The organism is Bacillus inaquosorum KCTC 13429 (assembly GCF_000332645.1).
In the GTDB taxonomy this organism is placed as follows: Bacteria; Bacillota; Bacilli; order Bacillales; family Bacillaceae; genus Bacillus; species Bacillus inaquosorum.
This window is the reverse complement of record NZ_AMXN01000003.1, coordinates 57,672-173,014: the sequence shown is the minus strand read 5'-3', so window position 1 is coordinate 173,014 and position 115,343 is coordinate 57,672. Positions and strand designations below refer to the sequence as shown.

The following is a 115,343-nucleotide window of genomic DNA, read 5'->3' as shown; positions in this document are numbered from 1 at the left end:
AAAGGATGGCGCTGGCAGTAAAATCCCGCGCAGAGCGAGTATCAACAGCTATAGCTTTGGAGGCGTAAATGCGCACGTCATTTTAGAAGAATATATTCCTTCACCAACAGTACCGGCTAATATGAATGAGAATGAAGCATACATGATCGTCCTTTCTGCAAAGAGCCAGGACAGGCTAAAAGCCGTTGTTCAACAGCAGCTAGATTATGTGAACAAACAACAAGAACTGTCATTCCAACATTATGCTTATACACTTCAAACCGGGCGAGAGGAGATGGGTGAACGGCTGGCGCTGGTCGTCCGCAGTAAAAAAGAACTCGTAATCGGCTTGCAAGACTGGTTAACAGCTGCGGAAAAAGGCGAAAAGCCGAAAAGGTCTGTACCCGTCTTTAGCGGAAATGCAGAAGAGGGCTCATCAGATATCGAAACTTTGCTTGATGGTCCATTAAGAGAAATGGTAATAGAGACACTGTTGTCTGAAAACAACCTTGAAAAGATTGCATTTTGCTGGACAAAAGGGGTGCAAATCCCGTGGGAGCAGCTTTATCAAGGAAAAGGTGCACGAAGAATACCGTTGCCGACCTATCCATTTGAAAAGAGAAACTGCTGGAATAGCTTTCAAGCAGTAGAGAATACGCTCTCTGTATCACACGATGAGCATATCAACATCAGCGATCATCACATGTTAGCTGATGTATTAGGGATGGCTCCAGAAGAACTGCATCCACATAAGCCATTGCAGCATTACGGATTTGATTCGATTTCTTGCATACAGTTATTACAGCAATTGCAATCAGAAGTTGATCCTTTCATCACCTTGCCGGAGCTGCAAGCATGCCAAACCGTGCAGGATATGACGGATTTGATCGCAAAGAAACGGGAGGATTCATCCATACAAAACGAGCACACTCGTACATTTCCGGAATTGATACCGTTAAATGACGGCAAGCGGGGGCGCCCTGTATTTTGGTTTCATGGAGGAGTAGGAGGCGTTGAAATCTATCAGCAATTTGCACAAAAAAGTCAGCGACCTTTTTATGGCATTCAAGCAAGGGGATTTATGACTCAACATGCTCCTTTGCATGGAATTGAACAAATGGCTTCCTATTATATAGAGATCATTCGAGCCATACAGCCGGAAGGCCCTTACGATGTAGGCGGATATTCCTTAGGCGGAATGATTGCATATGAAGTCACACGCCAGCTCCAAAGCCAAGGCCTCACTGTCAAAAGCATGGTGATGATTGACTCTCCATACAGTTCTGAGACGAAAGAGCATGAGGCTTCTATGAAAACGTCAATGCTGCAAACAATCAATACAATGCTGGCATCGATTGCGAAGCCGGATAAGCTTACTGACGTTCTCATCAGCCGTGAAGAGGTAGAATCAAGCACAGAGGATGAAGAATTCCTGTCTGAGCTGATCGATTTGGCAAAGAAACGGGGATTAAACAAACCGGAGAAGCAAATACGTGCGCAGACTCAGCAAATGATGAAAACACAGCGTGCCTATGATTTTGAAGCGTACACTGTACAGCCTCTGCCTGATCCTGAGGCGGTAAAATGTTATTACTTCCGCAACAAAAGCAGGTCTTTCTTTGGTGATTTAGACATTTATTTCACTTTATCAAATGAAAAAGCACCGTTCGATCAAGCTGCCTACTGGGAGGAATGGGAGCGTCAAATTCCCCAGTTCAATCTGATAGATGTCGATTCAAGCAACCACTTCATGATATTAACGGAACCAAAAGCGTCCAGAGCCATGTTAGAATTTTGCGAAAAGCTCTATTCAAACAAGGGAGTAGTGAACGCGAATTTTCTTAAGGCTTTCCGGAAAAAACATGAAGCAAGAGAAGAAAAGGAAGATGAATTGGTGAAGCACTGAGAAACACAAAAGCCCCCTTTTGAAGGGGGCTTTTTGAATATGTTATTTTGAAAGTGAGACAGGGAGACTTTCTAACCCTCTTAAAAAGACATTTTTTCTCCATTGGATTTCATCAGGCGCTGCCGCGAGCTCAATATCCGGAAATCTCTTTAGTAGTGCGTTGAATGCAACGTGGCCTTCCAGCCTGGCAAGCGGCGCTCCTAAGCAGAAATGAATGCCAAAGCCAAAAGAAATATGTCTGTTCGGCGACCGTTTGATATTTAAAATTTCAGGGTTCTCAAAAAAGTTTGGATCGCGATTGGCAGATCCAATGCCTATAAAGATCATGTCTCCTTTTTTGATTAAATGCCCCTTGTATGTAAAGTCCTCGATGGCCCACCGATTTGCCATCATCACGACAGGCGAGGTGTAGCGCAGCAATTCTTCAACCGCAGTAGCAATCATTTCAGGATGCTGCTTCAGCTTCTCACATTCCTCTTTGTGCTGAAGCAATGCAAGGGTGCCTGATCCGAGTAAGTTAACGGTCGTTTCAAGACCCGCTACGACCAGCAAGAACAGCATCGAATAAAGCTCTTTTTCGCTTAACTTGCTGCCGTTTTCTTCAGCATGCACAAGTTTACTGATTAAATCGTCTTTTGGCTGTATCCTTCTGTCATGGATCAGCTTGGCGATATAGTCTTTGAATTCACGAAGGGCTTGATTTGTCAGCTCTCTATTACCTTCAGAGGTATCAACCATCGCATTGGTCCAGATTTGAAACTGTGCCCGATCCACTTTAGGAATTCCCATCAATTCAGATATAACAATAAAAGGCAAAGGGGATGCGAAGGATTTCATGATATCCGTTTTGTTTTCTTTTTCCATTTCATCTAAAAGCTGTTCAGAAATTTGTTCGATGCTGCCACGCAGATTTTCAATGGTGCGTGGAGTAAATGCTTGATGAACAAGTGATTTCAAGCGGGTATGGTCAGGTGTGTCTTTTGCCAGCATATGATCGGATACGAAATCGATATCCTCGCTGACGTTGAGCATTTTGATTTGTTCTTGGCTCATCACGTTTTTAACATCTCTTGTAATTCGATTATCTTTTAGAAAGGCCATACAATCATCGTAACGGGTGATTAACCAAGCCGGATATGTGCCGCCGAACCGTTTTAATTCAAATCGGTGAATGGGATCTTCTTCTCTAAATCGGCCCAAAACTGAAAAAGGATCGTGATGAAATTCTTTTCCGTGCGGATGAAACATCAATTTTTCCATGTGCATTCTCCTCGCCTAATAGGGTAAATAGATGATTTCATTCTGTTAAACAAGTTGTAGTAAAAAACGGAATTGTTTGAAACTTAATCCTGTCTCTAAAACTATATATCTATTTTAGGCGGCATTCAATAGGGTGAAGAACGAAAACAATGAAAAAGTGGTTCCATGTAAAGCAGCGCCTTTGAATGAAAGCTCAAAGGCGCTAAGCTGTATGATTTTTATGAAAGTGACTGTCAGCTGTGCTGAACATCAATTGTGTATACTGCACGATCTGTTACAACCTTCAATCCTTCGTTTTCTTGGTGAATATGAATATCACCTAATAAAGGAATCTCATAGGCATTTTGCGGAAGCGGTACGTCCCCATCCTCAGTATAAGTTGTTCCTTCGCCTTCTAAAACAAGTTCTTCTTTTGCAACATAGTCATCAGGATGATTCGTGCTTCTTATACCCACTTTTTGAAGGTGGAGAACAATCTGATCCAAATCTGAAACCTCTTCATCATGGTTCAATTCGCCTTTTCTAATATCAAGCGTCTGGCCGACTTTGGATTCCAGCCATTGAGATAGCTGTGTATTCGTGTATGCCATCAATATTCCTCCTTTTGATCTACACGATACTATTCCCAATTGCTGCATCTTTTACACGCATAAGAACCGCCTCACCCCTTATGTATGAAACAATTCGCTGTTCAGAGCCTTGATATAACGTACGGCAGAACGCTGGACGGCTTCGCCGGCATTTTCTCTGACAACTTTAGAAAAAGCGTTGTAAAGCCGGTTGAATTGAAGCGGTTTCATTTTGGCTGCTATTTCTTCAACTTTGGAGGCGGGAAGGGGAATGAGATTTGGATAGCTGTACATAAAGCTGACCCAGTTCCGATCCGCCGCAACCGTAATGATATCCCCGGTCAATAGACAGCCTTTCCCTTCATTGCCTTTGCTCCAATGGAGAACAGCACCGCCTTTAAAATGTCCGCCCAGGCGGTAGAGGTCCAGTCCCGGCTTCATCTTGAGAGTTTCACCTGACCAGAAATGAATGTGATTGCTCGGCCTTGCCACCCATTCTTTGTCATCCTCATGGATATAGATCGGGGCCTGAAACGCTTCAGCCCACTCAACCTGAGCAGAGTAATAATGCGGATGAGACAAAGCGATGGCTTGGATACCGCCTAATTCGTTAATTTGGTTAATTGTCTTTTGGTCAAGATATGAAATGCAATCCCACAGCACATTGAAGCCCTTATGCTGGATAAGAAATGCTGTCTGTCCGATCGCAAACTCTGGTTCAGTTTTGATGCTGTAGAGATGTTCTTCTTCCTTTTTGAGGATGTTTTGAAGGTTTCCTTTTTCACGCATGTCTTCAAGGGTTGTCCAAGATTGTCCATCAGGATGAATATACTGCCTTTCTTCATCGCAAATCAGACATGAGTTAGGCGGATTTACAGTATGCGCATGTTGTACACCGCATGTGTTGCAGATATAATATGGCATTTTACCCACTTCCTTCATCCATTTTCTATTATTTTATCCCATTATTATGAAAATTCAAAACATAAAACCGGCAACTCTGCTGAGAGAGATTTGCCGGCTTTATGATGCTGTCTATTGGCCGGGAACGGAATTTTCTGCGTTTACAGCGCCCGCTCCGTAAACATTCGGATCTTCATCTTTCCATTTGTCTGTCCCATTTTTTAACAGATCTTTCACTTCATCAGGTGTAAGGTCAGGATTTTGCTGAAGGATTAAAGCTGCAATTCCTGCACAGATGGGCGTTGCCATCGATGTTCCTGACATTGAAAAATACTGAGATCCTACACGGCTTGACTTTTGAAGCTTATCGATATAAGAATTCGGAGAGCGAAGGGAAATAATATTAACACCGGGCGCTAATATATCAGGCTTTTCTTTCCCGTATACTGTCGGCCCGCGGCTTGAGAAGGAAGCGACTGTATCATCATCGCTGCTTGCGGTATTGTTATCGTCAAGCGCACCTACTGTAATCACCTTTTCGCTCACGCCCGGACTTGCAATCGTTTGTGGATCAGGCCCTGAGTTTCCGGCAGCGACACAGACGACAATCCCCGCGTTCCACGCTTCTTCAACCGCTCTGACTAACGGGTCTTCCAGTTCATTATCATATCGAAGCGCATCGCCCCCGAGCGACATACTGATAATATCAATCGGTTCATTCGGGTTGTCCTCATTGTATTGAATACACCACTCTACACCTTCAATAATATCCGCTAACGTTCCTGAACCTTGCTTGTTTAACACCTTCACACCGATTAGGTTGGCTTCCGGTGCAGGTCCGCGGTATTGGCCGGACGAGGACGCGCCGCTGCTTGCAACATCACCTGCACAGTGTGTGCCGTGACCATTATCATCATAAGGCTCGGTTTTTTGATTGACCATGTCCGCGAATCCGACAATCCTGCCTTCTAAATCAGGGTGCGGGTAGATTCCTGTATCGACAACAGCGACGGTAACGCCTTTTCCTGTCAGGGTTTGCCCGTTTCTAACGACTTCCTTCGCGTGGCTTGCTTCAGTTGCCTTGTCTAGAAGCGCTTTGACTTCTCGGTTTAAATACACTTTGCGGATATCGCCGCATTCAGAAAGAAGAGAATGTAACGCTGAAGGGGTAACCTCCGCGCTGCAGCAATTGATTTTGTTGAAGCGGCTTTTTAGCTTGCTGCGTTTTTCTTTTTGCAGCACCTGTCCAGCCGTTTGGAAGCCGGTCTCGTGACAGCCTTCCTCAAATTCAATAATGACTGACATTTTTTTTCTGTTTTTCAATTTGGTTTCGAAAAATTGATGCAAGAAGCAAGGAGTCCATTTGAAGGGCTTGTAAAGCTGCAAGACGCTTTCCCGTAACGGCCAATCTAGCTTATGAGCATTTGCTCTCACCATTTGTACCATAGAGTACCCAAACATGTATTTTCCTCCTATTATAAGGTTCTCTGTATACTCTATGAACAGATGATAGGTTTGGTAAGTTTGTTTGTCCTTTATAAGAGGCAGACATGAGTTGGTTTTTATGAACCTTTCGAATCAGATACGAAAGATTCATAAGTCGTGGCAATCATTGGACATTGAAAAAGAACGTTTGTTCGTATTATAATATTGTCATATTAAACAGGCAGGAAGGGTGCAGCTGGATGAATTTCTTCTTACATCGGTCTTTGGAAAGCCAAATGCCAATCAGCATTATATATATGAAGAAAGACGGAACGATAAGCAAAAGAACGATTATTGTAAGACAGAAAAGCAAAACGCAAATCAAAGCTTTTTGTTTTTCGAAACAACAGATCAGAACGTTTTTGTTAGACTCTATTCTCTCCTGTGACTTTGTGAGAACAAATAAGCAAAATTTCTATTTTGCAGGACGATAACAGGCTGTCCGTTTCTGTATACCGGGCAGCCCGTAAATTGGAAAAACCCTCCTTAAACCTCTATACATTTAATTACCAAGTGAGGTTGTTCCTACCTTTTTTGCCTTTCCTCTCAATCTTTTTTCACTCATATTTGAAATGAACCGCTATTAACTGTGACAATCAATTGATTTTTTGAAACCGGGAACTTTTTCACTGATGATATAGTGTATACAATGGTAAGATAAAACCTATTGGCTAAACCTCATATAATGAACCGTGCCATTCTTATGAAAGGAGTTAAACATGAGAAGATTTATACTAAATGTCATATTAGTCTTAGCCATTGTCTTATTCCTAAGATATGTTCATTACTCATTAGAACCTGAACCATCTGATCAGCCAGATACATATTCAAATTTCAGCAGCTTGGCAGAGAATGAGAGCCCAGCCGATTATGATATTTCTTATAATGAAAAAAAGGGAAGCAAAGTCTTAATTATGTCTCCGCACGGCGGAAGAATTGAAGGCGGAGTAAGCGAGCTTGTGCGGTATTTCAATAATGAATACTCTACATACCTGTTTGAAGGGCTGAAGTCACACGATAACCAAACGCTGCACATTACAAGCACCAACTTTGATGAGCCATTGGCTGCAAAGAAAATCAAGGAGCACCAATATGTTGTGGCTTTTCACGGATATAAAGGGGAGAACAAGAATACACTTGTTGGAGGCACAGACCGAAAGCGGGCGAAAATGATCGTAAGAGCCCTTGAGAGAAGAGGATTTTCAGCTGAGCTAGCGTCGTCTAAAAGCGGTCTCGCTGGATTGAGTGCCGAAAACATTAACAACCAAGGGGAAACAGGGCTGAGTATCCAGTTGGAAATCAGCCGCGAACAGAGAGAAGCATTTTTCGATGATTTTTATTATAAAAATAGGAAATACACAAAGAACAGTGAATTTTATGCTTATGTTCGTGCGATCAAAAGTGTCCTTGAAAAAGAGTATTCGTAACAAGCAGATCTGAAGACAAAATAAGAGAAGATCAGTAGACTGAAATAGGATCATAAAAGGAGGCAAAACATACGATGGCAGATCATCATTTTTATTTAAAAGCGAACTGGCCGGGAAACCGCAATGACGTCGGTACGATCGAAAGCGGAAACCTCATCACATCTATTTCTATTCCTAAAGAAATGGATGGACCGGGAGAGGGAACCAACCCAGATGAAATGCTTCTCGGGGCGGCAGCGACCTGTTACATTATTACACTTGCTGCAATGATGGAAAGAAGCGGGCTGGAAAAAGAAGACTTGCAGATGGAGTCAGAAGGTATTGTCGACGTCACAAAAGGAGTCTTTACATACAAAAAGATCATTCACCGTCCCTCCGTCGTGCTCAAACATGATGCTTCACAAGAAGACATTGCATTGTCGCACAAGCTTTGTGAAAAGGCGGAGTCGTCATGCATGATTTCACGCGCAGTTCAAGGAAATGTCGAGCTGCAGCTTGAGGCCACTGTAAAACGGGCTGGTGAATAAAAAAACAGACGGTCACTCACAGACCGTCTGTTTTTTTTCTTTAGCAGGGGCTTTTGACTGATTTAACACGACGACGCCTACAATGACAAGCGTGAGCCCGAACACTCCCTTTAAACTGATGGTTTCTCCAAAAAGCAAAAATCCGACAATGGCTGTGAGCGCCGTTCCAACGCCCGACCATGTCGCATACGCGCTTGATAAGTCAATTGTTTTTAAAGAAAAGCTTAGAAAGGTAAAAGCAGAAAGAAACCCGGCAATGACTCCGATAATGGGCCAGGCTTGTGTAAATCCTTCTGAAAGCTTCAGCATCGTGCTCCCGAAAACCTCAGATACAATGGCAAGAGCCAAATAAAGAAATCCTTTCATGATCATCACTCCTTACTGCCAGTTAAGTAACACAACCCCTGAAATTAATAAAAGGATTCCAATTAGTCCTTTCACGTTCAGTTCTTCCTTGAACCATTTCACTCCGATCACTGCCGTCAGCACCGTGCCCACACCGCTCCATGTCGCATATGAGAGACTCAGGGGGATATGGTTTAAGGTGAGCGACAGCATGTAAAAGGCGAGGGAATAGCCAATCACGACCAAGGCGCTTGGCTTCCATTTTTTGAAGCCGTTAGACACTTTCAGCATGGCCGCTCCTATCGATTCCGAGCATATGGCAATCGTGAGGAATATGTATCCTATTAACATTGTAAATTCTCCTCACTTCAAATATGTTTTTAGGTCATAAAAATCTCAGCTAGAAAAATATTAGTGTATGCCTAAGTATGAGTCAAGAGATTCATTTTCACTGACATAAAAAAGACCCCTTTTTTAAGAGGTCTGTTGTGTTTAATAGTAATAAGGATATGGAGGAAACGGATAATAGGGATATCCGCCATAGAAATAAGGATTAAATAAAGCGCTTCCTACAAGCCCGCCTACAAGGCCGCCGAAAAAAGGTCCCCCGTAAAATCCGAATGGACGGCCAAATCCAAACCCGTAGCCAAATCCAGGTCTTCCAAACCCAAAAGGTCTTCCAAATATTCTTGTATCTTCAGCAGTGAAATTCTCTATCTCGTTCATTTTTTCTTTCCTCCTGTAATAAATTGTAGATGATGCAGTGTATTCAGCCTACCCAGATTTGATTGGGCGTTTGATGAAAAAGAAGGGATGTGATCACATTGGGCCTGTATCCGTCTGACTGGTCAAAAGCGCCGCCTCACGCACATGCTTATCATGTCAAAACAACCAAAGAGCAGGGACATTATCATCTCATTGAAGGATTTACTCAGCCGGCTAATGGATCGAATACCGATCAGCATACACACTACTTTACTGGGATTACGTCTTTTGAAAGCGGTCATTTCCACCGGTATTACGGAATCTCGGGCCCTGCAATTCCCTTAGCAGACGGCACTCATTATCACGAAATCGAAGAAACGACGTATCTGGCCTATAATGAACCGATTGAGATCCGGTACGGAGGCGTTGTGTATGATCCGAAAGATGACGGAAGAAAAACGCATCGGCATGCCCTGAAAGGAAGGACGAGAGAAATCGTCGGCAATGAGCCGCTCGGCTGGTAGCAGGATGTTTACCGGTGCAAAAAAAGGGCAAAATGGATAGGTGGTTGTACATGATGAATGCTATAATGGGGGGAGATTTATAAAAGAGAGTGATACATATTGAATAATACGAAGCAGCCCGTTGTCATTTTAGTCGGACCGACGGCAGTGGGGAAAACAAATTTAAGTATTCAGCTAGCTAAATCCTTGAACGCGGAAATTATCAGCGGAGATTCGATGCAGGTTTATAAAGGGATGGATATTGGAACAGCTAAAATCACCGAACAGGAGATGGAGGGAGTGCCCCATCATCTGATTGACATTTTAGATCCCCAAGATTCCTTCTCCACCGCCGATTATCAAGGCTTAGTGAGAAACAAAATCAGCGAGATTGCCAAAAGAGGAAAGCTTCCGATGATTGTCGGCGGTACAGGGCTTTATATACAATCTGTGCTGTACGATTATACATTTACGGAAGAGGCAAACGATCCTGCGTTTCGACAGAGCATGCAAATAGCTGCGGAGCGGGAAGGCGCTGACTTTCTTCATGCCAAACTTGCTGCGGCAGATCCTGAGGCAGCAGCTGTGATTCATCCGAATAATACAAGAAGAGTCATTCGTGCGCTGGAAATTTTACACACGTCTGGAAAAACGATGTCTCAGCATTTGAAGGAGCAAAAACGAGAACTCTTGTACAATGCAGTGTTAATCGGACTGACAATGGACAGAGACACGCTTTACGCTAGAATTAATCAGCGGGTCGATATGATGATGGAGGCAGGTCTTCTTCCGGAAGTGAAACGCCTCTACGACCGGAATGTGAGAGACTGTCAGTCGATACAGGCGATAGGCTATAAGGAGCTATATGCATATTTTGACGGTTTTGTGACACTTTCTGATGCTGTCGATCAGCTAAAGCAGAACTCAAGACGGTATGCGAAACGCCAGCTAACGTGGTTCCGCAACAAAATGCAGGTTACCTGGTTCGATATGACACCGCCCGTTGATATGGAGCTGAAAAAAAAGGAAATTTTCACACATATAGCAGGAAAACTCGAACTTTAATCGAAACTGTATGATATAGAGAATCAAGGAGGACGAAACATGAAACCGATTAATATTCAGGATCAGTTTTTGAATCAAATCCGGAAAGAAAATACGTATGTCACTGTTTTTTTGCTGAATGGCTTTCAGTTGCGTGGCCAAGTGAAAGGCTTTGATAACTTTACCGTATTGCTGGAATCGGAAGGGAAGCAGCAGCTTATATATAAACATGCGATCTCAACGTTTGCGCCGCAAAAAAACGTCCAGCTTGAACTCGAATAGATTACAAAAATACCATGTCAACGCATGGGGAGGCTGTCGGGGGAATCTCGGCAGCCATTTTTAAAATGAACCAAGTTGTTCTGTAAGCTGACCATGCCAAGGCACGGTCTTTTTTTATGAGATCAACATATGTAAGGCTATAACGAATATCATGTAAAAATCTGAATCTGGGAGTGACGCGATCTTGTTTGAAAGTGAAGCAGAACTGAGACGAATCAGGATTGTGCTTGTGTGGATAGCTGTATTTTTGCTGTTCGGGGCGTGCGGGAACCAAGAAACCATCATTAAAACAGACAGCGGCAATTCAGATGATGATACGCCTCAGCCAACCTCGTTCCCGCTTGAGCATAATCATTTTGGCGTTTTGGAGGACGGCTATATCAAAATTTATGAGTATAATGAGTCCCGCAATGAGGTAAAGCTGAAGAAAGAATACGCGGATGATGAGCTTGAATAAAATTCACAAGCATCCGATTTTACAAAGAGGATGCTACCCGCTAAACTAAATACAGACACAGATCAAACAGAGGGTGAAAAAATGAAGCATAAAGTGATCGTGAATCATTGGGAAGAAATTTGTGAAGATGATTCTTGCTATGAATACGGAACAAGCATCATTGTGAACGGAAAAGAATTAATCAGAGAAGCGTCAATCATCAGCGCTTTGAAGGCGGTTTTAGAAGAGATCGGTGCGGATGTTGAAATAGAAGAAACAGTAGAGAGCGAAAAATGCTGTGATAGCTTAAGAAAAAAAAATCTAGACTACTAAGCAGTTTTTTTTCATGTTATGATATACATCGGCTTAAAAACGACACCCCGAGTAGGACGAGAGATCACTCTCGTTCTGCTCTCTTTTTTGGGCCCTAATGAGTCTGCCCATTTGCCTGATTTGATCAAAATATGAATTTTTCATAAAAACAAATCTATATATTGTGTTTTTGCTAGAGGGTAGTATACTATATATAGTGTTAGTGATGAGAGATTCATATTTTTTGATAGGTCGTGATAAAACGTGGTACAAATCATATTTGATTCAAAAACAGGGAATGTTCAGCGGTTTGTGAACAAAATAGGCTTTCAGCAGATACGCAAGGTGGACGAAATTGACCACCTGGACACTCCGTTTGTTTTGGTCACCTACACGACAAACTTCGGTCAGGTACCGGCATCAACACAATCATTTCTCGAAAAATACGCCCATCTGTTATTAGGAGTCGCTGCGAGCGGCAATAAAGTATGGGGCGATAACTTTGCAAAAAGCGCCGATACCATTTCAAGACAATATCAGGTGCCGATCTTGCACAAATTTGAACTCAGCGGCACATCTAAAGACGTTGAATTGTTTACTCAGGAGGTAGAAAGAGTTGTCACAAAATCAAGTGCCAAAATGGATCCAGTTAAATAACGAAATTATGATCCAAAAAGATGGAAAATTCCAGTTTGATAAGGATAAAGAGGCTGTACATAGCTATTTTGTAGATTATATCAATCAAAACACAGTTTTCTTTCACGATTTAAAAGAGAAGCTGGATTATTTGATTGAAAACCAATACTACGAAGAGGAATTCTTAAGCCTTTATTCTTTTGAAGACATTAAAGCAGTGTTTAAGACAGCTTACGCTAAGAAGTTTCGTTTTCCTTCCTTCATGAGTGCGTTTAAATTCTATAATGACTATGCTTTGAAAACGAATGACAAGAAAAAAATCCTCGAGCGTTATGAGGACCGGATCTCAATTGTCGCGCTGTTCTTCGCAAACGGCGACACTGAGAAAGCAAAAGAATATGTGCGCCTGATGATCAATCAGGAATACCAGCCGAGCACACCGACATTTTTGAACGCCGGCAGAAAACGCCGCGGTGAACTGGTGAGCTGCTTCTTGCTCGAAGTCAATGATTCATTAAACGATATTTCAAGAGCGATCGATATTTCCATGCAGCTTTCTAAACTGGGCGGCGGGGTTTCTCTTAACCTGTCCAAGCTTCGCGCGAAAGGTGAAGCCATTAAAGATGTTGAAAATGCCACAAAAGGCGTTGTAGGCGTCATGAAGCTTCTTGATAACGCGTTCCGTTACGCTGACCAAATGGGACAAAGACAGGGATCTGGCGCGGCGTACTTAAACATTTTCCACCGCGATATCAATGATTTTCTCGATACGAAAAAGATTTCTGCCGATGAAGATGTGCGCGTCAAAACGCTTTCTATCGGTGTTGTCATTCCGGATAAGTTCGTTGAGCTTGCGCGTGAGGACAAAGCGGCTTACGTATTTTATCCGCACACGATTTATAAAGAGTACGGCCAGCACATGGATGAGATGGACATGAACGAAATGTACGACAAATTTGTCGACAACCCTCGGGTGAAAAAGGAAAAAATCAACCCGCGGAAATTGCTTGAAAAACTGGCGATGCTTCGTTCTGAATCAGGCTATCCATACATCATGTTCCAAGATAACGTGAATAAAGTGCATGCGAATAACCATATTTCCAAGGTGAAATTTTCTAACCTTTGCTCTGAAGTGCTGCAGGCATCTCAGGTTTCTTCATACACAGACTATGATGAAGAAGATGAAATCGGTTTGGATATTTCCTGCAACCTGGGTTCGCTTAACATTCTCAACGTCATGGAGCACAAATCAATCGAAAAGACAGTTAAGCTTGCAACAGACTCTTTAACACACGTGTCTGAAACGACTGATATCCGCAATGCGCCTGCTGTAAGACGGGCAAACAAAGCGATGAAATCAATCGGTCTCGGCGCTATGAACCTTCACGGCTACCTTGCGCAAAACGGCATTGCGTATGAAAGTCCGGAAGCGCGGGACTTTGCAAACACGTTCTTTATGATGGTGAACTTCTACTCCATCCAGCGTTCTGCGGAAATCGCAAAAGAGAAGGGTGAAACCTTTGATCAATATGAAGGATCAACCTATGCGACAGGTGAATACTTCGACAAATACGTTTCAACTGATTTCTCACCGAAATACGAAAAAATCGCCAACCTGTTTGAAGGCATGCATATCCCAACGAAAGAGGACTGGGAAAAGCTAAAAGCATTTGTGGCTGAACACGGCATGTATCACAGCTATAGATTATGCATTGCGCCGACAGGCTCTATCTCATACGTTCAATCAAGCACGGCGTCTGTTATGCCAATTATGGAACGAATTGAAGAAAGAACATACGGCAACTCAAAAACGTACTACCCAATGCCTGGGCTTGCATCTAATAACTGGTTCTTCTATAAAGAAGCCTACGATATGGACATGTTCAAGGTTGTAGATATGATCGCGACTATCCAGCAGCACATTGATCAGGGAATCAGCTTCACATTGTTCTTAAAAGACACAATGACGACTCGTGATTTAAACCGAATCGATCTGTATGCACATCACAGAGGAATTAAAACCATTTACTATGCAAGAACGAAAGATACTGGGCAAGACAGCTGCCTTTCTTGTGTTGTTTGATTAAAGGAGAGTTTATAGTGACGAAAATTTATGACGCAGCAAACTGGTCAAAGCATGAAGACGATTTTACCCAAATGTTCTATAACCAAAACGTGAAACAGTTCTGGCTTCCGGAAGAGATTGCTTTAAACGGCGATCTCCTCACTTGGAAGTACCTCGGAAAAAACGAGCAGGACACTTATATGAAGGTACTGGCCGGACTTACTCTTCTTGATACAGAGCAGGGGAATACGGGAATGCCAATCGTGGCTGAACACGTAGACGGTCATCAGCGGAAAGCGGTGCTGAACTTTATGGCAATGATGGAGAACGCTGTCCATGCGAAGTCGTACTCTAATATTTTCATGACCCTGGCACCGACTGAAACGATTAATGAAGTATTCGAATGGGTTAAACAAAATAAATATTTGCAGAAAAAAGCGCAAATCATCGTCGGACTTTACAAAGCCATTCAAAAAGATGATGAGATTTCACTGTTCAAAGCGATGGTTGCTTCCGTTTATCTGGAAAGCTTCCTCTTTTACAGCGGTTTCTATTATCCGTTATATTTCTACGGACAAGGAAAACTGATGCAAAGCGGTGAAATCATCAACCTGATCCTTCGTGATGAAGCGATTCACGGCGTCTATGTGGGTCTCCTTGCTCAGGAAATCTATAATAAGCAGACAGAAGAGAAAAAAGCAGAGCTTCGCGACTTTGCGATCGACCTTCTGAATGAGTTATATGAAAATGAGCTTGAGTATACAGAAGACTTGTACGATCAAGTCGGACTCTCACACGATGTAAAGAAATTCATCCGCTATAATGCCAATAAAGCGCTGATGAACCTTGGATTTGATCCATACTTTGAAGAGGAAGATATTAATCCGATCGTTTTAAACGGATTAAATACAAAAACAAAATCACATGACTTCTTCTCTATGAAGGGGAACGGTTATAAAAAAGCGACAGTTGAGCCGCTCAAAGACGATGACTTTTATTTTGGAGATGAAAAAGAGCAGATATAATATCTGCTCTTTTCGCTTGAAGGTTAAATAAGGAGGACGCAGTAACCATGGGAAAGATGGACGAAATGATTTTGGTCGCCCCGCGCGATGACGTGTTTAAGAAAGAGAGCTTAACCTTTCAGGGCGTGAACAGTGAAGATAGCAGAGTAGCAGAAATCATGGCTCAGATCGAAGCAGCCTATCGTGAAATGAGAAGGGGAGACGCAGAAGAAGATCCTCATTACAAGCAGCCGATTCCCTATGTCGTCATTAAGCGCGAAGATGAAGTTTTCCTTTACGAGCGGCTGGCTGGCGGAGGAGAATCACGTCTGCACAATAAGCTTTCTCTCGGCTTTGGAGGCCATATGAACGCCATCGAAGGAGCAGCCTCATTTGCTGAAGTCTTAAAGCTGAACACAGACCGTGAGCTTGACGAAGAACTGCAAATACATGAAGAGGATAAACAGGCGATTGTTACATTGGGACTCATCAATGATGATGAAAACAGTGTCGGCAAAGTGCATATCGGTATTCTTTCTGCGCTTCAGTTGAAGCCTGGCTCAAAAGTGGAAGTAAAGGAGAAAGAACAAATTGCGGGTAAATGGATGAAAGTCTCAGAATTAAGACAGGACGACATCTATAACCGTCTGGAAACATGGTCACAATTTGTTGTTGATATTCTTGAATAAAAAAACCCGGTTTCTCGTGATGAGGAGCCGGGTTTTTTATGAAACGCTCGTCCGCGTCTAGACTATGATTCTAGAATGACAATTGCGTCAAAGCCGGCATTCTCCGCTCTGGCAGCAAGAGCGTCTGCATTGTCTTTGGATGAAAATGCGCCAATCTGCACTTTGTATAATCCGTCCTTTAAAACGACAATCGCGTCAAAGCCTTTAGCTTCGGCACTGCTTGCGAGTGAGTCCGCATTCGCTTTTACTTTAAATGCGCCGATTTGAACCTTATATAACCCTGAGCTGGATGTTTTTTTTAGGTTAAAGGCTTGCTCCAGCCCGTTTGCATGGCCTCTCGCTAAGCTTTGAATAAAGCTGCTTGTTTTAAGCTTATTTGCATCAGCAACGGTATCAATGAATCCGTTCTCGGTCAATAGGGCAGGCATTGCCGACTCCCTTAGGACGTGGAAGTTTGCTGTTTTTTTGCCGCGGTCGGCAAAGTCGACAGCTTGTATCACTGCAGAGTGAACTGCAGATTGGTAAGTTGTTGTCGGAGCTCCTACACCCGGGTATATATAGCTTTCAAAACCTGTGCCGCCCCCGGAATTAATGTGAATGGACAAAAAGAAATCTGCTCCCCAGTTATTTGCGGCATTTGTCCGGTCACTTAAGCTGACATATTGGTCGCTTGTCCGGCTCAGCAGCAAAGAAACTCCTTCATACTCATTTGTCAATATCGTACGTAAAGCTAAAGCGATTTGCAGGGTTAACGTTTTTTCTTGAAGGCCATTTCCTGTTGCACCTGGATCAGACCCACCATGGCCAGGATCAATAAAAATCTTAACCATTCTTCATCACCTCATTACAGGATATGAAAAAACACGGCTTCTGCTTGTACGAGTATCATCTGTCTGAAAAATGAGGAAATAACCCTTACGCATGCGGAAATTATTTCTCGGGAAAGCGCACAATTCAACATGAAGCGACAGCAGATTCCATTCGAATAAAAAATATAGACATGTTATTTGTTTACGGGTATTATGGGTTCTGCTTTATTTTACACTGTTTCCGTCTCGTTTTAGTCTCTGCGTTCTAATTTTGGAGCAGGCATTTGGAACGTAAATTTACAAGTGGGGCACTTTCATATGCTGAGAAAGGGACGAGTCGTTAAAGCATCTCTTTATAAATAGAAGAAAGAGAATGTGTCAGTATCTTATGTGAATGAGGCCGGCAAATTAACTACGAATCATATGCTGACGTGTGAGTGCCTCGTATTCTTGGATTGGATCTGTTCAAAACCGAAAGCCGCACGCCAAACCGGGGTACGTTATGAAAAAAGAACACGGTATCGTCGGAGCTTCCGCTCGGGCTTCGTTAAGTGAAGTGTCGTAACAAGGTTATAGAAAGAATAAGGGATTTCATATCGATGCTTCCGGCTGATACTTGGGAAAATAATGATAAAGAGGTTGATACATCCAAAGGAATATCACCATATTCATAGAGCAGTGTTCTGACAAAATGATTAAAAACAAAATCTCTTGGTTTGTCCACCCCATGTCCGTGAATACAATAAGAAATAAAGTATTTCTCGGGAAAGCGCAAGATTCCTTATCGTTCCCGAAAAAAGCAATTGTTTCGACACATGATAGGCGTTTGTCACAAACGGCATCCGCTTGAATATCATATAGAGAGAACAGAGAGGTGAAAATGTTGGAGCGCGCTGTGACTTATAAAAACAACGGACAGATCAACATTATTCTGAACGGGCAAAAACAAGTGCTGACAAATGCTGAGGCTGAGGCGGAATATCAAGCCGCTTTGCAAAAAAACGAAGCGAAGCACGGCATTTTGAAGGAAATAGAAAAAGAGATGAGTGCACTGGTTGGGATGGAGGAAATGAAACGCAACATCAAGGAAATATACGCTTGGATTTTTGTGAACCAAAAACGTGCGGAGCAAGGCTTGAAGGTGGGGAAGCAAGCGCTGCATATGATGTTTAAAGGAAACCCGGGAACAGGAAAAACAACTGTTGCACGGCTGATCGGCAGGCTGTTCTTTGAAATGAATGTGCTGTCAAAAGGCCATCTGATAGAAGCAGAGCGGGCTGATCTGGTCGGGGAATATATCGGCCACACCGCCCAAAAGACGAGAGATTTAATCAAAAAGTCATTAGGCGGCATTTTGTTTATAGACGAAGCCTATTCGCTGGCAAGAGGCGGCGAAAAGGACTTTGGGAAAGAAGCGATCGACACACTCGTAAAGCATATGGAAGACAAACAGCATGAGTTTATTTTGATACTCGCCGGATATTCTCGGGAAATGGATCATTTTCTCTCATTAAATCCAGGTCTCCAATCAAGATTTCCCATCTCCATTGATTTTCCTGATTATTCTGTGACCCAGCTCATGGAGATTGCAAAACGCATGATCGCTGACAGGGAATACCAGCTCAGTCAAGAAGCGGAATGGAAATTAAAAGATTACTTAATGACAGTCAAAAGCACGACAAGTCCCATTAAATTTAGCAATGGCCGTTTTGTCAGAAATGTGATCGAAAAATCGATCAGAGCGCAAGCCATGAGGCTTTTAATGGGCGATCAATACTTAAAAAGCGACTTGATGACCATTAAAAGCCAAGATCTTTCCATTAAAGAAGAAGCGTCTGGCTCTGTATAGACCTCTCAGTTTTCGAGAGGTCTGTTTTTTGCTGTATATCTTGCTTTTCAAAGCAATCGATTTGTGGTATACACATGCAGGGTTTGGTATGATAATACTACTGCCCAATATGCAAAAGAAAGGAACATCCATTTGAACGAACAGGAAACAAGACAGGAAAAAGCTATTTTAGTCGGATGTCAGCTGCCGCATATCACGGATGAGCATTTTGAAAATTCTATGGAAGAGCTTGCATCTCTGACAAAAACAGCAGACGGAAAAGTATTGACCAGCGTCACACAAAAACGGAACAGGGCTGACGCCGCTACATATATAGGAAAAGGGAAGGTAGAAGAGCTGAAGGCACTGGTGGAAGAGCTTGAGGCTGATCTCCTTATCTTTAATGATGAGCTGTCTCCAAGTCAGCTGAAGTCGTTGGCAACAGCGATTGAAGTGAAGATGATTGACCGTACGCAATTGATATTAGATATTTTTGCAAAGCGGGCAAGAACGCGAGAAGGCAAACTTCAGATTGAACTGGCTCAGCTGCAATATGCACTTCCGCGTCTGACGGGGCAAGGGATCAATCTCTCCCGGCAAGGCGGAGGAATTGGGGCGAGAGGTCCCGGGGAAACGAAACTGGAAACCGACCGCCGCCATATCAGAAATCGCATTCATGAAATCAACACACAGCTTTCAACTGTCATTCGCCATAGAAGCCGATACCGTGAAAGAAGAAAGAAAAACGGTGTGCTTCAAATTGCGCTTGTCGGATATACAAACGCGGGCAAATCAACATGGTTCAACCGCCTGACAAGTGCTGAAAGCTATGAAGAAGACCTTCTGTTTGCCACACTGGACCCGATGACCAGAAAAATGGTCCTGCCAAGCGGCTACAGCGTGCTTCTGTCAGATACAGTAGGATTTATTCAGGATCTTCCGACGACACTGATTGCTGCATTTCGGTCAACGCTTGAGGAAGTAAAGGAAGCGGATTTGATCCTTCATTTGATTGATTCTTCAAATGAGGATTACGTGGGACACGAAAAAACGGTGCTTCGTTTGCTTGAAGAGCTTGAAGCAGATGACATCCCGATGCTGACAGCTTACAATAAACGTGATCAAAAGCTGCCTGATTTTATACCGTCCGCCGGAAGGGATCACATTATGGTCAGTGCGAAATTTGAGGAAGACGCTGAAACGTTTAAAGAAGCGATTCAGCGCTATTTGCGCCAAGAGCTGTTAACATCTTTTGAAGCGCATGTGCCGGCAAGTGAAGGTAAGCTCCTTTCGAGAATCAAATCGGAAACAATGGTTGACCGCTTCTATTTTAATGAAGAAAATGAACGGTACGACATATCAGGCTATGTGCAAGAAGAGCAAAGTATCATCGGTGAATTAAAGAAGTATATGTAGGAAGGAAATTCAAAGACATGTTTGACACATTAACACACGGAGAATTATTGAAAAAAACGGCAATGGAAGTGGAATCAGACATTGCCGGCGTTCATAAACAAATAGAAGAAATCAGCGAGCGCAATGAATGGAGGGTGCTTCAAAGCTATAGAAAACACAAAGTAAGCGACACTCATTTCACACCGTCTACAGGATACGGCTATGATGATATCGGAAGAGACACGCTTGAGAGCATTTATGCGGATGTGTTTGGCGGAGAAGCGGGGCTTGTAAGGCCGCAAATTATCTCAGGCACCCATGCCATCTCGATTGCTTTGTTCGGTGTGCTCAGACCGGGGGACGAGCTCCTTTATATAACGGGCAAGCCATATGATACGCTAGAAGAAATTGTGGGCGTCAGAGGCGGAGAAAACGCTGGATCATTAAAGGATTTTCAAATCGGCTACAATGCGGTTGATCTGACAGAAGACGGAAAAATAGACTATGATGCAGTCGCCGCAGCGATCAATCCGAAGACGAAAGTAATCGGCATTCAGCGCTCAAAAGGATATGCAAATCGTCCTTCTTTCTTAATTAGTGAAATAAAAGAAATGATCCGTTTTGTAAAAGAAATCAATGAAAACCTGATCGTCTTTGTGGACAACTGTTACGGAGAATTTGTGGAAGAGCTTGAGCCTTGCCATGTCGGAGCCGATCTGATGGCGGGATCTCTCATTAAAAATCCCGGCGGCGGTCTTGCGAAAACAGGAGGCTATCTCGTCGGAAAAGCGAAATGGATTGAAGCTTGCTCATACCGTATGACGTCACCTGGCATCGGCAGAGAAGCAGGAGCATCTCTTTACTCGCTCCAAGAAATGTATCAAGGCTTCTTTTTGGCGCCTCACGTTGTGTCTCAGAGTTTAAAAGGAGCGGTGTTTACAGCGAGATTCCTTGAAAAACTGGGCTTCACTTCAAACCCGAAATGGGATGCGAAAAGAACAGATTTGATACAATCCGTTGAGTTTTCTGACAGAGAAAAGATGATTGCCTTTTGCCAGGCGATTCAATTTGCATCGCCGATCAATGCCCACGTGACGCCTTATCCGGCCTACATGCCGGGATATGAAGATGATGTCATTATGGCAGCAGGCACATTTATTCAGGGAGCAAGCATCGAATTATCAGCAGATGGCCCTATCCGCCCGCCGTATGTAGCGTATGTTCAGGGAGGATTAACCTATTCGCATGTGAAGAATGCCATATGCAGTGCAGTGGATTCACTCATGGAAAAACAATTAATTTAAATTTTTTAAAAATTTCACTGAATTTCATGTTAAGAATCCTTACATCGTATTGACACAAAATATAACATCACCTATAATGAAACTAAGTTAAGAAAAGGAGGAAATTGAGATGAGTGATAATATTCGCCGCTCAATGCCTTTATTTCCAATAGGAATTGTCATGCAGTTAACTGAATTATCAGCAAGACAAATTCGATATTATGAGGAAAATGGACTAATATTTCCAGCTAGAAGCGAAGGAAATAGACGATTATTTTCATTTCATGATGTAGATAAACTGTTAGAAATCAAGCACCTGATAGAACAAGGTGTAAACATGGCAGGAATCAAACAGATTCTGGCGAAAGCAGAAGCCGAGCCGGAGCAAAAACAAAACGAGAAGACGAAAAAACCAATGAAACATGATCTGTCCGATGACGAGTTGAGACAACTCCTGAAAAACGAGCTCATGCAAGCTGGCCGTTTTCAAAGAGGGAATACATTCCGTCAAGGCGACATGTCCCGCTTCTTTCATTAATCTGTTAGCAACTGTTTTGCTATATACATTTACCTTTTAGAGGAGGAGTTTTACGAAATGGCAAAGTACACTAGAGAAGATATCGTAAAATTAGTAAAAGAAGAAAACGTCAAGTATATCCGTCTTCAATTTACTGACATTCTTGGAACGATCAAGAATGTTGAAATTCCTGTAAGCCAGCTTGGAAAAGCGCTTGATAATAAAGTCATGTTTGACGGTTCTTCTATTGAAGGATTCGTTCGCATCGAAGAGTCAGACATGTACCTGTATCCAGATCTAAATACATTTGTTATCTTCCCATGGACAGCTGAAAAAGGTAAAGTAGCACGTTTCATCTGTGATATCTACAATCCGGATGGCACACCTTTCGAAGGTGACCCGCGAAACAACTTAAAACGGATTTTGAAAGAAATGGAAGACCTAGGCTTCAGTGATTTCAACCTCGGGCCTGAGCCTGAATTCTTCTTATTCAAATTAGACGAAAAAGGCGAGCCGACGCTTGAACTAAACGACAAAGGCGGATATTTCGACTTGGCTCCAACTGACTTGGGAGAAAACTGCCGCCGCGATATCGTACTTGAGCTTGAAGAGATGGGCTTTGAAATCGAAGCGTCTCACCACGAAGTAGCGCCTGGCCAGCATGAAATTGACTTTAAATATGCTGGTGCAGTCCGCTCTTGTGACGACATCCAAACGTTTAAACTGGTTGTCAAAACAATTGCCCGCAAACACGGCCTGCATGCAACATTTATGCCAAAACCGTTGTTCGGTGTGAACGGTTCCGGTATGCACTGTAATCTATCACTCTTCAAAGATGGCGTTAACTCATTCTATGACGAAAACGCAGATCTTCAGTTAAGTGAAACAGCGAAACACTTCATTGCAGGTATCGTGAAGCACGCAACAAGCTTTACAGCAGTAACAAACCCGACAGTAAACTCTTACAAACGTCTTGTTCCTGGCTATGAAGCACCTTGCTACGTAGCATGGAGCGCGCAAAACAGAAGCCCGCTTATCCGTATCCCGGCTTCCCGCGGCATCAGCACACGTGTTGAAGTACGCAGCGTAGATCCAGCTGCTAACCCGTACCTTGCACTAAGCGTATTGCTTGCTGCAGGCTTAGACGGAATCAAAAATAAATTGGAAGCGCCAGCTCCAATCGACCGCAACATCTATGTGATGAGCAAAGAAGAGCGCATGGAAAACGGAATCGTTGACCTTCCAGCAACACTTGCGGAAGCGCTAGAAGAGTTCAAATCAAACGAAGTCATGGTCAAAGCGCTAGGCGAGCACCTATTCGAACACTTCATCGAAGCAAAAGAAATCGAATGGGATATGTTCCGCACACAAGTTCACCCTTGGGAACGCGAACAGTATATGTCTCAGTATTAATCTCTCAATCCCTTGGCACTATTGGTGTCAGGGGATTTTTTTATCTGTTTTCTATTTTAATAAATTGGTATAATCTTGTATCACCCACAAAACACCAGAAGTTTCACCTCTGAAAAGGCATCATCACCAACGAATACAACTTTAGAAAGTAGGTGCGGACATGAGTTAATCAAGAAGATTGCTTCTACAATGGCAAAATGATACTGAAAAGGAGTGAGATTCATGGGAGGATTTTATTTCTTTGGTGGTTTGATTTTAGCACTTCTACTAGGTGTTTGTTTATTATCTTTTGGTGCTTATACTCTTTGGAAACTCATAAAGATGCGCTAGGTTTGATGGAAGCTCCCTTTTGAATTAAATAGCTGTTTGCTGGATCTCACTTTTTGTAAGTTGGAAATTCATATGACTGAGTATCTGTACTGTTGGCTTTAGCTGACGATAGGGATGCTGATACGACTAACACAATACCAAGGTTGTTGCTTGTTCGAACCTACATCCAAAATTCCCAATAAAATAATGGTTTTATCCATAAAACAAAAGTTTGTAAATTAGGGAAAGAACATGCTTAATGCAGGTTCTTTTTTATTCAATCATTAAAACATTCGAACAATTGTCGATATTTAACATGTGTAAAGATGGAAAGGGTGCTCTATGATTATAAAAAGCTCTGAAAGGATTGTAGTTATCGATGATGAATGTAAACTCAAGTAATCTTATTTATGATCCGAAAATCTTAGCATTTTGCAGCTTGGCTACAGAAGGGTATGGAGGGAATAATCCAACTCCTTCATCCATTGGCTTTAGTGAATTCTGTGAGAAACTTGAGAAAAATGAGGTAGTTGAATCCGAGAATAAAAAAAGCTCACTTGACCTAAATAAGTCTTTAGATTATTGGAATGGTGGAGGTAGTCTTTCTGCAATGGATTCGCAGGTATTAGATATTATTAAAAAAGCTTACAACTTAGGCATGGTTAACAAAGATAACATGTTACTACGTAACGAAGCAATTAGTGCTTACAAGAACTCAATTTGAATATGAAAATAGCGCCCAACTATTAAGTTGGGTGCTTTTACTTATTGAAAGTTATTTTCTTGTAAATGCTTCTCATGTTCTCTGAAATTGCTTTTTAAATAACAATTGCTATGACCGCAGGTGAGTTGGTGCATAAAGAGGAAGGGTTGAATCCTTTCCTTTTTATATTATTGATAATAGCTAAAACAGTTTTTATGCCCTGTATCGTTGCATGTTGCCAGCTTCCCAAAGTTTAATAAAATGATATTCCCGCTTAAACACACCTCATCAAACAGTTGTATTTGTATAAGGAACTTTCCAAATAATCTGTTGATGAGAGTGTTTTTCCTCTCCTTGAAAAATCCTTTTTTCTTTTCTGTTATTAATTTAATAATTACTATACTATTTTTCCGCTTGACTTTTTTACTGTAGCCTTTTAAAGTATGGAATGTTGCTTAGACTATGTTTAACAACTTTGATACTGAAAATTAGAGGTGGCTACTTAGATGAAACAAAATGGAAATCCTTGGGCGCTATTGCCGCTATTTTTATTTGTAGGCCTTTTTGTCGGCTCCGGTGTATTGACTGGAGATTTCTATAAATTGCCAATATTGATTGCGGCAATTATAGCATCGGCTTTCGCGCTTTCATTTAACCAGAAGCAATCGCTCAATCAGAAAATAGAATGGTTTGCTTCCGGTGCGGGTCATCCTGATATTATTATTATGGTTATCATTTTTATATTAGCAGGTGCTTTTGCTTCTGCAGCTGAGGCGATGGGAGCGGTACACTCAACCGTCAACCTTGCTTTGAGCATTATTCCGCAGCAGTTTATACTGCCAGGGCTTTTTATCATTGCTTGTTTTATTTCTGTTTCGATGGGAACATCAATGGGGACGATTGCGGCAGTTGCTCCAATTAGCGCCGGTTTGAGCGGAGAACTTGGCTTGTCCCCTGCAATCGCTATTGCAGCTGTTGTCGGCGGAGCTATGTTTGGAGATAATCTTTCTTTTATTTCGGACACCACCATCGCGGCAGTACGGTCACAAAAAACACAAATGATGGATAAATTTAAAACGAATTTTTTGATCGTTTTGCCTGCAGCTATCATAACTGTCATTTTATTATTTTTTATACCGACAGGACACGTAGGACATATCGGAGCTGAATCTTACAGCTGGTTTAAAGTGCTTCCTTATGTTGCCGTGTTAGTCTTTGCATTAATTGGTTTTAATGTGGTGGCTGTCATTTTTGGCGGATTGATCTTAACAGGAATTATAGGAGTTGCAAGCGGCAGCTTGACGTTTGAGTCTTATTTTAAAGCAATTACGGATGGAATTGCCGGAATGTCTGATCTTATCATCCTTTCAATGTTAATTGGCGGAATGGTCGGCGTAATGAAACAAAACGGAGGGATTGACTTTTTACTGGGATTCATTTCTAAAAGAATCCATTCGAAGAAAGGTGCTGAAGCCGGTATTGCCGGATTGGTCAGCGTTACTAACCTAGCTACTGCCAATAATACGATTGCTATTATTGCAGCCGGGCCGATTGCCAAAAATATCTCTGATGAATTTAAAATTGACAATAGAAAGTCGGCAAGTATCTTAGATATCTTTTCCTGCGTGATACAAGGCTTAATTCCTTATGGCGCGCAGATGTTATCGGCCGGGAAGTTTGGAAATATTTCACCTGTCAGCATCTTGCATTACTCTTTCTATCCTGTTTTAATCGGGATCTGCGGCATCATAGCAATTGTATTCGGACTACCAAAATTCACAAGAAATACGAAATAAAGATAAAAAAGGTACCAAACGGTACCTTTTTCTTTTTTAAACCATAATTCGTAAAAACATATAGAAATGATGAAAAAGGAAGATAGAGAGTGTATGAAAACAAGCTTTCATAATTTATTATGTTGAGGGCCTAGTGGGTGCGACCGTATGAAAAACAACAAGGGTTTTGATACCCTTGTTGTTTTTTGTGTCTTCGAATTTTTAGAGGTTTCTTTATTTGGAGACATGTAGATTGTTTTAAGTAAGGATCACTCGAGATATGGAATAGCATTACCAATATTGCATCGAACAATCGTTTTGATTTGAATTGAATAAAGGAGTAAGCCAAATTGCTTAGAGATCAAGGGACAATCAAATGGACATTAATGATGCTCCCAGAACACTTAACACAGCTTAAACAAGACTTACTTGATGTATCAAAAATTGAAAAGCTATCCCTAGACGCTCAACAAATTGAAGAGATGGATATTCTTGTTTCTGAAGCACTTGAATTTAATAAAGATCTGGTATTTAACAACGGGTTCGTTGAAAATGTCGCCGACAGAGTACATTACATTAACTTTGAGCAACAAATGTTTCAGTTAAAGATCAGAACGACAATACAGTCTATATCAACATGAATGACATCATAGGAGTTAAATACAATGATTGATTACTCACAATTTCCACATAAGAATATCCTTTGTGCCGGTATGAAATCCTTTTATGCTTCTGTTTCGGCTGTATTGGGTCTTAACCCTTTGACATGTTATCTTGCCGTTGTAGGGAATACGGAGAGACAGGGAAGTGTAGTATTAGCTGCATCTCCTGCACTTAAAAAAGATTTTGGAATTAAAGCAGGCAAAAGTCTATTTGAGATACGTCGTAAATATCCAAATAAAAAAGCTTTTCATCAGTTCCGACTGATTACAAAAAGCTGTTTTATAGATTTGTTCCTGAGAAATGCATTAATTTTTAAAATGTTTAATGTATTTACGAGAATCATTTAAGTCTCTTATAAGCCGGTAAGGTTTACTGATAGCTCGAGCGGGAAGTCTTAATAGAAATTTATTCAAATCTTGTTTATACTCATGTGTCATTCTTGCTGGTTTTGTTGAGATTCTCTCGTAAACCTCTTTGTAAAATTCTTTCACGATATCTATCTTAATTCTGTGTATACGATGACATTCTTCGCATTCAACGCTTTTAATTTTATTATTGATATAAGAAATAACGTGGAGAGTCTCATCACGACACTGAATGCAAAATAAGTTAGCATCCATTTTAGATTCTTTCAAAAGTTATCATCTCCTTCTTAACTATCAACAAGATTTTATCATTTTTGGCCTAAGTTACCGTATAAATGCTTTGCTGTTTCCACTGAGAGCATCCTTAATTCTTATTTTCTGAGTAATATGAATATCTAAAGTATCTAACTCACTTATTGACACAAATTCTACTTTTTTTGATTCATTACTTGCTGCTACTATTCCACCTATCTTTTCACATAAAAAGCAAAGGGAGAACTGTTGGCGAACTTCTCCATCTTGGTAAGCTATAACATGATTGGGATCACTGTATACGCCAATTAGATGTTTTACTACTATATCTATACCAGTTTCCTCTTTAACCTCTCTTTTTATGGCATCTTCCACTGTTTCCCCCGGTTCCACATTGCCACCAGGTAAAGACCATTTTCCGTTATCAATACGTTCCTGAAGTAAGATTTCTTTTTCCTTATGAAGAACGACAGCTGAGACAGCAGGAACAATTTTTAGTGGTTTTGGAGCGTCATCATTGTAATAATAATCCATTCTATTCATTTTGTTACCTACAACCTTTCTTATTTTTCTTAATTTTTTATTGACAGCCCTTTCATGACATTCTACAATAAACCCATAACAATTAACAAATGTTATATGGTATAACAAATGTTACGAAAAAACCTCATTTGATATGATGTGTAACTAATGTTAGTTGTTGAATTAAGGTCTGCAGGCTGTTTAATTCCAAAATGAAAGCGTTTAATGATTTTAATTTTTTGAATTCCGACAAAGGGGATGTTTCATATGTCAATTTATCAACAACTTTTAGAAAGAGAACGTGCAAACGAACCGATTAAAGTAGGAGTCATCGGTGCTGGACAAATGGGATTTGGAATGATTGGTCAAATCTCTCATATTCCTGGTATGAGCGTAACTGGAATTAGTGATATAAATATTGAAGCAGCAGAAAGAGCTGCAAATTACTATAATTCACAGGCATCCAGAAAAGAATCCATTATGGTAACAAATGATTTTCGTGAAGTTATTCAATCTGCCAATATAGAAGTCATCGTTGATGCAACAGGAGTTCCAGAAGTAGGAGCCAACATTTCACTTGAAGCCTTAAGATCTAAAAAGCATCTTGTCTTATTGAATGTAGAAGTGGATATTACTATCGGTTCAGTGATGCATCAAATGTTTACTAATGCTGGCCTAGTTTACAGTGGTTCTGCAGGGGATGAGCCGGCAGCAACACTTGAATTATTTGAATTTGCCAAAATGATGGGAATGGAAGTTCTAGTCGCTGGCAAAGGGAAAAATAATAAATTAAATGTCACATCAAACCCTAGCACTGCACAAGAAGAAGCAAATAAGAAGAAAATGGCTTCTCATATGCTTGCTGCTTTCCAGGATGGTACTAAGACAATGGCTGAGATGAATTTATTGTCTAATGCTATCGGATTTGTACCGGATGTAGTTGGAATGCATGGAATTTCTGGAGATCTAGATTCAGTTATTAAAGATTTAGACCTTAAAGAAAATGGTGGGGTATTAAATCATTTTGGGGTAATTGATTATGTAGATGGGCTTGCACCTGGAGTATTTGTAATTGTAAAAGGGCAAAATGATGCTGTAGCGCATGAGCTGGATTACTTATTGAAAAAAGGTGAAAGAGACCATCACATTTTATATCGACCATATCATTTAGCTAGTTTAGAAACGCCTATTACTATTGCCAAAGCCGTTTTACAAAATGAAGGCTCTATTCAACCATTAGGGACTCCTATTTCTGATACGGTTACCGTTGCAAAACGTGATATTAAAGCCGGCGAGGCACTAGATGGAATTGGAGGTTACTCTGTACGAGGGGTTCTTGAAACCCATCAGGATATGAAACGAAATAATCATATTCCAATTGGTTTAATCAGTGGAAATGTTGTGGCGAAAAAAGATATTCGTCAAGGTCAATTCCTAACAACTGATGATGTAGAATTAGACCCTACAACAACAGTTTGGAAATTAAGATCGCTTCAAGATAGTTTATTCCCGACAGAGACGGCTGATAGTAAAATTGTAACTACTTTGTAAGTTCATAGGCGTGTAGCAAAACTCGTTTAAAGATAGAGTTTTGTCCGCGCCCTTTTTCTTCATCAAATAGAACTTAAAAAGGGGCATGACTTCCTATGAGATTTGTTTTAATTCTCTGCTTTTTGCTAGTAGTTCAATATGTATTTACCTTCATACAAGTTCGTTATTATAGAAAGAATATGAGTGAGATTGTAAGCACTTACAGAGAAAAGAAAGGGTATTATTTATTTTCTGGTACGGAAAGAAGAAAGTTTCGTCCTGGTGCCATTGCTATGATTGTCGTAGATAGTAACTATATCATTCAGGAATGTCATGTGGTCAATGGTTTTTCAGTCTTTTCTAAGTTTAAAGAAATAAATAAATATAAGGGACAACATATAGGAACTGTATTAGATGATTTACAAGAATGTAAAACAAATCAAAAAGGGAATTATAGACGATTACCAGCTATTAATACAGCCCTTTCAAAGGCTGCTGAAAATGCTTTATTGTCAATCTCTACAAAAAATATCTCTATATTTTAATGGAAAGGAGTGTTGATACCTATGGAATGGATTCAATGGTTCGGCGAACACTTTATAGGAATGTTTGATGCCGGTGGTAAACAGTTTATGGATTTAATGACTGGGATTGTACCTACTCTAGTTGTATTATTAACATTTACCTATGCAATGATTAAGTTCATAGGAGAGGAAAGAGTCAATAAGGTCATCCAGTTCGCAGCAAAGTATACATTATTAAGATATACATTAATGCCTATCCTATCAATCTTACTATTAACAAATCCAATGGCTTATACCTTTGGAAGGTTTTTACCAGAAAAACAAAAACCAGCGTTTTTCGATTCTCTAGTTACTTTCTTTCATCCTGTTACAGCTTTATTCCCTTACGCAAATGCAGGAGAGCTTTTCGTCTATTTAGGAATTGCCAATGGTATAAAAGAGGCTGGTTACCCGATGTCTGATCTTGCCGTTCGCTATTTTCTAATAGCAGTTGTCATCATGCTTTTACGCGGGGTTATTACTGAACTTATCACAAAATATCTAGCTAAAAGAATGGAAGCGAATTTTTAATTGGAGGAGAAATCGCCATGACTCGAGGGGGAACGATCATGAATAAGCAGCGTGCAATCTTTGTGGATAAAGGTTCTGGTGGTTGGGGAACAGGTCTAAGAATTGAACCCAAAGGAAAAAAGACGAAGGTTGTTTCTATTACAGGTGGAGGGATTCATCCAGTCGCAAGAAAGATAGCTCAGGTATCTGGAACAGAAGCTGTAGACGGCTTTAAAAATTCAGTTCCTGAAGATGAAATGATGTGTGTTGTTATTGATTGCGGAGGTACGGCAAGAATTGGACTTTACCCGATGAAACGTATTCCTACAGTTGATGTTCTTCCTTCTTCACCTTCAGGTCCATTGGCAAAATATATTAAAGAAGATATCTTTGTTTCTGGTGTTACAGAGAAAGAAATCGGGTTGGCTAACGAGCAACTAGAAATCCCATCAGAATCAGAAGAGACATCAAAAACTAGCAAACTTGATACAAGTGACAAGGAAAATTTGAATAAGAATGATGTAAAAATGAAAAAAGAAGAACGAGAAGATAGAGATAACTTCCTGATGAGATTTTCGAAAGGAATTGGAAAAGTAACAGGCACCTTTTATCAAGCTGGTCGAGATTCAATTGACATGCTTATAAAAAATATAATTCCATTTATGGCCTTTGTGAGCATGCTCATTGGGATTATTAACTACACAGGTATTGGCGATGCTATGGCTCACTTCTTGTCACCTCTGGCTGGTTCTTTGTGGGGATTAATCATTCTGGCATTTGTTTGTACCTTACCATTCCTATCGCCAGTGTTAGGGCCAGGTTCCGTTATAGCCCAAATTATAGGAGTCTTAATTGGAACCGAAATAGCTAAAGGAAACATTCCGCCTCAATTTGCCTTGCCGGCTTTATTTGCTATTAATGCCCAAGTGGGTGCTGACTTTATACCAGTTGGTTTATCACTTGGCGAGGCGAAAGCTGAAACAGTACAATATGGTGTACCAGCAGTTTTATATAGTCGTCTTATCACTGGGGTTCTTGCTGTTATAATTGCTTATGTCGCAAGCATTGGAATGTTTTAATAAATTTAAAATAATTATAAAATGGAGGTATGAGTATGTATAAGTCAATTGTAAAGGAAATTGGAGAATTAGCTTTATCATTTGAGGAAGAAAAAATAATGATTTTATTTGGGCCTCAAACACCAGAGGGGTTAAGAGACGTGGCTGTCATTCATGAGGTTAAAGAAGATCAATCAGAAAACCCAATTCAAGAAGGGCATACTCTAAAAGTTGATGATCAAGAATTTAGTATTACTGCTGTAGGATCCGCAGCCAACAACAATTTAAAGGAACTTGGTCATATTTCTATCTACTTCAACGAGCCTAACGGAGAAATTCTTCCTGGTGCTGTGTTTGCTAGCCCGTACGAGCTTCCGCGAGTTAAAAATGGCAGTGTCATTGAATTTAAATCATAGAAAGACCCCTGGAGATCAGATCACATATAAAGAAAAAAGGAGTTTCGAATTTGAACTTACCTGAAGATAATAGATTGTTTGTTAAAATAGCTCATATGTACTATGAGGAAGGACGTAACCAATCGCAGATTGCGGAAGAAATCGGTGTAAGCCGCTCTCTTATTTCTAAATATCTTTCAAAAGCAAGGGATTTGGGAATCGTTGAAATTATTATTCATGATGAAATGATTCATCCTTATAGAAAACTCGAAGGAAAAGTTGAACGTTTATACGGATTGCGTGAAGTCGTATGCATCCCCAATCTGGGAGGCGAATCCTCGAAAAGCAGATTGGGATCTGCAGCTTGTAAATATTTGTTGCGAGTAATGAGAGATGGGCAAACGATAGGGGTCTCCGCAGGAACCACGTTGTATGAAGTAGCGAAGGCTATGACCTCTAGCCAGCCCTATCCTTCTGCTACATTTGTTCCTCTAGTTGGAGGAATGGGAAACGAACGAGTAGATATACATGCTAATCATATTGTAGCTAAGCTCGCAGAGAGTCTACAATCTCAATACAAGCTTCTTCATGCTCCCGTAATGGTAGATTCTAAAGAAGCAAAAGAAATATTTATGAGGCAAACTTCTATACAAGACATTTTTAATCTATCTACCAAATCCCATATAGCGATTGTTGGAATCGGGGGAACTCCTGAACATTCAACTATGGTGAAGTCTTATCTAGGTCAGGAGCATCAGGAGTATTTTGATCATACGGATGTCGTCGGAGACATTTGTTATAATTTCATCGATGCAAATGGCCGATCATCTCTCAGTTCATGGAATGAAAGAGTGATTGCATTGGAATTAGATCAATTAAGGGAGATTCCACTTGTCATTGGAGTGGCTTGCGGATTAGAAAAGGTGAAGGCAATAAAAGCAGCATTGGAAGGTAAGTTAGTCCATGTATTAGTGACAGATGAACAAACAGCACAGGCTTTATTGGATTAATTAAAAATAAAGGGATGAGATATTTCATAAAATCATCCCTTTTCTTTTGAAATTTAGAAGAAGGAATTGAATTAATTATTATGCAATTATGGCCAAACAAAAGCTCGGGAATAGGTTACAGTAAAGATGAACTTGGTGGTGGATTTTATCGATCAAGAACATGATCTTCTCACAAATATCACAATGGACATTTATATCTACCTGATGCTCTTTAATAAGTTTTACTCCGGTAAGACTGTGCGAAGTATCTCAGTTACGTTATCAAATATTGAGGATGATGTTAATCAGCAGTTGAGTTTATTTGAAGTGGATAATGAGAAGAGAAGGAAACTCGGGTTTGTAATGGATGGAATTAGAAACAAATATGGCTCAAAAGCGATTCTTAGAGCATTTTCTTATACAACAGCTGGAACTGCGCTTCATAGAGCAGGGATAACTAGTGGGCATAAATCATAAAAATAACCCCCTTCAAAATTTGGAGGGGGAATAATACATATTAAGAAGTATGTCCTCTACTTGCAACTTCATACGAATGACCATCAGTAAAACCAATACTGGCTGTATGTCCTCTGCGTGCTTCTTGGACATCTTTTTGAGTGTTAGTTAAATAAATGCTTACAAATCCAATTAAAACAATGGCTAAAATAAAGACAGATGCATGCTTAAGTTTCATAAAGACAATCCCCTCTCTGAATTTGTTTACGGGCATAAAGCACTTTCTCATAATAAGCAACAGCCACTTTATGGTCTTCTTTTTCATTGTAATATTTCGCTGCATCTGATGCTAAATCCTCCACGTCTGAAAACATTGACTTTAATTCTAAATAATTTAGAATCGAATTTAATTTTCCTTTGTCGTTATCTACATATAGGGCATGAATGAATTCAAACATTTTGGCCATGATCTCATCGTTTAAATCTTCGGACAAAGACAGACCATGTGCACACCAAGAAATTCCCTCGGAATGATTTCTCATTTTAAATGTGGTTTTTGTCAACATAAGTAATATGTCTAATAAACGATTTGAGTGCTCATACCCATTATCCTGGTATACTCTAATACCCTCCTTAAAGTACTCAGCCGCCTTTTCATAAGCTTCCTCAGCAAATGAACATAAGCCAAGATTGTACAGAGATGATCCGATTAATCGTGACATATCGATTTTTCTTGCTTTATCTAGAGCATCTTTAAAATGAGGGATCGCTTTTTCAGGGAAGTCCATATCCAAATAGTTTAGACCGATGACAAATGAACATTGAATAACTCTTACAGTGTAGTTTTCATGTGCTTTATAACTATCGATTGCTTGAACAATGTGATGCATCGACATATGAGTTTGCTTCATATGATAATAAATTTCTGCAACTTTGTAGTGGAATTCTGCACGTTCAATCTCATCTGCGACAAGTGATAACTTTCTCTCGGCTTGCTTATAGAAGCTTATGGCATTAAGATATTCGTATTGTTCAAATTCATACATTCCCCGAAAAAAGTTAAAATAATATTCAAGAATTCCTTTTAAATCAGTTTGGCTACTTTCAATCTTTTCTAATAAGTCTGAAATTTTAGGGCGTTCTTCGTTCAATGTTTTTGGTTCAAGGTAATCCAGCATCAGCTGATGGCGAAAACACATGAGAGAATAGTACAGCAATAAATCTTGATCTTCTTTCATATGCCTAATTTCTTCCTCGACCTCAGCTTTCAATATTTCCGAATCTGGGACACTAAATAACCTTATGCATTTATATCACTCATTTATTTTCACTCCGACTTTAGAAGAAGAGATCATTTGCTCCAACACAAGCCCTCCTATATGAAATATCTAAATATGTAATATTTTATCATGTTTAAATGAATAAGGAAGATTGATGTTATCTTAAAAAACGAAAAAAATAGGGTGAAGAAAGACAGTAAACATAAGGGTTTTTGAAACTTTAATAAGTGAATAGGAGGTAAATGATCGTAAAACATAAGCGAGAGTAGGGGAAAGGGGTCGTTTTAAGCAAGTATTGACGAAAAAGGAGAAATTTGAAGAGGAAAAAACGTTGATAATATAGGCTTTTACGATGGCGATTACGATGTGAAATTGCGGGATTTTGAAGTGAATAATGGAAATGAAAATTTGAGCAGAGTGTGGGAATGGAAGTGCTATGGGTACATTCATTCTTGTTTTTGAGTATTTGATGTTAATGGACCTCCTGTATATTGGTAGCGAAATCCCTATATAATAGCTCTTATACCTGCATTTCAGTTACATATAATGGTTATGCTCGAATGCTTTATGGATGCATATATAAAAGTGAAAATCAAGAATATTTTTTAAAAAAGCAGAATAATTTCTGGCTTGAAATGGGACAGATAACTCTGTTTTTGATCGTTATCGTAACAGGAAAAATTAATACGAACACTTATTTTATCCTTAATAAAAAAATGTTCTGAGTGAAGTACTACATATATTCAACCTTGTCTTTAATAATGAAGATGGAGCATCCATCGTTTTTTACTTGGCCATATTTTGATCCCTCAAAGATCTCAACAGATTAACCCTTATATGCAATATAAGGTATGGCCAAGTAATTGTTATTACTCAGCGTAACAGAAGAGAAGGAATTAGGAAAGTTGATATTCATTTGATTTCATACATAAGAGACCACAAGGCAAAGAGTTAAAACTCTTTACCATAAGGTGTTTTCCTTAACCGATTCGCAATAAGCTTCATTAAATTTACTGCAATAGACACCAATACAATGATCAAAGCGATCTCAAGTAAGATGATAAGTAAAATTTTTAAGTTGAGCCTATTAAAGTAATCACCGGTAAAGGAAAGGAGTTGATAAATACCTGGCATTATAAAGATTGCTCCTAAGACAATTAGAGATTTTTTAGAGAAATCCTTAGCATGTTCAAAATTATAAATTATTAAGAATATAAATAGACAAGCTATAGCAATCTCATGAGTCAACAAACCACTTGCTGAAAATCCTTGCACAATTAAGGAAACAATTAATCCAATTATTCCGATTATTTTATTCAAGATAACACCTGCTTTGTATGATCCTAGGTGTCAAATTACCAATTAAGGGGAATTTCTTAAGACGATGTACTTTAAATTTAACTTAAAAAACGTGATTTTAATTAGATTCCAAGAAGTGGAGATAATGAACACAGATGTAGTTGAAGTCAGCAAGAAGGGACATCTAATATAAAGCAAGTTAAACGGAATTGCATCTTTGCGAAAGTGTGTCAAGGAGTTAGAAAAGGAAAATAACGAATTAAGAGAACAATTAAAACTTATGTTATTAATAAATCTAGGAGAAGTAAGTCGTGATCAGAAAAAACCTGATGAGATAGACACTCATCAGGTTTTATTTAGAGTACAACCATTCTATACGGTTCTCTTTGTTTGCAGCTGCAATTTTAAAGACATCCTTTTACTGATGAGTCTTTTTTGAATCAAGAATAAACATAGACGCATCGTGTCCCATGAATATCTTACTTCCTGTATAAAAAGTTTTAAATTGAATATCTCTATACCCTATTTTAGTCATTATGTCGGTTAGCTCTTCTGGTTTAAATCCGTTATGAACGAGATCTGAAACTATTTTTTCATTTTTATTAAAATCTACGATTAGTAAATGCCCTCCTTCATTAAGAACATCAAATAATCTTGATAAAACTAATCCTACATCATGAATATGGAGTAGAACCTGAGACATAAAAATATAGTCGGCATGAAAACCCGACAAACTTTCCTTTTCTATATCAAAGCATAATGTATCTACATTATGAAAATTAAATTCAGTTATTTTCTGCTTTATTTGATTAATCATGTTTTGTGACGTATCAAGAAATAGCATAGATTTAAACTCATTTAACAAGTTCATTCCGACAAGTCCAGTTCCACATCCAAAATCAATAGCATTCTTACTTTTAGCATCAACTAAATAATTACGGATGGCATCTGATGATACCTTTGCAATTTGGATTCTTTCAGAAGTGTCATATGTATTAGCAATCATTTCAAACTTGTCAGTATTACCCATTATTATCTCTCCAATCGTCCTTAATAAATAAGTCTGAACACTACAAAACATGTTCTTATCTAGGATACGATTTTGTATATCACAATTCAACATAACTGCCCTTTAGTTTAGAAACATTCTTCACAATCAAGCTGAACAAAAAAGAAATAGGGAAAATCTAGTTATGCTACTGAATAAATGTTAAACAGAGAAAAGCAAACACAAAACAAATGGGACTCTAAAAAGTTGCTATCTTTACATAAACAGTCACTATTTTACTCAAAGAGAAGCAATTAGCTTTAATCCAGATGGTTTTATTGGTTTTGCAGGATGGGCGGACTCAGGAAACAGACTACCCATTATTAATGCTTTTATTGAATGGGTTGATTATATATGAGTGAAGATGACATCGATAAATAAGACATATAAGGAAAATCAAATGGAAAGGATATTTATATAAAATTTCTCATATGGAGGTCTTTTGTTATGGAGTATCCTTTTAGAAACCTTGTTTTCGAAGGAGGCGGTGTTAAAGGTATAGCATATGTTGGTGCTCTTGAAATTTTAGAAGAACATAAAATTTTAAAAAGCATAAGAAGAGTCGGAGGTACTTCAGCTGGAGCAATAGTTGCCTTGTTAGTTGGTTTGGGCTACTCTTCTTGTGAGATTGAACAAAAACTTAAAGAAGTAGACCTAAAATCATTTATGGATTCAGACAAAGGGATTTTTAGGGACTACTTCAGAATAGTTTCAGATGGGCATGGGTGGTGCAAGGGGAATAAGATATTAAAATGGATTGAAGAGCGTATCGAAGAAAAGGGTTTTGATAAAGATATCACTTTTGGTGAAATTAAAGAATATTCTTTAAAAGAAATGTTCTTTCAGGGAACAAATTTGTCAACATATAGAGTCGAAACTTTCTCTCCTCAACATCCAGAATGTAAAGAAATGAAAATAAAAGATGCCGTCAGAATTTCAATGTCAATTCCGTTACTTTTTGCAGCTGTGAAAATGAATAACTGTTTTTATGTTGATGGAGGTCTATTGTCTAATTATCCTGTTAGGCTATTTGATCGCCAAAAGTACGTTGAACAGTTTTCAAGTGAAATCCCATTATACACTCAGTTTAATGAATCAGAAAATTTTCGTCACAACGATTACATATTTAATTTGGAGACTTTAGGATTTAGATTAGATCCCAAAAGCAATATAAGTATTTATTCAGGACAAGCTTTACCTAAAAAAGAGCATAAAATTGAATCGTTGTTTGATTTCACTTGGAGCATTGTCGCAACTCTAATGGAAACACAAAATAATGTTCATTTATCGAGTAATGACAGTGAAAGAACTGTGTATATCGATACATTAGACGTATCGACCATTGATTTTGAAATTACGAAAGAAAAACAAAATGAATTAATACAGTCAGGAAGAGAGGGGACGATCCGATACTTAGAAAAATATAAAAAAGATGTTTTTTGGAGATGAGGGACAGTTACTTTTCTAGCTAAACTTTAAGATTTCAAAAAAATGCAATGGAGTTTAAATTAACGAAGAAAAGGCTGGGCTAGTTAAAGATAGCCCAGTTACTTTACCAACACCCATTGCTACTTTCTTCATATTAAGATCAGTTCAAGTGTGGGAAAAACAGATGGGCGGTCATATGGAACTGAAATGCAAAAGATAACACCACCAGCATTAATATTATTAAAGTTCACATTAATTTGTGGGCTTTTTTAAATTCATTTCAATTAAAAATATCATTTTATCTTGATTTCAAAAAAGAATTTTTAAACTGTCACCCACATATACAAACCCGAGGAATAATGTTACAAGATAATCTCTTTAGTTAATATGGAAATTATATTGGGGACATACAGCTCTAATGTTTGAGCAGTTAGAAGCTTATAAGAAAGATTCAGTAACTAGTAGAAAGAGTTATTAAGTCAAAATAACCTGGAATGAGGTTTATATTAGAAGGGAAGCGTCCAAAGCAGAAAGCAGAGCGCTTTTTTTAATGAGGAATCTCAATAAAACAGAAATTTGAATCAGAATGGAGTATAAAGAGATAAAAATTTTGGAGGTAAAACGTAATTTTTTTTTCAAAAGACGGAAAACTCTTGAGGGGAATTAAAATTGTTTTTGAGGAATTAAAAAGCAATGGATCTTGTAGCCTTTAAGAGGGAAAGAAACAATACTTTAGAAACAACAACTATTGACATATTTAAGTAAATGGAATAAATTATTGTTTACAAAATAAAAAAACACATAATTTTATCATAACATAAAATATAAAAAAAGTCAATGTTTTTTTTAAAAAAAGCTGCTTTTGAAAGGAAGAGAAGTTATGAACTTATCTCGTATTTTTAATTCCATTCAATTATCTCCCCAATCTAAACCAATAGTGGAACTACTTGAATTAAATGAAAAAACAAAAGAGCATGGCCTGATTTTAACGCCCAACGATATAAAAACGTTAATAGTTTTTAGAAATAAAGTGCTTCATGATCATGGACGTATAGAACTGGGGATTGAAGTATTAAAGGAATTAATTGAGGTGTTTGCTGCCTCCCCCTATACAGATGAGGATAATTATGTTGAAACGTTAAACGAGCTTCAGGAGATTTTTTATTATCTTAGAAATGAAACAGAAGATAAGATTGGGGACATGAAACTGATTCATCAGATGATGGAGTGTTTTAACGGGCCATCTGCCGGATCTTTAGAGTTATTAAGAAGTAAAATGGAGGAATTTGCAGAAAGTTTCAGAAGGGACAAGATGAGAAGTGAGTCTTTAGATAAAGGTGATGAATAACATGGACTTAGATAACACTTTAAATCGTTATAATTGGGTCTCAAATTTTACTATTGATAAATCAAAGTTAAAGCAAAGTCAATATATGTTGTCACTTCTAAAAGAAGGCCAAAATGTTGGAGCTATTACCAGTGAGAAAGCTTACCAGATACAGGTAGAGATGATGCAAATTCTGCAACGATTGATAGATCAGCATACCCAAGGGGAAAGTACGTCAGTGACAACGGAAACGGCGGAAGGGATTATGATTTCCCTCTTGTATGCAATGGATGCTTATGCTCTTCATTTTGAGAAACCTGAAGAGGTTCTAGTACATTTACATTCTGATAGTGTGAAAAAAATATATACTAAAGGTGTCGAATTACTTCATTATTATTTTGAAGAAGCTAAACAATTGTATCAAGACGTGAAAAAAATGAAATTAGATGTTCCTGTTGATGCTTATAATTTAACCATTGACGAATCGCTACCTATATTTATGAACAATTATAATATTATTTTTGAAGCTCAAAACACCATGGCGAGCATTGACTACCCATTAGCCACTGACAATATGCAACTTCAAGGTGTTTTTTATATTAAACAGTATTTAGAACGACTGCTGATAGAAACGAGATTCTGTCACTTTTTTAACCATCAGGATTTAATGTATGTCTTGACAAATTTCGGGAGAATATGTCGCTTTAATTATCGCATTGAACTTTTTAATATTTTTGAGTTAATGATAAACAATGCTGTTTTTTCACTGATATCCGGGAGTGGCGCCAATCAAGTCAGAATTTCTGAAGTTCAATATGACAGGTTGAGTAGGTTGTTAAGTGATTGCCATGGAGATAAAAGGGCAAATTTGATTAACGAAGCATTTGATCAATTACAGAGGGATTTACAAACGGATCAAACGCTTACCAGTTATATCAATTTGTATCGTGAAGAATTTATTCAAAGGGTAAATAACGCTGCGGAAATTGATAACTTCAAAATGTTGATCATCAGGGAAATTGAAGAGAACGAAAAACCAATGGCGTTAATGTTAAATGAAAATGATCGTATGAGTGATATTGAAATTCGAAAATTGGTGGATTGCATCATGGAAAGTGAAAGCATAGTAGAAAAAATATCACTGATTCGTGATCATTTTGTTTCACTTCATGATTATCTGGATTTGCTAAATTCGGGATGTCTGTTTGACGACGAATATAACGCACTTTTTGCTACGTTTGAGAATTTCGAATTAGCTATTTTTGCAAAAATTGTATTTTATGAAGAATTAAGAGGGGGAATTCGGAATTTCTTTGACATCATTGCTGACTGCACTGAAGCAAAGAGCGAGTGGGAAACATATTATATAAAGTTTATCAAGCAATTGGAAGATGAGCGCATTGCAACTGTTGGACACCTGATCGATGATATTGACTATGAGGAGATATCGTTTTATTGAGTAAAGACGTAATTATAAGTTCTTTTAAAAAGGGAAAGCCTAAAAAATAAAGAAAATAATGGGGTTATGTCAACAGTTAATAACAAAAACAGCTATGAGAAGGAGTCTGAATAAAACAGCAGTTTTAATTAGATATGATCTCACTAGTAATATAGCAAGGTACAAGGCCTAATTAAAACATGTATTTTAAGGTGATTTTAAGGAGGGATCTAGACAATGTTGAAGAAGCATACGTTATGAAAGGGGGTATAAGCATGCAAGTTTTAAGGATATTATTTGTTCATGTCTTGTCTGCGTTATCAGCTGCTGTTGTTTATGTTTTTGGCATTGATTATGATGCTACATTCCATACTTCTTAATAAGTGCTATTCTCTTTATCTATTATTTAATCTTTGCTACACCTGTTCAATATCTCGTAAATCGCAATCCAAAGAAGTTTAGTCTGAAATATTTACTCATATACATATTCTTTTCCTTCTTAGTATGGTTAATCTTTGTTGTAACTACTGACCCAAAGACCACCTTAGACTTTCTAATGGGATATGAAATTTACTTATTTAGTGTCTCATTTGCCTCAATCTTTTGGGTCTGGGACTCAGTTTTTCTGCAAAAAGGCAAAAACAGCAACTAAAATGGTTGCGGATAAAAATGGCAAGCTGAAAGAGCTTCATACTATCCAAATGGTAAAGTGAAAAATGAGCACGGAAAGCAAGCAGAAACGGCGCGGCGATCGACATTAATTTAAAACGGAAATAAAAAGAAAAAACTGTACTCGCTTCAAATGAGTACAGTTTTTTTGTGTGCAGACCTTTATATAAGAACGGAAACAATATCCTTCTGCCTTTAATACGCTTCGGTGATAATCCATAATGCCGGCTTTGTAACTTAAGTACTCATAATACCTATCTTAAGGGAGAAAAGAACTCCTATATACCCATTTCGTATTATCACCTTATAGATTTGACCATGAGAGCCAGATGACTTTTCTTTCTAATGTTCCAACAGGGTCAAGGAAAATAAAAGCCTTGGCCATTGATCATTTTAAGTTATCGAAAATAACCTTGAAGTAAGAACCCTGATTAAATCAAATTTAAAGCCCATATTAGACGAAAGGAAGATCAGTATCCGAAAGCTATCCAAGAGATATTGATCATGAGTATCCAACTGTCAGAAAGCTATATAATGATGAAATGGAGCGTTATCCAAGAGAGCTGTTGGATAAGGTATGTACATACCTAAACATCGAGCTGCAGGAATTGCTGATATTCCAAAAAGGTCATAATCATATCGATCAAACAAAGTGAAAATGGTATACTAAAGTTGCAAGCATAGGAAGGAATTGCAAATTTTCTAGGCCTACATAAAATCGTACTTTTATTGAAACTTTGGGAGGAATAGGTTTGGGCATCTTTGGATTTTTCAAAAGAAAAAATATCAAAAACCAACAAAATGAGATTAACACTATTTCTGAAAACATTAAAAGTCAAGTTAATAATGCTTATAGTGATAACAACCAAAATGAGATTAAGGTAAGCAAAAAAGAGCTGCCAAAAAAAGAATATCCAATTTTGGTTCAAGAGACGAGTTTTTCAAGGAAGTTTGAAGAAAAAAATGCATTCTTTGAATATATAAATTTTAAAGTTGCAGGGACTTCTCATTACCAAAGTGATATTAAAAAGGCTATAAAACTTGAAGCTGATAGTATTTTTTTTGATGAAAAATATGATGGAATGACTAATAAAGAGATTCTAGAATCTACCTTCGATGAACCAATATTTATACATCATAATGCTATATTCTCGAATTGTGATTTGCGTTTAGAGGAAGACAACGAGTATGATCCTGAAGCAATTGCTGTCTACGTGAATAATTTTAAAGTTGGACATGTGCCTCGAAAGAATTTTAAGGAAGGGAAGAAATACATTTACGATCTGTTAAAGAGTGACATAAGGTACCCAGCCACAGCAAGTTTGTATGGAGGAAAATATAAAATTAACCGTGATGATACAAGTATTAAAATGGGTGAAACAGATTATAAAATCGAGTGTCAACTCGTGATCAAAACAGAGAAATAGAGAATAAAACTACGATTTTAAAGAGAACGGAGACTTGCCTTCAATATGAATGTTAAAAAAGCTGCAGCTATTTTTTCAATCACTATTCCAATTATCTCAGCTATCTTAATTATTAATTTTTTTACAGCAGTTATTTCAATTCCATGGCAAGGTATGCCGGTGTTTTTTCCATTATTACTTTCCCCTGTAGGAATAGTTTTGACGTTTGTTTCAATAAAGGCAAATAAACGGTGTGCTGTATATGGAATAGTCTTAAATGCAATTATGTTTCTATTTCCTTTTTTCTGGCTTATAGGTGGGACTTTGTTATTTGGAGTTTAAAATTTATAATGACGTCAAAATCGATGTAGATCTTAACAATTGCATAACTGAATGAAACAACTCTTTTATAGAAACGGAAGAATAGCGGAGGTACCAATTTGGGGTTATATAAACCGTTAGACAGTTACGCTTATACATTGGCATTTTCAAGTTTGTCATATGGTTTAATCTTTGGCTTGTATATGTTCGTTTACTCCGGTTTTATGGCAATCGCATTAATAACTATTGGCATCATTGCATTTTACGCTTTAATCACTTACTTGGTGTTTGCAGTCCCTTTGCAAGTGTGGCTGAGAAGAAGGGGAAAAAAGTTTAATTTAATTAATCTTACTATTTACACAGCAGTAGCTTTTTTAGCTGCGTTATCGTTTTTCGTTGTGAATAATCCAACAAATGCTCTTGCTGTGCTAAGAAGCTTTGAGTATTACATATTTAGCATTGTTGCAGCTCTCATTTATTGGTTTTGGGACTCTATATTTCTGCGGAATTAATGGTCACCTTTTATTGGGAGAGGCAAAGGGGCCAAGATAAAAGAAATGTTTTAAACAAATTTAGCAAACAAAAAGAGCATTAAATTAAATGCTCTTTTTCATACCGCAACGCCGGCATTCACACAAGAATATTCCACTCTTCACAGAGCTTTGAACAAAGTGTGATCGCAATTGTCGCAGCGACCGTATTTCACATCTGGATACTCTTTGTAATCATAAACTATTGAAGTATCGTATCCGTTTGTTTCGTATTTCTCTTCCACAAGATCACCCGCATAATTTATTCAGCATACTCAAGAATACCAAATTTCGTTCGATATAGGGAGGGAAACAATGATTGGATTAGCTTATTTTTTCTTTATCTGGCATGGAGTTGGGTTATTGACCGGTATTAAGTTTATTTTTGTTGATCAGGACTATGATGAAGAGTTTAAAGAGATCATGGATCAACAAACATCAGCTGGAATGGAAAGAGATTTGGCCAATCTGTAAAAATAAGCTTAATGTGATTGCCTTTTTCATGTTAATTGGTCTGCTGCCATTAGCAATAAAGATTATAAAATTATTTAAAAGAGGTTGATTTATGCCTTTGCTTGATTATTTTTATGTTTTGCAGTTTGAAAACAAGAAATACTTCAAATTATTTAAGTTAGATGAGAGCGGTTACTTGACATCTGATGACCTTACGGCGCTTCTAAATTGCAAACAATGTATGAAGTTATTGAGGTAGCAAGTGAGCTTAAAACAAAGTGTAATGTCCAATGTGAGGTAAGTGGAAATTCAAGTCGTAAAACGTTAGGGGTGTTACATGTGTATTGGATAGAGTGGATTGAGGACGGGGAAAAGAAAAGCATTGTTGCTGAAGAATGGCTTGAATGGGCTGCAGTACTTGAAGACTTGTATCAAAAGCGGTTTGAGTATGTTGAATGGAAGCGGCTTTAAGCTCAATAATTCAAAGAGATAAAATTTAATCAGGAGGAATCTATTTTTGAAAAAAAGCTTAATAAATAGGAAATTAGATAAGGATATTCAAAAAGAGTTTAACTCCATAGGAAGAACATTTGATTCGTATGTGAATTTTGGAGAAGAGATGTATAAAAAGTTATTTGAGGAATTTAAAGAAGATGAGCTGAGCACTCCCTTATTTACTATCTTTACACATATACTAAATATGATCGATAGCATATCTATTATGAGCAAAAAGGGGGCTACTGAAGGAGTTATTCCGCTATGTAGGTCATTATTTGAAGCTGCAGTTTATTTTGAACATGCTTATACGGAACCGAGAAAAAAAGGAATTATTGCATATTATGTTCATTATATTCAACAAGAGATTAAATATCGAAATATGTTCAATGCCTCTACGAATTCAGGGAAAGAAACATTCAAAGTATTAAGAAAAGAATTGCCACATTTTAATCTTGATGAAAATTCATTAGATAATGATAAGACAAAATATTTATATCAATTTCTTGAAAAAGATGAAGTCAAAGAGGTTAATCAGGATTGGATCGAGAAAAAACCGAAGCAATGGTATTCATTATATACAAACTGTAAAAATTTAAGAGAGTTATCTAGGAAGTTAGAGATTGAAACATTGTATATCATGCTTTATAAAACTGCTTCTGATTTTATTCATGCTGGGGCTACATTAAGGAACATCAAGGTTTCCGATGGAAAAGGAGGGCTTTCAGTAAGGAATTTTGAAGAAATGCCTTTTTACTGTAACATGGCTTTTTTTATAATAAATAGGGTGTATCAATTAATTAGCCTTGAGCAATTTAATCTTTGGTATCCACAAGAAGCACATAAAGTCGTGGCCAGAACTAGTCAAATGCAGATAAAAGCGGAGTATGAAATTGGAGTTTTGAAATAAGCTTATAGGTATATAATTGATCCCTCATCTTAAGGAGATGAGGATTATTTTTTTATCTTTAATTCAATGCTTATTGAGCAAATTAGTTAAAGGGAACTGGTATAGGTTATTGAGCAAAGGGGTGGAAAATTGTGGTATAGTAGTAATAAAATAATCATTTGGTTTAGAATGTGCTTAAAGAAAGAGGTCAAATAGGTCAAGAATTTGGCGCTGAAGAAATTGCCGAATATTTAAAGTCAAAGGGCTATAAACCAAAACTTAATGTTAATCACTATCGAGATCACTTTGGTGGCTCTATAACCTTTTGGCGCAGACTTAGGAGACACTACATAGCTCTTATACAGTTTGATAAGCAAGGGGATGGAGATCCGCTAAGAAGCAAAAGTGGCTTTACCCAATTAGGCATGGATTCTAAAGGAAAAGCAGAGAGAATAATGATTCATTTGGTTGTCCACTTTAACGGATGGTATAGAACCAACAAAGAACCAAATCCTAGAGAAGAGCATTGGGTTAATTTGTATATTAGCTATGATGATCAAATCTAAACATTGTAAGGGGGATTAATAATGACTGAAGACTTTTATTGCGATGAAGTATTAAGCGGTAAAACAAAAGTAAATAAAGTCCTAGAAACTGAGAATGTATTGGCGTATCATCACACAAGACCTTTTTGGCCAGTCCATATTGTTGCAATTCCTAAAAAGCATATCTCTTCTTTAATAACTTTGGAAGAAGAGGATAACGAGCTATTACTTGAGTTGTTTGGTGTGATAAAAAAGGTTGCAACTATGGTAACAAAAGAAAACGGTTCTTGTAGGGTACTTACAAACTTAGGAGATTATCAGGATTCAAAGCACCTGCATTGGCATATAGCTTCGGGAGATCCATTAAGATAAAAGAATCCTTTTAAAGTGAAAATTGTAAATGACCTTAATGCTCAATTAATTTTTTTCTTATTAAAGGGTTTGACATGCAAAAAGAGAATGTCTTAGGGGAAATAACCTCATACGATTTAAAATCAGGGGAAAAGATTAATACAACACCATTAAAAGCGAAAAAAGAATGGGAAATTGCACGGTTTGTATTATTGCATAATGAATAAGATTAGGAGGATATCTCATTTGGGTGGTCCTGTATTTTTAATACTACTTGTACTGCCGGCTGTATCATTTATCTTAGGGATAATAGGATACTTTATTTTCAAAAGAGTATGGGTAACAACTTTGATTATATTTGTACTCTCTTTAGTTTTTATGCTAATTGAAATAGGGTTAGAGCCGACTTTTTTAATCTGGGTGACTATCATGACAGTTGTATGTTTTATATCTGGAATTCTAACTAAATCCATTGGAACTTTAATTAGAGGGTGATAGCAGAAGCGAAGCATTGCAATCACTTTGACAGCATTTTTGTCGTACATTTCTTATCAATGAAACCCTAAGTAATATGGCAACTTTATTTGCTCCTAATAACCCCCCTTTTATAAAGGGGGTTATTTATTACCAACATTTACATCGAACTTTTGTTCTTGTTTATATTGAACAAGGAATGTTTGTTCTGTTGATATTAGAGCGATAAAGGAGTGAGTCAAATTACTTAGAGATCGAAGGACAATCAAATGGACATCAATGATGCTACCAGAACACTTAACACAGCTTAAACAAGACTTACTTGATGTATCAAAAATTGAAAAGCCATCCTTAGACGCTCAACAAATTGAAGAGATGGATATTCTTGTTTCTTAAGCACTTGAATTTAATAAAGAACTGGTATTAAAGCTTTTTAACAACGGGTTCGTTGAAAATGTCGCCGGCAGAGTACGTTACATTAACTTTGAGCAACAAAAGCTTCACGTTTAAGATCAGAACGACAATACAGTATATATCAACATGAATGACATCATAGGAGTTACATACAATGATTGATTACTCACAATTTCAACGTAAGAATATACTTTGTGTCGATATGAAATCCTTTTATGCTTCTGTTTCGGCTGTAACAATGGGGCTTAATCCCTTAACAAGTTATCTTGCTGTTGTAGGGAATACGGAGAGACAGGAAAGTGAGGTATTAGCTGCATCTCCTGCGCATAAAAAAGATTTTGGAATCAAAACAGGGTCGAGACTATTTGAGATACTTGAAGATCCAAGAATACACATTGTAAATCCGTAAATGAAGCTTTTCATCAGAATTTGCAAGAAATAAGCAGACCTTAACGGGTCTGTTGAGCGAGATGACAAAGGAGTTTTCCTGCGTTTGCTCCGAAAAGCTGTTACATGTTATTGTAATGGAAGAAAGATGACATGAGGTGTGGATGTTGGTGAAATCAGTGGATCATCCCTCCTAAAATAAAAATTCCATTATTTTAGGAGGCTAAACATGAATTTTCAAAGAATTGAACTTGAGCAATGGCATAGAAAACCTTATTTTGAACATTACATGAAAGCGGGGAAATGTTCATACAGCATAACGGCTAACATCAATGTGACCGGGCTGCTGAACAAACTGCGAGACAAGAAAGTCAAGTTCTATCCTGCTTTTATTTATATGGTGTCGAGAATAGTGAACGCCCACCCTGAATTCAGAACGGCATTTCATGACGGGCAGTTGGGATGTTGGGAACAGATGAATCCGTGCTATACGATTTTTCATCAGGAGGATCAGACCTTTTCCGCCTTATGGTCGGAATATTCACATGATTTTCCACGGTTTTATCAAAACTATGTGAGGGACATCGAGAGGTTTGGAGACAAAAAAGGATTATAGGCAAAAGAGAATATTCCTGCCAACACGTTTTCCGTTTCCTCAATTCCATGGGTTGACTTTACGAGCTTTCATCTGAACCTGGCGAACAGCGACCATTTGCTCCCTATCATAACAAACGGGAAATTCTTTTCAGATGGAAAAGAGACATACTTGCCTGTAGCACTGCAATGTCATCATGCAGTATGTGATGGTTACCATGCAGGTGTTTTTATCAATGAATTGCAAAAACTGACTGATTCATGCAGGGAATGGCTTGTGCAATGAAATCGTGTGATAAAAAAAGAGGCCTGATATAGGCCTCTTTCAGCTTGTTGACAAAGTCACAAAAAGTGGCTCCATCGACAAGCTTTTTTAATTCATCTAAATCTGGATACATAACATTATCTTTAAGTGCAGGAAAAAGTTTGGAAAACTGTGCGTTTATCTATAGAGTCGATATATAAAGCTTTTAAATAATTAAACTCAGCAATCAAAACATCATCATTAAAGGCTCTAGCTTTTTCGATTCCTTTTTTGTAAAGAATCAAGGCTTTGTTAATATCCTTCATCTTGAAGTAAATCTGTGTCAATGTAAATAACGTGTGAGGGAGAAGGTCGCTTTTATCTTTTTCGTACCATCTTTGTCATACTCTTTCATACTATAATAACAGTTCTCTAAATTATATAATGATGCACCAATTAGTTTCTGCTTGTTTATGGACTTCGAATCGTTTAAGGCTCTTTGAAGATGCGGAACTGCAACAAATGCACATTGTATGCGGCGAACGGAGTGAGTTTTTTGGTCTTTATAAATGTTTAGCTGCTTCAGCATAGTGCATTGATAAATGGGTTTGTTTCATGTGATAATAAACTTCAGCTGGGTTGATCGGAAGAGTTTATTATGAGATTTGACAGGGGTAATCCAGAGGTCAAATAATGTGATATAACTATTCATTAGGGAAGTGCCTATTATAGAATAAAGTAAACTAACAAAAAGAATAGGAGACTAAAAAATGGAATTTTTCATTAGACAAGAACTCACTCATGAATATAATACGACTGAAGACATTGTTAAAAGAGCTTTTTTAAATGAAAAATATAGCGACAAGAAAGAGCACTTCCTTGTTAATAAGATTAGAAAATCAGATGCATTTATTCCTGAGCTTTCATTAGTTGCTTTAAATGGAAAAGAGATCGTCGGGCATATTCTTTTATCTAAAATAAAGATCGTGGATGGTGATAATGCTGTTGATTCCTTAGCGCTTGCTCCGGTTTCTGTTGCACCTGAGTATCAGAGAAAAGGAATCGGGAGTCAATTAATTCATGTTGCTTTAAAAAAAGCAAAAGAGCTTGGTTATCGTTCAGTCATTGTTTTAGGGCATAAAGATTATTATCCAAAGTTTGGTTTTAAGCCAGCTAGTTTATGGAATATCAAAGCCCCATTTGAGGTGCCTGACGAAGTATTTATGGCTTTAGAGTTATCAAAGGAATCTCTCGAAAATGTAAAAGGTGTCGTTCATTATTCAAAAGCTTTTTCAGTGTAAAATCTAGATGGTTGTTTAAAGAGGCTATCCCCGAAAATCTTACTGAGCGTCTTTTTGGTTTAAAGAATAAAAGAAAGCCGCAAGCTTTCAATTATCTTTCACAGGCAAAGTTGTCATGATCTCTGTCCATTTAAGGTTGGTAAGCAGGGTGGGAACTAGGTACTCCATTCGGGTTTCACTCAAAGCAATTTGTAAACGTTTCTGTTTTTCCAGTTAACGCTGCGGTAGAAGTATTACTCAATTTTTAAAGTTGCAGACATATAAGCTACTCTGGCCAATCCGTCTTTCAAAGTGTTTCATGAACAGACTTGCCATCAACATAAACCTAAGCTAACAGCCTTCCATACTGATCTCTGCAATCACCTGTATCAAACTCTAATTGAAGCTTACCGCTTTTAACCAATTCTTTATTTCGTTTAGATGCATTTTCGTCACATGGTTACATAGGAGATCTGTTTTTTAGCTTTTTGAGTGTTTACAGTAAGTAGCGAACTGTATCAAAAAAGGACCCAGCGTCATTAATTGATACGCGACATTTCTTAAATAGTTGAAAACTGAATATACAAAAAGAAGATAAAACCAATATTTATCTCAGATCAGGTTAAATTTTCTGAAAAAAACGTTGAAAAAGCCGACAGTATTTTATAATATTAACTCAAGTTAGTTTGTTTGATCAACAAACTAATGAGCCGAACTTTAATTGTCCATAAGATATGGTCTTTGCTATATATGGATGGAAGGGGGATAAGAGGATCAATTTAATGGAGCTAAACAATATAAAGAACGAAAGAATGAGGTTTTTATCCTTTGCCGGGTATAGAAAAATATGAATTTCCTGCTTGCTGATCACCATTTAGATGATGAAAATGCTCTGGGAAAGTAGATCACTATAATTTTTTTTTGCTCTTTTGAAAGCGCTTTATAAAACGTTTACTGCCCATAATTTCGAGAAATTATTATACCATTTCATACTGTTCCTTATTAAAGGATCGAAAAGGGGAGAAATCATGCTCAGTGAAAATGTAAAGAAGATTAGCATGGTTGAAAAAGTTGGATATGCGTCTGGAGATTTTGCGTGTAATTTAATTTATGCAACGGTGTCTACTTATCTTTTGTTCTTCTATACAGATGTATTTGGTTTATCGGCGTCAACAGCCGGTACGATGTTCTTAGTGGTTAGAATAATTGACGCTCTCGCCGATCCTTTTATTGGAACAATAGTAGACAGAACGAATAGCAGATTTGGACGCTTTAGACCGTATCTTTTATTCGGAGCGTTTCCATTTGCAGTACTGGCAATACTTTGTTTTACAACCCCAGATTTTTCGGATATGGGGAAATTAATATATGCCTATATGACCTATGTTGGCTTGTCGCTTACATACACAGCGATAAACGTTCCGTATGGCGCGTTAACTTCTGCCATGACTAGAAATAATCAAGAAGTGGTTAGTATAACATCTGTTCGTATGTTATTTGCGAATCTTGGGGGACTTGTCGTTGCATTTTTTGTTCCTTTACTGGCTGCTTATTTAAGCGATACTTCCGGCAATGAATCTCTTGGCTGGCAGCTAACCATGGGTATTTTGGGAATAATAGGCGGATGCCTGTTAATCTTTTGTTTTAAAAGTACAAAAGAGCGTGTCGCTCTTCAAAAGTCTGAAGAGAAAATTAAATTATCGGATATATTTGAGCAGTTTCGTGTTAATCGTCCGCTTGTTGTATTGAGCATTTTCTTTATTATTATTTTTGGTGTGAATTCAATCAGCAATTCGGTTGGCATCTATTACGTGACGTATAACTTAGGAAGAGAGGATTTAGTGAAGTGGTACGGATTGATAGGAAGTTTGCCTGCTCTGGTTATTTTACCGTTTATTCCAAGGCTTCATCAATTATTGGGGAAGAAGAAATTACTTAACTATGCGTTATTACTGAATATTATCGGCCTCTTAGCTTTGCTGTTTGTTCCTTCAAGTCATATATACCTCATTCTCTTCTTTCGATTAATTGCTGCTGCTGGAAGTCTCACTGCCGGGGGATATATGTGGGCGCTCATCCCTGAAACAATAGAATATGGAGAATATAGGACTGGAAAAAGAATGGGCGGGCTCATATACGCTGTTATTGGATTTTTCTTTAAGTTTGGCATGGCCTTGGGAGGGATTGTACCAGGGCTGGTTATGGATAAATTTGGATATATGGCAAATCAGGCACAAACTCCCGAGGCATTAACGGGAATTTTAATTACAGCAACCGTTATTCCCGCGATTCTGCTTGTTATAGCCATGATCGATATTAATTTCTATAACTTAGATGAGAAAAAATATAAAAACATGGTTCGAGAATTAGAGAATAGAGACAAAGTTTATTTGGATCATATTGATGATTTCAAGGCTTGAAAAATGATGAGTCAAAAGAAAATAGCTGAGGGGGAGTTCCAATTGAAGATTATCAATCCAGTGCTTAAAGGATTCAATCCCGATCCAAGTATTTGCAGGGTAGGAGAGGACTATTATATCGCTGTATCTACATTTGAGTGGTTTCCAGGAGTCCAGATACACCATTCAAAGGATTTAGTAAATTGGCACTTAGTTGCACATCCATTACAGAGAGTTTCACAATTAGACATGAAAGGAAACCCTAATTCAGGCGGGGTTTGGGCGCCATGTTTAAGTTATAGCGACGGAAAGTTTTGGCTGGTCTATACGGATGTTAAGGTAGTAGACGGGGCGTGGAAAGATTGTCACAATTATTTAGTGACTTGTGAGACGATTCATGGCGACTGGGGGGAGCCGATTACATTAAATAGCTCGGGGTTTGATGCCTCTTTATTCCATGATACAGATGGAAAAAAATATTTATTAAATATGTTATGGGATAACCGTGTTGATCGGCACTCATTCGGAGGAATTGTCATACAGGAATATTCTGATAAGGAGCAAAAATTAATTGGTAAACCGAAAGTTATATTTAAAGGAACGGATAGAAAGCTGACTGAAGCTCCGCACCTTTATCATATCGGGAACTATTATTATTTATTAACCGCAGAAGGAGGAACACGGTTCGAACACGCTGCTACAATTGCCCGTTCTGCAAATATTGAGGGTCCATATGAAGTTCATCCCGATAATCCAATCTTAACGTCATGGCATGATCCAGAAAATCCGCTGCAAAAATGCGGGCATGCATCCATTGTTCAAACACATACAGGTGAGTGGTATTTAGCTCATTTAACGGGACGTCCTATTCATCCGGACGATGATTCAATTTTTCAGCAGAGAGGATATTGTCCTTTGGGGAGAGAAACAGCTATTCAAAAACTTTATTGGAAAGATGAATGGCCTTATGTAGCAGGCGGAAAAGAAGGGAGCTTGGATGTAGAAGCGCCTTCTATACCCGAAACAGCGTTTGAAGCAACGTACCCGGAAGTTGATGAATTCGAGGGCTCAAAATTAAATATTAACTTTCAAACTTTAAGGATTCCGTTTACAAATGAATTAGGTTCATTGACTCAAGTGCCAAATCATTTACGATTATACGGCCATGAATCATTAACCTCGACATTTACTCAGGCATTTGTAGCCAGACGTTGGCAAAGTCTCCATTTTGAAGCGGAAACCGCTGTTGCATTTTATCCGGAAAATTTTCAACAAGCCGCTGGATTGGTGAACTATTATAATACAGAGAACTGGACGGCTCTTCAAATCACACATGATGAAGAACTTGGCCGTATTCTTGAATTAACAATATGTGATAACTTTTCTTTTTCACAGCCATTAAAAAATAAAATTGTTATTCCTCGGGAGGTTAAGTATGTATATTTAAAAGTAAATATTGAAAGAGAAAACTATACTTATTTCTATTCTTTTCACAAAGAAGATTGGCGAAAAATTGACATTTCATTAGAAACGAAAAAATTATCAGATGATTACATCCGTGGAGGAGGATTCTTCACAGGAGCCTTTGTAGGGATGCAATGCCAAGATACCAGCGGTAATCATATTCCGGCCGACTTTAGATATTTTCGTTATAAAGAAAAATAATGTGCATATGAAAAAGGAGACTTCTATTTTAGAACTCCTTTTTCATAGTAGAAGACGCCCTATACTCCTATTCAGCATTAAAGATGAGCGTAAAACATAAAGATTTGTGCATTTTTAATTATAAATTACATTGTAGCCATCTCCAGAAAATGGTCAATGACAATGGAGGACATCCCTAACGCTGGTGCGTTTTTTCCTAAGAAAGATGGTAATAATTCATAGCTGCTGCCTAATTGTGAATAAACCCTGGCTGACACTTCACTTTTAATTGAATTTAAAACCATAGGATGCGATTCAATTATGCTGTTTCTTAAAATAATGGCTTGTGGATTGAATGTATTTAGAATATTGGTAAGGCCTATTCCTAAATAGAATCCAAAATTCTGTAACGCATTTAAAGTTCCAATATCATTCAGATGGGCGAGTTCTATGATATCTTGAGTGGATACTTTTTTCTCTTTCGTCTGAAGAGATGTTAATAAAGCCTTCTCTGAAGCATACAATTCCCAGCAGCCTCGGTTTCCGCAACTGCATTTAGGGCCATTAAAGTCTATTGTCATATGTCCCATTTCTCCAGAGAATCCGCTTACCCCTCTATATAAATGATTGTTGATAATAATACCGATCCCTATCCCTGTATTGATACTTGCATAAATAATGTTATCGTGATTTTTTGCAGCACCGAATACTTTTTCTCCATATGCGCCGGCATTTGCCTCATTTTCAATAAAAACAGGCACATTGAACTTCTCTTGTATGAAAGGTTTTAAGTCAATATTTCTCCAGTTGGAGTTCGGAGTGAAAACAATTTTTTGATTTTCATCAATTAGCCCAGGCACGCATATCCCTATACCAATAAGACCGTACGGAGATTCTGGTATATGCGTAATAAAGTGATGAATCATGTCAATTAAAATGTCTTTCGTTATTTCTGGAGAATTGCATTCCAAATGGTGGTGTTGATCAAGCACAATTGACCCTTCAAGGTCTGTTAAAATGCCATTAATATAATCCACACCTACATCTATTCCCACAGAGTATCCCGCCTTTTTATTAAAAACAAGCATGACAGGTCTTCTTCCGCCACTTGATTGTCCCTGACCTATTTCAAATACAAGATTTTCTTTCATTAATGTGTTTACCTGTGATGAAACAGTTGATTTATTTAATCCAGTCTTTTCAGATAATTTTGCTCTTGAAATGGGTGAGTTCTTAAGTATTTCTTTTAATAATAACTTTTGATTTACTTTTTTGACAAAGGTTTGATCTGCGATATCCACTTCATCCACTCCATTTGTATAACCTTTAAATTAAGTTGAAATTTTTGTGTGTTCAATTTGACACATACTACATAGCGAATCTTACCTTTATTATATCGAATGTGTTCATAAAAAACTAAAAAAAATATTGAAAATACTGATGGGGTTATATAAGATGAAAATAAGTTAGTTTGTTCGGGCAACAAACTAATATGCAACTTACTTATAAATGTGCCTGAATTTGAATTATCATGTTTTGAATTTATTTTTAAGGGGGACATAACATGGCTCACTCTCATTCTAGTTCAGTTAACTTTTTTGGAAGCGTAAACAAAGTGGTTTACGAAGGGAAAAATTCCACTAATCCTTTAGCATTTAAATATTATAATTCTCAAGAAGTAATCGGCGGAAAAACAATGAAAGAGCATCTGCGATTTTCTATTGCTTATTGGCATACATTTACCGCTGATGGCACAGACGTTTTTGGAGCAGCTACGATGCAAAGACCTTGGGATCAGTATAAAGGCATGGATTTAGCGAAAGCGAGAGTAGAAGCAGCATTTGAGATGTTTGAAAAACTGGATGCACCATTTTTTGCTTTTCATGACCGGGATATTGCACCAGAAGGTAGTACGCTAAAAGAGACAAACCAAAATTTAGATATTATCGTGAGCCTGATGAAAGATTACATGAGAACTAGCAATGTTAAGCTATTATGGAATACTGCAAACATGTTTACGAATCCCCGTTTCGTCCATGGTGCCGCGACTTCTTGCAATGCAGATGTGTTTGCGTATGCTGCAGCACAAGTGAAAAAAGGATTAGAAACAGCAAAAGAGCTTGGCGCCGAGAATTATGTATTTTGGGGCGGCCGTGAAGGGTACGAAACATTGTTAAATACCGATTTGAAATTTGAACTTGATAATTTGGCCAGATTCATGCATATGGCAGTGGATTATGCGAAAGAAATCGGGTATACAGGACAGTTTTTGATAGAACCAAAACCAAAAGAGCCGACCACGCATCAATATGATACAGATGCCGCAACAACCATTGCCTTTTTGAAGCAATATGGCTTAGATCATCATTTTAAATTAAATCTCGAAGCCAATCATGCCACATTAGCCGGGCATACATTCGAACATGAATTACGCATGGCAAGAGTACATGGACTTCTTGGCTCTGTTGACGCGAACCAGGGTGATCCTCTTTTAGGCTGGGACACCGATGAATTTCCGACAGATTTATATTCTGCGACATTAGCAATGTACGAAATCCTGCAAAATGGCGGCCTTGGAAGCGGCGGATTAAACTTTGACGCGAAGGTCAGAAGATCTTCTTTTGAGCCTGATGATCTAATATATTCCCATATTGCAGGGATGGATGCATTTGCAAGAGGATTGAAAGTCGCCCACAAATTGGTCGAAGATCGTGTGTTTGAAGATGTGATTAAACATCGTTATCGCAGCTTTACTGAAGGGATTGGTCTCGAAATTGCAGAAGGAAGAGCCAATTTCAAGATGCTTGAGCAATATGCGCTCAACAATAAATCAATGAAAAACGAGTCTGGAAGACAGGAGCGATTAAAAGCGATATTGAACCAATACATTTTAGAAGTATAACAGGATAAGCTCCAGATCCTGCAATAGATACCAAGTCAACGATCTACCCGTCATGATGCCTTTACTTTTGCTTATTGTTATGACGGGTAATTTCTACAATTGGATTTATTTAGAGTGAATGGTTTTTTAAAGGTTAAGGAGTGAAAAAATGAAGTATGTCATTGGAATAGATATTGGAACAAGTGCTGTTAAAACCATTTTAGTCAATCAAAACGGCAAGGTTTGTGCAGAAACGTCCAAAAGTTATCCGCTCATTCAAGAGAAGGCGGGATATAGTGAGCAAAATCCTGAAGACTGGGTGCAGCAAACAATTAATGCATTGGCTGAATTGGTTTCTAAATCCAATGTTCAAGCCAAGGATATTGACGGGATAAGCTATTCGGGACAAATGCATGGATTAGTACTGCTTGACAAAGATCGGCAGGTGTTACGCCATGCAATCCTTTGGAATGATACCAGAACGACGCTTCAATGTATCAGGATGACCGAGACATTTGGCGATCATCTGCTTGACATCACAAAAAACCGTGTTCTAGAAGGGTTTACATTACCTAAAATGTTATGGGTGAAGGAACATGAACCTGAACTTTTTAAAAAAATTGCTGTTTTTTTGCTTCCGAAAGACTATGTGAGATTCCGTATGACTGGTGTCATTCACACCGAATACTCCGATGCAGCAGGCACTTTACTTTTACATATGACCCGCAAGGAGTGGAGCGATGAGATTTGCAATCAATTTGGTATTTCTGCAGATATTTGTCCTCCGCTGATTGAATCTCATGATTGTGTAGGATCGCTGCTTCCGAACGTTGCGGCGAAGACCGGGTTGTTAGAAAAAACAAAAGTGTACGCCGGGGGAGCAGATAATGCTTGCGGTGCTATTGGGGCCGGTATTCTTTCTTCTGGAAAAACATTATGCAGTATTGGGACGTCCGGGGTCATACTTTCCTACGAAGAAGGCAAAGAAAGAGACTTTAAAGGGAAAGTGCACTTTTTTAATCATGGAAAAGAGGATTCTTTTTATACGATGGGAGTCACGCTCGCTGCAGGATACAGCTTAGACTGGTTTAAAAGAACGTTTGCACCAAACGAATCGTTTGAGCAATTATTGCAGGGGATAGAATCTATTCCGATAGGATCAAATGGACTGCTATTCACTCCTTATTTGGTTGGTGAAAGAACGCCGCATGCTGATTCTTCTATTCGGGGAAGCTTGATCGGAATGGATGGAGCCCACAAAAGAGAGCACTTTTTGAGGGCGATAATGGAAGGGATCACATTCTCTTTACATGAATCAATTGAGTTATTCCGCGAAGTAGGGAAATCAGTTCATACTGTTGTTTCTATTGGCGGGGGAGCTAAAAATGAAACGTGGCTGCAAATACAAGCTGATATTTTCAATGCGAGGGTGATCAAGTTAGAAAATGAACAAGGTCCAGCCTTGGGGGCTGCGATGCTAGCTGCCTTTGGAAGTGGGTGGTTTGAATCCCTTGAAGAATGTGCAGAGAAGTTCATTCGTGAGGCTGCTGCATTTTATCCAAATGAACAAAATGTTCAAAAATACAAAACACTATTCGATTTGTATAAAAAAATTTACACTCACACAAAGGATCTAAATACAGCTTTAAAGAGCTTTCGAAAAAACTAATGATAAATGACGTAAGAACAATTAACGGCTAATCATCATCAAAGCCCTTTGATGACTCACTACAGATGCATCATTGGGTTTATATATCTGGTAACCAAATTAAAAGCGGCATCAAAAAATCAGTTGCTCCATTCTATTTCCCATCAAAAACATAAAGCTATTACATGATAAACGAAACTTTTTAGTAGGTTAGCAGGAACAATAATATAACTGCCTTGTGAAAGGTGGTGAGTAAACAAAACATTACGGTACCTAAATACAATCTAATCAAACTGGAGGCATACCAAATGAAACAAAAAAGAATGAGGTTTTTGTTAGCAGTTTTATTTAGTCTAGCGCTGACATTACCTGCATGGTCCGCACAGGCGGCAACTACAATCACCTCAAATCAAACCGGCTCCCACGATGGCTATGACTATGAACTGTGGAAGGATCACGGGAACACCAGTATGACGCTCAATAGCGGCGGCGCGTTTAGTGCCCAGTGGAATAACATCGGGAATGCGTTATTTCGAAAAGGCAAGAAATTCGACTCTACCAAGACTCACTCACAACTTGGAAACATATCAATTCATTATAACGCAACCTTCAATCCAGGCGGAAATTCCTATCTGTGTGTGTATGGATGGACGAAGGACCCGCTCGTTGAATATTATATCGTCGATAATTGGGGCACCTATAGACCGACCGGAACGCCGAAGGGTAGTTTTACTGTTGATGGAGGCACATATGACATTTATGAAACGATTCGAATTAACCAGCCTTCTATTATAGGTATCGCAACCTTTAAACAGTATTGGAGTGTCCGCCAGACAAAACGAACGAGCGGAACTGTATCTGTCAGCGAACACTTCAAGAAGTGGGAAAGCTTAGGAATGCCAATGGGTAAGATGTATGAAACCGCGCTTACGGTAGAGGGATATCAAAGTAATGGCAGTGCTAATGTAACGACTAATGTACTGACTATTGGAGGGAAAAGAAATTAATCCTTTTAAGTTTTGATTCGTGTTTCAGTCCGAATTCTTGATTTACGATAAAACCGAAAGTATGTTTCATACAAAAATATCCCCTCACCTTAACGTGAAGGGTGCTTTTTTATTATCTAAATAGCTGTTTTTACGTTAGTCAACAAGATTCATGTTTAAAAAGCAGGATTAACTCTAACTATTAGGAATATACATATCCTCTGGCATTACTTACACAGCAGAAAATTTAACAGGCATAGTTGTCATGATCTCTGTCTGTTTTAGCTTGGTAAGCAGAATGGAAACTAGACAAGCCAGAGCTTTTTTTTCTAATTCAATTTGCAAACGCTTCTGTTCCTCCAGTTGACGCTGCAGCATAAGAGGTTTTATTTTCATTTGTATTAGAAGTTTCACTCAATTCTTTAAAAGTTGCATTCTGCTTTGTTGTTGCTTATTCAACCGCAGGGTTTTTCTATTTCACACAGCCATTAAATCCTCTATTAGTCACATATCCATTTCTGCTCCAGATTGAACGTTTTTCTGATTTTGCCTCTTGCTCATCTAGTCTGAATTGGTCTATGTATTTGGTGTTTGGCTCATATACATATGCTACTCTGGCCAACCCTTCTTTCAATAATGTCTCTTGAACAGATTTGCCGTCAACATAAACGTAAGCTAACAGTCTTCCATACTTATCTCTTCGATCGCCTTTATCGAACTCCAGCTGCAGCTCACCGCTGTTGACCAATTCTTTATTTCGTTTTGACGCATCTTCACCGTACGGCTGAACACAAGAATTCGGTTTCTTCGTCTCAGGTGTATCAACGAGCAAGTAGCGAACTGTGTCTTTCTTTCCATTGTAAATAACCTTAATCGTATCTCCATCCACTGCTCTATCTAATGTAACATCCGCTAATTTCTTATGTTTTTTTGAATATGATGTGCCAGCCTTTTGTTCTTGCTGTTTATCATCATTAGATGAAGTACCTTGAGAGACCTGTTCTTTTTCATTCGTTTTTGAATGGCTTTTTTCTGCGTGATTTGATCCACAGGCTGCCAAATTCATGCTTAAAACCAATGTGATAATACTCATTAAAACTTTCTTCATTTTGATTCCCTCTTTAGCATGTAAGTTCTTGTATGCTCTTCTTTTAATCGGTTAACTTCATCATTATAACGATATGGACATTTTTTGTGAATGGATATACCCATAACTTCATGGGAGCTTCATACAATGAATTTACAAACGGTAAAATATGAACTTGCCAATAAAATAACCAAAACATATCCTCGAAAAGATAAAAACAAATAATTCTGAAAATTTTATCGACTTAAAACGCTTTTGGAATTATGATAATATCAGAAATGACAATAAAGTGACAAAAACATCACTACAACATAACAATTAAGGGTTTGTGTTTTTTCTTTTGGCGAAAAATGAAAGCGATTACAAATGCAGAGCCGGAAATCTAAGATAGACATGATTTTCAAACGATCTTACTTTTAGTTAAAATTCTATATCCTTGTTTCAATAGCCATACCGAAAGGAAATTATTAAGTATTCTTAATAAAGGCAGGGGAAATGGATATGAATGATCATCAAAATCGCAGATTGAAATTAATTATGATTTCAGCAACATTTGGAGGGCTTCTCTTTGGATATGACACCGGAGTTATAAATGGAGCATTGCCTTTTATGGCGAGAGCAGATCAGCTTCATTTAACACCGGTTACAGAAGGGCTTGTGACAAGTATTCTTTTATTAGGTGCCGCGTTTGGAGCGTTGTTATGCGGCAGATTAGCTGATCGCTATGGCCGCCGGAAAATGATCCTTCATCTTTCTTTTTTATTCTTCCTGGCATCTCTCGGAACAGCATTAGCCCCTAATGTTTCAATCATGGCAGTCTTTCGTTTTTTGCTCGGGCTGGCGGTTGGGGGAGCTTCAGCGATGGTTCCGGCCTTTTTGGCAGAAATGGCACCGCATGAGAAGAGAGGACGTATGGTAACCCAAAATGAGCTAATGATTGTCGGCGGGCAATTTTTAGCATATGTTTTTAATGCGATCCTTGGTGTAACAATGGCAAATACCGGACATGTTTGGAGATACATGCTTGCCCTTTGTGCCGTTCCGGCTTTAATGTTATTTGCCAGTATGCTCAAGGTGCCAGAAAGCCCGAGATGGCTAACTTCCAAAGGGAAAAAAAGTGAGGCGCTGCGTGTTCTTAAAGAAATTCGAGAAGATAAGCGTGCAGAAGCTGAATTTAGAGAAATTCAAGCAGCGGTAGAAAAAGATACAGAACTAAAGAAGGCATCACTCAAGGACTTTTCTACACCATGGCTGCGCCGTCTTTTACTGATTGGAATCGGTGTTGCCATAGTGAATCAAATTACAGGTGTTAACTCGATTATGTATTATGGCACTCAAATCCTTAAAGAATCTGGTTTTGGTACAAAAGCGGCTTTAATCGCTAATATTGGGAATGGGCTGATATCAGTCATAGCAGTTTATTTGGGATTTGGCTGGTCGGAAAAGTGAGCCGGCGCCCAATATTATTGATTGGTTTGGCGGGAACGACTACAGCACTTTTATTCATTGCAATTTTCTCAATAGTGCTTGATGGATCTGCAGCACTCCCTTATGTTGTACTTTCTTTGACCGTTTTATTTCTTGCCTTTATGCAAGGGTGCGTAGGCCCTGTGACTTGGCTGGTCATTGCGGAAATATTCCCTCAAAGATTAAGAGGGCTTGGTTCTGGAATAAGTGTTTTTTTTCTGTGGATATTAAACTTTATGATCGGTTTTGCTTTTCCGATTTTGCTTAGCTCTGCAGGTTTGTCTTTTACATTCTTTATATTCGTCGCTTTGGGTGTATTGGCAATCGGTTTTGTATACAAATTCATGCCGGAAACAAAGGGGCGTACACTTGAAGAACTAGAAGAGCATTTTCGTTCCCGACACGTTAAAGATACCCCTGAAAAGTCAGTTATTGAGGTGTAATTATTTATAATAAAATCATTGAACTGAAAGAGTACTCCCACTACGCAAGTAGCAAAGCAAATTATACAACCAATCGTTTTGTAAAAGACAGTCAGATTATTTTGGCTGTCTTTCTTGTGTTGTATAAATAAAAAATAAATGGAGTCGGCCGGTCTAAAAACTTTGCCTGACTTCTGTGACAGTAGCTTTCAGAGAAGTTAAACGTAGTGCTTGAATGGGCGGAGAACAGCAAAACTTTTCAATAATCATTTTTGATAGGGAAGTGATAAAATAATGAGACTGATTAAATTAGAAGAACTAATTAAAATTTGTAAAGTAAGTGAGTTATAAGAAAGAAGAGCGGTATCAAACGGCAGTCGATTCTTGTTACGCTAACCTAACAGTTGAGTATGATTTTAGAGAGGGGTTTATATGAAAGGGGAGTTAGTTTTCAAATACCGAATGAATATGGAAATGTCCTATGGAGAATACTGCAACCGTTTGAAATCACTCATTATATGTGGAAAATGAGGGGAGAAACTTATTTTGTAACAGATGGGAGCTAAATGATCAGGAATTCTTCAAAGACAACTCAGTTGTTGAAGGGGCAGTCTTTGCGAATCACTTAAAAACCAATCAGTACTATACCATTTTCGTTGAATTGCAAGCATATCCATTTGGACAAGCGGTTGATCTAGTCCAGACATACGAAGAGTTTGAGTTTGTTGACAGTGATTACGAACTTGTCCTATTGTTGGCAGATAGCAGCTATGTTTCGATATACTGTAAAGACAGAAATGTCATTGAAAAGCTTTTCATTAATGCTCTAAAGAACGATTCTGAAGAGGTTCAACTTATAACTGATGACAATGACACAAGAACAGGCCTTACCGTATAATAATTCTATAATTAAAGGGAGTAATACATATGACAATGCAAATTAAAATCAAATATCTAGATGAAACACAAACAAGAATCAGCAAAATTGAGCAAGGAGATTGGATTGATCTTCGGGCTGCCGAAGATGTAACAATGAAAAAAGATGAATTTAAACTTGTCCCATTAGGTGTAGCAATGGAGTTGCCTGAGGGTTACGAAGCACATGTCGTTCCCCGTTCAAGTACATATAAGAATTTTGGCGTTATTCAAACAAACTCAATGGGGGTAATTGATGAGTCATACAAGGGAGACAACGATTTTTGGTTCTTTCCTGCTTACGCATTACGTGATACAGAAATTAAAAAGGGAGACCGTATCTGTCAATTTAGGATTATGAAAAAAATGCCGGCACTTGAATTAATTGAAGTTGAGCGTTTAGGGAATGAAGATAGAGGCGGGCACGGTTCTACGGGAACGAAGTAAATAATAAAACCTTGGCTGCTTCATGTTGTGTAATTGACCTTATGGAGGTTACAGCCAAGGTACATATTACCTTATGGATAGATCAAAAAATTACTCAATGTTTATTGAGGTATTACTTTTAAAGCGATAAGTTACTCTTTTATAAAACATGCTTAAAATGAAAAAGAGCCAATACCCTATCACAGTTCCTAAGGTGTTAAGAAATAAATCATCTACGTCAAAACTTCTGTAAACAGATCTTATATACACTGAAATCGAAAGCTGTGCTAGTTCAATAAACAAAGATATGAAAAATCCAGTTAGCAAAATTCTTTTTACGTTATTTAATTTCTTAAATAAAAGAGGAAACAACAAGCCAACTGGCAGTAATAATATTAGGTTTCCTCCAATTGATCTAATTACATAATATTGCAGTCCTTCATGATAAACATCTACAAAAAAGTAAAACGGGATAAAGTTATTTCCTGATACGAATGGGATATAAGAGTCGTATTTCATATCCTTAATTAAATCAGCATCTATTGGCATAGGGAATAATGTAACACTAATCAAGTTGAAAAAGTAAACCAATAAACAAAAGATAACGATATGTTTATGTATGGACAGCCGGCTTTTTTTGTAAAGGACTCGTCTTATGAGTCTATAAAATATAAAGCAAAAATAAAGAACCATTAAGTATGGCAAGAGAAAAGCTGAGTCGAGCATAAATACACCACAATTTCCTTTTTAACTCATTTTAACATAAATAGGGAAAAGGGAAGATTCAGATTTCAATAAAAGAATACTTTTATCTAATGACATGTTTTTATAAATAAAAAAGCCCCGGTATGTCACCGGGGGAATAAATAGATGTTTAAGTGATTTAGTGATGTTTTTTATATGATTCGACAAAATCATAGTAATGATCATCGTCATCATAATACTTTTTTTCATAATGATAATCGTGATCATCATCATACTTTTTATCATGATCATGTTTTTTATCATGGTCATAATACTTTTTGTAATACGTTTTTTTCCAAGTGTAATACTCTTCTTTATACTTTTTATAATAACCCAATTAAAGCCCTCCTTTTATTCTAATCGAAATTAATATATGAAGTTTCAATGATATGGTATAGTCAAATGAAATAATAAAATAATAATTGTAAAAAGAGGCTGTTTAAAATACTTTCTGAAAACAAAAATAAAAAAGCCCCGGTATGTCACCGGGGGAATAAATAGATGTTTAAGTGATTTAGTGATGTTTTTTATATGATTTGACAAAATCATAGTAATGATCATCGTCATCATAAAACTTTTTTTCATAATGATAATCGTGATCATCATAATACTTTTTATCATGATCATGTTTTTTATCATGGTCATAATACTTTTTGTCGCAATCATAATGTTTTTTATCATGATCATAATACTTTTTGTAATACGTTTTTTTCCAAGTGTAATATTCTTCTTTATACTTTTTGTAATAACCCAATTAAAGCCCTCCTTTTATTCTAATCGAAATTAATATATGAAGTTTCAATGATATGGTATAGTCAAATGAAATAATAATTGTAAAAAGAGGCTGTTTAAAAACTTTCTGAAAACAAAATGGATAAATTACTTATTAAAATAAGAGCAGGAGAATGGATTCAATTACAATAAATTAGATGAAAGTGTATGGAGAAGAAGAGGGACTTTCAGAAAATGCTGAAGAATATTTGCTTGGTTAAAAGTCAGGAGCTCTATGATATTATTTCTGATGCTGCTTTGGAAGCTCAACAATCAGTAAAACCAGTCAAAACGATTTAAAGAGGGAATGATCTGTTACCAAATACAATAAAAGAAAGTGCAATGATCAAATGAATGAAATTAGAGGGATTTGTTTTAAACAAAGCCCAATTTCACATGGACAAATGACAATTGATATTGAGGTAAATACAATGCATTAAGCCAAGGGGAGCGAATGGAGGAATTAATATGTTTAGACAATATCCAATTTGGTACACACAGACACCTTACTATTTTAATTTTCATATGCCTCAATATCAAATCATCTCTTATAATCCTCAACGATGTTATCAACGGTGTATGTTTCAAACTGGCGGTAACTATGAGCTATGTGACAGACTATGTTATGAGGAAATACAGGTGTAAAAGAGGGGGCTAACTCCTCTTTAAGCACACAATGATTGGAATCACAATCTCATTTTATCTGCACATGCATAGTTTTTGCGATAAAATTGGTATCGTAAAATCATTTCTTGAAATGCCTAGAAACTGAAAAAGAAAGAAGGATATGAACAGTCATGACCCAATTTGATAAACAATACAATTCAATTATCAAGGATATTTTAAATAATGGAATCTCAGACGAAGAATTTAATGTAAGAACAAAGTGGGACTCTGATGGAACACCGGCTCACACACTAAGCATCATCAGTAAGCAAATGAGATTCGACAACTCAGAAGTTCCTATTTTAACGACAAAAAAAGTTGCCTGGAAAACAGCCATTAAAGAATTGCTCTGGATTTGGCAGCTTAAATCTAACGATGTTACTGAATTAAACAAAATGGGCGTACATATTTGGGATCAGTGGAAACAAGAAGATGGCAGCATCGGACATGCATATGGATTCCAGCTGGGCAAGAAAAACAGAAATCTAAATGGAGAAAAGGTAGATCAGGTTGATTATCTTCTGCATCAATTGAAGAACAACCCATCTTCACGGAGACACATTACAATGCTATGGAATCCTGACGAATTAGACTCAATGACCTTAACGCCATGTGTATACGAGACACAGTGGTATGTTAAGCAAGGAAAACTCCACCTAGAGGTAAGAGCACGGAGCAATGATATGGCATTGGGAAATCCCTTCAATGTATTCCAGTACAATGTTTTGCAGCGCATGATTGCTCAAGTGACTGGTTATGCGCTTGGTGAATATATCTTTAACATTGGTGATTGCCATGTGTACACACGTCATATAGACAATTTGAAAATTCAAATGGAAAGAGAACAGTTTGAAGCACCTGAATTATGGATCAATCCTGAAGTCAAAGATTTTTATGACTTTACTATTGATGATTTCAAGTTAATCAACTATAAACATGGGGACAGGCTTTCATTTGAGGTAGCAGTTTAATGCTGCCTCTTTATTGTTCATTAAAAAGAAAACAAAATGAGAGCGCAATCGAAGCAAAGGGATTGTTAGAAAAGCGTTAGATGGTCTTGCGTACTAGAGAATGACGGATTCTTTGGTCTGAAAAAATTGAATGAACGATGAAAAGGCCGGTTGGATTTATAAGGTGTTAATTGCTGCAAATAATACCATAAGGCTCAAGAATATTGTAATGCAAAGAAAAGCCCATACAATAGCTGTAAAGGGATTGTTGAGTCCCATCCTTTCTTTCCAACTTATATTAGGGGAATGACTGGTTTTGTATTTTGCTAACTGGATACATAAGATCACATTCAAAAAAACTGAAATAACAAGAGCTACAACTAAATAAAGGTTCATTTTCATCAACCTTTCTAGATTTCTTAAACATTTGAATAGCTAAAGTGTAAACCTAATATTAACATATACATATTTTACCTTAAAAGACCAAGATCGAAAATACGATTACTTTGTGCACTTTGAGGGTTGAAATGCAATATTTTTGGTCCTTGAATAAATGCAACCAAAAGAAGATATGAATCTACCCTTAACCATAATTAAAGGGGGCAGTTTCATATTTTTTAGCACGGAATTGTGTTCATGCCATTTCTAAGTGAACTTGGTCTGAAATTCGGCAGAATATGGTGAACAAGCACCATGTCAAATAAATTTTATACCAAGGGTTACAGTATTATACTGTAACCCTTGCTTCTCTATATTTCCATTAAAAATATTCTTAATATTTGAAAATAACCATTTAAATATATTTCTAGAAATTGTATACTTATATGGTACTAAATGAATACATAGAAAGGACTGTTGTCGATGAAAAAAGTTTTTTGTAAGTTAGCCATTAGTTCCATAGCTCTATTTATCTTAGCTTTTCCTAATGGCAATGTCTTAGCTGCTGAAAAAGGGGCAGACAAGCCTGTCTCAATTGAATCACAGGTGCATACCGTATTTGCAAACGAGTCGACTGGCTTAACAAGTAACTCAGGAGGCGGGGAGTTTACTGCGCAATTTGTGAACGATTTTCGTAATGTTAAGATGAATGTTAAAACATATAAAAGCTGGTCTAGCTTTAAAAGAGTTTCTGATAATATAGCAACGGGGAGTAAAGGGGGATCCATTACTGCAAACAAAACAGTTACTTTTACAACAACTGTAAGCGGATCTATTAGTGGTTTAGGAATCTCTACTGCAGGCTCTGTAGCTAGCTCTAAAGGATATACTCTAAATGTTGGAGCTAATAAAAGAGTTTATATGGCATATAGAGTTAGGTATAATGTAGAAGAAGGATACAACTGTCTTAAAGATATTGTTACCGGTAAATGTGTATCAAAGAAAAAATACGTAGTTAAAAAACCTATGTATGGAGAATATGCTTTAAAAAACTATTAATTTCATATAAAAAAAGATTAGCTTTTGAAGCTAATCTTTTTTATTAAGAAGAAAATACCCTAATTTTGAAACTAGATACAAAGTGAAAGCGATCATTAATGTTCTTGATATAACAATTCCATGAATAGCCAGATCGTATCCAGCAGGTATCAACGCTTTTGTATTAAACATAAAATACATTGATACCAAAAGAGCAATAATAACTAAAATAATCCCAAAAAGACCTGTTTTTCCGTATTTCATACAAATTCCACCCTATATTAAAATATGATATAAATAAACAAAGGAGCTGAAGATTTCGATAATTCACTTTAAAATAATCAAGCAATGACCCAACATTGAACTCTGTTAGTGTAATTGTCAACCTAAGCTTCAAGGTACTTATTTTATTAAAAGAATAATTGAAAGCCCCACAAATGAGGGGCTTTTAATTTTATGTAGTTCAATAGTAATTGAATTAATCATACCAAAGTTATTTCAAAATTTCAACTTTTGTTTGTTACTCTTTTATAATCCTGAAAACAAAAACGTCATATTCTACCGCAAATAAAGTTACACTTAGAAAAGGAAAATGCTTTTGTTAAATCTCTATAGGATTTGGAATCCGAACCGAATTCTTTATGAGGATGGAAAATGATAAGAAAACCGCCTGGCAATGCCGGCGGTCTTTTGTTACTTTATTTATTAACAGAAATCGTAACGTTATTTCCTGAAACAGCAACCTTTGCGAAATCTTGTGTATCTACGACAGGTGTGACAGCTTTATTGTCGATTGTAATATTGTTAAAAGCTGTTGAAAAAGTTGCTTTGATGGCATTACGCTGACTTTCATAAGAAACAGCCGCAGTAGCAAGTGTTTTCCATTTTGAGATCGTGCCGATGTTGGTTCCTTGAATTTCCGTGATAATCCGTCCGGTATAACCGTCATTGTTCGTTCCCCATAGGGTCATACGTGTATTGCCGTTCAAATTTTTATAGATTGTCATTTGGACTGTGCTTCCAGGACGGAAGCCTTTATTGTATGTGAATTTGTCTTTTCCTTCGATGTATGTTTCTTCATTTTTGGACCCAACCTTCATGAGGGGCTTCCAGACGTTGTATTGTTTGCTGTACTGAAGCCCGATATCCGCCTCAGTTCCGCTTTTTGCGCTAAAGCCTGAATAAATGTAAGGCGTAGAGACCGAGTCATCATTTTTTACGGTGTCAGGCAGCTTAATTTTAGCTGTGAAAACTGCGCCAGAACTGTTCAGGTAGGCGCGGCCGCCGATCCCCTTAGGCAGCTGGGAGGCCGCTTTTGCGACTTGAGTGTCTGCCGCGGGCAAGCCTGGTATACCCGATGAAAGTGTTCCGAAAAGAACTGCTGTTCCTACTGCACCTGCAATCAATACTTTTTTCAACAAAATTCCCCCTTTTGATAGTGGTTTCATCATTCATTATACCTTATTTTGGAACTTGATTTATGTATATAAATCAACAAAATATTTCATTTTATTCATAAATTTCATATTGGATTGTTTATGTAGAGAAACTGCTCCTACAATCTATCTGTTTTCAATCGTTTTAACCGATTTGAAACCTTCCTCAAAATAAAAGCACAAGTGTTTATAGAAACGATAATCAAGAGAACGATCGCTATCGTTTCCCAGCCGGTAAGGAAGGGGTGATCTTTTATAACTGCTTGTCCTTTCAAAATAATAAAAGTACAGAAACCGACTAAGAAAAGAAAACAAATGCTTAGGATCGCTAACGCTTTACGTGTATATGTTTTTATTTCCTCTTTAACGTACAGCAAAACGAAAACAAAGCAGCTAACATTGGCAATCATTCTTATCACATCAAAGCTTTTCATGACAATTGATATAAATAGACAAAGTAAAATGAGATAAAATACTTTATTTTTAGACAAACAATCTCTCCCTTTATGTATGACCCTCAAAGAGTTTACAAAATTTTCATTATAACTGCAATACTTGGAAGCGGGATAAATATACTTCTATATAAACTAATTAAACTATGTACTAAATATTCATTATAAATTCAGATTCAGTCATTAAGGTCTACATAAAAAAAGGCGGGAAGCTTCAGATTATACGAACAATGGTCAAACAAAAAAACCCGGCATTTAGCCGGGGAAAGAAAAAGGAAAACGAGGAGATGTTAATGGAGTTTAGTAATGTTTCTTATGCTTCTTATACTCTACAACATAATCATAGTCTTTTTTGTCGTGATCATAATATTTCTTATCATGGTCATAATATTTTTTGTCATAATCACAGTCGTAATATTTTTTATCATGGTGGTCATAGTATTTTTTATCATATTCGTAATACTTCTTATAATACGTTTTTTTGACCGTATAATACTCTTCTTTATATTTTTTGTAATAACCCATATATACTCCTCCTTTATTGTTAATACGCTTTATTATATGGCGAATAGATTGTGCGGATTGGACAATTTAAATCATAAAGGGAAAAAAGGGCTGTCCAAATTCATAGAAAAAGAGGCAGGTGACACAGAAACAAATCAAAATAAAAAGGCCGATTTTTCATCGGCCACATCATTTATCCTACATTTGTTTGTCATCTTTGTTTTCTGAATCACTTTTTCTTACATCCTGAGTCAGTCCGCTGGTCGCTTGTTTAAATTCTGATAAGGCTTTTCCAGCAGCACGGCCAAGCGCCGGCAGTTTATCAGGACCAAATACTAAAAAGCCTACAAATAAAATAACGAGTATTTTTGTGAAGCTTAATTCCATGTTCTTTTCCTCCTGATTGAAGTTCAACCTTCTAAACAAATTATAAGAGATGGCGGTTTAAATGGAAATACGTTTATTTTGAACATTTTAAAAACCGCCAGCAGGCGTGTTGAGATAATATTCATAAAACGGCTGCTGCAGAATATAATGTCCAATGCCATTAACAAAAAGATGTGAGGAGGTGAGCTGGATCAAATGCTGTGTTGAGGCTATAGGGATCATATCGCTGCCATACGGGATGGCATATCAGGCACAAAGAAATGACTACGTATAGTACTGTGACTTGCTATGATTGAAATAGAGGAGAGATCTGGATGATGAAATACACTAAGGTAATTGGATTCCTGTCTGTTTTAGGGTTCGCTGCGGTTTTTCCATTAACGGCACAAGCAGAAAAAGCGGGAACCACTGGAGCTGGGGAGTGGGATAAGCTGGGGACTTACACATATACTTATTCAAGTCCGACAGTGTATTCGAGCGGAGGAGATTTTAGAGTATGTCTTTCAGGAAGCACTCCTTTTTCTGTTTCGCTGCACCTATATGAAGATGATGCCGGTGACAATCCTGATGATTATGTAGGGTCAAATTATTTTTCGCCCGGAGAATGTCATACCTTTAGCAGTATCGGGAAATTTGTAGATGGAAGCAATAACAAGGCGGAGTTCTTTGTTACCGATTACTCTGGTAAATCAAAAACCGTTACGTTTTATGATTGATGGACTTAGACTTTGGAAAACAAAAAAGAGAGACACTCTCTCTTTTTTATTCTTCGACAGCCTTACGAAGCCGTTCATTCACAATACCTGTCCAGCCTCCATCCATTTTATCGCGAATGATGGAGCTTTTCTCGTTTGCTTTGCCGATCACTTCATTTGGCTCCTTCCATCCGCTGTGAATAAGGGTAAACCTCGTCTTTTCTCCCAAGTCTTCTAATTGAAAGGTAACGACCCATCCGTCTGTATCCCATTCAAAAGAAAGTTCAGTGGGAACTTGAACAGCCAAAACTCTACAAGGAGACGGTCCAAACGGTGATTGTAAGTGGAATACTTGTCCTTCTTTCAGCTGAAAGTCATTGGGCATAAACCACTTGGCGATGCCTTCTGAAGTTGAGACTGTCTCCCAGACCTTCTGAATAGGTGCCTCCAGGGTAATGTTTTTCGTAATATCGGGTAATGTATTCTGATGATTTTGATCCATTTCGTTTACCTCTTGACATATGATGTTTTTTCATTTAAATCATATAATAACTAATAAGATCATGTCCATAGCTTGTATGAATTATGCTGCAGTCTGTTGATGAACCTTGTATCAGTCATCCAGGGCTGCGTGTACGAGAAAGAAAATACAGTGAGAGAGTGGAAAGTGTATATTTTCGTCCTTTCACTCATGATTGTTTGTGCAGTAGCAATGGTTATTTTTGAACCAGAAATCCTGTTCAGCCCAATCGTTCTGCGAGGATTTGATGCGTTCATCAGTTTTGTTTTATTAGCCAATGTATTGTTTTTCTGGAGGAAGAGCAAACGTATAGTATATGTTTCAGGAGTTTTAGCTGTCATTAATCTCATTATGGTTATATCTCTGGTTTAGAATCTAAAACAGGAGGTTTTTTATGCTTGGAAAAATCAAAGCAGCTATTGATAACAGCCCAGGAAAGCCGGCTAGAATTGTAGTCAGTAAAAAAAACGTTTCAGCAATTAGAGGAAGAGACGCGCTTTGTTTACGTTTCAAAACCGAAAACGATAATGGGGATACCTGTGGAAGTTTCAGATCAGTCAGAAAGCTTCAAACTGGAATTTTAGTCTATTCCCGACTGCAAACAGGCTCATTTTGAGTCTTTTTTTATGATAAAAAAGGTAAGGAGTGTCAGCATTTTTCCGTTTGTTCTGCATCATTTTCAAACAAGCTCTTGCATACATGTTTCAGTTTTTTATACTTAAGTTGTTAATATACTTTTTAAAAATGATGAGGAAGAGATGCGCGAACATAAGGGCAGCAGCTTTAAAACTCTGATAGAAATCTTAATTGTTTCAACAAGACTTGGGTTTACATCATTCGGAGGTCCCATTGCTCATCTGGGTTATTTCTATGAAGAATATCTTCGCAAAAGAAAATGGTTGGATGAAAAAAGCTATGCTGATTTGGTTGCTTTGTACCAGTTCTTGCCTGGACCGGCGAGCAGCCAAGTTGGGATTGGGCTTGGTGTTATGCGTGGCGGATTACTCGGCGGTGTCGTTTCATTTCTCGGCTTTACGCTGCGCTGGCTTTCTATGTTTGACAGCTTTTATAGGGCGGGGTCCTTGGTTTTTGGCGGGGGACATGTTGTATTGCCGCTATCAGGAGTTTGTACCAGCTGGAATGGTCAGTAAAGAAGCATTTTTAGCAGGTTATGGTGCAGCACAAGCTGTGCCGGGGCCGTTATTTACATTTGCCGCCTATCTTGGTGCGGTCATGGGCGGCTGGCAGGGAGGAACGTTAGCCGCCATTGCCATTTTCCTGCCTGCGTTTTTGCTTATTTTAGGTGCGTTGCCTTATTGGGATGCTTTGCGGAGGAATCCTAAACTAAAGGAAGCTCTTGCAGGAGTGAATGCAGCGGTAGTCGGAATTTTAATTTCAGCTTTTTATTTTCCGATTTGGACAAGTGCGATTTTGAATCAGATTGATTTTGCGTTTGCGGCCGTATTGTTCAGTATGCTTGCTTATTGGAAGCTGCCTCCTTGGGTAGTTGTAGTCACCGGTGTGATTGGCGGCTTTCTTCTGAGCCTTCTTTAATATTGATTTCTCTAAAGCGTGATGAAGACGTTCATCATGCTTTTTTTATTGTGAAAAAAGACGAACATAAATAATAGATGTATGGGAAAAATAATCCTATTAAAGAGAAGGGAATTGACAGATGGATAACATGGTATCAACACTTACTGACTGGACAGTATGGTTTCAAGCGTTAGTTGTATTTCTCGTTCCATATGCAATCTATAAAGTGTTTACTTGGATTCATACATAAGAAGGTGCAATCATGAGGTGGCGGAGCAATCAGTACAAAACACAGAAGCATCAAGGATCAGATCATTCAAAAGCTGAAAAGCAGGACCATGATGTGTTAACCGGTAACTTTGAAGACGACATTGAGCTAGTAAAAAGAAAGATCGGACATAACGGAGACGTTCATATCCGGGAACTTGAGATCACTCATTTACATGTAAAATCGGCATTGATCTTTGTTGATGGATTGTCTGATCAGGATATGATTAATAAAGGACTATCAGCGTTAATCATGAATCATCATCAGGTAAGTGATGAAATTTCTCATTCCGGCAAAGACATTTTTACTCCGCAATCTATAAAGAATCAAATCGTATCAATCAGTGATGTTATAGAATCAGAGAAAATCAGTGATATCGTGCTGAATGTTTTCATGGGTTCAACAGCGCTTCTTATCGATGGAATGCCGCAGGCCTTTCTTCTGGGAACAGTAAAAAAACAAAATCGAAGTATCGAGGAGCCGCTTTCAGAAGCGCTTGTTCGAGGGCCGCGCACGGGCTTTACAGAAGAGTTGAGTACGAATACAGCTCTTTTAAGACAGCAAGGAAAAAATGATCAATTAACATTGCAGAAATTTGAAGTAGGGACACGGCTAAAAAAGGATTTAATCATCGCTTATATGAATGACATTGCAGATCCAAAAGTGGTCGAGGAAGTAAAAAAAAGAGTGAAAGGGATTGAGATAGATCATTTGCCGGAATCAGGCTACGTTGAACAGTTAATTGAGGATAATTATTTGAGCCCCTTTCCGCAAGTGCAGAGTACAGAACGGCCTGATCGCGTTATAAGCGGATTAATGGAAGGCAGAGTAGCCATTCTGCTTGACGGTACGCCGTTTGCCTTGCTTGTTCCGGTCACTTTCAGCATGGTGCTTCAATCGCCTGAAGATTATTATGAACGGTGGTTCCCAAGCTCGCTCATCAGATTGCTGAGGTTCATTGCGGCAATCATAACGTTATTTGCGCCGGCTTTATATATATCATTTATTTCTTTTCATCCGGGGTTAATTCCGACCAAACTGGCAATTTCAATTTCCGGGACGCGTATGGGTGTTCCGTTCCCATCCATCATTGAAGCTTTATTTATGGAAATTGCAATCGAAATCTTACGAGAAGCGGGGCTGCGTCTGCCAAAACCGATCGGACCTGCGATAGGCATAGTTGGCGGATTAATCATCGGAGAAGCAGCTGTGCAGGCAGGGATTGTCAGTCCAATTATGGTCATTGTCGTTGCGCTCACAGCAATTTCTTCATTTGCCATCCCGCATTACAGTACAGGCATAGCACTTCGGATGCTTCGGTTTGGCGCGATGTTTTGCGCTGCGGTGTTTGGATTATTTGGTGTCATTATGTATTATCTGCTTCTAAGCAGCCATGTCGTAAAGCTAAAGAGTTTTGGTGTCCCATACGCAAGTCCGGCAGTTCCTTATCATTTGAAAGATTGGAAAGACTTCGTCATCAGAATGCCTCTTTTAGTCATGAAGCGCCGGCCTAAAATGATGAATACAGATAATACAAAACGGGTGAAGTGACGAACTCGACAGGAGTGTGATAAAGTCTCATGTTCAGCCCAACCAGTAAAATCACAACCGCTCAGGCAACGATTATCATCATTAATTACATGCTTGCCGCCGGAGTTCTTACACTCCCCCGGACAGTAACAGAACAAACGAAATCTCCTGATGGATGGATTTCAGTTTTATTAGGCGGGGGCATTGCGGTAATAGCCGGGATAATTATAGTTAAATTAAGCCAGCAGTATCCTAAGGAAACCTTTTATGAATACTCCGGACATATTGTAGGAAAATGGCTCGGCCGTTTGATCAGTATTGTTTTTATTACTTATTTTCTGGCACTCGGTGCATTTGAAGTCAGAGTCATGTCCGAAATTGTGGAGTTTTTTCTCCTTGAAGGGACACCGTTTTGGGCCATTATTATGACAGTTCTTTGGATTGGGCTTTATTCGATAACACAAGGGCTCGATCCAATTGCCCGGCTATTTGAAATGATCTTTCCGATTACGGTTATCATCTTTTTAACTGTAGCCCTCATGAGTATAGGTATATTTGAGATCAACAATTTACGCCCTGTATTAGGTAATGGAATAATGCCGGTCCTCAAAGGAGTTAAGACAACGACACTTTCATTTACGTGTTCAGAAATTATGCTCATTCTAGTAGCGTTTATGAAGAAGCCGAAGAATGCAGTAAAAGCGGTGTTCATGGGCACAGGGGTTGTAACGTGTTTTTATATGATTACCCTGATTATGGTCATCGGTGCACTGTCAGTTGATGGTGTTGTAACGAGAACATGGCCGGGACTTGACCTGATGAGAAGTTTTGAAATACCGGGTTTAATCTTTGAACGGTTTGAATCATTTTTGCTAGTCATTTGGATTATGCAGCTTTTTGCCACATTTATTATCACTTTTTATGCAGCATCTTTAGGAGTCTCGCAAGTTTTCAAAAAGAAACCCATTTCATGCATGTTTGGGCTGCTTCCTGTTATTTATATCCTCTCTTGCATGCCGAAAAATGAAAATGATGTGTTTATTTTGGGTGATATGGTCAGTCATATGGCTTTGTATATATTTGGCGCTTTGCCGATTTTGCTTTTAGTTATATCGAAATGGAGGAAAAGAGGTGAAAAGTAAAATAAAACATCCACTGTCCGCTATCGTCATATTATGTCTGCTGATGATTTGTGTAACAGGGTGCTGGAGCAGCCGGGAAATAGAAGAGCTCGGTCTCACATTCGCTATCGCAATTGATAAAGGGAAAGAAACAAACACTGAGAAAGAATTAAAAGAAGAAGGCGGGAGCTATCCGAAAAAAGACAACATTACGCTAACCTATCAATTTGTTAATGAAAAAGCGGCAGGTGCAGGGACAAGCAGTGGAGGCGGTGGCGGGCAAGGGGCGCAGAAAGCGTATATTAATATTAGTGAAACAGGGGATTCGTTACAGCAGATTGGAAGCGAGATTGCGTTAAGAAGGGACCGTGAAGTGTTTAGCCCGCATTTAAAAGTTGTTGTCATGAGTGAAGATGTGCTGCGTACATATCCTATCGACAAAATGCTGGATCAATTTTTTCGTGATAATGAAATTAGGCTGAGCTGTCTTGTTTTATCTGCAAAAGGGGAGGCGAGGGAGGCCCTCCAGCTGAAAGAGAGCGGTGAAATTCCGGCATTTCGGCTGGTTGGATTAGGTGAAAATGAACATAAAGTTTCAAGAATTCTTCCCCCTGTGACACTCGCGAAACTAATTGGCAAACTTCATTCTGGCAGCAGCTTTTTACTGCAAAATGTGGTCGCGGCGAATGGAGCAATCAAGTATTCCGGAGCGGCGGTAATCAACGGGAAGTCTAAAAAAATGATTGGCACTTTAAATGAATATGAAACGGAGGGGATTACATGGATTGCCGGGGAAGGAAAAGGCGGAGTTGTCAAAAGTTATGATAAAAAGAGCCAACAGGTGATTGCGTACGATATCAATTATATAAAAAGCAAAATCAAGCCCATAGTAAAAGGAACAGATATTTCATTCCATGTCGATATTGAATCAGAAGGGGACTTGGTTGAAAACTGGAACACAAAAGAGACTTTGGACACCCAGTTTTTAGAACGTATTGAAACGAATACTGAAAACGAAGTAAAGAAAATAGTCGGTAATGTATTAAAAAAACTTCAGGATGATTATAAAGCAGATGTTGCGGGTTTTGATGAATCATTAAGACTTGAACATCCGGACTTATGGAAAAAGGTGAAAAATAATTGGGATGACACCTTCAGTAAGGCTACCATCACGTACAGCGTTAAAGCCACAATTACTCATTATGGAACGGTTAAAACACAGCAATGAATCAAATAGGTGCTTAAAATCAGAAGAGAAGAAACATCTCTTCTTTTTCTATGCATTTTTCGGGATTGAGATATACTTTTTTTGGGAGGTAAGCATTTTTAAAATGGTCAATATGCTAATATAGGAATTGCTTGAAATAGAAGGGAGGAGGGGCTGTGAGACAGAAACCGATTTATGTAGAAATCGAAATGAGATCTGATCTGGATAAGCTCTGGGAATATACACAAAACCCATCGCTGCATAAGGAATGGGACCTCCGGTTTTCAAATATCACATATTTGCATAAGCAGCCATACGAAAAGCAGAAGTTTCTTTACGAAACAAGGATAGGCTTTGGATTAAAGGTATCAGGTACAGGAGAAACAGTTGGTGTTATCAACGAAGGTTCATCTGAAAGAGTTTCCTCACTGGCTTTTGGCTCTGATCATCCGTTATCTCTGATTCAGCACGGCAGCGGCTACTGGAAGTACATACAGCAAGATAACGGGAAAATTACTTTTTTAACACAGTACCAATATAAAACAGCCTACGGACTACCGGGAAAATGGATCGATCGTTTATTATTTCGGCCGCTGCTTGGCTGGGCGACTGCATGGAGCTTTGATGCATTAAGGCTTTGGATCGAGCAAAATAAACATCCCAAACACACAATTCGATCTGCTATCGTTTATGTGATAATATGTCTGTTTTTCAGTCTGTTTTGGTTTTATCAAGGCTTTACAGGTTTTGAAACAAGCATTTTTGCAGGAACAGCGGAGATAGGTATGGGTATGTTATGGCTGATTCCTTTAAAGAGAAAATGGATCATTCACGCCGGCCAGGCTTGTATCTTTGCTGGATTCGCTTTTGTAGGTTCCGAGATATTATTATCGATGCTGTTGTGTGTGTTTTCTGCGGCAAGCGGTGTTCTTAGTCTTCAGCTCCCCAGTGCCTGGCACACAAAACGAAAAAGAAAGAAGTGACATTGTGAGTTCGATTTATGAAAAAACGATCATTAACTATCATTTGCTGCATCCCAAGCTGCAAAAACGCTATCAGTTAGACGAATCTCATACATTCAGCGGGACAGGAACGATGTCAGAGATAAGCGGAGGCTCTTTTCTGGTCAGAATGCTGTTAAAACTGGGTGTTTTTTTCAGGTGCTTCTTTTCAGAAAGAGGCAAAGACATCCCTTTTACGATACAAAATAGAGCTTGTCTTATGAATCGGGATCATATCGGGATAGAATGGAATCGTACATTTTACTTTAAAGGCAATAAACGTTTCTTTGACGCGATCATGGTATACGACGAAAAAGAAGATAGAATACTTGATTTCTTCGGCAAACCTCATCTTCTGCTGTCTGTTTTAGCGTTCGAGGCATCTCCTGATGGCTCTCTTACGATTACATCGGGAAAGCAATGGCTATTGCTATGCGGAAAAAGAATACCGCTGCCAAAATGGCTGACGGGTACATCAGTTGTTTGCGAAACGTTTGACGAAAACAAGAATTGCTTCACCATTCAAGTGCATGTGCAAAATACAATTCTCGGTACTCTTTTCTTTTATAAAGGAACGTTTCAGGAAGAAGAGAGAGAATCATGCTAAAACGAAATGGCATGATCAGTACGCTTTGCTTTATAGGATTTTTTGCAGCGGAAGCACCCCATATATCAGTGGCAGAGACACTTGTTTTGCTATCCATTCTTTATTTTGTACCGGGAATTTTTCCTTTTGTCTTTCATCAATCGCCGCTCCGGGCTGCTCAATCTCTAGAATCTGGGTTAATAAAGTGCTATCCGGCAGCCGCTTTCTTTGCGGTACTGGCTCTTGTGACAGACATCGGAGGTTTCGCTCTGATCTGGTGGATGTACACAATTTTTCTTGCATTTTATGGAATCCTTCGCCTTTGGGAAACAAATATACATAGAATTGAAGAGACATCAGTTTTGTTCGGGCTTATCTATTTGGCGGGCGGAGGGTTTTGGTTTTTTGCTTATGCTGCACATTTGAAGATAATGCAATTTGGCCCTCTCATCATTTTGCTGACTGCTGTCCACTTTCACTATTCAGCTTTTCTGATTCCAATCTTTAACGGCTTGCTCGGGAGAATCACCAGAAAAAAGCGGATGTTGTACAGGTGGATAACATGGGTAATTTTATTTTCGCCCCTTCTTATCGCGCTTGGCATCACATATTCAAAAACACTTGATGTCATTGCGGTTGGCATCTATATGGTGGCCCTTTATCTTTACGCTTTTTTGGTGTTCACCACAGCTTTTCGCAGCAAGACGGCTAAAATTCTTATTCGGCTTTCTTCGGCCGTTTTAATGATAACGATCACTTTCTCGATGGTTTATTCATTTGGTGTATTTCGGCAAGAGGTTACATTGAACATCAATCAGATGATTTGGATTCACGGTTTTGTCAACGCGTTTGCTGTTATATTGCCCGCTCTCATTGGATGGAGAATAGAAGCTCCGAAGCCTTTTGATGCAGACAGCGTAAAGACATTCAGCCGTATCTACGGAAAAAGAAGGATTGGAAAAGACTTTTTAGCTAACATTCAAGCTGAAAATAACGCTCAATACAGAGGGCTTGTGGATGATATGGGAAGCCTTCGTTCAAAAGATTTTTCACCGGAAAATCTGGCGCCGTTCATCCTATCGTTTTATGAACAAACCATTGATTATGATGTAAAGGCAAAAGTGACGTGGAGCACATGGTTTCGGCCGTTTGCAATTGTTTACGAATGGTTCAGCAGAAGAACCGGCCAAATACATCTGTCGACGAACCCAGACTGGTATAGGATGTACAGCACGATAAAGGGTGTCAATTCGAAAAAAGACGGAAGAAACAAAGTGCGTGCCTGGATCAGAACAAATGAGAAAAACGAAACCATTTTTACCGCTCTATATTCAGTGTATCGTTCAAATGGAGAAGGGTATATGAACATCTCCCTCCCGCTTCCATTCAGCAGCATGACAGGTATTTTAAAGCCTTATCATCATCAGGAGAAACTGGTTTTGACGAGCAGGCGTAGAAAAAGCGGAGCTGGAGATGAGGGGATTTATCTGCAAACCAGAGCGGGAACTTGTCCGCTGCCTTTGTCTGAAACCTTTCTGATAGAAGCTGCGCATGACAACAGATTAACCGCCATTCATCACATGTGGCTGTTTGGAATAAAATTTCTAACTGTTCATTACAGCATTACACATATTGCCCGCCCAAATGAAAGAACCTAACATAAAGAAGAGGCTTCGGCTGAAAGCTGTTTGACGATTCAATCAGCCACATTCCCATTCTGCGCATCTAGACGGGAAAGGAAGGATATTATGATGTTTTTTATCAGTAGTTTTCTGATTCTTTGGCTGGCTGCGGGATTTGCAGTGGGAATGAAACAACTGTATGTCGATCAGCTGTTTGATAAAGATGTGATCGAAAGGCTGGAAAAAGAGGCGGATGTTCATGGACGCGTTGACCGGTTTATCAAACACCGTGTCCTTTACATCGCAGCAGTGACATTAAGCGGGTTTATCGCTGTTTATCGTGAAGTGAAAACAATCCCGCAAAGGCGAAAAATAAGAAAAATTGAAAAAAACATCATGAAACTGAATAAAGCAAAGAAAAGAAGAATGAAAAGAAGGTAAAAACGCACAGGCCAAAGGGCAGGTGCGTTTTTCTGTTTGATATGGGAATTGGGAAAAAGGTGATGCCAACTTACTTTTCATAAATTCAGAAATGAGAAGAACAGCGCCCGGGCTAATGGTATATAATATTGTGAATTTAACAAAAATTTAACAAGGAGGATGAGAGAATTCGTGCTAAAGCCTCAAAGAAACCGACATCCTGTTTATTTGGACTTAGAGGCGGAGTAGATGAAACCGGCCAAAGTATCCCTGCTCCGCCGTTTGCTCCATTCCTTGAAGCATGTTGATTGTAACATAGCCAAATGTTTTCCATCAACTCTTAAAATTGTAAAAATATTGTTTATTTTTGTGGTGTTCACTCCGATTTCTTCAATATATGCTGAAGATGTATATCAGAATTTTGAGGAATTAAAAAACAATGAAGACCCTTCTGATTACGGCATTGTTACGAAGGAAACCGGCAGCCCTGTCCTTGTTTTAGCCATTCATGGAGGAGGTATTGAAGGCGGGACAAGTGAAATAGCGAGAGAGCTCAGCAAAGAGTACTCGATGTATTTATTTGAAGGCTTGAAATCGTCAGGAAACTCAGTGTTGCATATTACGAGCACGCATTTTGATGAGCCACGGGCCCTGAAGATGACGGGAAGTCATGAATATGTCATTTCATTGCACGGATATGCAGAAGAAGATCAGCAAATCGAAGTCGGCGGTACAGATCGCGTAAGAGCGGCAGATTTAGTTGAGAAACTAAAAAATGCAGGTTTTCCTGCTGTATTGCTCAGTACGGACCATCCGCATGCAGGCATAAGTCCGAATAACATTGCAAACAAATCAAAAACAGGCCTGAGCATCCAGCTAGAAATGAGCACAGGTTTTAGAAAATCTTTGTTCGGCATTTTTTCCTTAGAAAGCAGATCTGTTACCCAAAATGAGAGGTTTTATGATTTTACAGAAGTGGTATCCAGTTTTTTAAAAAGTAACTACTGAAAAATAGGAGGCGACAAGGCAGCCTCCTATTCCTCATGCTTCTCATTCGTAACGTCAGGAAACAGCTCATCTGCGGCTTCTGTTTGATATTGCAGAGTGTTATCCTTGGCTGCCAGTTCATTTCGAAAGGTTTCATCCAGCACATTTTCCAGCAAATACCGATGAAAAAAGTATTCAAAAACAGTAAGACAGGCAGCGGAAAGAAGAGCGGCTGCAAACGGTGGGAAATCGTTTCTTGTTTGAGTTAAAACAAAGACCCAAAGAATAACGAATGAAAGTCCAAAGTCAGCCAATGAAGCTGTAATATTGTTTGTTCTCGGAAGAACGATCATGTCACCGGAAAGGTATGACACAAAACCTAAGAAAAATGCAATAAACAGCACGCTTAAAAATGGCGCGTGATAGACTCTGTCCAAAATTACATATAAAAGGGCGAGAGTGAAAGCAATCTTTGAAGCAAGTGCAATGATATGTTTCATTTGACCACCTAAATTGTTATTTTTGAGGAAACTCCTAGCAAGTAAGGCCATGTTTGTTACAGTCATTATTTTGAACAAACCGATTTTGTTTACACTGGTATTTTTTTCTGGCTGTATGGAACTTTCTTGGAAAAAGAACGTACATATGGGATGATCAGCTTTCGAGGAGGAATGATTTGTGGAGATAAAAGGAATCAATCACTTGTTATATTCAGTTTCTCATCTGGATACATCGATTGAGTTTTATCAAAATGTGTTTGGTGCTAAGCTGCTGGTAAAGGGGAGAACAACAGCATATTTTGATTTAAATGGCATCTGGCTTGCACTAATGAAGAACCTGACATTCCGAGAAATGACATTAAGGCGTCTTATACCCATAATTGCTTTTACCATTGAAGAGTGGGAGTTTGAGGAAATGTCAACAAAATTAAAAAGGTTTCATGCCAATATTCTGCCGGCAGAGAACGAGATGAACGCGATCGAAAATCGATTTATTTTACCGACCCTGACGGCCACAAATTTGAATTTCATACCGGAACCCTTCAAGATAGGCTTCGTTATTATAAACAGGAAAAAACGCATATGGCATTTTATGATTAAAACAAACTCGAAATATCACACAGAACATATACATAAATCTCATGTATGGTAAAAATATGGTGAAGGGGGGATGTAGTGAAAATAAAAATCTTAACTTTATCGGCAGTTTTGATGTGTTTTTTTGGCGTTGGCAGTACCCATGTGACAGCTTTAGATTTTGAGCATAAAACAGACTTTATTTTAAATGACAGTACAAAATCTTTTGTTTTGGAAAATATTAGTGATGTTCCGGCAATCGACTATTTTTTAGGCTATCAGTTTACGATCTTGGGGACCAATACTTGCTCAGTTGAGATTAAACTTCAGCGGCTGGGGCTTACGGGGGATTATACTACGCTGAGCACGAAGCAATTCAGCGGCAGCTAGTTAGATTTTAGAGCTCAGGATAAGGTTTCTATTGACCCATTTCATCGATACCGTATATTTGCCGAAGAGCATTCAGAATACTGCACAAGTGTTCGAGTAAAGGGCAGTTATGGTATAGAATATTTTCATTTTGATTAAAGCTCACGACGATTAAGGAAGTGAGCTGTTTTTTAGTATGTGTTTAACTAACTAAACTATGTACTAAATTTTCATAAAATTCAATTGTCGCGCTCCTTAATTGAACATGAAGCCTTATCATTCCACGACCTCAGAAAATGAAACGTTTTTAAGAAGATAACGTCTAATGTTTTAAACAGACAACATTCATAAAAGTTTCCTAAAGGAAAGAAAATTTCTTGACTTCAACAATCTTTTGGTGGATAATTATGGTGTAAACATGATGTTCTTTTTCCTCCTATTCAGGCTCGCACCTAAAAGTCAGGTCGGGCCTGCTTTTTTTGAACAATAAACCCCCTCTCCATAAAGGAAAAGGGGGTTGTTTTATGCTTCTGATAGATCAATAGATTAATGGACGGTTCTGAACACGCCAATCACTTTCCCTAGAATGCTGACATTCTGCAAGATGATAGGTTCCATCGTTGGGTTTTCAGGCTGTAAGCGAATGTGAGTATCCTCTTTATAGAAACGTTTTACCGTAGCTTCATCATCTTCTGTCATCGCAACTACAATTTCCCCGTTGTTCGCTGTGTTTTGCTGTTTAACGATGACATAATCCTTATCGAGAATACCGGCGTCAATCATACTGTCTCCCATAATCTCCAGCATAAACACATGCTCGTCAGGGGGAACCATTCGGTCTGGAAGCGGAAAATATTCTTCAATGTTTTCAACTGCTGTAATAGGAGATCCCGCCGTGACTTTCCCGATGACCGGCACATTAACGACCTGGCTTTGCGGAATGTCTACTTCTTCATCAAGAATTTCTATAGCTCTTGGTTTTGTCGGATCCCGTCTGATCAGCCCTTTTGTTTCCAAACGGGCCAAGTGACCGTGGACAGTTGAACTGGAAGCAAGCCCGACAGCCTCTCCGATCTCTCTCACGGAAGGCGGATATCCTTTTGATTTAACCTCTGCTTTAATAAAACGGAGGATATCAAGTTGCCTTTTTGATAGCTTCGTCATTTTTTGCACCTCAAAACGTCGATTTTAAGAAGATTATAGCATGATTTTCCTTACAGTACAAACATAGGTTCGAAAAAACAATTGACAGAAACGTGTGTTCGTATATACTGAAATTATAAAAAGGCGAACGAACATTCCTGTTGGAGGTTATGATCATGAGTAAAGAATCTATTATTTTTGTCGGTCTGTTCACAGTGATTTTGAGCGCGGTTATCCTTTTGCTGTCATATACAAGCAGCGGCCAGGAGCTTAATCAGTATGTTAAAATAGAAGTTCAGCAAGGCGATACATTATGGTCAATTGCTGATCAGGTAGCAGATAAAAAAAAGATAAACAAAAGTGAATTTATTGAATGGGTAGCTGATAACAATCATCTTCAGACGTCTGATATCCAGCCGGGAGATGAATTGGTGATTCCGTTGAAAAAGAAGCATCAGGATGCATATGAATTGGCAACTGTAAGATAGAGAGGATAGATAGAAAAAATGAAAGCACTCATTTATGCCCGCGTAAGTACAAATAAAGAACAGCAGGAGACTTCATTAAAGCGGCAGGAGGAGGAGCTTACAGCGATTGCAGCCGAGAACGGCCTGGAAGTCGTCAAAGTGATTTCTGAAAAAGCCAGTGGATATGAAATGGATCGGGACGGTGTATTTGAGCTGCTTGATGAGATCAAGAATTCGGGTATTGATGTTATTTTGGTTCAGGATGAGACTAGGCTTGGACGGGGAAATGCAAAAATCGCACTGCTTCATTGTATCTACAGAGAAGGTGTAAAAGTCTATACAACAGCTCACAGAGGGGAACTGGAGTTATCGGAGGCTGACTCGATGGTGCTGGAGATCGTCAGCATTGTGGAAGAGTACCAGCGGAAAATTCACAACATGAAAATCAAGCGGGGAATGAAGCGTGCAGTAAAAAACGGGTTTAAACCGCAAAAAAACCTGAAAAACCAACATGAAAACAGCGGAAAAGAAAGAATAGAGGTACCAATCTCAGAGATCGTCCGCCTAAGAGCGAATAAACTGACGTTCGCAGAAATCGCGGCTACGCTAAGAGGGTTTGGCTATGATGTGTCTAAAGCGACCGTCCACCGGCGGTTTCAGGAATACATAGAGAATGAAGAGACAGCCGAGTGAATCAGTTGTAAAACTCTTTTTGATCTAGTACTATATAGACAAAATGCAATAAAGGAGTTTAACATGATTTCAAACGCAAAAATTGCAAGAATTAATGAACTTGCTGCCAAAGCCAAAGCTGGCGTTATTACAGAAGAAGAAAAAGCCGAACAGCAAAAGCTCCGTCAAGAGTACCTGAAAGGGTTTCGCTCTTCTATGAAAAACACTTTAAAAAGCGTGAAAATCATTGACCCAGAAGGCAATGATGTTACACCAGAAAAACTAAAAAGAGAACAAAGAAATAACAAACTTCACTAATATAAGAGGAATACGGAAATATCGTATTCCTCTTTTGTATATACTATAAGCAAAACTTTTATGTGACAAAATTCAACAAGTTTCTCTCAAATTTAAGCTGAAACAGTTGAGAAAAAGTCGTCAGACATTTATGATGTAAGGGTACAACACATAAGGAAGGGGATTTTTATGGATACAATTGAAAAGAAATCAGTTGCTACCATTCGCACACTGTCAATAGACGCTATTGAAAAAGCAAATTCTGGTCACCCAGGGATGCCAATGGGGACCGCTCCAATGGCATACACACTGTGGACAAAATTTATGAACGTAAGTCCGGCAAACCCTGGCTGGTTTAACCGTGACCGTTTTGTTTTATCTGCTGGACACGGATCAGCACTTTTATACAGCATGCTTCATTTAAGCGGGTTTGATCTTAGCATCGAAGATCTTAAGGGATTCCGCCAATGGGGCAGCAAAACACCTGGACACCCGGAATTTGGACATACTGCCGGTGTTGATGCAACAACAGGTCCGCTTGGCCAAGGAATTGCCATGGCGGTCGGAATGGCTATTGCTGAACGCCATTTAGCGGAAACTTACAACCGTGATTCATTTAACGTAGTCGATCATTATACATACAGTATTTGCGGTGATGGTGATTTAATGGAAGGTATTTCTTCTGAAGCCGCTTCACTCGCAGGCCATCTTCAGCTTGGCCGTCTGATCGTATTATACGATTCTAATGACATCTCTCTCGATGGAGATCTTGACCGTTCATTCTCTGAAAACGTGAAGCAGCGTTTTGAGGCCATGAATTGGGAAGTTCTTTATGTTGAGGACGGAAACAACATTGAAGAATTAACAGCGGCTATCGAAAAAGCACGCCAAAATGAAAAGAAACCTACATTAATTGAAGTGAAAACGACAATCGGTTTTGGTTCACCTAACCGTGCCGGCACATCCGGTGTTCACGGTGCGCCGCTTGGTAAAGAGGAAAGCAAGTTAACAAAAGAAGCTTACGCGTGGACGTATGAAGAGGATTTCTACGTTCCGTCAGAAGTATATGAGCATTTCGCTGCAGCGGTTAAAGAATCAGGCGAGAAAAAAGAACAGGAATGGAATGCCCAATTCGCTAAATATAAAGAAGTTTATCCTGAACTTGCTGAACAGCTTGAGCTGGCAATCAAAGGAGAGCTTCCGAAGGACTGGGATCAAGAGGTTCCTGTTTATGAAAAAGGAAGCAGCCTGGCATCCCGTGCATCTTCCGGTGAAGTTCTCAACGGACTAGCGAAAAAAATTCCTTTCTTTGTCGGAGGTTCTGCTGACCTAGCGGGATCAAACAAAACGACAATTAAAAATGCCGGTGATTTTACAGCGGTTGATTACTCAGGCAAAAACTTCTGGTTTGGTGTTCGTGAATTTGCGATGGGTGCAGCCTTAAATGGCATGGCGCTTCATGGCGGACTTCGTGTATTCGGCGGAACTTTCTTTGTCTTCTCTGATTACTTGCGTCCAGCGATTCGCCTTGCAGCATTAATGGGTCTTCCTGTCACATATGTCTTCACACATGACAGTATTGCGGTAGGTGAAGACGGCCCGACGCACGAGCCTGTTGAACAGCTTGCTTCACTCCGTGCGATGCCTAATCTTTCCTTGATCCGTCCTGCAGACGGCAATGAGACAGCGGCAGCATGGAAGCTTGCAGTGCAAAGCACTGATCAGCCAACAGCGCTGGTGTTGACACGCCAAAACCTTCCTACGATCGACCAAACAGCTGAAGAAGCGTTGGCGGGAGTAGAAAAAGGTGCATATGTCGTATCTAAATCTAAAAACGAAACACCTGACGCTCTTCTCATCGCTTCAGGCTCTGAAGTAGGTCTTGCGATTGAAGCGCAGGCTGAACTGGCAAAAGAGAATATCGATGTTTCTGTTGTCAGCATGCCTTCAATGGACCGTTTCGAGAAACAATCTGATGAATACAAAAACACTGTCCTCCCTGCAGATGTGAAAAAACGCCTTGCGATTGAAATGGGTGCATCATTTGGCTGGGGCAAATACACAGGGCTTGAAGGAGATGTGCTCGGCATAGACCGATTCGGTGCATCTGCTCCTGGCGAAACCATCATCAACGAATACGGCTTCTCAGTTCCAAACGTAGTGAATCGAGTTAAAGCATTACTAAATAAGTAAGTCTTTCAAAGAGGATGAGTCAAATCATCCTCTTTTTCTTGTTTATCCGACAAAAATAGTATTGGCTGTTTAACAGTAATAGACAATTCTTTCTTTTCTTCTTTTGTATAATAGAGAGCAAATGAAATGCTGCCGCAAAAGGGGATGAAAAGATGGAACGTCACTACTATACGTACCTGATAAAAGAGGAATTTGCCAATCACTATTTCGGGCGGGAATCGGTTATGTTTGAGCTGTTTCAAGACTATCATTGGACAAGTCTGACAAAGCAGCAGTATGAAATGACAGAGAAACAGATTCAATATATTACACAGCCAATCCCGATTTTACATATGCATCAGCGGTTAAAAATGAATTTAAACAATGCGGATTACAGGCAGCTGGATTATATTTATAGATTAGCTTTGCCGAAAGCCAAAGGCCATGCGACGTTTATGATGAAGGAGCACATGATAGAAATTGTAGCTTCGGGGGATTACGAGGCAGAAACGATTTTCTTTGAAGTGTTGAGAAAAGTAAGCCCTTGCTTTCTAGCAATGGATTTCAATTCGAAGCGTTATGGATGGCTAAATCCGGTGAAAGAAAGAAATTTTGTCTAAAACCGAAGAAAAAGAGATGTAAATGTTGTATAATAGCTTTTGGTTTAGTACACTTTAAACTAGACAACATGAAGGAGGAAATAAAATGACTTTATGGGTTGGCATCCTAGTGGGCGTTGTTGCATTGCTCATAGGTGTTGCACTCGGGTTTTTTATTGCTCGTAAATATATGATGAGCTACCTTAAAAAGAATCCGCCTATTAATGAACAAATGTTACGCATGATGATGATGCAAATGGGAATGAAACCTTCTCAAAAGAAAATCAATCAAATGATGAAAGCCATGAATAATCAAACGAAATAATACGTAAAGATTATGATATAGAGAAACATGGTTATAAAATAAAAAACCCTTATACGGGTTTTTTATTTTGCAATCAATCATCACCCGCTACTGCTCGAAGGCGCTGCTTTTGATATTGTATGAGAAGATGGTCAAGCTCCTGACTGAGCTCTATCGTAATATGAGATGTCATTCCGTTCGCCATGACAATTTGCAGCAGCTCTGCTCTTTTTTTTTCGATTTCATTTAATAGATGCTCTCTAATCACAGGGATGTATCCTTTCATACATTAGATCTTCAAAGTGAATGTTTATATTATATCCATATTTATACTAATTTTCAAATGAGAAGGAGTACAATATCTCAATGTCAAATTAAATTATATAAGTTTTTTCTAAAAATAGAAATCCTTCAAGTGAAAGTGTTAAAAAAATGAAATGATTTTGTCATAACTTGAAGGAATGTCAAATCATGAAGGGATGATGACATGGGAGACGTGAATTATTTTTTGACATTTGGAGCGGGATTCCTATCCTTTATTTCACCTTGCTGCCTGCCGCTTTACCCAGCTTTCTTGTCTTATATTACAGGGGTCAGCATGGATGATGTGAAAACAGAAAAACTGCTGCTGCAGAAAAGAAGCTTGTTTCATACTTTGTGTTTTTTGCTTGGCTTTTCAGTCATTTTTATCGCTTTAGGCTATGGAACATCTTTTATTGGCAGCCTGTTTAGGGATTATCACGATGCGATTCGGCAAATTGGCGCGTTGCTTATTATTTTGTTCGGTTTCATTACGCTTGGCGTGTTCCGGCCAGAGGCGATCATGAAAGAACGCAGAATCCATTTTAAGCACAAACCAAGCGGGTTTTTAGGTTCCGTCTTAATCGGAATGGCATTTGCGGCGGGATGGACGCCCTGTACCGGTCCGATATTAGCGGCTGTTATCACACTTGCAAGCACAAATCCAGGCTCAGCGGTGCCGTACATGATGTTATATGTACTCGGTTTTGCTGTTCCGTTTCTTTTATTGTCTTTTTTTATCACAAAGCTGAAGTGGATAAGAAAGAACCAGCTTTTAATCATGAAAGCAGGCGGCGTTTTGATGATTGTGATTGGTGTGCTGTTATTCTTTGATTGGATGAGCCTGATTATTATTTTGCTGTCTGATCTGTTTGGAGGATTTACTGGTTTTTGACGGTAAATTACTTTCGCACTACTACTAATCCTTTTGTTTTTGGTACAATAAGACTATTATCTGTGGAAATCGATTTTTGGAGGGGAATATGACAAGAGTTTTAGTTGTAGACGACGCCAAGTTCATGAGAGTGAAAATCAGAGAGATCTTGGAAGAGGCAAATTATATAATCGCAGGCGAAGCGGCGGACGGTGAGCAAGCAGCGGACCTGTATAAAAAACTGCGGCCGGACATCGTGACAATGGATATTACAATGCCAGTGAAAAACGGTATTAAGGCTCTTCGTGATATCTTAACCTTTGATCCTAAGGCGAAGGTCATCATGTGCACTGCCATGCGCCAGCAAAGAATTGTATCTGAAGCGATTGAGCTGGGAGCAAAGGACTTTATTGTTAAGCCGTTCGAGGAAACAAAGGTGTTAGAAGCTGTTAGCCGTGTTATGGGACATTAAAGTCATTTCTTTTCAAAATGGTTTTTTTTATTGTTTTGGAGTATAGTATATAGTATCAACACTCCGAGAAACAAAGGAATGATAAGTATGATGATTATAGTTTCATCGATTATTGCTGTGTTAATGGCTGTAGCTGTAATGGTGGTCAGAATTAAGTCCTCTGACAAGCCCGTTTCACCGAAAAAAATCATTCTTCCGCCGATTTTTATGAGTACGGGAGCGTTAATGTTTTTATTTCCGGTATTTTGGGTAACTGGTGCAGAGTTTTTAGAAGCGATCACTTTAGGCGTGATTTTCTCTATTTTTCTCATCAAAACTTCTAAGTTTGAAATTAAAAATAATGAAATTTATATGAAACGCTCTAAAGCATTTGTATTTATATTAGTCGGTCTTTTAGTGATCAGAATCGTGATGAAATCGATCTTAAGCACATCGATTGACTACGGCGCACTGAGCGGAATGTTTTGGATTCTGGCTTTCGGTATGATTGTGCCGTGGAGAATCGCCATGTATCTATCATACCGAAAACTTCATAACGAGCTGCAGTCAGCTAATATTCAAATGAATTAAAAAACCTTTCCTCCTGTCAGGAAAGGTTTTTTATTTAAGAAGGGCCTGATAAGGTTCGAGATCGATTTTTTTGTCTCGCAGATGCCTTTTTAAGAAGGTATGGTCTCTTTTAGGAGTTGCGAGAATATACCCTCTGATCATCAGTTGCTGATCAATCTTTGATACCTTTTCTTTTAATGCAAGCTCACCGATTTTACCTGCGATTTTGGCTTTTGCTGCATCTCTGAACAGCTCCGGAACCGGAGATACCAATTCATTCAGAAATTGTTTGTTTTCATCGCTCCACAAGTGCCTGCTATTTTTGATATAGTAATCCTGCCAATCAAGCTCTGACCTGCCGTCTTCTTTTGGTAAACGCTTTAGAAACTTTCGAAACATAAAAAAACCGCCGATTGATAATAAGACAACCATCATGATCACCCAAAACAGAATAAACCACAAAAACCAGCCTTCCAGCATCAATCATTCCCCCTTATTCTAACCATATTGTATACGAAGAGAGATTAGAAGAACACAGTAAAAAAAGAATAGAAAAAAGTGATAGACGTCTAGTCAAAAGAGATAGTAGATCATATTCTATTGTATAGTGAATCTGCTATTTGGCCATGGGAGAGTCACTAGAGGGTATTTGACGATAAATGGACGGAAAAAAGTCACTTTCATAATAGGGGATGAAAGTGACTTTTTATGTTAGCTGAGAGGAAATTGAAGAGAAAAAGAAGAACCATCTTCTGTTTCTTTATTGACGGCAACTGTGAGTATTTGATTTTCACATTCGGTTTGAATGGTTTTGTCATTTAAATAAAAAGGAAGCATCATTTGTTTTTCAAAAGTCTGTCCTGACGACTTGACCGTTAAGATGAAATCGCATCCAGACAGGGTAACCGTTACTTGTGTCGGCTTTAAAAAAGTCAGATCCGCTTCAATAATATACTGCTGACTTGTTTCATATAAATCAATAGGCAATGTTTCGTCGTACCAGGCGAAGGGGTCTTCAAAAAATTGCCGAAGCCATTCATCCATACCATCGAAATCATTAGCATCATTACGTTTTGAATGGGTCATGGAAGCATTCCTCCACATATCAACCTTGCTTTACATCATATGCGGAGGATCGGAAATGGGTGAACGCATAAAAAAACAGACACTGAGGTCTGCTTTTCTTACATATCATGGCTTGAGTTGTGCTTCTGTCTTGTGTGGTTTCGGTTCTTCACTTTTTTGCTTCCGCTGAGAGGCTCCGGCTGACCCGGATTGTGCCCTTTAGGGGCGTTTTTATGCATATCTTTACTTGTATTTTTATTGGTCATAAAATAGAACCTCCTTAAAAGAGTCCGGTGTTATTGATTGGTTTTTCTTTTTTTATTATTTTGGCGTTCAGCTTCAGTCAGTACAAGCTGGTCGTTTTCGACGTAGCCTGCGCCTTTGCCTTGGCTTTTCGCGTCATTCATTCCGTTAATTACGTGATTCGCTTTTCTTTTGACCATCATTATCACCTCAATCATAATATGGCTCCTTTTGTTGCGTTATATGAGAGAGCATAAACAGTAATAATTACCGGTACATTTGTCCGATAAGCCGAACTTATTGTATTTAATAAAAACATTGATATTTACTTATGTATGATTTTGTTTTAATATGAAATTGTGAGAAAATTGTGATGGAATTTACGTTCATCTGAGAATGATCTGATCTGAAGGGGGATTTTGGAGAATGGCAAACGAGCAAAAAACTGCAGCAAAAGACGTTTTCCAAGCGAGAAAAACGTTTACTACAAATGGGAAAACATATCATTACTACTCTTTAAAAGCGTTAGAAGATTCAGGTATCGGGAAGGTTTCGAAGCTTCCTTATTCCATCAAAGTTCTTTTAGAATCAGTATTACGTCAAGTTGACGGATTCGTCATCAAAAAAGAACACGTGGAAAATTTGGCAAAATGGGGAACTGCCGAATTAAAGGAAATCGACGTTCCGTTCAAACCGTCTCGTGTTATTTTACAAGACTTCACAGGGGTTCCGGCAGTAGTAGACCTTGCTTCACTGCGTAAAGCGATGGCAGCTGTCGGCGGAGATCCAGATAAAATTAACCCTGAAATTCCTGTTGATCTCGTTATCGACCACTCTGTACAGGTTGATAAAGCGGGAACAGAAGATGCGTTAGCTATTAATATGGACTTGGAATTCGAAAGAAATGCAGAGCGCTACAAATTTTTAAGCTGGGCAAAGAAAGCGTTTAATAACTATCAGGCAGTGCCGCCTGCAACAGGTATCGTGCACCAGGTAAACCTAGAGTTCCTGGCTAGTGTCGTCCATGCCATTGAAGAAGACGGCGAGCTTTTAACATATCCTGATACGCTTGTCGGAACAGACTCACATACTACAATGATTAACGGTATCGGCGTTCTCGGCTGGGGTGTCGGCGGAATTGAAGCTGAAGCGGGAATGCTTGGACAGCCTTCTTACTTCCCAGTTCCTGAGGTAATCGGCGCGAAACTTGTCGGCAAGCTTCCAAACGGAACAACAGCTACTGACTTGGCGTTAAAAGTGACACAGGTGCTGCGTCAAAAAGGCGTTGTCGGCAAGTTTGTTGAATTCTTCGGACCGGGAATTGCTGAACTGCCGCTTGCGGATCGTGCAACAATTGCGAACATGGCTCCGGAATACGGCGCTACATGCGGTTTCTTCCCAGTAGATGAAGAAGCGCTCAACTACTTGCGTCTGACAGGCCGTGATCCTGAACATATTGATGTTGTTGAAGCATACTGCAGAAGCAATGGCTTGTTCTATACTCCTGATGCTGAAGACCCTCAATTTACTGATGTGGTTGAAATTGACCTGTCGCAAATTGAAGCAAACTTATCAGGTCCAAAACGCCCTCAGGATTTAATCCCGCTTTCTGCTATGCAGGAAACATTTAAAAAGCATTTAGTCAGCCCTGCTGGTAACCAAGGTTTCGGTTTAAATGCTGAAGAAGAAGATAAAGAAATTAAGTTTAAACTCCTTAATGGCGAAGAAACAGTTATGAAAACGGGTGCAATCGCCATTGCGGCGATTACAAGCTGTACGAATACATCAAACCCGTACGTTCTGATCGGCGCCGGACTCGTAGCGAAAAAAGCGGTTGAATTAGGGCTTAAGGTGCCTAATTACGTGAAAACGTCACTTGCACCAGGTTCTAAAGTCGTTACAGGATATCTTGTGAATTCAGGCCTTCTTCCATACATGAAAGAGCTTGGTTTTAACCTCGTTGGGTACGGATGTACAACATGTATCGGAAACTCAGGTCCGCTTTCACCAGAAATTGAAGAAGCAGTTGCGAAAAATGATCTTCTGATTACGTCTGTCCTTTCCGGAAACCGTAACTTTGAAGGGCGTATTCACCCGCTTGTTAAAGGCAACTATCTTGCTTCACCGCCGCTTGTTGTGGCATATGCGCTGGCTGGAACGGTAAACATTAACCTGAAAACCGATCCGATCGGTGTGGGCAAAGATGGTCAAAACGTATACTTTAACGACATTTGGCCGTCAATGGACGAAATTAATTCACTTGTTAAGCAAACTGTTACGCCTGAGCTCTTCCGCAAAGAGTATGAAACGGTATTTGACGATAACAAGCGCTGGAACGAGATTGAAACAACAGATGAAGCATTATATAAATGGGATAGTGAGTCAACTTACATTCAGAACCCGCCATTCTTCGAAGAAATGTCTGTTGAACCAGGAAAGGTTGAGCCATTAAAAGGCCTGCGTGTTGTCGGTAAATTCGGCGATTCAGTCACAACTGACCATATTTCTCCTGCAGGGGCAATCGGAAAAGACACGCCTGCCGGTAAGTACTTGCAAGAGAAAGGTGTTTCTCCTCGTGACTTTAACTCCTACGGTTCCCGCCGCGGTAACCATGAAGTCATGATGAGAGGAACATTTGCAAACATCCGCATCAAAAACCAAATTGCGCCGGGTACAGAAGGTGGATTTACAACGTACTGGCCGACTGGTGAAGTAACATCGATCTATGATGCGTGTATGAGATACAAAGAAGATAAAACCGGTCTTGTCGTATTAGCTGGAAAAGACTATGGTATGGGTTCTTCACGTGACTGGGCTGCAAAAGGAACAAACCTTCTTGGCATCAGAACGGTAATTGCTGAGAGCTTTGAAAGAATTCACAGAAGCAACCTTGTATTCATGGGTGTGCTGCCGCTTCAATTTAAACAAGGTGAAAATGCGGAAACACTCGGCTTAACTGGTAAAGAAGTCATCGAGGTAGATGTTGATGAAAGCGTACGCCCTCGTGATATCGTTACAGTAAGAGCAATTGATGAAGACGGAAATGTAAAAACATTTGAAGCACTTGTCCGCTTTGATAGTGAAGTTGAAATTGATTACTACCGCCATGGCGGTATCCTGCAAATGGTGCTTCGCGATAAAATGAAGCAATCCTGATGAATCAATAGGAAGAGAAGGCATTAAGCTTTCTCTTCTTTTTATGACAAAGTGTGCTGCGGAGGTGGCATATGCTGAAAAAATGGCTCGCAGGGATCCTACTTATCGTGCTTGCCGGTTATATGGGATGGAATTTGTATCAAACATACAGCAAAAAAGAAGTGGGGATTGAAGAGGGACAGCAAGCACCTGATTTTTCTTTGAAGACGCTATCAGGAGAGAAAAGTTCCTTACAGGACACAAAAGGCAAAAAAGTGCTGCTCAATTTCTGGGCAACTTGGTGTAAACCGTGCCGTCAAGAAATGCCAGCGATGGAACAGCTGCAAAAAGAGCACGCTGACGAACTTGCGGTTGTTGCGGTTAATTTCACTTCAGCTGAGAAAAGCGAAAAACAGGTTCAGGCGTTTGCTGATACGTATGACTTAACGTTTCCCATCCTGATTGATAAAAAAGGGATTAATGCTGACTATAACGTGATGTCATACCCAACGACGTATATCTTAGATGAAAAAGGCGTCATACAAGACATACACATTGGCACCATGACAAAAAAAGAAATGGAACAAAAACTGGATCTTGATTAGATTCAGTTTTTTTATGTTCAGATATGCTTACAAGTTTTCAGAATTGGAAAAAATAAAAGAATATGCGGAGGTGAGAAGAGTGAAGAAGATGAGAAAACGTTCTTTTCATGAGCTCGTCATGGAAAACAAAAAAGAGCTGATGACCAATACAGAGTATTTAAATCAGCTTGAGGAAAAGCTTGAACAGCGATTTAAGCAAAAATAACCTTTAATTTGTATTCATGTTTACCCCTCCTTTTGAGAATCCTATCTGTTGAGGAGGGATAAACATGGGAAACAACAAGAAAAACGGTCAGCCTCAATATGCTCCAAGCCACTTGGGTACAAAGTCTGTAAAATATAAAGCCAATAAAGGGGAAAAAATGCATGATACTTCCGGGCAGCAGCCTATCATCATGCAGACAAAAGGCGAGTAACGCCGAACCGAGTTTATTTCTAGGAGGTACATCCGAATGACGAATAACCAAAATCAATATCAGCAGCAGCCAAAACCTGATGATCGTTCTGATAATGTAGAAAAATTGCAGGATATGGTTCAAAACACGATTGAAAACATAGAAGAAGCAGAAGAATCAATGGAGTTTGCTTCGGGAGAAGATAAGCAGCGCATCAAAGAAAAAAATGCAAGACGCGAACAGAGCATCGAAGCTTTTCGCAATGAAATTCAAGACGAGTCCGCAGCGAGAGAAAACGGATACCGCTCTTAAAAACCAGGGAAACCTGGTTTTTTTCTTTCTGATTTGATTATGGTAAAATGGGGCTAAATTGACGTTAAGGGAGCAGAGTAATCTTGCATGTATCAAAAAAAGAAATAGAAGTGCGTTATGCAGAAACAGATCAAATGGGGATTGTCTATCACGCAAATTATCTTGTGTGGATGGAGCTCGGCAGAACGGCCCTCATTAAGGACTTAGGCTTTTTATACAGTGATATGGAAAAGAAAGGCGTTCTTTCTCCAGTCGTTGATATCAATATTTCCTATAAAAAGCCGCTTCATTACGGAGAAACCGCGGTTGTGCACACATGGATAGAGGAATACAACGGCTTTAAAACCATTTATGGTTATCACATTTATAATCCGGTCGGTGAGCTTTCTATCGAAGCCACCTCATCTCATATTTGTGTGGATAAAGAAAGCTTTAAGCCTATTCAGTTCCGCAAAGCTTTCCCAGATTGGCACGCAGCATATGAAAAGGCCAAAAAATAGGGAAGTGAATGAGATATGGCGTTTGGTGTAAAACGTGAGGAACTCAACCGGTGGAAACACGCCGTGAAAAGAGGAGAAATCGCATTTTTAACACATTATTGGCTGGATGACCGGTTTCCAGAAGCAAAGACCGTGACTAAAGCCGGCTGTGCAGATATTGATAAGCTGATTCAATGGGGAGCGGCGTACGGTTTAAAAAAAGAATGGATACATAGGAAAAATGAATTTCCTCACTTTGATCTGCTGGGTGAGACACAAAAATATATTTTGGAACAAGAAAACCTGACCGATCATCTTACACGATTTCATTTGTAAAAAAAGAACGCACATTATGTGCGTTCTTTTTTATTGGTATTCAAAAACCGGTTCACCAGCGTCCTCTGAATAGCTGACTAGAAGGTCGTGGTTATCGAAGTACCATAGATCACTTTCTTCAATAAAGAAGGTTATGCCGCCGGCTTCTGCAGTGGCTCCAGCCTCTTGTGGGGCATCTTTCGCCACACCGAGAGAAAATCCCTTTTGAACGTTGCTGCAGCCGCCGTAGCGGACGAAAAAGCGAACCTGGTCTCCGCTTTCTAAATCGAGCTCTTCCTTATACCAGTTCAGTGCGTCTTCGTTAATTGTCATATTCATAACAGAACACCCCTTTGTTCTTCATTTGAATTTTCTCTATTATAAACGTATTAGGCTATTCTGTGTCAAAAGAGAAGGTTTATAACCATTTCACTTTAGGTTCTGTTTTATTGATAATTCGTTTAATGTTCGCCCGGTGTCTGTATATCACAAAAATAGTGAGCAGGGTAACGACAATCAATAAATACTTATCATGGACAAAGAGACTATATATAACAGTATAGATCCCTGTTAACATCGATGACAGAGAAACAAATTTAGTCAAGTATAAAAAGATAAAGAATACCGCAACCATCGTGATAAATAACAGAGGTGCGTAAAATAGCAAAACGCCTCCGGACGTTGCCACGGCTTTGCCGCCTTTAAATTTAGCGAAGATGGGAAACACATGGCCTAAAACCGCAAAGACCCCTGCTAGAAGCGGGTGAATATCAACATGCATGAGAAATGGCAATGCAGTTGCCAGCGTCCCTTTCAAAATATCTCCGGCTATCACGATCGAACCTGCTTTTACGCCCAGCGTACGGAATGCATTGGTAGCGCCTAAGTTGCCGCTTCCGTGCTCCCGAATATCAATTCCCTTGGCAAGCTTGCCCACAATTAAGCCAGATGGAATGCTGCCTATCAAGTAGGCCAAAATAATCAATAAAGCAATTAACATCTACATTTCTCCTTTTTCAAAGTCCCTTCTTTCTATTTTAACATGAGATATCATAATCTGATGATAAGTTTTTTTAAAGTTTGCTTGCAAATTCAATCAAACATGCATCATATTTTGATTTCTTACATTTTGATCATGTAAAATAGATGAAAAAGGAGTGGTACATGATGCAAAACCCTTCCAAAGCGGAAATTAAAGAGATTCTTGAAAGAAGCAAGCGAATTGCAGTAGTGGGGCTTTCAGACCGGCCGGATAGAACGTCGCATATGGTTTCCAAAGCGATGCAGGATGCGGGCTATGAAATCATTCCCGTTAATCCTACAATCGATGAGGCGCTTGGTGTCAAAGCCGTTTCATCTTTAAAAGAGATTGACGGTCCAATTGACATCGTCAATGTATTCCGGCGCTCAGAACAGCTGCCAGGCGTGGCGGAAGAGTTTTTGGAGACAGATGCCCCAGTATTTTGGGCACAGCAAGGGCTGGTAAACGAAGAAGCTTACCAGATGCTAAAAGAAAAAGACAGAACGGTTATCATGGATCTGTGCATAAAAGTGGCGCACGCTGTAACAAAATAGGTGCAGAACTGCAAAAATCCTTGTGAATTCAAGGATTTTTGCTTTTTAATTTTAAGATATTGTTTGCGTATTACGGTGAAACAGATACAATAAAGCTTGAACAGCTTTTTTTGAATACCTTGTCTAGCTGGGTTTCGGCCGTTCGATTTGCGAAGGTCTGCTGCTTTATATATAATAAACAAACATACGTTCTCATAGTGTAAAAACAGCACTAGCCGATGTTTTGCGAACTGATTCGTTAGCTCTATGTTGCGATTGCGAACATATTGGTTATAATGGGGAGTCCAAGGCAGTACCGGCTCGAGGCAAGGTTTTAACAAATACTTTATACAATTGATGCGTAACACTGAAAAAGAGAAAGACAATGTTAGTTTTTGAAAGGGGTTTGTACGTTTGGCTAGAAAACAGCAATTTGATTACAACGAAGATGCCATACAGGTGCTCGAAGGCCTTGAGGCCGTCAGGAAAAGGCCGGGTATGTATATTGGTTCTACTGACGCGCGTGGCTTGCACCACTTGGTTTATGAAATTGTAGATAACTCTGTCGACGAGGTGCTTGCCGGCCATGGAGATCACATAATCGTCAAAATACATAAAGACAACAGTATTTCTGTCCAGGATAGAGGCCGCGGCATGCCGACCGGAATGCATAAGCTCGGCAAACCAACCCCTGAAGTGATTTTAACGGTGCTTCATGCCGGAGGAAAGTTCGGCCAAGGCGGCTATAAGACAAGCGGAGGGCTGCACGGAGTTGGTGCATCAGTCGTGAATGCTTTATCTGAATGGCTGACGGTTACGATTGAGCGGGACGGTTTCGTCTATCAGCAGCGATTTGAAAATGGAGGAAAACCGGTTACATCTCTTGAAAAGATCGGCAAAACAAAAAAGACAGGAACGCTTACGCACTTTAAGCCAGATCCAACGATGTTCAGCGCAACAACTTATAATTTTGAAACGCTTTCTGAGCGCTTAAGAGAATCTGCGTTTTTGTTAAAAGGATTAAAAATTGAGCTGATTGACGAGCGCAATGACCAACATGAGGCCTTTTATTATGAGAACGGCATAGAAGCGTTTGTCGCTTACTTAAATGAGGAAAAAGACGTCTTGTCTGAAGTGGTCTCGTTTGAGGGAGAGCATCATTCAATAGAAGTAGACTTTGCGTTCCAGTTTAACGACGGCTATTCTGAAAACATTTTATCGTTTGTTAACAACGTCAGAACAAAAGACGGCGGGACTCATGAGTCAGGTGCAAAAACTGCGATGACACGTGCTTTTAATGAATATGCGAGAAAAGTGGCTTTACTCAAAGAAAAGGATAAAAACCTGGAAGGCACCGATATAAGGGAAGGGCTTTCAGCCATTATTTCTGTACGCATTCCTGAGGAGCTTCTTCAATTTGAAGGACAAACAAAAGGAAAGCTCGGTACAAGTGAAGCGAGATCAGCAGTTGATGCGATTGTTTCAGAGCAGCTTGCTTACTTTTTAGAGGAAAACCGGGATACTGCAACGCTTCTTGTTAAAAAAGCAATCAAAGCGAGCCAGGCGCGCGAAGCGGCACGCAAAGCCCGTGAAGAAGCAAGAAGCGGCAAAAAACGAAAAAAATCTGAAGCGACATTAAGCGGAAAGCTGACACCTGCGGGTTCGAGAAACCCGGCAAAGAATGAATTGTATCTCGTTGAGGGGGATTCAGCAGGCGGGTCAGCTAAGCAGGGAAGAGACCGCAGATTCCAAGCGGTTCTGCCTTTACGCGGTAAAGTCATTAACACGGAAAAAGCTAAGCTTGCTGATATCTTTAAAAATGAAGAGATCAATACGATCATTCATGCGATCGGCGGGGGTGTCGGAGCGGATTTCTCAATTGATGACATCAACTATGACAAAATCATCATTATGACAGATGCCGATACCGACGGCGCTCATATTCAAGTGCTGCTTCTCACCTTTTTCTATCGCTATATGAAGCCGCTCATTGAGCATGGCAAGGTGTTCATTGCACTGCCTCCTTTATATAAGGTCAGCAAAGGAAGCGGGAAAAAGGAAATCATTGAATACGCATGGTCTGATGAAGAGATGGATGATGTCCTGAAAAAAGTCGGAAAAGGATATACCATTCAGCGATACAAGGGTCTTGGAGAGATGAACGCAGACCAGCTGTGGGAAACGACAATGAATCCGGAGTCCCGCACGCTTGTAAGAGTCAAAATCGACGATGCGGCACGTGTAGAGAGACGTGTGACGACGTTAATGGGAGACAAAGTAGAGCCGCGCAGAAAGTGGATTGAGAAAAACGTCGCTTTCGGCTTAGATGAAGAAAGCAATATTTTAGAAAATGAAAACTTATCGGTCGCTGAGGAGGTTTAATGATTGTCACAGCCAGAATTATTTCATGATTTACCATTAGAAGAGGTCATCGGCGACCGTTTTGGACGCTACAGTAAATATATTATTCAAGACAGGGCGCTTCCTGATGCAAGAGACGGCTTAAAGCCGGTACAGCGCAGAATTCTGTATGCGATGCATACAGATGGAAACACGTTTGATAAAAACTTCAGAAAAGCAGCCAAAACGGTCGGTAACGTTATCGGTAACTATCATCCGCACGGTGACAGTTCGGTTTATGAAGCAATGGTGCGGATGAGCCAGGATTGGAAAGTGCGAAATGTGTTAATCGAAATGCACGGGAACAACGGAAGCATCGACGGAGATCCCCCGGCAGCCATGCGTTATACAGAGGCACGACTATCTCCGATTGCATCTGAGCTTCTTCGGGATATTGACAAAAATACGGTTGAATTTGTGCCGAACTTCGATGATACAAGCAAGGAGCCTGTTGTACTCCCGGCGATGTTTCCTAACCTATTGGTCAACGGATCTACCGGGATTTCTGCAGGATACGCGACCGACATTCCCCCTCATCATCTGGGAGAAGTCATTGATGCTGTCATTAAGCGTATTCAAATGCCATCTTGCTCTGTTGATGAACTCATGGAAGTCATTAAAGGGCCTGATTTTCCGACAGGCGGTATTATTCAAGGCGTTGACGGGATAAGAAAAGCATACGAAACCGGAAAAGGAAAAATCATTATCCGCGGAAAAGCTGAAATTGAATCCATCAGAGGCGGACGAGAACAAATTGTCATTACGGAAATTCCATTTGAAGTAAACAAAGCAAATCTTGTGAAAAAAATGGACGAGTACCGCCTTGATAAAAAGGTTGAGGGCATCTCAGAGGTTCGCGATGAAACGGATCGGACAGGGCTGAGAGTGGTCATTGAACTGAAGAAAGAAGCGGATGCCAAAGGCATTTTGAATTTCTTATATAAAAATACCGATTTGCAGATCACATATAACTTTAATATGGTGGCCATTCATAACCGCCGTCCGATGCTGATGAGCCTGCCGTCTATTTTGGATGCATATATCGGCCACCAGAAGGAAGTCGTCACAAACCGGTCTGTCTACGAGCTTCAAAAAGCAAAAGACAGACATCACATCGTAGAAGGTCTCATGAAAGCTTTGTCCATTTTGGATGAAGTCATTGCAACGATCCGTTCTTCAAGCGATAAACGTGATGCTAAAAACAATTTGATTGCGAAATATGACTTTACAGAGCCTCAGGCTGAAGCTATCGTTTCATTGCAGCTATATCGTTTAACCAATACAGATATCACAGCGCTGAAGGAAGAGGCAGAAGAGCTCGGCAAAAAAATCGAAGAGCTCGAATCCATTCTGAGCAATGATAAAAAGTTGTTAAAAGTGATCACAAACAGCTTAAAAGCACTGAAAAAGAAATATGCAGACACGAGACGCTCTGTGATTGAAGAAAAAATTGAGGAAATTAAAATTAACCTTGAAGTCATGGTAGCGTCTGAGGACGTATATGTGACCGTTACGAAGGATGGTTACCTAAAACGGACGAGCCAGCGCTCATTTGCCGCTTCCAACGGTCAGGATTTCGGAATGAAAGATACGGACAGGATGCTGCATCAGTTTGAAATGAATACGACGGATGTGCTGCTGCTCTTTACGAACAAAGGAAGCTACATCTATTGTCCGGTTCACCAGCTGCCTGATATCAGATGGAAGGACATGGGCCAGCATTTTTCAAATCTGATCACCATTGACCGTGATGAAACGATTGTAAAGGCCATACCGATAAAAGAATTTGACCCATCGGCGTATCTATTGTTCTTTACGAAAAACGGCATGGTGAAAAAGACAGAGCTCACCCATTATAAAGCACAGCGTTATTCTAAAGCGCTTGTGGCCTTAAATCTTAAGGGTGAAGACGAACTGATTGATGTACATGTGACAAATGGGGAAAGCCAGATCTTTATGGCCACTCACCTAGGGTACGGCCTATGGTTTGGAGAAGACGAAGTAAATGTAGTTGGCGCACGTGCGGCAGGTGTCAAAGGGATTAACCTAAAAGAAGATGACTTTGTTGTCTCCGGAGAGATCCTTCAAGAATCCGATTCAATTGTATTGTTCACTCAGCGGGGAGCGGTGAAACGCATGAGCCTTTCTGAGTTTGAAAAAACATCCCGCGCAAAACGCGGTGTCGTGATGCTAAGGGAACTGAAGAAGAATCCTCACCGAGTCGCAGCATTGTTTGCTTGCGGTCTTCATCAGCGATTTATGGCTGAAACAGAAAAAGGTGACAGAAAAGAACTGCAGGCAAAAGACTTCCGGACAAACGACAGATACAGCAATGGCTCTTTCTTTATTGATGAAGAGGAGTCAGGCAAGGTCACGGCTGTCTGGCGCCTTCATACAGAACAATAATAAAAAACCCGCTCACATTATGCGAGCGGGTTTCGTTTGTTTTTTAATCAGCTTTCATGGCTGGAGAAAAGATCTGTCATGGCATGAATGACTTCGATTCCTTGCCATACAAATAAATTCAGCGCTGTGAAAGAAAATAAGCCTAAAATCACCATTCTTAAGATAAACAACATGTTTAACAGCCTCCTCATATTTTCGTTATATAATCGGGTGATGTTGAACATGAAGTTTGCCGAAATAAGACGATTGATAAAATTTGGCCAGTATAAAGCTTTTTTTCCGCTGGCGCCTGCGGGAGTAACCCGTATTTTTGCTTTCAGCGGTTATAAGCAGAACAGCCATTGCCCATAAAGCAGTCAGCGCAAATGCTCCTGTGATGGATTTCTTTTCATCATCTGCATTTTGGCCGGCTTTCATCTCATGCATTTCCTGCTGGTCGGCTACAGCTTTATAATGATGGCCAATATCAAAGGCATGGGGGATTGAGAACAAATGAAAACTGGCAATCGCCAAGAACAAGATGGACGCTTTCAGTATTGTTACCTTTTTCAAATGATCTTCCCCCCTTTAATATTACTGAATATTTTTATAATAATACCCTAATCCATCCTAAAAGTAAACCTGATTTATTAAATTTAAAAATAAAGTTCACTTTGTTAAGTATATATCTTTTTGCTTATTTTTGAAAGAGAAATTTCTTTTATTAGTGTATGTATACCCGGTCTAAGATGTGAATAAAAACGCATTTTAGATGATATGTTTGTTGTTTAGGATTTATGACTTTATGTATCAAAGGAAACAGAAAGTGTCAGGGGAGAAATTCTAATATTTTAAAAGAGAACTCTTTTTAAAATGCAAGCTTATAAGAAATATTTCTATTCATAGGAAAATAATAGAGAGAGACCGAAGGCGTGAACTTCAATCTAGAACAATAATCTTCACGAAAAAACTTCCTAATTCGACATATTGTGATATAATAAGACTCGTTATGTTAAAAAATCTAACATCAAATTTGAATTCACCATGAATTGATGAAAACGGGAGGTAAATATGGGGTCATTTTTCAACAGTTTAATTAATATTCCAAGTGATTTCATCTGGAATTACCTATTTTATATTTTAATAGGGCTTGGATTGTTTTTTACCATACGTTTTGGTTTTATCCAATTCCGTTACTTTATTGAAATGTTCAGAATAGTAGGGGAGAAACCAGAAGGAAATAAAGGTGTCTCATCTATGCAGGCATTCTTTATTTCGGCCGCATCCCGAGTCGGCACAGGGAATTTGACTGGTGTAGCCTTAGCAATTGCGACAGGCGGACCGGGCGCTGTATTTTGGATGTGGGTTGTAGCTGCTGTAGGGATGGCTTCAAGTTTTGTTGAGAGTACGTTAGCGCAGCTTTATAAAGTGAAGGACGGAGATAACTTCCGTGGTGGACCAGCCTACTATATCCAAAAGGGTCTTGGGGTCAGATGGCTTGGCGTTGTTTTTGCTGTCTTAATTACGGTCTCATTCGGTTTAATCTTTAACGCTGTTCAAACGAATACAATTGCAGGGGCGTTGGATGGAGCATTCCATGTAAACAAAATAGTTGTAGCCATCGTTCTGGCAGCTTTAACTGCGTTTATCATTTTTGGCGGTTTGAAACGTGTTGTAGCTGTATCACAGCTAATTGTGCCGGTTATGGCAGGCATTTATATCCTCATTGCTTTGTTTGTCGTTATTACCAATATAACGGCATTCCCTGGCATTATCGCAACAATTGTTAAAAATGCTTTCGGTATTGAGCAAATCGTCGGCGGCGGATTAGGAGGCATCATCGTTATCGGTGCTCAGCGCGGACTTTTCTCGAACGAAGCAGGAATGGGAAGCGCTCCGAACGCGGCTGCGACGGCTCATGTATCGCATCCGGCAAAGCAAGGCTTTATTCAAACATTAGGCGTATTTTTCGATACATTTATCGTATGTACGTCCACAGCGTTCATTATTTTGCTGTATAGTGTAACACCAAAAGGTGATGGTATCCAAGTAACGCAGGCTGCCCTTAATCATCATATTGGAGGCTGGGCGCCTAGCTTCATCGCAGTCGCAATGTTCTTGTTTGCATTCAGTTCGGTTGTCGGAAACTATTATTATGGCGAGACAAACATTGAATTTATTAAAACAAGCAAAACATGGCTGAATATTTACCGTATCGCTGTTATTGCGATGGTTGTCTATGGATCTTTATCTGGCTTCCAAATCGTTTGGGATATGGCGGACCTCTTTATGGGTATCATGGCGCTGATTAATTTAATTGTTATTGCGCTGCTGTCAAACGTTGCTTATAAAGTGTATAAAGATTACGCGAAACAGCGTAAGCAAGGATTAGATCCTGTATTCAAAGCGAAAAACATCCCGGGTCTGAAAAACGCTGAAACTTGGGAAGATGAGAAACAAGAAGCATAAGAACACGGCTGCATTCAATTCATTGAATGCAGCTTTTTATTTGCCCAAAAGAAGCGGAATGTTTTGATTTCATAAAAAAATAACGTGTAAAGTCCTGGTTAAACACTTTTATCTTTGGTTCCGCATGTGTCAGCTGTATCTGAGATAAGACAAAAAGAGCAAATAGACAGGCTTTTAAGCCGTCTAAAAACAAGAAATTAGGTTGATAGACAATCGTGAGAAAGATTTTTACAATGAGTCCGTGCTAAAAAGCGAAAGGGAGGGAGAGCGGTGAGTTACTAGGCATATTTTATATAATTTAAAGGAGGAGAAAATATCATATATGAAACGTTCAGTCTCTATCTTAATCGTATGTTTATACATTGCATTATTAGCAATCGGCGGTTTGGCGGCTCCAGAAGCATCTGCAGCAGAGGCAAAAACGCCAGTATCCATAAATGGCCAGCTTAGCATAAAAGGTACACAGCTAGTCAATCAAGACGGCAAAGCGGTACAGCTGAAGGGGATCAGTTCACACGGATTGCAATGGTATGGCGATTTCGTCAATAAAGACAGCTTAAAATGGCTGAGAGACGATTGGGGCATTACGGTTTTCCGTGCGGCAATGTATACGGCAGACGGCGGTTATATTGATAATCCGTCTGTGAAAAACAAAGTGAAAGAAGCGGTTGAAGCGGCAAAAGAGCTTGGGGTATATGTCATCATTGACTGGCATATCTTAAATGACGGCAATCCAAATCAAAATAAAGAGAAGGCAAAAGAATTTTTCGAGGAAATGTCGAGCCTTTATGGAAACACGCCAAACGTCATTTATGAAATTGCGAACGAACCAAACGGCGATGTGAACTGGAAGCGTGATATTAAACCGTATGCGGAAGAAGTGATTTCCGTTATCCGTAAACATGATCCCGACAACCTCATCATCGTCGGAACCGGTACATGGAGCCAGGATGTGAATGATGCTGCCGATGATCAGCTAAAGGATGCAAATGTCATGTACGCGCTTCATTTTTATGCCGGCACACATGGCCAGTTTTTACGGGATAAAGCAAACTATGCCCTCAGCAAAGGAGCGCCTATTTTTGTGACGGAATGGGGGACAAGTGATGCTTCCGGAAATGGCGGAGTATTTCTTGACCAGTCGCGGGAATGGCTGAATTATCTCAACAGCAAGAATATCAGCTGGGTGAACTGGAATCTTTCTGATAAGCAGGAATCGTCTTCAGCTTTAAAGCCGGGAGCATCTAAAACAGGCGGCTGGCCATTATCCGATTTATCCGCTTCAGGAACATTCGTAAGAGAAAACATTCTCGGCACCAAAGATTTGACAAAGGACAGTCCTGAAACGCCAACACAAGATAAACCGACACAGAAAAACAGTATCTCTGTGCAATACAGAGCAGGTGATGGAAGTGTGACCGGCAACCAAATACGACCGCAGATTCACATAAAAAATAATGGCAGCACCACGGTTGATTTAAAAGATGTCACTGTCCGTTACTGGTATACCGCGAAAAACAAAGGCCAAAACTATGACTGTGTCTACGCGCAGATCGGATGCAGCAATGTGACACACAAATTTGTGATGTTACATAAGCCTAAGCAAGGCGCAGATGCCTATCTGGAACTAGGTTTTAAAAACGGAACGCTGTCACCGGGAGCAAGCACCGGGGACGTTCAGCTTCGTCTTCATAATGATGACTGGAGCAATTATGCACAAAGCGGGGATTATTCCTTTTTCCAATCCAATACGTTTAAAACAACGAAAAAAATCACATTATATAAGCACGGAAAACTGATTTGGGGTACAGAACCCAAATAGTTATGCTTTTGACGGACATCAGCAATAATGATGTCCGTTTTCATCATCTTATACAGCAAATAAGGAGGTTTACATTGTGCATGAAACATTGAAACAGTATATGGTGCTGTTCAAAGAAATGAATGATGTGATCAATGGTCCGGACTATCCAGGTAAGGAAAAAGACATCCAAAATCAAAAAGAACAGATCGAAGTTTACGAAAAACAGCTGCAGCAAGGTTTTTCTACAGATTATGACTACGATGTGTTTGCGGACTCGGTTATCAAATGTGCATATGGCGATATGACACTGGAAGATTTAGAAGCGGTTTATTATGGATTGACTACGCCATTTTTTTGATTAGAGATTCAACTGTAAAATTTCATCTTCTGTCTCACTAACTTAAGTATACTTTTATATTGAGACAGAAATTTATTTATTTTGTTTACTTCCTAGAATATATATTATGTAAACTAAAAAAGAATAGTGTCATTTGGATTTTCAGCTCTTCTCTTTCCCTCTAGTTTAGTCATCTTCCCTGGTTGGCAATATGGATTTTGGGCAACCATGTCCATTTTCGTCAGCAAGGAAAGGCGCGGCACCCCGGTACTCGTATAGCCCCGGAGCGGTACCGCTTGCCTTAGGTACCCTTAACGATTTACGACAAATGTTGTCACGCTTTGAGCTGGAAGATGGGCCCAAAAATGATTGCCCGTTATGTTGAGATTCGTTCCAGGTTGTAGATTGCTGCTGCTGCTCGTGATCCATCTAGATACCTGAGAAACAGATCCATTCTGCAAAACAAAGTTTTGGTTTACACCTGTGTTGCTTTTGTTAATGGCAACAATAACGACCTTGTTGTCACCTTTATAGGCTGACACGTAAACGTTCGCATTAGGATTTTTCGTTGCATCAATCCTTACATAGCCGGGACGCACAAACTTCGAGAAATGAGCCATATTGTAACCACGTTTGCTGATCGTACCATCTTCTTTCATAGGACCATATGATCTTCGGATATACCACCAGACATAAGCTTGAAAATCTCCCTCTACCATTGAATTGTGAATATGATGTGAAACATCCAACGCCTCGGGCCATCGATCCGCCGAGTTGTTATCACTGTTCGGATAGTATACTTCCGTCATCCAAAGGTCCTTCCCCGCTCCTTTTTGTTTGAAAAGAGGATAAGGGAAATGACTGACCTGAGTGCCGTACAGGTGGGTTCCGAGAATATCCATATTGGCAAGAGCCTGCGGATCGTTCAAAATCGGGTCCGACAAATTCTTCAAGTATTGAAATGACTCAGGCGCAATGACGCGGGCATTGATCGAGCCGGCGTTTTCTCTCATAAAGCGAAGTATTTCTTGCGGCGTCCACCACGTCCACTCGTGAGCGTAATCAGGCTCGTTTTGGACCGAAATCGCGTAAAGATTCACACCATTATTCTTCATGAAGGTAACAAAATCGTTAAGATGCTGCGCATATGCGGCGTATTTATCGTATTTCAGCCGTTTAGCCGATGTATTACCATTACGGTTAAAGGTCTCAACCATATCACTTGGAGGATTCCAGGGAGAAGCAAAAACGATTGCTCCATGTTTGATCGCACTCTTTGCAGTCTCCACTTCTCTCTACCAATTATTTCTATTTTCATCTACATGAATTCTTAAGATTGAAAAGCCTAACTGATTCTGTCCATTGCCAAAAGCAGTTTCTCTTTGAGCTGCTGTCAAATCCCCAATCCAAGCCGGGTGGTTCATTCCTCCAAAGCCGCGAATCACTTGTTTTTCTGCAGATACATTAACTGTTACATCACTTGCTGCCAAAACTTCAGTAGCGCATGGACCGGTTAACATTACTGACAGCATAGTGAAACATACCAATAATACACAAATTGGTTTTTTTACGCATGATATCATTTTTTCCTCTCCTTCATATGTCTTTTACGGTATTGGAAAAATACGTTATGGCGAATATGCTATTCAATATATGTTTTGCAATTGTAGTACTGGTGGCAGCATACGCAGACTTCCCAGATAAGCAACTCAATAATAAAGCAAGAACCCATAAACATACGCTACACTTTTTACGCATAACTTAACATCCTCCTTTTTCCTTAAAATGGAGGAGTTTCTTTTTAACATTTGATGACTGGTCAAGAAGAACACATAAAATGATTATTTCTAGAGTAAACCGTAGCAAACACATGAGTATTACTCTCACTTTTTTAATAAAAAAATGCCGCTGACTGCCAGCAGCGGCATTTTGCACTAGATCACTTACATTTTGTTAAATTTTGTGTCTCCTGCAAACGATCCCATTGACAGTTGTTCATCAAGAACAAGTCCTTGATGATGCCGTTCTTCAATTCTTTTGATAATAGATTGAATTGTATCCACATTTTCTTCGATATTATGAGGTTCAAAGATCGTCACATGGTCTCCTTTTAATTTGTACTCAAGGTAATGCTGTGCAGTTGATTGCGTCCATCCTCTATCAGTCAAATCGCCACACACCAAATGATGTATGTTGGCGTTGACGGCGCCGGAATTGATCAGTTCATTGTGATACGTAAGGTAGCTTCTGATTTTATCCTTAATCGAAGGAATGGTTAATAATTCTCTATAATAATTCGGAATGATATCCAGATTCAGATGGATGATCTCTTCAGTTTCCTCTTCCGATAAATAAGTCACAGAAACGGCTATTTTAGAATCCAGCATCATAATGTCTGATACGACGCGTCCACGCTTCTCCAAGGCTTTAGCAACCTCAAAAGCCAAATTAGAGCCCGAAGAATAACCAAGCAAAACATAAGGCCCTTTTTCTTGAATGCCTATTATGCTTTCTGCATACTGGTCAACGATCTCTTTCTCATAAGACGGCTCTTCCAAGAAATCAGCGGCATAGACGGTGCAGCTGCCATCAAGTCTTTTTGCCATTTCATTATAAACCAGCCCATACCCGATTAAAGGCGGGAAACAGAACACAGGGATTGAACCGTTCTGATTCATCTTGACGAATACGTTATCCGTCTTGGACCCGAACACCGCTGCTTGAATGGCGCGTGCCATTGCTTCAATGGTCGGAAAATCGTATACGGCTTGATAATGCATTTTGATTCCCATACTGGCGTTAATTTGATGAATAACTTGCAAAACTTTGAGCGAATGGCCGCCAACGTCAAAGAAATTATCTTTAACCCCCGGGTCACTGAGAGCTAAAATGTTCTTCCATATCTCGGCCAGCTGCTTTTCAATTAACGTTTCGGGTGCTGCGTATTCGGTTCCGGTGAGCCTATTTCCCTTAGGAGCCGGCAAAGCTTTCCTGTCGATTTTTCCATTAGCGGTTATCGGTATCTTCTCTACTTGTACAAAATAAGCTGGAATCATATACGCGGGCAGTTTGTTCAGCAAATGCCGCTTCAGCTGCGACGTATTGAATGATTCGTCTCCTGTCAAGTAGGCGCACAGCTGCTTGGAGCCCTCTTCTTCAATCGCGATGACGACCGCTTCTTTGACAGATTCCAGTTGCAATAAAGCTGTCTCGATCTCGCCGAGTTCAATCCGGTAACCCCGGATTTTCACCTGATGATCAATTCTTCCCAAATACTCGATATTGCCGTCAGGCAGCCATCGGGCGACATCTCCCGTTTTGTACATTTTTTCGCCTGGGGCAAATGGGTGTTCAACAAATTTCTCTGCCGTTAATTCCGGGCGGTTCAAATATCCTCTAGCCAGCCCCTCTCCTGCAACATAGAGCTCTCCCGGTATGCCCATTACCTGAATGCGTTGATATTCGTCCAAAATATACGCTTGCAGGGTAGGAATAGGTTGTCCGATGTTGCTTCTGCCCTCGTCGATTTCTCGTTCCGTGATTTCTTTATATGTGACATGAACGGTGGTTTCCGTGATGCCGTACATATTGATTAATTGCGTTAAAGGATATTTAATCTTCCAGTCTTTCAAGAAGGATGGATTTAACGCCTCTCCGCCAAATATGATTTTTCGGATGTTTAAATTGGATTCGGAATATGCTCTCTCCTCCTGCATCAGTTGGTAGAAATAACTTGGCGTTTGATTTAAAATTGTCACTGCTTCCGACTTTAACAATTGCAAATACCTTTCGGGGTTTTTTGCTGTTTGTTTCGGAACAATCACTAATTTGCCCCCATGCAGCAGCGCTCCGTACATTTCCCACACTGAAAAATCAAAGCAGAAGGAATGGAACAAAGTCCATGTGTCCGATGCGTTAAAATCAAAAAGGTTTTTGTTATTAAATAATAGACGGACCACATTTTTATGTTCAATGAGCGTTCCTTTCGGATTCCCCGTTGTTCCTGATGTATAGATGACGTAGGCTAATTGATTTGGCGCTGTCCTTAGATTGAGATTGGATGCTTCGACGTCGTATGATGACGGATCGTCAAGGAAGACAGCATGACTTTGATAAGCGGTACATTTTAGAAGATGATTTTGCAATAATAATATAGAGACGTTAGAATCTTCAAGCATATAATGGATGCGTTCTTCCGGATATTCCGGATCGACCGGTACATAAACTCCTCCCGCTTTCAAAATAGCGAGGATGCCTAACACCATCTCCGGTGAACGTTCCGCCATAATGCCAACAAGCTGCTCAGCCTGAAGTCCTTTGGCGACCAAGGTTCGGGCCAACTGATTAGCGCGTTCATTTAATGCCCGATACGTCAGCTTCTGATCTTCAAAAACAATCGCCACTTGCTCCGGCGTTCGCTCCGCTTGTTCCTCAAACAATTGATGAATCGTCTTTTTCTTTGGATACTCGGCCGCTGTATCGTTAAACTTGTCTATCAGGAGCGATCGTTCATCCGCTGTTACTATATCCAGTTCTTGGACGCGAGTTTCCTGATCGTCCGCCATTTGCTTAATGATTTGCATGAAGTGCGCCTGCATCCGTTCGACACATGCTTGATCATAAACATCACGATTGTATACAAAACGAATTTCAATTTCTCCGGCCGGCATAACTATAAAAGTAAAATCGTAATGGGTATGTTCTTCCATATGAAAATCGATAATGTCTAATGCTTTGTCATCCTGCTTCATATGTTCTATTTGTTTCTCGACCGGGTAATTCTCAAAAACCATAATATGATTGATCAACTGCTGCTTTTGCTCAGTTTGAGCCTGAATTTCATACAACGGAAATGTATCGTATGCTTGAGAAGCCAGTGCCCGCTCCTGGTTCATTTTCAATACTTGTGCAGCTGTCATTTCAGGTTGCGTATGAATACGTACGGGAATGGTATTGATAAATAAACCGACCATAGTTTCAATTCCCGGGATTTCTGCCGGCCGGCCGGATACGACAGTGCCGAAAACGACATCCTGACTCCCGTTATATCTTTGCAGCAATAAGCCCCATGCGGTTTGTATCCATGTATTGAGCGTGACTTGATGGTGGCTTGCGGCCCGTTTGATCTCGTCTGTGAGCTGCTTTCCTAAACGAAACGCATGCTCTCCTTTTTCGTATCCTTTCGGCTGGTTGGAGGATTGTTCTTGTAACAAAACAGTTTGCCCTTCATAGCCTTCCAAATAATTACGCCAATAGACTGCTGCCTGCTTGTGATCTTTTTTATCCAGCCATTCGATATATTGGCTGTATGGAGTGACGGCTCCCCGTTTCGGCTGCCTCCGCTCAAGAATCGCATAATAGGTTTCAAACACTTCTTTCGTAACAAGAGGCAAACACCAGCCATCCATTAAAATATGATGAAAGCTCCATATCAATCGCGCTTGGTCTACATCTGTCCGCAGGATCGATACGCGCATTAAAGCATCTCGGGTGAGATTGAATCCTCGCGCCTTATCTCTTCTCGCAAAATCGGCAATAAACTCGCTGCGTTGATGACTGTTCATGCTGCGAAT

Annotated in this window: 117 protein-coding genes and 20 pseudogenes (2 of these 137 cut by a window edge); 96 read left to right on the top strand and 41 right to left on the bottom strand. The window is 39.2% G+C overall.

Features of this window, described 5'->3' with window-relative positions; translation table 11 throughout:
* Positions 1-1,885, top strand: partial view of a beta-ketoacyl synthase N-terminal-like domain-containing protein gene (locus BSI_RS12085; RefSeq protein WP_003238381.1) — the 3' end only. 5,735 nt of this gene lie to the left of the window's left edge; the window shows 1,885 of its 7,620 coding nt (coding positions 5,736-7,620); its start codon lies off the left edge, out of view; it ends in the stop codon at positions 1,883-1,885.
* Between the two features lie 42 nt (positions 1,886-1,927).
* On the opposite strand, the gene BSI_RS12090 is transcribed toward BSI_RS12085, so the two are convergent.
* The 4 genes from BSI_RS12090 to aprX all read right to left on the bottom strand — a co-directional run bounded on the left by BSI_RS12090 (position 1,928) and on the right by aprX (position 6,078).
* A complete protein-coding gene (locus tag BSI_RS12090) occupies positions 1,928-3,145 on the bottom strand; it encodes a cytochrome P450 family protein (protein ID WP_003238379.1) in 1,218 nt (405 codons plus the stop codon).
* Positions 3,146-3,378: 233 nt separating this feature from the next.
* Positions 3,379-3,735 (bottom strand): protein YmzB, encoded by a 357-nt coding sequence (gene ymzB, locus BSI_RS12095; RefSeq protein WP_003238377.1) that lies wholly within the window; start codon positions 3,733-3,735, stop codon positions 3,379-3,381.
* A 78-nt stretch (positions 3,736-3,813) separates the two neighbouring features.
* Positions 3,814-4,638 (bottom strand): MBL fold metallo-hydrolase, encoded by an 825-nt coding sequence (locus BSI_RS12100; RefSeq protein WP_003238374.1) that lies wholly within the window; start codon positions 4,636-4,638, stop codon positions 3,814-3,816.
* A gap of 111 nt (positions 4,639-4,749) precedes the next feature.
* Positions 4,750-6,078 carry a serine protease AprX gene (gene aprX, locus BSI_RS12105; protein WP_003238372.1) on the bottom strand — a complete coding sequence of 443 codons (1,329 nt, stop codon included), beginning with the start codon at positions 6,076-6,078 and terminating at the stop codon, positions 4,750-4,752.
* A 224-nt stretch (positions 6,079-6,302) separates the two neighbouring features.
* Between aprX and BSI_RS23065 the strand changes: the two genes are divergently transcribed.
* The 3 genes from BSI_RS23065 (at position 6,303) to BSI_RS12120 (ending at position 8,056) form a co-directional block, all read left to right on the top strand.
* Positions 6,303-6,536, top strand: a complete 234-nt coding sequence (locus BSI_RS23065; protein WP_003238371.1) for a hypothetical protein — start codon at positions 6,303-6,305, stop codon at positions 6,534-6,536.
* Positions 6,537-6,821: 285 nt separating this feature from the next.
* On the top strand, positions 6,822-7,529 hold the full coding sequence (locus tag BSI_RS12115; protein ID WP_003238370.1) for a poly-gamma-glutamate hydrolase family protein: 708 nt from the start codon (positions 6,822-6,824) through the stop codon (positions 7,527-7,529).
* 74 nt (positions 7,530-7,603) lie between these two features.
* Positions 7,604-8,056 (top strand): OsmC family protein, encoded by a 453-nt coding sequence (locus BSI_RS12120; protein WP_003238369.1) that lies wholly within the window; start codon positions 7,604-7,606, stop codon positions 8,054-8,056.
* Between the two features lie 12 nt (positions 8,057-8,068).
* Here the strand turns inward: BSI_RS12120 and ebrB are convergent, their stop codons facing one another.
* From ebrB to ymaG, 3 genes are all read right to left on the bottom strand, one after another.
* Positions 8,069-8,422, bottom strand: a complete 354-nt coding sequence (ebrB, locus tag BSI_RS12125; RefSeq protein WP_003238368.1) for a multidrug efflux SMR transporter subunit EbrB — start codon at positions 8,420-8,422, stop codon at positions 8,069-8,071.
* Between the two features lie 12 nt (positions 8,423-8,434).
* Positions 8,435-8,752, bottom strand: coding sequence for a multidrug efflux SMR transporter subunit EbrA (gene ebrA / locus BSI_RS12130; RefSeq protein WP_032732040.1), 318 nt, complete (start codon positions 8,750-8,752; stop codon positions 8,435-8,437).
* A 141-nt stretch (positions 8,753-8,893) separates the two neighbouring features.
* Positions 8,894-9,127 carry an inner spore coat protein YmaG gene (gene ymaG, locus BSI_RS12135; protein ID WP_003238366.1) on the bottom strand — a complete coding sequence of 78 codons (234 nt, stop codon included), beginning with the start codon at positions 9,125-9,127 and terminating at the stop codon, positions 8,894-8,896.
* Positions 9,128-9,216: 89 nt separating this feature from the next.
* Here ymaG and BSI_RS12140 point away from each other — a divergent pair, with 89 nt between their 5' ends.
* The 9 genes from BSI_RS12140 to BSI_RS12180 all read left to right on the top strand — a co-directional run bounded on the left by BSI_RS12140 (position 9,217) and on the right by BSI_RS12180 (position 16,077).
* Positions 9,217-9,630, top strand: a complete 414-nt coding sequence (locus BSI_RS12140) for a YmaF family protein (protein WP_080010801.1) — start codon at positions 9,217-9,219, stop codon at positions 9,628-9,630.
* A 99-nt stretch (positions 9,631-9,729) separates the two neighbouring features.
* A complete protein-coding gene (gene miaA, locus BSI_RS12145; protein WP_003238364.1) occupies positions 9,730-10,674 on the top strand; it encodes a tRNA (adenosine(37)-N6)-dimethylallyltransferase MiaA in 945 nt (314 codons plus the stop codon).
* A gap of 39 nt (positions 10,675-10,713) precedes the next feature.
* Entirely contained in the window at positions 10,714-10,935 is a 222-nt protein-coding gene (hfq, locus tag BSI_RS12150) for an RNA chaperone Hfq (RefSeq protein WP_003221097.1), read from the top strand.
* Between the two features lie 184 nt (positions 10,936-11,119).
* The gene (locus BSI_RS12155; RefSeq protein WP_003238363.1) at positions 11,120-11,392 is read left to right on the top strand and encodes a YmzC family protein; all 273 of its coding nucleotides are present in this window, start codon (positions 11,120-11,122) and stop codon (positions 11,390-11,392) included.
* 81 nt (positions 11,393-11,473) lie between these two features.
* Complete coding sequence (locus BSI_RS12160) at positions 11,474-11,704, top strand: hypothetical protein (RefSeq protein WP_003238362.1); 231 nt, start codon at positions 11,474-11,476, stop codon at positions 11,702-11,704.
* 243 nt (positions 11,705-11,947) lie between these two features.
* The gene (gene nrdI, locus BSI_RS12165; protein WP_003221104.1) at positions 11,948-12,340 is read left to right on the top strand and encodes a class Ib ribonucleoside-diphosphate reductase assembly flavoprotein NrdI; all 393 of its coding nucleotides are present in this window, start codon (positions 11,948-11,950) and stop codon (positions 12,338-12,340) included.
* The gene (gene nrdE / locus BSI_RS12170; protein ID WP_003238357.1) at positions 12,300-14,402 is read left to right on the top strand and encodes a class 1b ribonucleoside-diphosphate reductase subunit alpha; all 2,103 of its coding nucleotides are present in this window, start codon (positions 12,300-12,302) and stop codon (positions 14,400-14,402) included. The genes nrdI and nrdE overlap by 41 nt, the downstream gene beginning before the upstream one ends.
* A 17-nt stretch (positions 14,403-14,419) precedes the next feature.
* Positions 14,420-15,409: a class 1b ribonucleoside-diphosphate reductase subunit beta gene (gene nrdF, locus BSI_RS12175; protein WP_003238355.1), complete on the top strand. Its 990-nt coding sequence runs from the start codon at positions 14,420-14,422 to the stop codon at positions 15,407-15,409.
* Positions 15,410-15,456: 47 nt separating this feature from the next.
* Positions 15,457-16,077 (top strand): hypothetical protein, encoded by a 621-nt coding sequence (locus BSI_RS12180; RefSeq protein ID WP_003238353.1) that lies wholly within the window; start codon positions 15,457-15,459, stop codon positions 16,075-16,077.
* A 62-nt stretch (positions 16,078-16,139) separates the two neighbouring features.
* On the opposite strand, the gene cwlC is transcribed toward BSI_RS12180, so the two are convergent.
* Positions 16,140-16,907 (bottom strand): sporulation-specific N-acetylmuramoyl-L-alanine amidase, encoded by a 768-nt coding sequence (gene cwlC / locus BSI_RS12185; RefSeq protein ID WP_003238351.1) that lies wholly within the window; start codon positions 16,905-16,907, stop codon positions 16,140-16,142.
* Positions 16,908-17,766: 859 nt separating this feature from the next.
* On the opposite strand from cwlC, the gene spoVK reads away from it, so the two are divergent.
* The 9 genes and pseudogenes from spoVK to BSI_RS0121085 form a co-directional block, all read left to right on the top strand.
* On the top strand, positions 17,767-18,735 hold the full coding sequence (spoVK, locus tag BSI_RS12190) for a stage V sporulation protein K (protein ID WP_019258474.1): 969 nt from the start codon (positions 17,767-17,769) through the stop codon (positions 18,733-18,735).
* Between the two features lie 132 nt (positions 18,736-18,867).
* Positions 18,868-20,130 carry a GTPase HflX gene (gene hflX / locus BSI_RS12195; RefSeq protein ID WP_003238345.1) on the top strand — a complete coding sequence of 421 codons (1,263 nt, stop codon included), beginning with the start codon at positions 18,868-18,870 and terminating at the stop codon, positions 20,128-20,130.
* 17 nt (positions 20,131-20,147) lie between these two features.
* Positions 20,148-21,413, top strand: coding sequence for a methionine gamma-lyase family protein (locus BSI_RS12200; protein ID WP_003238343.1), 1,266 nt, complete (start codon positions 20,148-20,150; stop codon positions 21,411-21,413).
* A 109-nt stretch (positions 21,414-21,522) separates the two neighbouring features.
* Complete coding sequence (gene glnR / locus BSI_RS12205) at positions 21,523-21,930, top strand: transcriptional repressor GlnR (RefSeq protein ID WP_003238341.1); 408 nt, start codon at positions 21,523-21,525, stop codon at positions 21,928-21,930.
* Between the two features lie 57 nt (positions 21,931-21,987).
* Positions 21,988-23,322: a type I glutamate--ammonia ligase gene (gene glnA / locus BSI_RS12210; protein ID WP_003238339.1), complete on the top strand. Its 1,335-nt coding sequence runs from the start codon at positions 21,988-21,990 to the stop codon at positions 23,320-23,322.
* A gap of 688 nt (positions 23,323-24,010) precedes the next feature.
* A complete protein-coding gene (locus BSI_RS0121090) occupies positions 24,011-24,355 on the top strand; it encodes a YolB family phage-derived protein (RefSeq protein WP_032732035.1) in 345 nt (114 codons plus the stop codon).
* 485 nt (positions 24,356-24,840) lie between these two features.
* Complete coding sequence (locus tag BSI_RS12215) at positions 24,841-26,130, top strand: Na+/H+ antiporter NhaC family protein (RefSeq protein ID WP_003238338.1); 1,290 nt, start codon at positions 24,841-24,843, stop codon at positions 26,128-26,130.
* A gap of 368 nt (positions 26,131-26,498) precedes the next feature.
* A pseudogene (locus BSI_RS12220) lies at positions 26,499-26,782 on the top strand (YolD-like family protein).
* Positions 26,775-27,082: pseudogene (locus tag BSI_RS0121085) on the top strand (Y-family DNA polymerase); the annotation flags it as partial. The pseudogenes BSI_RS12220 and BSI_RS0121085, both read left to right, overlap by 8 nt.
* Here the strand turns inward: BSI_RS0121085 and BSI_RS0121080 are convergent.
* Both BSI_RS0121080 and BSI_RS12225 read right to left on the bottom strand, forming a co-directional pair.
* Positions 27,078-27,407 (bottom strand): hypothetical protein, encoded by a 330-nt coding sequence (locus BSI_RS0121080; RefSeq protein WP_032732031.1) that lies wholly within the window; start codon positions 27,405-27,407, stop codon positions 27,078-27,080. The pseudogene BSI_RS0121085 and the gene BSI_RS0121080 sit on opposite strands and share 5 nt — an antisense overlap.
* A 54-nt stretch (positions 27,408-27,461) precedes the next feature.
* The gene (locus tag BSI_RS12225) at positions 27,462-27,932 is read right to left on the bottom strand and encodes an NUDIX domain-containing protein (protein WP_003238333.1); all 471 of its coding nucleotides are present in this window, start codon (positions 27,930-27,932) and stop codon (positions 27,462-27,464) included.
* A 246-nt stretch (positions 27,933-28,178) separates the two neighbouring features.
* Here BSI_RS12225 and BSI_RS12230 point away from each other — a divergent pair, with 246 nt between their 5' ends.
* From BSI_RS12230 to BSI_RS23060, 7 genes and pseudogenes are all read left to right on the top strand, one after another.
* Entirely contained in the window at positions 28,179-29,462 is a 1,284-nt protein-coding gene (locus BSI_RS12230; RefSeq protein WP_003238331.1) for an NAD(P)H-dependent oxidoreductase, read from the top strand.
* 95 nt (positions 29,463-29,557) lie between these two features.
* Complete coding sequence (locus BSI_RS12235) at positions 29,558-29,986, top strand: transcriptional regulator GutM (RefSeq protein ID WP_032732028.1); 429 nt, start codon at positions 29,558-29,560, stop codon at positions 29,984-29,986.
* Between the two features lie 21 nt (positions 29,987-30,007).
* On the top strand, positions 30,008-30,535 hold the full coding sequence (gene srlA / locus BSI_RS12240) for a PTS glucitol/sorbitol transporter subunit IIC (protein ID WP_003238325.1): 528 nt from the start codon (positions 30,008-30,010) through the stop codon (positions 30,533-30,535).
* Positions 30,536-30,573: 38 nt separating this feature from the next.
* Complete coding sequence (gene srlE / locus BSI_RS12245; RefSeq protein WP_032732074.1) at positions 30,574-31,593, top strand: PTS glucitol/sorbitol transporter subunit IIB; 1,020 nt, start codon at positions 30,574-30,576, stop codon at positions 31,591-31,593.
* 35 nt (positions 31,594-31,628) lie between these two features.
* Complete coding sequence (locus BSI_RS12250; protein ID WP_003238322.1) at positions 31,629-31,988, top strand: PTS glucitol/sorbitol transporter subunit IIA; 360 nt, start codon at positions 31,629-31,631, stop codon at positions 31,986-31,988.
* A gap of 50 nt (positions 31,989-32,038) precedes the next feature.
* Positions 32,039-32,977, top strand: coding sequence for a sugar-binding transcriptional regulator (locus tag BSI_RS12255; protein ID WP_003238319.1), 939 nt, complete (start codon positions 32,039-32,041; stop codon positions 32,975-32,977).
* A gap of 101 nt (positions 32,978-33,078) precedes the next feature.
* Positions 33,079-33,433, top strand: a pseudogene (locus BSI_RS23060) (DNA polymerase); the annotation flags it as partial.
* 40 nt (positions 33,434-33,473) lie between these two features.
* Here BSI_RS23060 and BSI_RS12260 read toward each other — a convergent pair.
* The 4 genes from BSI_RS12260 to BSI_RS12270 all read right to left on the bottom strand — a co-directional run bounded on the left by BSI_RS12260 (position 33,474) and on the right by BSI_RS12270 (position 37,021).
* The gene (locus BSI_RS12260) at positions 33,474-33,650 is read right to left on the bottom strand and encodes a hypothetical protein (RefSeq protein ID WP_003238315.1); all 177 of its coding nucleotides are present in this window, start codon (positions 33,648-33,650) and stop codon (positions 33,474-33,476) included.
* Positions 33,640-34,716, bottom strand: coding sequence for a response regulator aspartate phosphatase (locus BSI_RS12265; protein WP_249033930.1), 1,077 nt, complete (start codon positions 34,714-34,716; stop codon positions 33,640-33,642). Before BSI_RS12265 ends, BSI_RS12260 begins: the two co-directional genes overlap by 11 nt.
* Before the next feature lie 927 nt (positions 34,717-35,643).
* Positions 35,644-36,012, bottom strand: coding sequence for a YoqO family protein (locus BSI_RS0121070; protein WP_032732027.1), 369 nt, complete (start codon positions 36,010-36,012; stop codon positions 35,644-35,646).
* Positions 36,013-36,409: 397 nt separating this feature from the next.
* Entirely contained in the window at positions 36,410-37,021 is a 612-nt protein-coding gene (locus tag BSI_RS12270; protein WP_003238309.1) for a class I SAM-dependent methyltransferase, read from the bottom strand.
* 465 nt (positions 37,022-37,486) lie between these two features.
* Between BSI_RS12270 and BSI_RS12275 the strand changes: the two genes are divergently transcribed.
* The 9 genes and pseudogenes from BSI_RS12275 to BSI_RS0121050 all read left to right on the top strand — a co-directional run bounded on the left by BSI_RS12275 (position 37,487) and on the right by BSI_RS0121050 (position 44,140).
* A complete protein-coding gene (locus BSI_RS12275; RefSeq protein ID WP_003238306.1) occupies positions 37,487-38,488 on the top strand; it encodes a patatin-like phospholipase family protein in 1,002 nt (333 codons plus the stop codon).
* A gap of 859 nt (positions 38,489-39,347) precedes the next feature.
* Positions 39,348-39,815, top strand: a complete 468-nt coding sequence (locus BSI_RS12280) for a DUF6323 family protein (RefSeq protein ID WP_032732025.1) — start codon at positions 39,348-39,350, stop codon at positions 39,813-39,815.
* 1 nt (position 39,816) lies between these two features.
* A complete protein-coding gene (locus BSI_RS12285) occupies positions 39,817-41,253 on the top strand; it encodes a DUF6179 domain-containing protein (RefSeq protein WP_032732024.1) in 1,437 nt (478 codons plus the stop codon).
* A 343-nt stretch (positions 41,254-41,596) separates the two neighbouring features.
* Entirely contained in the window at positions 41,597-41,884 is a 288-nt protein-coding gene (locus BSI_RS23055) for a UPF0715 family protein (protein ID WP_306377803.1), read from the top strand.
* Positions 41,880-41,962: pseudogene (locus BSI_RS23050) on the top strand (hypothetical protein); the annotation flags it as partial. The gene BSI_RS23055 and the pseudogene BSI_RS23050, both read left to right, overlap by 5 nt.
* A 366-nt stretch (positions 41,963-42,328) precedes the next feature.
* Positions 42,329-42,557: pseudogene (locus tag BSI_RS0121060) on the top strand (helix-turn-helix domain-containing protein).
* Positions 42,558-42,653: 96 nt separating this feature from the next.
* Positions 42,654-43,328, top strand: a complete 675-nt coding sequence (locus BSI_RS12290) for an HIRAN domain-containing protein (RefSeq protein ID WP_003238295.1) — start codon at positions 42,654-42,656, stop codon at positions 43,326-43,328.
* A gap of 45 nt (positions 43,329-43,373) precedes the next feature.
* Positions 43,374-43,649, top strand: coding sequence for a YnaG family membrane protein (locus BSI_RS0121055; RefSeq protein ID WP_032732022.1), 276 nt, complete (start codon positions 43,374-43,376; stop codon positions 43,647-43,649).
* Positions 43,650-43,747: 98 nt separating this feature from the next.
* Positions 43,748-44,140, top strand: a complete 393-nt coding sequence (locus BSI_RS0121050) for a UPF0715 family protein (protein ID WP_032732019.1) — start codon at positions 43,748-43,750, stop codon at positions 44,138-44,140.
* A gap of 84 nt (positions 44,141-44,224) precedes the next feature.
* On the opposite strand, the pseudogene BSI_RS22115 reads toward BSI_RS0121050, so the two are convergent.
* A pseudogene (locus BSI_RS22115) lies at positions 44,225-44,403 on the bottom strand (DUF8096 family protein).
* A 70-nt stretch (positions 44,404-44,473) separates the two neighbouring features.
* Here BSI_RS22115 and BSI_RS0121045 point away from each other — a divergent pair.
* The 11 genes and pseudogenes from BSI_RS0121045 to BSI_RS12310 all read left to right on the top strand — a co-directional run bounded on the left by BSI_RS0121045 (position 44,474) and on the right by BSI_RS12310 (position 50,305).
* Positions 44,474-44,720 (top strand): annotated as a pseudogene (locus tag BSI_RS0121045) (hypothetical protein).
* A gap of 3 nt (positions 44,721-44,723) precedes the next feature.
* Positions 44,724-44,939, top strand: a pseudogene (locus BSI_RS0121040) (hypothetical protein).
* 11 nt (positions 44,940-44,950) lie between these two features.
* Positions 44,951-45,082 carry a hypothetical protein gene (locus BSI_RS12295; RefSeq protein ID WP_003238290.1) on the top strand — a complete coding sequence of 44 codons (132 nt, stop codon included), beginning with the start codon at positions 44,951-44,953 and terminating at the stop codon, positions 45,080-45,082.
* Between the two features lie 46 nt (positions 45,083-45,128).
* A complete protein-coding gene (locus BSI_RS12300; RefSeq protein ID WP_003238287.1) occupies positions 45,129-46,016 on the top strand; it encodes a DUF5677 domain-containing protein in 888 nt (295 codons plus the stop codon).
* A 170-nt stretch (positions 46,017-46,186) separates the two neighbouring features.
* A complete protein-coding gene (locus BSI_RS0121035) occupies positions 46,187-46,561 on the top strand; it encodes a hypothetical protein (protein WP_032732016.1) in 375 nt (124 codons plus the stop codon).
* Positions 46,562-46,582: 21 nt separating this feature from the next.
* Positions 46,583-46,912, top strand: a complete 330-nt coding sequence (locus tag BSI_RS0121030) for an HIT domain-containing protein (RefSeq protein ID WP_032732014.1) — start codon at positions 46,583-46,585, stop codon at positions 46,910-46,912.
* 198 nt (positions 46,913-47,110) lie between these two features.
* A complete protein-coding gene (locus BSI_RS0121025; protein ID WP_050556886.1) occupies positions 47,111-47,386 on the top strand; it encodes a DUF2651 family protein in 276 nt (91 codons plus the stop codon).
* Positions 47,387-47,647: 261 nt separating this feature from the next.
* A pseudogene (locus tag BSI_RS22110) lies at positions 47,648-47,941 on the top strand (YolD-like family protein).
* Positions 47,934-48,185 (top strand): annotated as a pseudogene (locus BSI_RS12305) (Y-family DNA polymerase); the annotation flags it as partial. The pseudogenes BSI_RS22110 and BSI_RS12305, both read left to right, overlap by 8 nt.
* 210 nt (positions 48,186-48,395) lie before the next feature.
* A pseudogene (catA, locus tag BSI_RS0121020) lies at positions 48,396-49,046 on the top strand (type A chloramphenicol O-acetyltransferase).
* Positions 49,047-49,774: 728 nt separating this feature from the next.
* Positions 49,775-50,305, top strand: a complete 531-nt coding sequence (locus BSI_RS12310) for a GNAT family N-acetyltransferase (protein WP_003238274.1) — start codon at positions 49,775-49,777, stop codon at positions 50,303-50,305.
* Positions 50,306-50,435: 130 nt separating this feature from the next.
* Here the strand turns inward: BSI_RS12310 and BSI_RS22100 are convergent.
* A pseudogene (locus BSI_RS22100) lies at positions 50,436-50,804 on the bottom strand (thermonuclease family protein); the annotation flags it as partial.
* Between the two features lie 508 nt (positions 50,805-51,312).
* Here BSI_RS22100 and BSI_RS12315 point away from each other — a divergent pair.
* Positions 51,313-52,704: an MFS transporter gene (locus tag BSI_RS12315; protein WP_003238272.1), complete on the top strand. Its 1,392-nt coding sequence runs from the start codon at positions 51,313-51,315 to the stop codon at positions 52,702-52,704.
* A gap of 42 nt (positions 52,705-52,746) precedes the next feature.
* Entirely contained in the window at positions 52,747-54,348 is a 1,602-nt protein-coding gene (xynB, locus tag BSI_RS12320) for a xylan 1,4-beta-xylosidase (protein ID WP_032732011.1), read from the top strand.
* A 125-nt stretch (positions 54,349-54,473) separates the two neighbouring features.
* Here xynB and xylR read toward each other — a convergent pair whose 3' ends face one another.
* Positions 54,474-55,628 carry a transcriptional repressor XylR gene (gene xylR / locus BSI_RS12325; RefSeq protein ID WP_032732009.1) on the bottom strand — a complete coding sequence of 385 codons (1,155 nt, stop codon included), beginning with the start codon at positions 55,626-55,628 and terminating at the stop codon, positions 54,474-54,476.
* A gap of 263 nt (positions 55,629-55,891) precedes the next feature.
* Here xylR and xylA point away from each other — a divergent pair, with 263 nt between their 5' ends.
* The 3 genes from xylA to BSI_RS12340 all read left to right on the top strand — a co-directional run bounded on the left by xylA (position 55,892) and on the right by BSI_RS12340 (position 59,863).
* Entirely contained in the window at positions 55,892-57,229 is a 1,338-nt protein-coding gene (xylA, locus tag BSI_RS12330; protein WP_003238266.1) for a xylose isomerase, read from the top strand.
* Positions 57,230-57,377: 148 nt separating this feature from the next.
* Positions 57,378-58,877, top strand: coding sequence for a xylulokinase (gene xylB, locus BSI_RS12335; protein ID WP_003238264.1), 1,500 nt, complete (start codon positions 57,378-57,380; stop codon positions 58,875-58,877).
* Positions 58,878-59,164: 287 nt separating this feature from the next.
* Positions 59,165-59,863, top strand: coding sequence for a glycoside hydrolase family 11 protein (locus BSI_RS12340; protein ID WP_003238262.1), 699 nt, complete (start codon positions 59,165-59,167; stop codon positions 59,861-59,863).
* Positions 59,864-60,314: 451 nt separating this feature from the next.
* On the opposite strand, the gene BSI_RS12345 is transcribed toward BSI_RS12340, so the two are convergent.
* Positions 60,315-60,950, bottom strand: a complete 636-nt coding sequence (locus BSI_RS12345; protein WP_003238258.1) for a thermonuclease family protein — start codon at positions 60,948-60,950, stop codon at positions 60,315-60,317.
* A 474-nt stretch (positions 60,951-61,424) separates the two neighbouring features.
* Here BSI_RS12345 and BSI_RS0121015 point away from each other — a divergent pair.
* From BSI_RS0121015 to dutA, 3 genes and pseudogenes are all read left to right on the top strand, one after another.
* Positions 61,425-62,839, top strand: a pseudogene (locus BSI_RS0121015) (sugar porter family MFS transporter).
* A 389-nt stretch (positions 62,840-63,228) separates the two neighbouring features.
* Positions 63,229-63,716 (top strand): annotated as a pseudogene (locus tag BSI_RS0121010) (DUF2691 family protein).
* Positions 63,717-63,745: 29 nt separating this feature from the next.
* Entirely contained in the window at positions 63,746-64,180 is a 435-nt protein-coding gene (gene dutA / locus BSI_RS12350; protein WP_003238248.1) for a dUTP diphosphatase DutA, read from the top strand.
* Between the two features lie 90 nt (positions 64,181-64,270).
* On the opposite strand, the gene BSI_RS12355 is transcribed toward dutA, so the two are convergent.
* The 3 genes from BSI_RS12355 to cotU form a co-directional block, all read right to left on the bottom strand.
* Complete coding sequence (locus tag BSI_RS12355; RefSeq protein ID WP_258173528.1) at positions 64,271-64,852, bottom strand: VanZ family protein; 582 nt, start codon at positions 64,850-64,852, stop codon at positions 64,271-64,273.
* 190 nt (positions 64,853-65,042) lie between these two features.
* Positions 65,043-65,240 carry a hypothetical protein gene (locus BSI_RS12360; RefSeq protein ID WP_003238242.1) on the bottom strand — a complete coding sequence of 66 codons (198 nt, stop codon included), beginning with the start codon at positions 65,238-65,240 and terminating at the stop codon, positions 65,043-65,045.
* Positions 65,241-65,417: 177 nt separating this feature from the next.
* Positions 65,418-65,657 carry a spore coat protein CotU gene (gene cotU, locus BSI_RS12365; RefSeq protein ID WP_003238238.1) on the bottom strand — a complete coding sequence of 80 codons (240 nt, stop codon included), beginning with the start codon at positions 65,655-65,657 and terminating at the stop codon, positions 65,418-65,420.
* An 814-nt stretch (positions 65,658-66,471) separates the two neighbouring features.
* Here cotU and BSI_RS12370 point away from each other — a divergent pair.
* Both BSI_RS12370 and BSI_RS0121005 read left to right on the top strand, forming a co-directional pair.
* Positions 66,472-67,311 carry a thymidylate synthase gene (locus BSI_RS12370; protein ID WP_003238235.1) on the top strand — a complete coding sequence of 280 codons (840 nt, stop codon included), beginning with the start codon at positions 66,472-66,474 and terminating at the stop codon, positions 67,309-67,311.
* 840 nt (positions 67,312-68,151) lie between these two features.
* A complete protein-coding gene (locus BSI_RS0121005; RefSeq protein ID WP_032732005.1) occupies positions 68,152-68,727 on the top strand; it encodes a hypothetical protein in 576 nt (191 codons plus the stop codon).
* Between the two features lie 30 nt (positions 68,728-68,757).
* Here BSI_RS0121005 and BSI_RS12375 read toward each other — a convergent pair whose 3' ends face one another.
* The 5 genes from BSI_RS12375 to tatAC all read right to left on the bottom strand — a co-directional run bounded on the left by BSI_RS12375 (position 68,758) and on the right by tatAC (position 71,485).
* Positions 68,758-68,970 (bottom strand): hypothetical protein, encoded by a 213-nt coding sequence (locus BSI_RS12375; protein WP_003238233.1) that lies wholly within the window; start codon positions 68,968-68,970, stop codon positions 68,758-68,760.
* A 434-nt stretch (positions 68,971-69,404) separates the two neighbouring features.
* A complete protein-coding gene (locus BSI_RS12380) occupies positions 69,405-70,127 on the bottom strand; it encodes a YrpD family protein (RefSeq protein WP_003238232.1) in 723 nt (240 codons plus the stop codon).
* A gap of 134 nt (positions 70,128-70,261) precedes the next feature.
* Positions 70,262-70,633 carry a YoqO family protein gene (locus tag BSI_RS12385; RefSeq protein ID WP_003238230.1) on the bottom strand — a complete coding sequence of 124 codons (372 nt, stop codon included), beginning with the start codon at positions 70,631-70,633 and terminating at the stop codon, positions 70,262-70,264.
* 261 nt (positions 70,634-70,894) lie between these two features.
* Entirely contained in the window at positions 70,895-71,119 is a 225-nt protein-coding gene (locus BSI_RS12390; RefSeq protein ID WP_003238229.1) for a hypothetical protein, read from the bottom strand.
* A 177-nt stretch (positions 71,120-71,296) separates the two neighbouring features.
* Positions 71,297-71,485 carry a twin-arginine translocase TatAC gene (gene tatAC, locus BSI_RS12395; protein WP_003238227.1) on the bottom strand — a complete coding sequence of 63 codons (189 nt, stop codon included), beginning with the start codon at positions 71,483-71,485 and terminating at the stop codon, positions 71,297-71,299.
* 317 nt (positions 71,486-71,802) lie between these two features.
* Between tatAC and BSI_RS12400 the strand changes: the two genes are divergently transcribed.
* The gene (locus BSI_RS12400; protein WP_029316835.1) at positions 71,803-72,201 is read left to right on the top strand and encodes a YndA family protein; all 399 of its coding nucleotides are present in this window, start codon (positions 71,803-71,805) and stop codon (positions 72,199-72,201) included.
* Between the two features lie 46 nt (positions 72,202-72,247).
* Here BSI_RS12400 and BSI_RS12405 read toward each other — a convergent pair whose 3' ends face one another.
* Entirely contained in the window at positions 72,248-72,682 is a 435-nt protein-coding gene (locus BSI_RS12405; RefSeq protein WP_003238224.1) for an SRPBCC family protein, read from the bottom strand.
* Positions 72,683-72,811: 129 nt separating this feature from the next.
* Here BSI_RS12405 and BSI_RS12410 point away from each other — a divergent pair, with 129 nt between their 5' ends.
* The 11 genes and pseudogenes from BSI_RS12410 to pghL all read left to right on the top strand — a co-directional run bounded on the left by BSI_RS12410 (position 72,812) and on the right by pghL (position 82,999).
* Entirely contained in the window at positions 72,812-73,072 is a 261-nt protein-coding gene (locus tag BSI_RS12410) for a hypothetical protein (protein ID WP_032732070.1), read from the top strand.
* A gap of 22 nt (positions 73,073-73,094) precedes the next feature.
* Positions 73,095-73,284: pseudogene (locus BSI_RS12415) on the top strand (hypothetical protein).
* A 174-nt stretch (positions 73,285-73,458) separates the two neighbouring features.
* A pseudogene (locus BSI_RS0121000) lies at positions 73,459-74,254 on the top strand (chromate transporter).
* A gap of 241 nt (positions 74,255-74,495) precedes the next feature.
* Positions 74,496-76,055 (top strand): spore germination protein, encoded by a 1,560-nt coding sequence (locus BSI_RS12420; RefSeq protein ID WP_080030816.1) that lies wholly within the window; start codon positions 74,496-74,498, stop codon positions 76,053-76,055.
* 29 nt (positions 76,056-76,084) lie between these two features.
* The gene (locus tag BSI_RS12425; RefSeq protein ID WP_003238220.1) at positions 76,085-77,176 is read left to right on the top strand and encodes a spore germination protein; all 1,092 of its coding nucleotides are present in this window, start codon (positions 76,085-76,087) and stop codon (positions 77,174-77,176) included.
* Positions 77,166-78,383 carry a Ger(x)C family spore germination protein gene (locus tag BSI_RS12430; protein ID WP_003238219.1) on the top strand — a complete coding sequence of 406 codons (1,218 nt, stop codon included), beginning with the start codon at positions 77,166-77,168 and terminating at the stop codon, positions 78,381-78,383. Before BSI_RS12425 ends, BSI_RS12430 begins: the two co-directional genes overlap by 11 nt.
* Before the next feature lie 155 nt (positions 78,384-78,538).
* Positions 78,539-79,345, top strand: coding sequence for a hypothetical protein (locus BSI_RS12435; protein ID WP_003238218.1), 807 nt, complete (start codon positions 78,539-78,541; stop codon positions 79,343-79,345).
* A gap of 4 nt (positions 79,346-79,349) precedes the next feature.
* Complete coding sequence (locus BSI_RS12440) at positions 79,350-79,970, top strand: DUF4166 domain-containing protein (RefSeq protein WP_003238217.1); 621 nt, start codon at positions 79,350-79,352, stop codon at positions 79,968-79,970.
* Positions 79,964-81,607 carry a YndJ family protein gene (locus BSI_RS12445; protein ID WP_003238216.1) on the top strand — a complete coding sequence of 548 codons (1,644 nt, stop codon included), beginning with the start codon at positions 79,964-79,966 and terminating at the stop codon, positions 81,605-81,607. The genes BSI_RS12440 and BSI_RS12445 overlap by 7 nt, the downstream gene beginning before the upstream one ends.
* A 90-nt stretch (positions 81,608-81,697) precedes the next feature.
* Positions 81,698-82,012 (top strand): hypothetical protein, encoded by a 315-nt coding sequence (locus tag BSI_RS12450; RefSeq protein ID WP_003238215.1) that lies wholly within the window; start codon positions 81,698-81,700, stop codon positions 82,010-82,012.
* Positions 82,013-82,240: 228 nt separating this feature from the next.
* Positions 82,241-82,999, top strand: coding sequence for a gamma-polyglutamate hydrolase PghL (pghL, locus tag BSI_RS12455; protein WP_003238214.1), 759 nt, complete (start codon positions 82,241-82,243; stop codon positions 82,997-82,999).
* A gap of 26 nt (positions 83,000-83,025) precedes the next feature.
* On the opposite strand, the gene BSI_RS12460 is transcribed toward pghL, so the two are convergent.
* Positions 83,026-83,478, bottom strand: coding sequence for a YndM family protein (locus BSI_RS12460; protein ID WP_003238213.1), 453 nt, complete (start codon positions 83,476-83,478; stop codon positions 83,026-83,028).
* A 178-nt stretch (positions 83,479-83,656) separates the two neighbouring features.
* Between BSI_RS12460 and BSI_RS23235 the strand changes: the two are divergent.
* From BSI_RS23235 to BSI_RS0120995, 3 genes and pseudogenes are all read left to right on the top strand, one after another.
* Positions 83,657-83,818, top strand: a pseudogene (locus tag BSI_RS23235) (VOC family protein); the annotation flags it as partial.
* 129 nt (positions 83,819-83,947) lie between these two features.
* A pseudogene (locus tag BSI_RS23230) lies at positions 83,948-84,079 on the top strand (hypothetical protein); the annotation flags it as partial.
* Positions 84,080-84,153: 74 nt separating this feature from the next.
* Positions 84,154-84,444, top strand: coding sequence for a hypothetical protein (locus BSI_RS0120995; RefSeq protein WP_003238211.1), 291 nt, complete (start codon positions 84,154-84,156; stop codon positions 84,442-84,444).
* Between the two features lie 525 nt (positions 84,445-84,969).
* Here the strand turns inward: BSI_RS0120995 and lexA are convergent.
* Positions 84,970-85,587 carry a transcriptional repressor LexA gene (gene lexA / locus BSI_RS12470; RefSeq protein ID WP_003238209.1) on the bottom strand — a complete coding sequence of 206 codons (618 nt, stop codon included), beginning with the start codon at positions 85,585-85,587 and terminating at the stop codon, positions 84,970-84,972.
* A 149-nt stretch (positions 85,588-85,736) separates the two neighbouring features.
* On the opposite strand from lexA, the gene yneA reads away from it, so the two are divergent.
* The 6 genes from yneA (at position 85,737) to BSI_RS12500 (ending at position 90,098) form a co-directional block, all read left to right on the top strand.
* Positions 85,737-86,054, top strand: a complete 318-nt coding sequence (gene yneA / locus BSI_RS12475; protein ID WP_080010814.1) for a cell division suppressor protein YneA — start codon at positions 85,737-85,739, stop codon at positions 86,052-86,054.
* Between the two features lie 18 nt (positions 86,055-86,072).
* A complete protein-coding gene (locus tag BSI_RS12480; RefSeq protein WP_003238203.1) occupies positions 86,073-86,726 on the top strand; it encodes a YneB family resolvase-like protein in 654 nt (217 codons plus the stop codon).
* Positions 86,727-86,789: 63 nt separating this feature from the next.
* Positions 86,790-87,023 (top strand): DUF896 domain-containing protein, encoded by a 234-nt coding sequence (locus tag BSI_RS12485; RefSeq protein WP_003231595.1) that lies wholly within the window; start codon positions 86,790-86,792, stop codon positions 87,021-87,023.
* 168 nt (positions 87,024-87,191) lie between these two features.
* Entirely contained in the window at positions 87,192-89,195 is a 2,004-nt protein-coding gene (gene tkt / locus BSI_RS12490) for a transketolase (RefSeq protein WP_003238201.1), read from the top strand.
* A gap of 152 nt (positions 89,196-89,347) precedes the next feature.
* The gene (gene sirA, locus BSI_RS12495) at positions 89,348-89,794 is read left to right on the top strand and encodes a sporulation inhibitor of replication protein SirA (protein WP_003238200.1); all 447 of its coding nucleotides are present in this window, start codon (positions 89,348-89,350) and stop codon (positions 89,792-89,794) included.
* Between the two features lie 85 nt (positions 89,795-89,879).
* The gene (locus BSI_RS12500; RefSeq protein ID WP_003221221.1) at positions 89,880-90,098 is read left to right on the top strand and encodes a YneF family protein; all 219 of its coding nucleotides are present in this window, start codon (positions 89,880-89,882) and stop codon (positions 90,096-90,098) included.
* A 73-nt stretch (positions 90,099-90,171) separates the two neighbouring features.
* Here the strand turns inward: BSI_RS12500 and ynzD are convergent, their stop codons facing one another.
* Positions 90,172-90,345 carry an aspartyl-phosphate phosphatase YnzD gene (gene ynzD, locus BSI_RS12505; RefSeq protein WP_003238195.1) on the bottom strand — a complete coding sequence of 58 codons (174 nt, stop codon included), beginning with the start codon at positions 90,343-90,345 and terminating at the stop codon, positions 90,172-90,174.
* A gap of 219 nt (positions 90,346-90,564) precedes the next feature.
* On the opposite strand from ynzD, the gene ccdA reads away from it, so the two are divergent.
* The 3 genes from ccdA to BSI_RS12520 all read left to right on the top strand — a co-directional run bounded on the left by ccdA (position 90,565) and on the right by BSI_RS12520 (position 92,293).
* Positions 90,565-91,272: a cytochrome c-type biogenesis protein CcdA gene (ccdA, locus tag BSI_RS12510; RefSeq protein ID WP_003238193.1), complete on the top strand. Its 708-nt coding sequence runs from the start codon at positions 90,565-90,567 to the stop codon at positions 91,270-91,272.
* An 88-nt stretch (positions 91,273-91,360) separates the two neighbouring features.
* Positions 91,361-91,723, top strand: coding sequence for a response regulator (locus tag BSI_RS12515; protein WP_003238192.1), 363 nt, complete (start codon positions 91,361-91,363; stop codon positions 91,721-91,723).
* Between the two features lie 78 nt (positions 91,724-91,801).
* On the top strand, positions 91,802-92,293 hold the full coding sequence (locus tag BSI_RS12520; RefSeq protein WP_080010815.1) for a CcdC family protein: 492 nt from the start codon (positions 91,802-91,804) through the stop codon (positions 92,291-92,293).
* A 30-nt stretch (positions 92,294-92,323) separates the two neighbouring features.
* Here BSI_RS12520 and yneK read toward each other — a convergent pair whose 3' ends face one another.
* The 4 genes from yneK to sspO all read right to left on the bottom strand — a co-directional run bounded on the left by yneK (position 92,324) and on the right by sspO (position 93,780).
* Positions 92,324-92,752 (bottom strand): DynA interaction protein YneK, encoded by a 429-nt coding sequence (yneK, locus tag BSI_RS12525; protein WP_003238189.1) that lies wholly within the window; start codon positions 92,750-92,752, stop codon positions 92,324-92,326.
* A gap of 231 nt (positions 92,753-92,983) precedes the next feature.
* Positions 92,984-93,376 (bottom strand): outer spore coat protein CotM, encoded by a 393-nt coding sequence (cotM, locus tag BSI_RS12530; protein ID WP_080010816.1) that lies wholly within the window; start codon positions 93,374-93,376, stop codon positions 92,984-92,986.
* An 80-nt stretch (positions 93,377-93,456) separates the two neighbouring features.
* Positions 93,457-93,603 carry a small acid-soluble spore protein P gene (locus BSI_RS12535; RefSeq protein ID WP_003221237.1) on the bottom strand — a complete coding sequence of 49 codons (147 nt, stop codon included), beginning with the start codon at positions 93,601-93,603 and terminating at the stop codon, positions 93,457-93,459.
* Positions 93,604-93,633: 30 nt separating this feature from the next.
* Complete coding sequence (gene sspO / locus BSI_RS12540; protein ID WP_003221239.1) at positions 93,634-93,780, bottom strand: small acid-soluble spore protein SspO; 147 nt, start codon at positions 93,778-93,780, stop codon at positions 93,634-93,636.
* Positions 93,781-94,006: 226 nt separating this feature from the next.
* Between sspO and acnA the strand changes: the two genes are divergently transcribed.
* From acnA to BSI_RS12570, 7 genes are all read left to right on the top strand, one after another.
* Complete coding sequence (acnA, locus tag BSI_RS12545) at positions 94,007-96,736, top strand: aconitate hydratase AcnA (RefSeq protein WP_003238186.1); 2,730 nt, start codon at positions 94,007-94,009, stop codon at positions 96,734-96,736.
* A 71-nt stretch (positions 96,737-96,807) separates the two neighbouring features.
* Entirely contained in the window at positions 96,808-97,320 is a 513-nt protein-coding gene (locus BSI_RS12550; protein WP_003238185.1) for a redoxin domain-containing protein, read from the top strand.
* A 79-nt stretch (positions 97,321-97,399) separates the two neighbouring features.
* A complete protein-coding gene (locus BSI_RS0120990; protein WP_003244964.1) occupies positions 97,400-97,525 on the top strand; it encodes an FbpB family small basic protein in 126 nt (41 codons plus the stop codon).
* A gap of 64 nt (positions 97,526-97,589) precedes the next feature.
* A complete protein-coding gene (gene sspN / locus BSI_RS12555; RefSeq protein WP_003238184.1) occupies positions 97,590-97,736 on the top strand; it encodes an acid-soluble spore protein SspN in 147 nt (48 codons plus the stop codon).
* Between the two features lie 36 nt (positions 97,737-97,772).
* Positions 97,773-98,027 carry a small acid-soluble spore protein Tlp gene (gene tlp / locus BSI_RS12560; protein WP_003238183.1) on the top strand — a complete coding sequence of 85 codons (255 nt, stop codon included), beginning with the start codon at positions 97,773-97,775 and terminating at the stop codon, positions 98,025-98,027.
* 83 nt (positions 98,028-98,110) lie between these two features.
* The gene (locus BSI_RS12565) at positions 98,111-98,527 is read left to right on the top strand and encodes a YbgC/FadM family acyl-CoA thioesterase (protein WP_003238182.1); all 417 of its coding nucleotides are present in this window, start codon (positions 98,111-98,113) and stop codon (positions 98,525-98,527) included.
* Positions 98,528-98,542: 15 nt separating this feature from the next.
* Positions 98,543-98,842, top strand: a complete 300-nt coding sequence (locus tag BSI_RS12570; RefSeq protein ID WP_032732002.1) for a hypothetical protein — start codon at positions 98,543-98,545, stop codon at positions 98,840-98,842.
* A gap of 30 nt (positions 98,843-98,872) precedes the next feature.
* Here BSI_RS12570 and BSI_RS12575 read toward each other — a convergent pair whose 3' ends face one another.
* Both BSI_RS12575 and plsY read right to left on the bottom strand, forming a co-directional pair.
* Positions 98,873-99,160 carry a HesB/YadR/YfhF family protein gene (locus BSI_RS12575; protein ID WP_003238180.1) on the bottom strand — a complete coding sequence of 96 codons (288 nt, stop codon included), beginning with the start codon at positions 99,158-99,160 and terminating at the stop codon, positions 98,873-98,875.
* Positions 99,161-99,239: 79 nt separating this feature from the next.
* Complete coding sequence (plsY, locus tag BSI_RS12580) at positions 99,240-99,821, bottom strand: glycerol-3-phosphate 1-O-acyltransferase PlsY (RefSeq protein ID WP_003238179.1); 582 nt, start codon at positions 99,819-99,821, stop codon at positions 99,240-99,242.
* A 167-nt stretch (positions 99,822-99,988) separates the two neighbouring features.
* Between plsY and BSI_RS12585 the strand changes: the two genes are divergently transcribed.
* The 3 genes from BSI_RS12585 to parC all read left to right on the top strand — a co-directional run bounded on the left by BSI_RS12585 (position 99,989) and on the right by parC (position 105,181).
* Complete coding sequence (locus tag BSI_RS12585; protein WP_032732000.1) at positions 99,989-100,396, top strand: CoA-binding protein; 408 nt, start codon at positions 99,989-99,991, stop codon at positions 100,394-100,396.
* Between the two features lie 393 nt (positions 100,397-100,789).
* Entirely contained in the window at positions 100,790-102,757 is a 1,968-nt protein-coding gene (parE, locus tag BSI_RS12590; RefSeq protein ID WP_003238177.1) for a DNA topoisomerase IV subunit B, read from the top strand.
* 3 nt (positions 102,758-102,760) lie between these two features.
* Positions 102,761-105,181: a DNA topoisomerase IV subunit A gene (gene parC / locus BSI_RS12595; protein WP_003238175.1), complete on the top strand. Its 2,421-nt coding sequence runs from the start codon at positions 102,761-102,763 to the stop codon at positions 105,179-105,181.
* 47 nt (positions 105,182-105,228) lie between these two features.
* Here parC and BSI_RS23035 read toward each other — a convergent pair whose 3' ends face one another.
* Both BSI_RS23035 and BSI_RS12605 read right to left on the bottom strand, forming a co-directional pair.
* Complete coding sequence (locus BSI_RS23035; protein WP_003238174.1) at positions 105,229-105,354, bottom strand: hypothetical protein; 126 nt, start codon at positions 105,352-105,354, stop codon at positions 105,229-105,231.
* 25 nt (positions 105,355-105,379) lie between these two features.
* Positions 105,380-105,733, bottom strand: coding sequence for a hypothetical protein (locus tag BSI_RS12605; protein WP_003238171.1), 354 nt, complete (start codon positions 105,731-105,733; stop codon positions 105,380-105,382).
* 498 nt (positions 105,734-106,231) lie between these two features.
* Here BSI_RS12605 and BSI_RS12610 point away from each other — a divergent pair, with 498 nt between their 5' ends.
* The 3 genes from BSI_RS12610 to BSI_RS12620 all read left to right on the top strand — a co-directional run bounded on the left by BSI_RS12610 (position 106,232) and on the right by BSI_RS12620 (position 109,791).
* Positions 106,232-107,629, top strand: coding sequence for an alanine/glycine:cation symporter family protein (locus BSI_RS12610; protein WP_003238169.1), 1,398 nt, complete (start codon positions 106,232-106,234; stop codon positions 107,627-107,629).
* Positions 107,630-107,951: 322 nt separating this feature from the next.
* The gene (locus tag BSI_RS12615; RefSeq protein ID WP_003238165.1) at positions 107,952-109,451 is read left to right on the top strand and encodes a cellulase family glycosylhydrolase; all 1,500 of its coding nucleotides are present in this window, start codon (positions 107,952-107,954) and stop codon (positions 109,449-109,451) included.
* A 76-nt stretch (positions 109,452-109,527) separates the two neighbouring features.
* Positions 109,528-109,791: a YnfE family protein gene (locus BSI_RS12620; RefSeq protein WP_003238163.1), complete on the top strand. Its 264-nt coding sequence runs from the start codon at positions 109,528-109,530 to the stop codon at positions 109,789-109,791.
* A 290-nt stretch (positions 109,792-110,081) separates the two neighbouring features.
* Here BSI_RS12620 and xynC read toward each other — a convergent pair.
* From xynC to BSI_RS12630, 3 genes and pseudogenes are all read right to left on the bottom strand, one after another.
* Positions 110,082-111,353, bottom strand: a pseudogene (gene xynC, locus BSI_RS12625) (glucuronoarabinoxylan endo-1,4-beta-xylanase XynC).
* A 58-nt stretch (positions 111,354-111,411) separates the two neighbouring features.
* Positions 111,412-111,528: pseudogene (locus tag BSI_RS23030) on the bottom strand (hypothetical protein); the annotation flags it as partial.
* Between the two features lie 185 nt (positions 111,529-111,713).
* On the bottom strand, positions 111,714-115,343 hold the 3' end of the coding sequence (locus BSI_RS12630; protein WP_003238156.1) for a non-ribosomal peptide synthetase. 4,197 nt of this gene lie beyond the right edge of the window; the window shows 3,630 of its 7,827 coding nt (coding positions 4,198-7,827); its start codon lies off the right edge, out of view; it ends in the stop codon at positions 111,714-111,716.

What these genes read in the sequence shown, in the direction of transcription:
- BSI_RS12460 (WP_003238213.1), bottom strand. Translation starts at nt 83,478, where the DNA reads ATGAAACATATCATTGCACTTGCTTCAAAGATTGCTTTCACTCTCGCC.
- BSI_RS12160 (WP_003238362.1), top strand. Translation starts at nt 11,474, where the DNA reads ATGAAGCATAAAGTGATCGTGAATCATTGGGAAGAAATTTGTGAAGAT.
- spoVK (WP_019258474.1), top strand. Translation starts at nt 17,767, where the DNA reads ATGTTGGAGCGCGCTGTGACTTATAAAAACAACGGACAGATCAACATT.
- BSI_RS12405 (WP_003238224.1), bottom strand. Translation starts at nt 72,682, where the DNA reads ATGGATCAAAATCATCAGAATACATTACCCGATATTACGAAAAACATT.
- ymzB (WP_003238377.1), bottom strand. Translation starts at nt 3,735, where the DNA reads ATGGCATACACGAATACACAGCTATCTCAATGGCTGGAATCCAAAGTC.
- BSI_RS12375 (WP_003238233.1), bottom strand. Translation starts at nt 68,970, where the DNA reads ATGAAATACGGAAAAACAGGTCTTTTTGGGATTATTTTAGTTATTATT.
- glnR (WP_003238341.1), top strand. Translation starts at nt 21,523, where the DNA reads ATGAGTGATAATATTCGCCGCTCAATGCCTTTATTTCCAATAGGAATT.
- acnA (WP_003238186.1), top strand. Translation starts at nt 94,007, where the DNA reads ATGGCAAACGAGCAAAAAACTGCAGCAAAAGACGTTTTCCAAGCGAGA.
- xylB (WP_003238264.1), top strand. Translation starts at nt 57,378, where the DNA reads ATGAAGTATGTCATTGGAATAGATATTGGAACAAGTGCTGTTAAAACC.
- BSI_RS12215 (WP_003238338.1), top strand. Translation starts at nt 24,841, where the DNA reads ATGAAACAAAATGGAAATCCTTGGGCGCTATTGCCGCTATTTTTATTT.
- BSI_RS12520 (WP_080010815.1), top strand. Translation starts at nt 91,802, where the DNA reads ATGATAAGTATGATGATTATAGTTTCATCGATTATTGCTGTGTTAATG.
- yneK (WP_003238189.1), bottom strand. Translation starts at nt 92,752, where the DNA reads ATGCTGGAAGGCTGGTTTTTGTGGTTTATTCTGTTTTGGGTGATCATG.
- BSI_RS12115 (WP_003238370.1), top strand. Translation starts at nt 6,822, where the DNA reads ATGAGAAGATTTATACTAAATGTCATATTAGTCTTAGCCATTGTCTTA.
- yneA (WP_080010814.1), top strand. Translation starts at nt 85,737, where the DNA reads ATGATCATGAGTAAAGAATCTATTATTTTTGTCGGTCTGTTCACAGTG.
- BSI_RS12285 (WP_032732024.1), top strand. Translation starts at nt 39,817, where the DNA reads ATGGACTTAGATAACACTTTAAATCGTTATAATTGGGTCTCAAATTTT.
- BSI_RS12090 (WP_003238379.1), bottom strand. Translation starts at nt 3,145, where the DNA reads ATGGAAAAATTGATGTTTCATCCGCACGGAAAAGAATTTCATCACGAT.
- BSI_RS12485 (WP_003231595.1), top strand. Translation starts at nt 86,790, where the DNA reads ATGATTTCAAACGCAAAAATTGCAAGAATTAATGAACTTGCTGCCAAA.
- tkt (WP_003238201.1), top strand. Translation starts at nt 87,192, where the DNA reads ATGGATACAATTGAAAAGAAATCAGTTGCTACCATTCGCACACTGTCA.
- BSI_RS12450 (WP_003238215.1), top strand. Translation starts at nt 81,698, where the DNA reads ATGATGTTTTTTATCAGTAGTTTTCTGATTCTTTGGCTGGCTGCGGGA.
- BSI_RS12615 (WP_003238165.1), top strand. Translation starts at nt 107,952, where the DNA reads ATGAAACGTTCAGTCTCTATCTTAATCGTATGTTTATACATTGCATTA.
- BSI_RS12575 (WP_003238180.1), bottom strand. Translation starts at nt 99,160, where the DNA reads ATGAATATGACAATTAACGAAGACGCACTGAACTGGTATAAGGAAGAG.
- BSI_RS12515 (WP_003238192.1), top strand. Translation starts at nt 91,361, where the DNA reads ATGACAAGAGTTTTAGTTGTAGACGACGCCAAGTTCATGAGAGTGAAA.
- plsY (WP_003238179.1), bottom strand. Translation starts at nt 99,821, where the DNA reads ATGTTAATTGCTTTATTGATTATTTTGGCCTACTTGATAGGCAGCATT.
- BSI_RS12275 (WP_003238306.1), top strand. Translation starts at nt 37,487, where the DNA reads ATGGAGTATCCTTTTAGAAACCTTGTTTTCGAAGGAGGCGGTGTTAAA.
- BSI_RS12610 (WP_003238169.1), top strand. Translation starts at nt 106,232, where the DNA reads ATGGGGTCATTTTTCAACAGTTTAATTAATATTCCAAGTGATTTCATC.
- BSI_RS12480 (WP_003238203.1), top strand. Translation starts at nt 86,073, where the DNA reads ATGAAAGCACTCATTTATGCCCGCGTAAGTACAAATAAAGAACAGCAG.
- lexA (WP_003238209.1), bottom strand. Translation starts at nt 85,587, where the DNA reads ATGACGAAGCTATCAAAAAGGCAACTTGATATCCTCCGTTTTATTAAA.
- BSI_RS0121030 (WP_032732014.1), top strand. Translation starts at nt 46,583, where the DNA reads ATGACTGAAGACTTTTATTGCGATGAAGTATTAAGCGGTAAAACAAAA.
- BSI_RS12500 (WP_003221221.1), top strand. Translation starts at nt 89,880, where the DNA reads ATGACTTTATGGGTTGGCATCCTAGTGGGCGTTGTTGCATTGCTCATA.
- BSI_RS12355 (WP_258173528.1), bottom strand. Translation starts at nt 64,852, where the DNA reads ATGGTTCTTTATTTTTGCTTTATATTTTATAGACTCATAAGACGAGTC.
- sspN (WP_003238184.1), top strand. Translation starts at nt 97,590, where the DNA reads ATGGGAAACAACAAGAAAAACGGTCAGCCTCAATATGCTCCAAGCCAC.
- aprX (WP_003238372.1), bottom strand. Translation starts at nt 6,078, where the DNA reads ATGTTTGGGTACTCTATGGTACAAATGGTGAGAGCAAATGCTCATAAG.
- dutA (WP_003238248.1), top strand. Translation starts at nt 63,746, where the DNA reads ATGACAATGCAAATTAAAATCAAATATCTAGATGAAACACAAACAAGA.
- BSI_RS12425 (WP_003238220.1), top strand. Translation starts at nt 76,085, where the DNA reads ATGTTCAGCCCAACCAGTAAAATCACAACCGCTCAGGCAACGATTATC.
- ccdA (WP_003238193.1), top strand. Translation starts at nt 90,565, where the DNA reads ATGGGAGACGTGAATTATTTTTTGACATTTGGAGCGGGATTCCTATCC.
- BSI_RS12535 (WP_003221237.1), bottom strand. Translation starts at nt 93,603, where the DNA reads ATGACCAATAAAAATACAAGTAAAGATATGCATAAAAACGCCCCTAAA.
- BSI_RS12250 (WP_003238322.1), top strand. Translation starts at nt 31,629, where the DNA reads ATGTATAAGTCAATTGTAAAGGAAATTGGAGAATTAGCTTTATCATTT.
- BSI_RS12280 (WP_032732025.1), top strand. Translation starts at nt 39,348, where the DNA reads ATGAACTTATCTCGTATTTTTAATTCCATTCAATTATCTCCCCAATCT.
- BSI_RS12180 (WP_003238353.1), top strand. Translation starts at nt 15,457, where the DNA reads ATGGGAAAGATGGACGAAATGATTTTGGTCGCCCCGCGCGATGACGTG.
- cwlC (WP_003238351.1), bottom strand. Translation starts at nt 16,907, where the DNA reads ATGGTTAAGATTTTTATTGATCCTGGCCATGGTGGGTCTGATCCAGGT.
- cotM (WP_080010816.1), bottom strand. Translation starts at nt 93,376, where the DNA reads ATGTGGAGGAATGCTTCCATGACCCATTCAAAACGTAATGATGCTAAT.
- BSI_RS12100 (WP_003238374.1), bottom strand. Translation starts at nt 4,638, where the DNA reads ATGCCATATTATATCTGCAACACATGCGGTGTACAACATGCGCATACT.
- BSI_RS12550 (WP_003238185.1), top strand. Translation starts at nt 96,808, where the DNA reads ATGCTGAAAAAATGGCTCGCAGGGATCCTACTTATCGTGCTTGCCGGT.
- tlp (WP_003238183.1), top strand. Translation starts at nt 97,773, where the DNA reads ATGACGAATAACCAAAATCAATATCAGCAGCAGCCAAAACCTGATGAT.
- BSI_RS12225 (WP_003238333.1), bottom strand. Translation starts at nt 27,932, where the DNA reads ATGAATAGAATGGATTATTATTACAATGATGACGCTCCAAAACCACTA.
- ebrB (WP_003238368.1), bottom strand. Translation starts at nt 8,422, where the DNA reads ATGAAAGGATTTCTTTATTTGGCTCTTGCCATTGTATCTGAGGTTTTC.
- tatAC (WP_003238227.1), bottom strand. Translation starts at nt 71,485, where the DNA reads ATGGAATTAAGCTTCACAAAAATACTCGTTATTTTATTTGTAGGCTTT.
- BSI_RS12400 (WP_029316835.1), top strand. Translation starts at nt 71,803, where the DNA reads ATGAAATACACTAAGGTAATTGGATTCCTGTCTGTTTTAGGGTTCGCT.
- BSI_RS0121055 (WP_032732022.1), top strand. Translation starts at nt 43,374, where the DNA reads ATGAATGTTAAAAAAGCTGCAGCTATTTTTTCAATCACTATTCCAATT.
- BSI_RS12310 (WP_003238274.1), top strand. Translation starts at nt 49,775, where the DNA reads ATGGAATTTTTCATTAGACAAGAACTCACTCATGAATATAATACGACT.
- xylA (WP_003238266.1), top strand. Translation starts at nt 55,892, where the DNA reads ATGGCTCACTCTCATTCTAGTTCAGTTAACTTTTTTGGAAGCGTAAAC.
- BSI_RS23035 (WP_003238174.1), bottom strand. Translation starts at nt 105,354, where the DNA reads ATGTTGTTTATCTTAAGAATGGTGATTTTAGGCTTATTTTCTTTCACA.
- BSI_RS12585 (WP_032732000.1), top strand. Translation starts at nt 99,989, where the DNA reads ATGCAAAACCCTTCCAAAGCGGAAATTAAAGAGATTCTTGAAAGAAGC.
- srlE (WP_032732074.1), top strand. Translation starts at nt 30,574, where the DNA reads ATGAATAAGCAGCGTGCAATCTTTGTGGATAAAGGTTCTGGTGGTTGG.
- ymaG (WP_003238366.1), bottom strand. Translation starts at nt 9,127, where the DNA reads ATGAACGAGATAGAGAATTTCACTGCTGAAGATACAAGAATATTTGGA.
- BSI_RS12200 (WP_003238343.1), top strand. Translation starts at nt 20,148, where the DNA reads ATGTTTGACACATTAACACACGGAGAATTATTGAAAAAAACGGCAATG.
- sspO (WP_003221239.1), bottom strand. Translation starts at nt 93,780, where the DNA reads ATGGTCAAAAGAAAAGCGAATCACGTAATTAACGGAATGAATGACGCG.
- srlA (WP_003238325.1), top strand. Translation starts at nt 30,008, where the DNA reads ATGGAATGGATTCAATGGTTCGGCGAACACTTTATAGGAATGTTTGAT.
- BSI_RS12230 (WP_003238331.1), top strand. Translation starts at nt 28,179, where the DNA reads ATGTCAATTTATCAACAACTTTTAGAAAGAGAACGTGCAAACGAACCG.
- sirA (WP_003238200.1), top strand. Translation starts at nt 89,348, where the DNA reads ATGGAACGTCACTACTATACGTACCTGATAAAAGAGGAATTTGCCAAT.
- pghL (WP_003238214.1), top strand. Translation starts at nt 82,241, where the DNA reads ATGAAACCGGCCAAAGTATCCCTGCTCCGCCGTTTGCTCCATTCCTTG.
- BSI_RS0121025 (WP_050556886.1), top strand. Translation starts at nt 47,111, where the DNA reads ATGAATAAGATTAGGAGGATATCTCATTTGGGTGGTCCTGTATTTTTA.
- BSI_RS12260 (WP_003238315.1), bottom strand. Translation starts at nt 33,650, where the DNA reads ATGAAACTTAAGCATGCATCTGTCTTTATTTTAGCCATTGTTTTAATT.
- BSI_RS12340 (WP_003238262.1), top strand. Translation starts at nt 59,165, where the DNA reads ATGAAACAAAAAAGAATGAGGTTTTTGTTAGCAGTTTTATTTAGTCTA.
- glnA (WP_003238339.1), top strand. Translation starts at nt 21,988, where the DNA reads ATGGCAAAGTACACTAGAGAAGATATCGTAAAATTAGTAAAAGAAGAA.
- BSI_RS23065 (WP_003238371.1), top strand. Translation starts at nt 6,303, where the DNA reads ATGAATTTCTTCTTACATCGGTCTTTGGAAAGCCAAATGCCAATCAGC.
- hfq (WP_003221097.1), top strand. Translation starts at nt 10,714, where the DNA reads ATGAAACCGATTAATATTCAGGATCAGTTTTTGAATCAAATCCGGAAA.
- BSI_RS12235 (WP_032732028.1), top strand. Translation starts at nt 29,558, where the DNA reads ATGAGATTTGTTTTAATTCTCTGCTTTTTGCTAGTAGTTCAATATGTA.
- ebrA (WP_032732040.1), bottom strand. Translation starts at nt 8,752, where the DNA reads ATGTTAATAGGATACATATTCCTCACGATTGCCATATGCTCGGAATCG.
- BSI_RS12370 (WP_003238235.1), top strand. Translation starts at nt 66,472, where the DNA reads ATGACCCAATTTGATAAACAATACAATTCAATTATCAAGGATATTTTA.
- BSI_RS0121005 (WP_032732005.1), top strand. Translation starts at nt 68,152, where the DNA reads ATGAAAAAAGTTTTTTGTAAGTTAGCCATTAGTTCCATAGCTCTATTT.
- BSI_RS12345 (WP_003238258.1), bottom strand. Translation starts at nt 60,950, where the DNA reads ATGAAGAAAGTTTTAATGAGTATTATCACATTGGTTTTAAGCATGAAT.
- BSI_RS12390 (WP_003238229.1), bottom strand. Translation starts at nt 71,119, where the DNA reads ATGGGTTATTACAAAAAATATAAAGAAGAGTATTATACGGTCAAAAAA.
- BSI_RS12315 (WP_003238272.1), top strand. Translation starts at nt 51,313, where the DNA reads ATGCTCAGTGAAAATGTAAAGAAGATTAGCATGGTTGAAAAAGTTGGA.
- BSI_RS0121090 (WP_032732035.1), top strand. Translation starts at nt 24,011, where the DNA reads ATGATGAATGTAAACTCAAGTAATCTTATTTATGATCCGAAAATCTTA.
- BSI_RS12445 (WP_003238216.1), top strand. Translation starts at nt 79,964, where the DNA reads ATGCTAAAACGAAATGGCATGATCAGTACGCTTTGCTTTATAGGATTT.
- BSI_RS12270 (WP_003238309.1), bottom strand. Translation starts at nt 37,021, where the DNA reads ATGGGTAATACTGACAAGTTTGAAATGATTGCTAATACATATGACACT.
- BSI_RS12570 (WP_032732002.1), top strand. Translation starts at nt 98,543, where the DNA reads ATGGCGTTTGGTGTAAAACGTGAGGAACTCAACCGGTGGAAACACGCC.
- BSI_RS12120 (WP_003238369.1), top strand. Translation starts at nt 7,604, where the DNA reads ATGGCAGATCATCATTTTTATTTAAAAGCGAACTGGCCGGGAAACCGC.